The sequence below is a fragment of the Jiella sonneratiae genome (genome assembly GCF_017353515.1).
In the GTDB taxonomy this organism is placed as follows: Bacteria; Pseudomonadota; Alphaproteobacteria; order Rhizobiales; family Rhizobiaceae; genus Jiella; species Jiella sonneratiae.
Genome location: NZ_JAFMPY010000007.1, coordinates 112,103 through 221,917 on the forward strand (window position 1 = coordinate 112,103; position 109,815 = coordinate 221,917).

General features: G+C 67.5%; 112 protein-coding genes and 5 tRNA genes (2 of these 117 only partly in view). 63 read left to right on the plus strand and 54 right to left on the minus strand.

Features of this window, described 5'->3' with window-relative positions:
• The 4 genes from J1C47_RS08810 to J1C47_RS08825 form a co-directional block, all read left to right on the plus strand.
• Positions 1 to 265 carry the end of an AMP-binding protein gene (locus J1C47_RS08810; RefSeq protein WP_207350378.1) on the plus strand. It extends 1,271 nt beyond the left edge of the window, so 265 of the gene's 1,536 nt are visible here — the last part of the coding sequence; its start codon lies off the left edge, out of view; the stop codon is at positions 263 to 265.
• Between the two features lie 44 nt (positions 266 to 309).
• Positions 310 to 1,116 carry an enoyl-CoA hydratase/isomerase family protein gene (locus J1C47_RS08815; protein WP_207350379.1) on the plus strand — a complete coding sequence of 269 codons (807 nt, stop codon included), beginning with the start codon at positions 310 to 312 and terminating at the stop codon, positions 1,114 to 1,116.
• Positions 1,117 to 1,187: 71 nt separating this feature from the next.
• Positions 1,188 to 2,456, plus strand: a complete 1,269-nt coding sequence (locus J1C47_RS08820; protein ID WP_207350380.1) for a benzoate/H(+) symporter BenE family transporter — start codon at positions 1,188 to 1,190, stop codon at positions 2,454 to 2,456.
• A 90-nt stretch (positions 2,457 to 2,546) separates the two neighbouring features.
• Positions 2,547 to 2,999, plus strand: coding sequence for a MaoC/PaaZ C-terminal domain-containing protein (locus tag J1C47_RS08825; protein WP_207350381.1), 453 nt, complete (start codon positions 2,547 to 2,549; stop codon positions 2,997 to 2,999).
• Between the two features lie 50 nt (positions 3,000 to 3,049).
• On the opposite strand, the gene J1C47_RS08830 is transcribed toward J1C47_RS08825, so the two are convergent.
• The 7 genes from J1C47_RS08830 to J1C47_RS08860 all read right to left on the minus strand — a co-directional run bounded on the left by J1C47_RS08830 (position 3,050) and on the right by J1C47_RS08860 (position 13,471).
• Positions 3,050 to 4,957: a TRAP transporter permease gene (locus J1C47_RS08830; RefSeq protein WP_207350382.1), complete on the minus strand. Its 1,908-nt coding sequence runs from the start codon at positions 4,955 to 4,957 to the stop codon at positions 3,050 to 3,052.
• 21 nt (positions 4,958 to 4,978) lie between these two features.
• Positions 4,979 to 5,962: a TAXI family TRAP transporter solute-binding subunit gene (locus J1C47_RS08835; RefSeq protein ID WP_207350383.1), complete on the minus strand. Its 984-nt coding sequence runs from the start codon at positions 5,960 to 5,962 to the stop codon at positions 4,979 to 4,981.
• A 327-nt stretch (positions 5,963 to 6,289) separates the two neighbouring features.
• Positions 6,290 to 7,747 carry an aldehyde dehydrogenase family protein gene (locus J1C47_RS08840; protein ID WP_207350384.1) on the minus strand — a complete coding sequence of 486 codons (1,458 nt, stop codon included), beginning with the start codon at positions 7,745 to 7,747 and terminating at the stop codon, positions 6,290 to 6,292.
• Positions 7,737 to 9,656 carry a TRAP transporter permease gene (locus J1C47_RS08845; RefSeq protein ID WP_207350385.1) on the minus strand — a complete coding sequence of 640 codons (1,920 nt, stop codon included), beginning with the start codon at positions 9,654 to 9,656 and terminating at the stop codon, positions 7,737 to 7,739. Before J1C47_RS08845 ends, J1C47_RS08840 begins: the two co-directional genes overlap by 11 nt.
• 184 nt (positions 9,657 to 9,840) lie before the next feature.
• Positions 9,841 to 10,839 (minus strand): TAXI family TRAP transporter solute-binding subunit, encoded by a 999-nt coding sequence (locus J1C47_RS08850; RefSeq protein ID WP_207350386.1) that lies wholly within the window; start codon positions 10,837 to 10,839, stop codon positions 9,841 to 9,843.
• A 41-nt stretch (positions 10,840 to 10,880) separates the two neighbouring features.
• Positions 10,881 to 12,053 carry a mandelate racemase/muconate lactonizing enzyme family protein gene (locus J1C47_RS08855; protein ID WP_342591953.1) on the minus strand — a complete coding sequence of 391 codons (1,173 nt, stop codon included), beginning with the start codon at positions 12,051 to 12,053 and terminating at the stop codon, positions 10,881 to 10,883.
• Entirely contained in the window at positions 12,050 to 13,471 is a 1,422-nt protein-coding gene (locus J1C47_RS08860; RefSeq protein ID WP_342591954.1) for a UbiD family decarboxylase, read from the minus strand. Before J1C47_RS08860 ends, J1C47_RS08855 begins: the two co-directional genes overlap by 4 nt.
• A 107-nt stretch (positions 13,472 to 13,578) precedes the next feature.
• On the opposite strand from J1C47_RS08860, the gene J1C47_RS08865 reads away from it, so the two are divergent.
• Both J1C47_RS08865 and J1C47_RS08870 read left to right on the plus strand, forming a co-directional pair.
• The gene (locus J1C47_RS08865) at positions 13,579 to 14,502 is read left to right on the plus strand and encodes a LysR family transcriptional regulator (protein WP_207350387.1); all 924 of its coding nucleotides are present in this window, start codon (positions 13,579 to 13,581) and stop codon (positions 14,500 to 14,502) included.
• Between the two features lie 120 nt (positions 14,503 to 14,622).
• Positions 14,623 to 15,204, plus strand: a complete 582-nt coding sequence (locus tag J1C47_RS08870) for a UbiX family flavin prenyltransferase (protein ID WP_207350388.1) — start codon at positions 14,623 to 14,625, stop codon at positions 15,202 to 15,204.
• 136 nt (positions 15,205 to 15,340) lie between these two features.
• Here J1C47_RS08870 and J1C47_RS08875 read toward each other — a convergent pair whose 3' ends face one another.
• The 8 genes from J1C47_RS08875 to J1C47_RS08910 all read right to left on the minus strand — a co-directional run bounded on the left by J1C47_RS08875 (position 15,341) and on the right by J1C47_RS08910 (position 22,751).
• Complete coding sequence (locus J1C47_RS08875) at positions 15,341 to 15,832, minus strand: TIGR02444 family protein (RefSeq protein WP_207350389.1); 492 nt, start codon at positions 15,830 to 15,832, stop codon at positions 15,341 to 15,343.
• Positions 15,829 to 17,082, minus strand: coding sequence for an alpha-hydroxy acid oxidase (locus J1C47_RS08880; RefSeq protein WP_207350390.1), 1,254 nt, complete (start codon positions 17,080 to 17,082; stop codon positions 15,829 to 15,831). The genes J1C47_RS08875 and J1C47_RS08880 overlap by 4 nt, the downstream gene beginning before the upstream one ends.
• Positions 17,082 to 18,764: a thiamine pyrophosphate-requiring protein gene (locus J1C47_RS08885; RefSeq protein ID WP_207350391.1), complete on the minus strand. Its 1,683-nt coding sequence runs from the start codon at positions 18,762 to 18,764 to the stop codon at positions 17,082 to 17,084. The genes J1C47_RS08880 and J1C47_RS08885 overlap by 1 nt, the downstream gene beginning before the upstream one ends.
• Positions 18,765 to 19,178: 414 nt before the next feature.
• Positions 19,179 to 20,051, minus strand: a complete 873-nt coding sequence (locus tag J1C47_RS08890) for an amidohydrolase family protein (RefSeq protein ID WP_207350392.1) — start codon at positions 20,049 to 20,051, stop codon at positions 19,179 to 19,181.
• Positions 20,052 to 20,063: 12 nt separating this feature from the next.
• Entirely contained in the window at positions 20,064 to 20,450 is a 387-nt protein-coding gene (locus J1C47_RS08895) for a RidA family protein (RefSeq protein WP_207350393.1), read from the minus strand.
• Positions 20,451 to 20,462: 12 nt separating this feature from the next.
• Positions 20,463 to 21,263, minus strand: a complete 801-nt coding sequence (gene hpaH, locus J1C47_RS08900; protein WP_207350394.1) for a 2-oxo-hept-4-ene-1,7-dioate hydratase — start codon at positions 21,261 to 21,263, stop codon at positions 20,463 to 20,465.
• The gene (locus J1C47_RS08905; protein ID WP_207350395.1) at positions 21,256 to 22,122 is read right to left on the minus strand and encodes a fumarylacetoacetate hydrolase family protein; all 867 of its coding nucleotides are present in this window, start codon (positions 22,120 to 22,122) and stop codon (positions 21,256 to 21,258) included. Before J1C47_RS08905 ends, hpaH begins: the two co-directional genes overlap by 8 nt.
• Complete coding sequence (locus J1C47_RS08910; protein WP_207350396.1) at positions 22,119 to 22,751, minus strand: flavin reductase family protein; 633 nt, start codon at positions 22,749 to 22,751, stop codon at positions 22,119 to 22,121. The genes J1C47_RS08905 and J1C47_RS08910 overlap by 4 nt, the downstream gene beginning before the upstream one ends.
• Positions 22,752 to 22,950: 199 nt before the next feature.
• Here J1C47_RS08910 and J1C47_RS08915 point away from each other — a divergent pair, with 199 nt between their 5' ends.
• The 3 genes from J1C47_RS08915 to J1C47_RS08925 all read left to right on the plus strand — a co-directional run bounded on the left by J1C47_RS08915 (position 22,951) and on the right by J1C47_RS08925 (position 26,013).
• Positions 22,951 to 23,916 carry a Bug family tripartite tricarboxylate transporter substrate binding protein gene (locus tag J1C47_RS08915; protein ID WP_207350397.1) on the plus strand — a complete coding sequence of 322 codons (966 nt, stop codon included), beginning with the start codon at positions 22,951 to 22,953 and terminating at the stop codon, positions 23,914 to 23,916.
• Between the two features lie 136 nt (positions 23,917 to 24,052).
• A complete protein-coding gene (locus J1C47_RS08920; protein WP_207350398.1) occupies positions 24,053 to 24,505 on the plus strand; it encodes a tripartite tricarboxylate transporter TctB family protein in 453 nt (150 codons plus the stop codon).
• A complete protein-coding gene (locus J1C47_RS08925; protein ID WP_207350399.1) occupies positions 24,505 to 26,013 on the plus strand; it encodes a tripartite tricarboxylate transporter permease in 1,509 nt (502 codons plus the stop codon). Before J1C47_RS08920 ends, J1C47_RS08925 begins: the two co-directional genes overlap by 1 nt.
• Positions 26,014 to 26,161: 148 nt before the next feature.
• Here J1C47_RS08925 and J1C47_RS08930 read toward each other — a convergent pair whose 3' ends face one another.
• The gene (locus J1C47_RS08930) at positions 26,162 to 26,932 is read right to left on the minus strand and encodes an HpcH/HpaI aldolase family protein (RefSeq protein ID WP_207350400.1); all 771 of its coding nucleotides are present in this window, start codon (positions 26,930 to 26,932) and stop codon (positions 26,162 to 26,164) included.
• Between the two features lie 116 nt (positions 26,933 to 27,048).
• Here J1C47_RS08930 and J1C47_RS08935 point away from each other — a divergent pair, with 116 nt between their 5' ends.
• A complete protein-coding gene (locus J1C47_RS08935; protein WP_207350401.1) occupies positions 27,049 to 27,834 on the plus strand; it encodes an IclR family transcriptional regulator in 786 nt (261 codons plus the stop codon).
• Between the two features lie 137 nt (positions 27,835 to 27,971).
• Here J1C47_RS08935 and J1C47_RS08940 read toward each other — a convergent pair whose 3' ends face one another.
• Positions 27,972 to 29,027 carry a LacI family DNA-binding transcriptional regulator gene (locus tag J1C47_RS08940; protein WP_207350402.1) on the minus strand — a complete coding sequence of 352 codons (1,056 nt, stop codon included), beginning with the start codon at positions 29,025 to 29,027 and terminating at the stop codon, positions 27,972 to 27,974.
• Between the two features lie 211 nt (positions 29,028 to 29,238).
• Here J1C47_RS08940 and J1C47_RS08945 point away from each other — a divergent pair, with 211 nt between their 5' ends.
• The 5 genes from J1C47_RS08945 (at position 29,239) to J1C47_RS08965 (ending at position 34,990) form a co-directional block, all read left to right on the plus strand.
• Complete coding sequence (locus J1C47_RS08945; RefSeq protein ID WP_425354552.1) at positions 29,239 to 30,246, plus strand: autoinducer 2 ABC transporter substrate-binding protein; 1,008 nt, start codon at positions 29,239 to 29,241, stop codon at positions 30,244 to 30,246.
• Positions 30,247 to 30,539: 293 nt separating this feature from the next.
• Complete coding sequence (locus J1C47_RS08950; RefSeq protein WP_207350403.1) at positions 30,540 to 32,057, plus strand: sugar ABC transporter ATP-binding protein; 1,518 nt, start codon at positions 30,540 to 30,542, stop codon at positions 32,055 to 32,057.
• A complete protein-coding gene (locus J1C47_RS08955; RefSeq protein ID WP_207350404.1) occupies positions 32,050 to 33,069 on the plus strand; it encodes an ABC transporter permease in 1,020 nt (339 codons plus the stop codon). The genes J1C47_RS08950 and J1C47_RS08955 overlap by 8 nt, the downstream gene beginning before the upstream one ends.
• Positions 33,066 to 34,112 (plus strand): ABC transporter permease, encoded by a 1,047-nt coding sequence (locus tag J1C47_RS08960; RefSeq protein ID WP_207350405.1) that lies wholly within the window; start codon positions 33,066 to 33,068, stop codon positions 34,110 to 34,112. Before J1C47_RS08955 ends, J1C47_RS08960 begins: the two co-directional genes overlap by 4 nt.
• A gap of 23 nt (positions 34,113 to 34,135) precedes the next feature.
• Positions 34,136 to 34,990 carry a sugar phosphate isomerase/epimerase family protein gene (locus J1C47_RS08965; RefSeq protein ID WP_207350406.1) on the plus strand — a complete coding sequence of 285 codons (855 nt, stop codon included), beginning with the start codon at positions 34,136 to 34,138 and terminating at the stop codon, positions 34,988 to 34,990.
• Positions 34,991 to 35,295: 305 nt separating this feature from the next.
• Here the strand turns inward: J1C47_RS08965 and J1C47_RS08970 are convergent.
• Positions 35,296 to 35,370: transfer RNA gene (locus J1C47_RS08970), tRNA-Gly, on the minus strand.
• A 450-nt stretch (positions 35,371 to 35,820) separates the two neighbouring features.
• On the opposite strand from J1C47_RS08970, the gene J1C47_RS08975 reads away from it, so the two are divergent.
• From J1C47_RS08975 to J1C47_RS08990, 4 genes are all read left to right on the plus strand, one after another.
• Positions 35,821 to 36,327, plus strand: coding sequence for a prolyl-tRNA synthetase associated domain-containing protein (locus J1C47_RS08975; protein ID WP_207350500.1), 507 nt, complete (start codon positions 35,821 to 35,823; stop codon positions 36,325 to 36,327).
• Positions 36,324 to 37,355, plus strand: coding sequence for a thioredoxin (gene trxA, locus J1C47_RS08980; RefSeq protein WP_207350407.1), 1,032 nt, complete (start codon positions 36,324 to 36,326; stop codon positions 37,353 to 37,355). Before J1C47_RS08975 ends, trxA begins: the two co-directional genes overlap by 4 nt.
• A gap of 253 nt (positions 37,356 to 37,608) precedes the next feature.
• Positions 37,609 to 38,286: an LON peptidase substrate-binding domain-containing protein gene (locus tag J1C47_RS08985; protein ID WP_245396454.1), complete on the plus strand. Its 678-nt coding sequence runs from the start codon at positions 37,609 to 37,611 to the stop codon at positions 38,284 to 38,286.
• Between the two features lie 148 nt (positions 38,287 to 38,434).
• Positions 38,435 to 38,629, plus strand: coding sequence for a Trm112 family protein (locus J1C47_RS08990; RefSeq protein ID WP_207350409.1), 195 nt, complete (start codon positions 38,435 to 38,437; stop codon positions 38,627 to 38,629).
• Positions 38,630 to 38,651: 22 nt separating this feature from the next.
• Here the strand turns inward: J1C47_RS08990 and J1C47_RS08995 are convergent, their stop codons facing one another.
• From J1C47_RS08995 to J1C47_RS09010, 4 genes are all read right to left on the minus strand, one after another.
• On the minus strand, positions 38,652 to 39,344 hold the full coding sequence (locus tag J1C47_RS08995; protein ID WP_207350410.1) for a hypothetical protein: 693 nt from the start codon (positions 39,342 to 39,344) through the stop codon (positions 38,652 to 38,654).
• Between the two features lie 250 nt (positions 39,345 to 39,594).
• Positions 39,595 to 40,092 carry a hypothetical protein gene (locus J1C47_RS09000; RefSeq protein ID WP_207350411.1) on the minus strand — a complete coding sequence of 166 codons (498 nt, stop codon included), beginning with the start codon at positions 40,090 to 40,092 and terminating at the stop codon, positions 39,595 to 39,597.
• Complete coding sequence (locus J1C47_RS09005) at positions 40,089 to 40,457, minus strand: hypothetical protein (RefSeq protein ID WP_207350412.1); 369 nt, start codon at positions 40,455 to 40,457, stop codon at positions 40,089 to 40,091. The genes J1C47_RS09000 and J1C47_RS09005 overlap by 4 nt, the downstream gene beginning before the upstream one ends.
• Before the next feature lie 119 nt (positions 40,458 to 40,576).
• Positions 40,577 to 42,484: an ABC-F family ATP-binding cassette domain-containing protein gene (locus J1C47_RS09010; RefSeq protein WP_207350413.1), complete on the minus strand. Its 1,908-nt coding sequence runs from the start codon at positions 42,482 to 42,484 to the stop codon at positions 40,577 to 40,579.
• A 468-nt stretch (positions 42,485 to 42,952) separates the two neighbouring features.
• On the opposite strand from J1C47_RS09010, the gene J1C47_RS09015 reads away from it, so the two are divergent.
• The gene (locus J1C47_RS09015; RefSeq protein ID WP_207350414.1) at positions 42,953 to 43,663 is read left to right on the plus strand and encodes a P-loop NTPase family protein; all 711 of its coding nucleotides are present in this window, start codon (positions 42,953 to 42,955) and stop codon (positions 43,661 to 43,663) included.
• A gap of 729 nt (positions 43,664 to 44,392) precedes the next feature.
• Positions 44,393 to 46,060, plus strand: coding sequence for an AMP-binding protein (locus tag J1C47_RS09020; protein ID WP_207350415.1), 1,668 nt, complete (start codon positions 44,393 to 44,395; stop codon positions 46,058 to 46,060).
• Between the two features lie 51 nt (positions 46,061 to 46,111).
• Here the strand turns inward: J1C47_RS09020 and phoB are convergent, their stop codons facing one another.
• From phoB to J1C47_RS09060, 8 genes are all read right to left on the minus strand, one after another.
• Entirely contained in the window at positions 46,112 to 46,879 is a 768-nt protein-coding gene (phoB, locus tag J1C47_RS09025) for a phosphate regulon transcriptional regulator PhoB (protein WP_207350416.1), read from the minus strand.
• A 5-nt stretch (positions 46,880 to 46,884) separates the two neighbouring features.
• The gene (gene phoU / locus J1C47_RS09030) at positions 46,885 to 47,631 is read right to left on the minus strand and encodes a phosphate signaling complex protein PhoU (protein WP_207350417.1); all 747 of its coding nucleotides are present in this window, start codon (positions 47,629 to 47,631) and stop codon (positions 46,885 to 46,887) included.
• 26 nt (positions 47,632 to 47,657) lie between these two features.
• Positions 47,658 to 48,485, minus strand: coding sequence for a phosphate ABC transporter ATP-binding protein PstB (gene pstB / locus J1C47_RS09035; protein WP_207350418.1), 828 nt, complete (start codon positions 48,483 to 48,485; stop codon positions 47,658 to 47,660).
• A complete protein-coding gene (pstA, locus tag J1C47_RS09040; protein ID WP_207350419.1) occupies positions 48,482 to 49,327 on the minus strand; it encodes a phosphate ABC transporter permease PstA in 846 nt (281 codons plus the stop codon). The genes pstB and pstA overlap by 4 nt, the downstream gene beginning before the upstream one ends.
• Positions 49,324 to 50,316: a phosphate ABC transporter permease subunit PstC gene (pstC, locus tag J1C47_RS09045; protein ID WP_207350420.1), complete on the minus strand. Its 993-nt coding sequence runs from the start codon at positions 50,314 to 50,316 to the stop codon at positions 49,324 to 49,326. Before pstC ends, pstA begins: the two co-directional genes overlap by 4 nt.
• Before the next feature lie 82 nt (positions 50,317 to 50,398).
• Entirely contained in the window at positions 50,399 to 51,454 is a 1,056-nt protein-coding gene (pstS, locus tag J1C47_RS09050) for a phosphate ABC transporter substrate-binding protein PstS (RefSeq protein WP_207350421.1), read from the minus strand.
• A 417-nt stretch (positions 51,455 to 51,871) separates the two neighbouring features.
• Positions 51,872 to 53,197 carry an ATP-binding protein gene (locus tag J1C47_RS09055; RefSeq protein ID WP_207350422.1) on the minus strand — a complete coding sequence of 442 codons (1,326 nt, stop codon included), beginning with the start codon at positions 53,195 to 53,197 and terminating at the stop codon, positions 51,872 to 51,874.
• An 80-nt stretch (positions 53,198 to 53,277) separates the two neighbouring features.
• Positions 53,278 to 54,408 carry a serine/threonine-protein kinase gene (locus J1C47_RS09060; protein ID WP_207350423.1) on the minus strand — a complete coding sequence of 377 codons (1,131 nt, stop codon included), beginning with the start codon at positions 54,406 to 54,408 and terminating at the stop codon, positions 53,278 to 53,280.
• 187 nt (positions 54,409 to 54,595) lie between these two features.
• Between J1C47_RS09060 and J1C47_RS09065 the strand changes: the two genes are divergently transcribed.
• The 3 genes from J1C47_RS09065 (at position 54,596) to J1C47_RS09075 (ending at position 58,248) form a co-directional block, all read left to right on the plus strand.
• On the plus strand, positions 54,596 to 56,467 hold the full coding sequence (locus tag J1C47_RS09065; RefSeq protein ID WP_245396455.1) for a glycoside hydrolase family 15 protein: 1,872 nt from the start codon (positions 54,596 to 54,598) through the stop codon (positions 56,465 to 56,467).
• A complete protein-coding gene (locus J1C47_RS09070) occupies positions 56,451 to 57,263 on the plus strand; it encodes an SDR family oxidoreductase (RefSeq protein WP_207350424.1) in 813 nt (270 codons plus the stop codon). Before J1C47_RS09065 ends, J1C47_RS09070 begins: the two co-directional genes overlap by 17 nt.
• A gap of 187 nt (positions 57,264 to 57,450) precedes the next feature.
• Entirely contained in the window at positions 57,451 to 58,248 is a 798-nt protein-coding gene (locus tag J1C47_RS09075) for an SDR family NAD(P)-dependent oxidoreductase (protein WP_207350425.1), read from the plus strand.
• A 36-nt stretch (positions 58,249 to 58,284) separates the two neighbouring features.
• Here J1C47_RS09075 and J1C47_RS09080 read toward each other — a convergent pair whose 3' ends face one another.
• Positions 58,285 to 59,184 (minus strand): polyprenyl synthetase family protein, encoded by a 900-nt coding sequence (locus J1C47_RS09080; RefSeq protein WP_207350426.1) that lies wholly within the window; start codon positions 59,182 to 59,184, stop codon positions 58,285 to 58,287.
• A 160-nt stretch (positions 59,185 to 59,344) separates the two neighbouring features.
• Here J1C47_RS09080 and J1C47_RS09085 point away from each other — a divergent pair, with 160 nt between their 5' ends.
• The 20 genes from J1C47_RS09085 (at position 59,345) to J1C47_RS09170 (ending at position 74,993) form a co-directional block, all read left to right on the plus strand.
• Positions 59,345 to 60,034 carry a biosynthetic peptidoglycan transglycosylase gene (locus J1C47_RS09085; protein WP_207350427.1) on the plus strand — a complete coding sequence of 230 codons (690 nt, stop codon included), beginning with the start codon at positions 59,345 to 59,347 and terminating at the stop codon, positions 60,032 to 60,034.
• A gap of 288 nt (positions 60,035 to 60,322) precedes the next feature.
• Positions 60,323 to 60,502, plus strand: coding sequence for a 50S ribosomal protein L32 (rpmF, locus tag J1C47_RS09090; RefSeq protein ID WP_207350428.1), 180 nt, complete (start codon positions 60,323 to 60,325; stop codon positions 60,500 to 60,502).
• 728 nt (positions 60,503 to 61,230) lie between these two features.
• Positions 61,231 to 61,356 (plus strand): hypothetical protein, encoded by a 126-nt coding sequence (locus J1C47_RS23985; protein WP_281065493.1) that lies wholly within the window; start codon positions 61,231 to 61,233, stop codon positions 61,354 to 61,356.
• A gap of 46 nt (positions 61,357 to 61,402) precedes the next feature.
• A complete protein-coding gene (locus J1C47_RS23990; RefSeq protein WP_281065494.1) occupies positions 61,403 to 61,534 on the plus strand; it encodes a hypothetical protein in 132 nt (43 codons plus the stop codon).
• Between the two features lie 385 nt (positions 61,535 to 61,919).
• Positions 61,920 to 62,777: a P63C domain-containing protein gene (locus tag J1C47_RS09095; protein ID WP_207350429.1), complete on the plus strand. Its 858-nt coding sequence runs from the start codon at positions 61,920 to 61,922 to the stop codon at positions 62,775 to 62,777.
• Positions 62,778 to 63,153: 376 nt separating this feature from the next.
• Positions 63,154 to 64,470: a tyrosine-type recombinase/integrase gene (locus J1C47_RS09100; RefSeq protein WP_207350430.1), complete on the plus strand. Its 1,317-nt coding sequence runs from the start codon at positions 63,154 to 63,156 to the stop codon at positions 64,468 to 64,470.
• On the plus strand, positions 64,467 to 64,901 hold the full coding sequence (locus tag J1C47_RS09105) for a hypothetical protein (protein WP_207350431.1): 435 nt from the start codon (positions 64,467 to 64,469) through the stop codon (positions 64,899 to 64,901). Before J1C47_RS09100 ends, J1C47_RS09105 begins: the two co-directional genes overlap by 4 nt.
• Before the next feature lie 134 nt (positions 64,902 to 65,035).
• Entirely contained in the window at positions 65,036 to 65,233 is a 198-nt protein-coding gene (locus J1C47_RS24215; RefSeq protein ID WP_425354550.1) for a helix-turn-helix transcriptional regulator, read from the plus strand.
• Positions 65,234 to 65,687: 454 nt separating this feature from the next.
• Positions 65,688 to 66,056 (plus strand): hypothetical protein, encoded by a 369-nt coding sequence (locus tag J1C47_RS09115; protein WP_207350433.1) that lies wholly within the window; start codon positions 65,688 to 65,690, stop codon positions 66,054 to 66,056.
• Positions 66,053 to 68,689: a DUF3987 domain-containing protein gene (locus J1C47_RS09120; protein WP_207350434.1), complete on the plus strand. Its 2,637-nt coding sequence runs from the start codon at positions 66,053 to 66,055 to the stop codon at positions 68,687 to 68,689. Before J1C47_RS09115 ends, J1C47_RS09120 begins: the two co-directional genes overlap by 4 nt.
• Positions 68,690 to 68,912: 223 nt before the next feature.
• On the plus strand, positions 68,913 to 69,149 hold the full coding sequence (locus tag J1C47_RS24220; RefSeq protein WP_207350435.1) for a helix-turn-helix transcriptional regulator: 237 nt from the start codon (positions 68,913 to 68,915) through the stop codon (positions 69,147 to 69,149).
• A gap of 79 nt (positions 69,150 to 69,228) precedes the next feature.
• Positions 69,229 to 69,396, plus strand: a complete 168-nt coding sequence (locus J1C47_RS09130) for a hypothetical protein (protein ID WP_207350436.1) — start codon at positions 69,229 to 69,231, stop codon at positions 69,394 to 69,396.
• Positions 69,396 to 70,262 (plus strand): hypothetical protein, encoded by an 867-nt coding sequence (locus J1C47_RS09135; protein ID WP_207350437.1) that lies wholly within the window; start codon positions 69,396 to 69,398, stop codon positions 70,260 to 70,262. The genes J1C47_RS09130 and J1C47_RS09135 overlap by 1 nt, the downstream gene beginning before the upstream one ends.
• Positions 70,259 to 70,660 (plus strand): hypothetical protein, encoded by a 402-nt coding sequence (locus tag J1C47_RS09140; RefSeq protein WP_207350438.1) that lies wholly within the window; start codon positions 70,259 to 70,261, stop codon positions 70,658 to 70,660. Before J1C47_RS09135 ends, J1C47_RS09140 begins: the two co-directional genes overlap by 4 nt.
• Entirely contained in the window at positions 70,660 to 71,184 is a 525-nt protein-coding gene (locus J1C47_RS09145) for a DUF2213 domain-containing protein (RefSeq protein WP_207350439.1), read from the plus strand. Before J1C47_RS09140 ends, J1C47_RS09145 begins: the two co-directional genes overlap by 1 nt.
• Positions 71,181 to 71,669 (plus strand): hypothetical protein, encoded by a 489-nt coding sequence (locus tag J1C47_RS09150; RefSeq protein WP_207350440.1) that lies wholly within the window; start codon positions 71,181 to 71,183, stop codon positions 71,667 to 71,669. The genes J1C47_RS09145 and J1C47_RS09150 overlap by 4 nt, the downstream gene beginning before the upstream one ends.
• A complete protein-coding gene (locus tag J1C47_RS09155; protein WP_207350441.1) occupies positions 71,669 to 73,576 on the plus strand; it encodes a tape measure protein in 1,908 nt (635 codons plus the stop codon). The genes J1C47_RS09150 and J1C47_RS09155 overlap by 1 nt, the downstream gene beginning before the upstream one ends.
• Positions 73,577 to 73,652: 76 nt before the next feature.
• Positions 73,653 to 74,072, plus strand: a complete 420-nt coding sequence (locus J1C47_RS09160; protein ID WP_207350442.1) for a DUF5681 domain-containing protein — start codon at positions 73,653 to 73,655, stop codon at positions 74,070 to 74,072.
• The gene (locus J1C47_RS09165) at positions 74,062 to 74,586 is read left to right on the plus strand and encodes a hypothetical protein (protein WP_207350443.1); all 525 of its coding nucleotides are present in this window, start codon (positions 74,062 to 74,064) and stop codon (positions 74,584 to 74,586) included. Before J1C47_RS09160 ends, J1C47_RS09165 begins: the two co-directional genes overlap by 11 nt.
• 14 nt (positions 74,587 to 74,600) lie before the next feature.
• Entirely contained in the window at positions 74,601 to 74,993 is a 393-nt protein-coding gene (locus J1C47_RS09170) for a hypothetical protein (protein ID WP_207350444.1), read from the plus strand.
• 72 nt (positions 74,994 to 75,065) lie between these two features.
• On the opposite strand, the gene J1C47_RS09175 is transcribed toward J1C47_RS09170, so the two are convergent.
• The 5 genes from J1C47_RS09175 to J1C47_RS09195 all read right to left on the minus strand — a co-directional run bounded on the left by J1C47_RS09175 (position 75,066) and on the right by J1C47_RS09195 (position 79,217).
• The gene (locus tag J1C47_RS09175; RefSeq protein WP_207350445.1) at positions 75,066 to 75,848 is read right to left on the minus strand and encodes a hypothetical protein; all 783 of its coding nucleotides are present in this window, start codon (positions 75,846 to 75,848) and stop codon (positions 75,066 to 75,068) included.
• A gap of 640 nt (positions 75,849 to 76,488) precedes the next feature.
• The gene (locus tag J1C47_RS09180) at positions 76,489 to 77,289 is read right to left on the minus strand and encodes a TIGR04255 family protein (protein ID WP_207350446.1); all 801 of its coding nucleotides are present in this window, start codon (positions 77,287 to 77,289) and stop codon (positions 76,489 to 76,491) included.
• 180 nt (positions 77,290 to 77,469) lie between these two features.
• A complete protein-coding gene (locus tag J1C47_RS09185; protein WP_207350447.1) occupies positions 77,470 to 78,447 on the minus strand; it encodes a site-specific integrase in 978 nt (325 codons plus the stop codon).
• Positions 78,448 to 78,501: 54 nt separating this feature from the next.
• Positions 78,502 to 78,948: a hypothetical protein gene (locus J1C47_RS09190; RefSeq protein ID WP_207350448.1), complete on the minus strand. Its 447-nt coding sequence runs from the start codon at positions 78,946 to 78,948 to the stop codon at positions 78,502 to 78,504.
• Positions 78,945 to 79,217 (minus strand): helix-turn-helix transcriptional regulator, encoded by a 273-nt coding sequence (locus J1C47_RS09195; RefSeq protein ID WP_207350449.1) that lies wholly within the window; start codon positions 79,215 to 79,217, stop codon positions 78,945 to 78,947. The genes J1C47_RS09190 and J1C47_RS09195 overlap by 4 nt, the downstream gene beginning before the upstream one ends.
• Before the next feature lie 90 nt (positions 79,218 to 79,307).
• Between J1C47_RS09195 and J1C47_RS09200 the strand changes: the two genes are divergently transcribed.
• The 3 genes from J1C47_RS09200 (at position 79,308) to J1C47_RS09210 (ending at position 80,242) form a co-directional block, all read left to right on the plus strand.
• A complete protein-coding gene (locus tag J1C47_RS09200) occupies positions 79,308 to 79,457 on the plus strand; it encodes a hypothetical protein (protein WP_207350505.1) in 150 nt (49 codons plus the stop codon).
• A gap of 75 nt (positions 79,458 to 79,532) precedes the next feature.
• Complete coding sequence (locus tag J1C47_RS09205; protein ID WP_207350450.1) at positions 79,533 to 79,949, plus strand: hypothetical protein; 417 nt, start codon at positions 79,533 to 79,535, stop codon at positions 79,947 to 79,949.
• A complete protein-coding gene (locus tag J1C47_RS09210) occupies positions 79,946 to 80,242 on the plus strand; it encodes a hypothetical protein (RefSeq protein ID WP_207350451.1) in 297 nt (98 codons plus the stop codon). The genes J1C47_RS09205 and J1C47_RS09210 overlap by 4 nt, the downstream gene beginning before the upstream one ends.
• 157 nt (positions 80,243 to 80,399) lie before the next feature.
• On the opposite strand, the gene J1C47_RS09215 is transcribed toward J1C47_RS09210, so the two are convergent.
• Positions 80,400 to 80,711, minus strand: a complete 312-nt coding sequence (locus J1C47_RS09215; RefSeq protein ID WP_207350452.1) for a helix-turn-helix domain-containing protein — start codon at positions 80,709 to 80,711, stop codon at positions 80,400 to 80,402.
• 244 nt (positions 80,712 to 80,955) lie between these two features.
• Positions 80,956 to 81,032, minus strand: a tRNA-Arg gene (locus tag J1C47_RS09220).
• Positions 81,033 to 81,536: 504 nt separating this feature from the next.
• Between J1C47_RS09220 and J1C47_RS09225 the strand changes: the two genes are divergently transcribed.
• Positions 81,537 to 82,652 carry an anhydro-N-acetylmuramic acid kinase gene (locus tag J1C47_RS09225; protein WP_207350453.1) on the plus strand — a complete coding sequence of 372 codons (1,116 nt, stop codon included), beginning with the start codon at positions 81,537 to 81,539 and terminating at the stop codon, positions 82,650 to 82,652.
• 33 nt (positions 82,653 to 82,685) lie between these two features.
• Here the strand turns inward: J1C47_RS09225 and J1C47_RS09230 are convergent, their stop codons facing one another.
• The gene (locus tag J1C47_RS09230) at positions 82,686 to 83,183 is read right to left on the minus strand and encodes an outer membrane protein assembly factor BamE (RefSeq protein ID WP_207350454.1); all 498 of its coding nucleotides are present in this window, start codon (positions 83,181 to 83,183) and stop codon (positions 82,686 to 82,688) included.
• Positions 83,184 to 83,342: 159 nt separating this feature from the next.
• Between J1C47_RS09230 and J1C47_RS09235 the strand changes: the two genes are divergently transcribed.
• The 6 genes from J1C47_RS09235 to J1C47_RS09260 all read left to right on the plus strand — a co-directional run bounded on the left by J1C47_RS09235 (position 83,343) and on the right by J1C47_RS09260 (position 87,690).
• A complete protein-coding gene (locus tag J1C47_RS09235; protein WP_207350455.1) occupies positions 83,343 to 83,873 on the plus strand; it encodes a ubiquinol-cytochrome C chaperone family protein in 531 nt (176 codons plus the stop codon).
• Between the two features lies 1 nt (position 83,874).
• A complete protein-coding gene (locus tag J1C47_RS09240) occupies positions 83,875 to 84,453 on the plus strand; it encodes a YceD family protein (protein ID WP_207350456.1) in 579 nt (192 codons plus the stop codon).
• A gap of 96 nt (positions 84,454 to 84,549) precedes the next feature.
• On the plus strand, positions 84,550 to 85,623 hold the full coding sequence (gene plsX, locus J1C47_RS09245) for a phosphate acyltransferase PlsX (protein ID WP_207350457.1): 1,074 nt from the start codon (positions 84,550 to 84,552) through the stop codon (positions 85,621 to 85,623).
• Positions 85,620 to 86,597 (plus strand): beta-ketoacyl-ACP synthase III, encoded by a 978-nt coding sequence (locus tag J1C47_RS09250; protein WP_207350458.1) that lies wholly within the window; start codon positions 85,620 to 85,622, stop codon positions 86,595 to 86,597. Before plsX ends, J1C47_RS09250 begins: the two co-directional genes overlap by 4 nt.
• A 105-nt stretch (positions 86,598 to 86,702) precedes the next feature.
• Positions 86,703 to 87,044 (plus strand): integration host factor subunit alpha, encoded by a 342-nt coding sequence (locus tag J1C47_RS09255; protein ID WP_207350459.1) that lies wholly within the window; start codon positions 86,703 to 86,705, stop codon positions 87,042 to 87,044.
• 43 nt (positions 87,045 to 87,087) lie between these two features.
• The gene (locus tag J1C47_RS09260; protein WP_207350460.1) at positions 87,088 to 87,690 is read left to right on the plus strand and encodes a MerR family transcriptional regulator; all 603 of its coding nucleotides are present in this window, start codon (positions 87,088 to 87,090) and stop codon (positions 87,688 to 87,690) included.
• 302 nt (positions 87,691 to 87,992) lie between these two features.
• Here the strand turns inward: J1C47_RS09260 and ccoP are convergent, their stop codons facing one another.
• Genes ccoP through ccoN form a run of 4 tightly spaced genes read right to left on the minus strand, consistent with a single transcriptional unit; the run spans position 87,993 to position 91,538 of the window.
• Positions 87,993 to 88,871, minus strand: a complete 879-nt coding sequence (gene ccoP / locus J1C47_RS09265; protein WP_207350461.1) for a cytochrome-c oxidase, cbb3-type subunit III — start codon at positions 88,869 to 88,871, stop codon at positions 87,993 to 87,995.
• 3 nt (positions 88,872 to 88,874) lie between these two features.
• The gene (locus tag J1C47_RS09270; RefSeq protein WP_207350462.1) at positions 88,875 to 89,030 is read right to left on the minus strand and encodes a cbb3-type cytochrome c oxidase subunit 3; all 156 of its coding nucleotides are present in this window, start codon (positions 89,028 to 89,030) and stop codon (positions 88,875 to 88,877) included.
• An 11-nt stretch (positions 89,031 to 89,041) separates the two neighbouring features.
• Entirely contained in the window at positions 89,042 to 89,845 is an 804-nt protein-coding gene (gene ccoO / locus J1C47_RS09275) for a cytochrome-c oxidase, cbb3-type subunit II (RefSeq protein WP_207350463.1), read from the minus strand.
• A gap of 10 nt (positions 89,846 to 89,855) precedes the next feature.
• On the minus strand, positions 89,856 to 91,538 hold the full coding sequence (ccoN, locus tag J1C47_RS09280; protein WP_207350464.1) for a cytochrome-c oxidase, cbb3-type subunit I: 1,683 nt from the start codon (positions 91,536 to 91,538) through the stop codon (positions 89,856 to 89,858).
• A 187-nt stretch (positions 91,539 to 91,725) separates the two neighbouring features.
• Here ccoN and J1C47_RS09285 point away from each other — a divergent pair, with 187 nt between their 5' ends.
• Both J1C47_RS09285 and hemN read left to right on the plus strand, forming a co-directional pair.
• On the plus strand, positions 91,726 to 92,451 hold the full coding sequence (locus tag J1C47_RS09285) for a hemerythrin domain-containing protein (RefSeq protein ID WP_207350465.1): 726 nt from the start codon (positions 91,726 to 91,728) through the stop codon (positions 92,449 to 92,451).
• Positions 92,448 to 93,821, plus strand: a complete 1,374-nt coding sequence (gene hemN, locus J1C47_RS09290) for an oxygen-independent coproporphyrinogen III oxidase (RefSeq protein ID WP_342591955.1) — start codon at positions 92,448 to 92,450, stop codon at positions 93,819 to 93,821. The genes J1C47_RS09285 and hemN overlap by 4 nt, the downstream gene beginning before the upstream one ends.
• Before the next feature lie 26 nt (positions 93,822 to 93,847).
• On the opposite strand, the gene J1C47_RS09295 is transcribed toward hemN, so the two are convergent.
• From J1C47_RS09295 to J1C47_RS09320, 6 genes are all read right to left on the minus strand, one after another.
• Positions 93,848 to 94,660 carry a glycosyltransferase gene (locus tag J1C47_RS09295; protein WP_207350466.1) on the minus strand — a complete coding sequence of 271 codons (813 nt, stop codon included), beginning with the start codon at positions 94,658 to 94,660 and terminating at the stop codon, positions 93,848 to 93,850.
• Positions 94,661 to 94,905: 245 nt separating this feature from the next.
• On the minus strand, positions 94,906 to 95,658 hold the full coding sequence (locus J1C47_RS09300; RefSeq protein ID WP_207350467.1) for a Crp/Fnr family transcriptional regulator: 753 nt from the start codon (positions 95,656 to 95,658) through the stop codon (positions 94,906 to 94,908).
• A 423-nt stretch (positions 95,659 to 96,081) separates the two neighbouring features.
• A tRNA-Glu gene (locus J1C47_RS09305) sits at positions 96,082 to 96,157 on the minus strand.
• Positions 96,158 to 96,304: 147 nt separating this feature from the next.
• Positions 96,305 to 97,381: a YcbK family protein gene (locus tag J1C47_RS09310; protein WP_245396457.1), complete on the minus strand. Its 1,077-nt coding sequence runs from the start codon at positions 97,379 to 97,381 to the stop codon at positions 96,305 to 96,307.
• A 293-nt stretch (positions 97,382 to 97,674) separates the two neighbouring features.
• Entirely contained in the window at positions 97,675 to 98,115 is a 441-nt protein-coding gene (locus tag J1C47_RS09315; protein ID WP_207350468.1) for a VOC family protein, read from the minus strand.
• 304 nt (positions 98,116 to 98,419) lie between these two features.
• A complete protein-coding gene (locus J1C47_RS09320; protein WP_207350469.1) occupies positions 98,420 to 99,280 on the minus strand; it encodes a hypothetical protein in 861 nt (286 codons plus the stop codon).
• An 89-nt stretch (positions 99,281 to 99,369) separates the two neighbouring features.
• Between J1C47_RS09320 and J1C47_RS09325 the strand changes: the two genes are divergently transcribed.
• The 6 genes from J1C47_RS09325 to J1C47_RS09350 all read left to right on the plus strand — a co-directional run bounded on the left by J1C47_RS09325 (position 99,370) and on the right by J1C47_RS09350 (position 102,725).
• Positions 99,370 to 99,945: a cold-shock protein gene (locus tag J1C47_RS09325; protein WP_207350470.1), complete on the plus strand. Its 576-nt coding sequence runs from the start codon at positions 99,370 to 99,372 to the stop codon at positions 99,943 to 99,945.
• A gap of 258 nt (positions 99,946 to 100,203) precedes the next feature.
• Positions 100,204 to 100,668, plus strand: a complete 465-nt coding sequence (locus J1C47_RS09330) for a DUF192 domain-containing protein (protein ID WP_207350471.1) — start codon at positions 100,204 to 100,206, stop codon at positions 100,666 to 100,668.
• A 108-nt stretch (positions 100,669 to 100,776) separates the two neighbouring features.
• Positions 100,777 to 100,853: transfer RNA gene (locus tag J1C47_RS09335), tRNA-Pro, on the plus strand.
• 44 nt (positions 100,854 to 100,897) lie between these two features.
• Positions 100,898 to 101,203, plus strand: a complete 306-nt coding sequence (locus tag J1C47_RS09340) for an ETC complex I subunit (RefSeq protein WP_207350472.1) — start codon at positions 100,898 to 100,900, stop codon at positions 101,201 to 101,203.
• A 156-nt stretch (positions 101,204 to 101,359) separates the two neighbouring features.
• Positions 101,360 to 101,435, plus strand: a tRNA-Arg gene (locus J1C47_RS09345).
• A gap of 150 nt (positions 101,436 to 101,585) precedes the next feature.
• The gene (locus tag J1C47_RS09350; RefSeq protein ID WP_207350473.1) at positions 101,586 to 102,725 is read left to right on the plus strand and encodes a glycoside hydrolase family protein; all 1,140 of its coding nucleotides are present in this window, start codon (positions 101,586 to 101,588) and stop codon (positions 102,723 to 102,725) included.
• Between the two features lie 18 nt (positions 102,726 to 102,743).
• On the opposite strand, the gene J1C47_RS09355 is transcribed toward J1C47_RS09350, so the two are convergent.
• The 4 genes from J1C47_RS09355 to J1C47_RS09370 all read right to left on the minus strand — a co-directional run bounded on the left by J1C47_RS09355 (position 102,744) and on the right by J1C47_RS09370 (position 107,644).
• Complete coding sequence (locus J1C47_RS09355) at positions 102,744 to 104,240, minus strand: sugar ABC transporter ATP-binding protein (protein WP_207350474.1); 1,497 nt, start codon at positions 104,238 to 104,240, stop codon at positions 102,744 to 102,746.
• Positions 104,241 to 104,479: 239 nt separating this feature from the next.
• Complete coding sequence (locus J1C47_RS09360) at positions 104,480 to 105,436, minus strand: sugar ABC transporter substrate-binding protein (RefSeq protein WP_207350475.1); 957 nt, start codon at positions 105,434 to 105,436, stop codon at positions 104,480 to 104,482.
• Positions 105,437 to 105,471: 35 nt separating this feature from the next.
• Positions 105,472 to 106,452 (minus strand): ABC transporter permease, encoded by a 981-nt coding sequence (locus J1C47_RS09365; protein ID WP_207350476.1) that lies wholly within the window; start codon positions 106,450 to 106,452, stop codon positions 105,472 to 105,474.
• A complete protein-coding gene (locus tag J1C47_RS09370; RefSeq protein ID WP_207350477.1) occupies positions 106,439 to 107,644 on the minus strand; it encodes an ROK family transcriptional regulator in 1,206 nt (401 codons plus the stop codon). The genes J1C47_RS09365 and J1C47_RS09370 overlap by 14 nt, the downstream gene beginning before the upstream one ends.
• Positions 107,645 to 107,720: 76 nt before the next feature.
• Between J1C47_RS09370 and J1C47_RS09375 the strand changes: the two genes are divergently transcribed.
• A complete protein-coding gene (locus J1C47_RS09375) occupies positions 107,721 to 108,971 on the plus strand; it encodes an amidohydrolase family protein (RefSeq protein WP_207350478.1) in 1,251 nt (416 codons plus the stop codon).
• A 2-nt stretch (positions 108,972 to 108,973) separates the two neighbouring features.
• On the opposite strand, the gene J1C47_RS09380 is transcribed toward J1C47_RS09375, so the two are convergent.
• On the minus strand, positions 108,974 to 109,815 hold the 3' portion of the coding sequence (locus J1C47_RS09380) for an alpha/beta hydrolase (RefSeq protein ID WP_207350479.1). The gene runs 13 nt beyond the window's last position; 842 of the gene's 855 nt are visible here — the last part of the coding sequence; the start codon falls outside the window, past its right edge — the gene reads right to left on this strand; the stop codon is at positions 108,974 to 108,976.

Here is a 109,815-nt window from a genome sequence, read left to right on the forward strand (position 1 = left end):
GCTGCATCCGGCCGTCGCCGAGGTCGCCGTCGTCGGGCTCCCGGACGAGCGCTGGGGCAAGATCGTCACGGCCTTCGTCAAGCGTTCGCAGCCCGTCGAGGAGGCCGATCTCGACGCCCACTGCAAGACCTCCGGCCTGGCGAATTTCCGGCGCCCGCGCGCCTATGTCTTCGTCGACGAGATCCCGAAATCGCCGGTCGGCAAGCTGCTGCGCCGCAAGCTGGTGGCCGGAGAATACCAGGCCGAGACGGCACGGCCGGCCTGAGGCCGGCACTTTCCCTTTCCAGACATTCAAGGACGACCAGACCCATGAGCGAGACCTACAGCTTCACCGATCCGCGCCTTGCCGAACTCGACGGCTTCAAGGTGACCATCGATCCCGCCAAAAAGCGCGCCGACGTGACGCTTTCGCGCCCGCCGCTCAACGTCATCTCGATGCCGCAGCGCGACCAGCTGCGCCTCGTCTTCGAGACCCTCGACGCGGACGAGCGCGTGCGCATCGTCGTCCTGTCGGGCGAGGGCGAGCACTTCTCGTCCGGCGGCAACATCAAGGGCTTCATGGAGGCGAGCCCCGAGCACGTCTCCAAGCTCGCCTGGAACGTCGCCGCGCCGGCCCGCTGCTCCAAGCCGGTGATCGCGGCCAATCGCGGCTACACTTTCGGCGTCGGCTTCGAGATCTCGCTCGCCTGCGATTTCCGCATCGTCTCGCAGACCTGCTTCTACGCCCTGCCCGAGCAGAAGCTCGGCCAGATTCCGGGCTCCGGCGGTTCCGCACGGTTGCAGAAGATCGTCGGCGTCACCCGCACCAAGGACATCGTGATGCGCTCCAAGCGCATCCCCGGGAAGACGGCCGTGGAATGGGGCATCGCCACCGAATGCGTCGCCGACGGCGAACTGGAAGCGACGGTCGACGCGCTGGTGGACGAGCTCCTCGAGTTCTCGCCGCTCGCCCAGCGCACGGCGAAGAAGATGCTGAACGAAACCGACGACGCCTTCCTGACGACGGCGATCGAGCTCGAGGGGCTGAACTACAGCCGCCTGCGCCAGTCCGAGGATTTCAAGGAAGGCGTCGAAGCCTTTCACGCAAAGCGAAAGCCGAACTTCACGGGGCGCTGAGGGAGGAGCGTCGGCGGCGTGCACGGGCGTCGCTGCCGGGGCCGGAAGTCGAATTTCACAGGGAGGCAGACATGGACGCAAGCAAGCGAGGATTCATCGAACCGGGACCGGGGATCGCATCCGGCCTCCGGGATCTGCCGGCGAACCTCAATCTGAAGACGGGCAGCGCCGGTCTCGTCGCCGCGATCTTCGGCTGCTCCGGCCCGGCGCTCATCGTCATCGGTGCGGCGGGGACCGGCCATCTGACCAACGGCCAGACGGTCGCCTGGCTGCTGGCGATCTACGGGCTCGGCGGGCTGATCAGCTTCGTCATGGCGCTGCACTACCGGATGCCCATCACCGGCGCCTATTCGATTCCCGGCGCCGCGCTGGTGGCGGGGTCGCTCGCGACCTTCCCGTTCGACCAGGCCGTCGGCGCCTTCGTCATGGCCGGCGTCATCGTGCTCGTCCTCGGCGTCACGGGGCTGATCGGCAAGGTGATGCGCTGGCTGCCGATGCCGATCGTCATGGCGATGATCGCCGGGGCGCTGATCCGTTTCGGCATCGGTGCGGTCACCGCGATCGACAAGCTGCCGCTCGTCGTCGGCGCCGCGATCGTCGCGTTCTTCCTGTCGATGCGCTTCGTCAAGGTCGTGCCGCCTGTGCTGTCGGCGCTGGTGGTCGGGCTGATCGCGGTCGCCCTGACCGGGTCGTTCGGGACGAACGACGCCGGCATCAGCTTCGTGGCGCCGGAATTCACCGCGCCGGCCTTCACGCTCGACGCTTTCCTCGCGATCGCCGTGCCGCTCGCCATCCTGGTGGTGGGCGCCGAGAACGCCCAGGCGACCGGCGTCCTCCTGGCGGAAGACTACCCCGCGCCGGTCAACGCCATGACGATCATTTCCGGCGTCGGCGGCATCCTTGCGGGGTTTCTGGGCGGCCACAACGCCAACATCGCCGGGCCGATGACGGCGATCTGCTCGTCCGACCAGGCGGGCGAGGACAAGCGGGGGCGCTATGCCGCGACCGTCGTCAACGGCGTTCTCTTCGCCGGCTTCGGCATCTTCGCCGGCGCGGTGGTGCCGCTCGTCCTGATGCTGCCGGGCCCGCTCATCGGCGCGGTGGCGGGGCTTGCGATGATCAACGTTCTGGTGATGGCCTTCCAGTCGGCTTTTTCGAAAGCCGCGGGATTCCAGATCGGCGCCTTCGTCGCCCTGGTGGTTGCGATGTCGAACGTCGCGATCCTCGGCATCAGCGCGCCGTTCTGGGCGCTGTTCGCGGGCGCCGTCGTCTCGGCGCTGGTCGAGTGGCCTGCACCTGAGAAGACACGGCCGACGACCTCGGCGACGCCGGCCGGCTGAGCGACGCGCGGGCTGCAGCCCGATCGAAGGGGAGAACGGAGGGGGCGTCGGCGTGGCGCCTCCTTCGCATGTCGACGAAAGGACGCTGCGGTGGCGCAGGAACTCTATTTCGACGATCTCGACGTCGGACGCCGCTTCGAGAGCGAGCCGTTCGCCGTCACGGCGGAGGCCATCAAGGCTTTTGCGGAGAGCTACGATCCGCAGCCATTCCATCTCGACGAGAACGCGGCGGCGGACGGCTTCTTCGGCGGGCTGGTCGCGAGCGGCTGGCACGTCGCCGCCCTGACCATGCGCCGCTTCGTCTTGGAGGGCCTTCCCGTCGCAGGCGGTCTCATCGGCGCCGGGGCAGAGCTCCAATGGCTCCGCGCCACGAGGCCCGGCGACACGCTTCGGGTGTTCAGCGAGATCCTCGAATGCCGCCCGTCGCGGAGCCGGCCGACCCGCGGCACGGTGACCATCCGCAGCGAGACGCGCAATCAGCACGGCGCGGTCGTCCAGGTCATGACCACGCGGATCGTCGTGCCTCGCCGGGAACCTGCCTGAGCTCGCGAGGCTGGTCCGGGACCCGGCGCTGTCGCCTGACGCCCTCCCTCTCACCCCATCGCCTTCCGCCCCTGCAGCGCTCTGGTCTGGAAAGCCCAGGCACCCAGCGCCACAATGATCGCGAAACAGGCGAGCGTCGAGACGAGCCCCGGCAGGACGCTGCAGATCCCGGCGGCCAGAAAGACGCCGCGCGACCAAGCCGGAAGCGGGCGGAACAGCCAGCCGATCGTGGCGGCGGCGATCGCCAGGAAGCCCATGACGACGTTCGTCATCGCCCAGACCGAGTCGAGCGGCGATCCAATGAGCAGCAGTCCGGGATGGACGACGGCCGCGAACGGGATGACGAAGCCCGGAAGCGACAGCGAAAAGGCCCGCCACCCGGTCTCGGAGGCGGATGCCCCGGTGATCGAGGCGGCGGCGTAGGCCGCAAGTGCCACGGGCGGCGTCACCATGGACAGGATCGCGAAATAGAAGATGAAGAAATGCGCGACCAGCGGCTCGACCCCGAGGCTTGAAAGGCTCGGCGCGAGCAGGATCGCGGCCATGATATAGGCGGAGGTCGTCGGCATGCCGGCTCCGAGAACCAGGCTCGACAGCATCGCGAGGACGAGGAGGAGCGGGACCTGACCGGCGGCAACCGTCACCATGAAGCTCGTGAACTTGGTCCCGAGGCCGGTGAAGCTGATGACGGCGACCGCGATGCCGGCCAGAGCGCAAGGCAGGGCGACCGTGACTGCGCGCTGCGCCGAGACCACCAGCCCCTCGACAACGGCGATCGGGTTCTGGCGCGTCGCCTTGCGCAGCGTCCCGACGACCACGGTGACGGCGCAGGCTTCGATCGCCGCACCCTCGACCGGATAGCCGGCCACGATCCGGTAGGCGAGCCACATCAGGGGAACGAGGAGATGGCCGCGTTGCGAAAGAACCGACGCCATCGGGGTCTCCACAGCGCCCCGTTCTGGACGGGCGCCGCGCCGCCGAGCCTCGAGATCGACCATGATGAGGAGCGCGATGAAGTAGGCCGCCGCCGGCAGGATCGCGGCGAAGACGATGGTCTGATAGGGCATCTGCAGAAAGTCCGCCATGATGAAGGCGGCGGCCCCCATGACCGGTGGAACGAGCTGCGCGCCCGTCGAGGCGGCGGCCTCGACGGCTCCCGCGAAACGCAGATCGTAGCCACTCCTGCGCATCAGCGGGATGGTGAAGATGCCGGTCGACATGACGTTGGCGACGGCGCTCCCCGAGACGCTGCCCAGGAGGCCAGACGAGGTGACGGCGGCCTTGGCCGGTCCGCCGGTTCGCCGGCCCGTGAGCGTGAGCGCCAGGTCGATGATCAGCCGCCCGCCGCCATAGACGTCGTAGATCGCCGCGAAGAGGATGAAGTAGAAGACGGTCGAGACCGACACGCCGACCGGCACGCCGAAGAGCCCCTGCTGCGACAGGAACTGTGAATCGATGAAGCTTTCGAGCCCTGAAAAGCGGTGTGCGAAGACGCCGGGCAGGTAAGGTCCGGCGAAGAAGTAGACCACGAAAGCCGCGGCGAAGATCGTCAGGCCCCAGCCGAGATATAGCTTGCCCCCGACGAACAGGAGCACGATCAGCAGAATGCCGAGAGCGTAGTCGGCCGTCGCCACCGGATCGAGGCCTGGAATGCGCTCGCTCATCAGGAATTCGGCGTTCCAGGCAATGTATGCGCCGGGTCCGAGCGCCAACAACGCAGGTACCAGCCAGAGCGCACGTCCCGCCCGCGACGGCGCCTGCCCCGCCTGCATGGCGAAGGCGAGCGACACGGCGAAGGCGACATGGATGCCGCGTTGGGCGAGGGTGTCGATCTGCGGCCAGATCGCGAACGCGATCTGGCCGATCGTCCAGGCGAGCGCGATGAGCGCGGCGGGAGCGAGAAGATCGCTCCATCCGAAGGGGCGCTGACCGGCGTCCGCGGTGTCCGTCGTCGGCATCGCTTCGCTACCCGCCGCCGATCAGTTCAGCCAGCCTTTCTCGCGATAATATCGCTCGGCGCCGGCATGGAGCGGCAGACCATTGTTCTCCATCTTCCAGGCGCCGTTCTCACAGCTGAAATTCGACAGCGCCTTGTGTGCCTGCTTGAGAGTGTCGGCGCTCTCGCAGATCGTCTTGACGATCTCGTAGGCGAGATCGTCGGACATCTCGGTGCTGGCGAAGAGGGTCGTCGTCGTGCCGGGGAGGTCGAGGTCGGAGTCCTGCCCGGGAAATGTTCCGGATGGCAGGGTTGCGACCTGCCAGCCGTAAGAGTCGCGCATCGCGTCGAGCTCGTCCTGCGAGGGTTGCAGGAAAGTCGAGGGCGTCGTCTGGGCGATCTCGGTGATGCCGGGATGGCCACGAGTGCCAACCTGGATGAACACGTCGCCGGAACCCGAGGCGAAGCGTGACTTGACCATGTCGAACGACCCGAATTCGTAGCTGCCGCCGGAGGAAGAGAGCCGATCCTCGCCTTCGCCCGCGATGTCCAGAAGTTGCTCGCCTCCGAAGGAGCCGATGCTGCCACGGCGCAGGAGCGTCACGTTCGCTTCCGGATGGGACTCGAAATAGTCGTCGAGCTTGCCCGACACCTCCGCGCCTCGGGCCATGGGCACGAGATAGTACTGGTCCCAGCCGCCGACGAGCGCGCGCAGATTGTCGAGCGGTGCGTCATAAGCGTATTTGCCCTCGAGCGCCCAGCTTCCCACCACGGCCATGCCGAAAGCCAGATCCGCGCGGCCTTTCGAGACCAGAGCCGGATTGCCGATGCCGCCGGCGATGGGCGGGGCGTCTACCGTCGAGCCGGCGGGCAGCTTCTTCTGCAACAGCTCGGACAGATTGACCGCGTAGACGTACCAGCTGGACCCCTGCTGGAATGAAGCGACCGTCAGGTTGACGGCGGCGTCCTGCGCCCATGCCGAACTTCCCGCCGCGATCAGCGCCGCACCGAACAGCGCGGGGGTCAATCTTGCGCAATAGCGTTTGATGATCGTCGTTATGGGGCCTCCCTACCCGTTTTGGCGGCCTTCGGACCGCATGTGATTGCCAGACATGGACACAACGGCAGCCCGGCACGGACCGGCCATTGCCGCGCCCGCCAGCTTCGATGCTCTCCGCCGGATGCCTTGCGCCGCGCTCGGTTCGACCTCCCCGATGCCGAGCGCTTCTCCCCGTGGGTTAGAGGAAGGGTACGACGCGCGTACGAGAGTTCATAATAATAAGCGATGATGTTTTGAATAGCGTATCGCTATAGCTCGAGCCTGATGGCCGCTTCCGATCGGGCCGCCGCCATGTCAGGCGCCGACGACGCCGACGTTCTGATAGACGTGCTTCAACTCGCAGAAGTCGAGAAGCGCGTCGAAACCGTGCAGCCGTCCGAGGCCGGAGCGCCGGTATCCGCCGGTCTCGGCCTCGGCGAAGAGCTTGTTGTGGTCGTTGATCCAGACGGTACCGTCGCGCAGCGCCCGCGCGATCCGCCAGGCGGCGTCGCCGCGATTGGTCCAGACCGACGCCGACAGGCCGTAGACCGTGTCGTTGGCCTTGGCGACCGCCTCGGCCTCGTCGGCGAAGGGCTCGATCACCAGCATCGGGCCGAAGATCTCCTCCTGGCAGAAGTCGGCCTTCGGATCGCGATGCGCGACGAGCGACGGCGTCAGGAAGGCCGAGCCTGCCGGGGCATCCTCCAGGACGTCGTGGCGGAGCACCACCTCGTCCGCCGCGTCGAACACCGCCTCGATCCGCCGCCTGACGCGGTCGCGGGCGCCGACGGTGATCAGCGGGCCCATCTCGGTGCCCGCCTCGAGGCCGTTGCCGACCCTGATGCCGGACAGCGCGGCGGCAAGGGCGGACTTCGTTTCCGCAAAGCGGCTCTCGTGAACCAGCACGCGCCGGGCGGCGGTGCATTGCTGGCCGGAGATGATGGTCGCCGCCGCTGCGAGTTTCGGGGCGATCGCGGCGACGTCGGCATCCTCGAGGACGACGCAGCAGTTCTTGCCGCCGAGTTCCAGCGAAAGCTTCTTCATCGTCGGGGCGGCGGCGGCCATGATCGCCTGGCCGACCTCGTTGGAGCCGGTGAAGGAGATGACGTCGACGTCGGGGCTCTCGACCATGGCCTGGGCGACGGCATGGCCGCTTTCCGGCAGCACCGAGACGGCGCCTTCGGGAAGCTGCGGCAGGTCGAGGAGCGGGGCGAGGCAGCGCTCGGTGAAGGCCGCAGTCTGGGGCGCCGGCTTGACGATGGAGGTGCAGCCGGCGGCGATCGCCGGCGCCAGCGAGCGAATGAGCAGGACGGCCGGCGCGTTCCAGGGAACGATGATGCCGGCGACGCCGGCCGGCTCGCGCAGCATCACCGAGATTTCGCCGGGGGCCACCTCCATGGCGTGGCCGGGATTGTGGCGGGCGAGCCCCGCATAATAGCGGATCTCGCTCACCGCAGCGGCGATCTCCCCCTTGGCGGCGAAAAGCGGCTTGCCGTTGGTGAGCGTGAGCCATCGGGCGGCATCCTCCATGGCCGCCTCGAGACCGCTCGCCCAGGCCAGCAGGATGTCCTGGCGCAGCCGCGGCGACTGGGCCCAGAGGGAACGGTCGAAGCATCGCCGCGCCGCCTCGATCGCCGCCTGCGTCGCCTCCGCGCCGCTGTCGGCGAGGTCTCCGAGATGCGCCCCCGTGGCGGGGTCGGTGGAGGCGAAGGTCCCGGCGGCGGCGAGCCGCCGCCGACCGATCCGGGCGCAGGCGAGGAGGTCAGCTGGCATGGCGGGGCATCTCCTGATGGGCTGGCTTTCCCGTTTCGGCGGGAAGGATCGCGGCGTGCGTCGCCGCCACCGCATCGTCCTCCGGACGCCGCAGCTGCAGCGCCAGCATGCCGACGAGAAGCGCGGCGCCGACGATGTCGGTGATGAATTCCGGCGAGATCAGGAGGATGGCAGCGATCAGGGCGACGCCCCGCTCGATCGTCGTCGAGCGCCGGAAATGCGTGCCGACGAAGGCGCCGGCGATGCCGTAGATGCCGAAGGCGCAGGTCGCCGAAACCCAGATGATTTCCCACCAGTCGCCGTGCATCACCAGAGCGGGGTTGTAGGCGAAGGCGAAGGGAATGAGGAAGCCGGGAAGCGTCAGCTTGAAGGCCTGGATGCCGGTTGTGGTGGAGCTGGTCTGGGCGAGCGCGGCGGCCGCGTAGGAGGCGAGCGCCACCGGCGGCGTCACGAAGGACAGGAGCGCGAAGTAGAAGATGAAGAGGTGGACCGAGAGGATGTAGAGGTGGAGCTGGGTCAGCGCCGGCGCCATCAGGATCGCGACCATGATGTAGGCGGAAACGGTCGGCATTCCCATGCCGAGGATGATGCAGGCGACCATGACCGCGACGAGGGAGAGGATCAGGCTTCCCTGGGAGAGGGCGAGGATGAAGCCGGTGAACTTCAGCCCGATGCCGGTCTGCACGATGACGCCGATGATCAGGCCGGCCATCGCGCAGGGCACGGCGACGATCAGGATCGACCGGGCCGACTTCTCGAAGCCGTCGACGACCTTCATCAGCGTCAGCCGGGTCTCCCTGGTGACCATCGAGACGGCGACGGTCGCGACCAGCGCGTAGATCGCCGCCATGGCGAGCGAGGATCCGTCGATCATCATGTAGACGAGGATGACGAGCGGAATGAGCAGATGCAGGCGCTTCCAAAGCCCGGTCTTCACGTCCGGCATCTCCTCGCCCTTCAGGCCGCGCAGCCCGTCGCGCTTGGCCGTCAGGTCGACCGCGAAGAGGATGGCGAGGTAGTAGAGCAGCGCCGGGATCGCCGCGCCGAACAGGATGGTGACGTAGTCGAGGCCCGTCAGCTCGACCATGACGAAGGCCGCCGCCCCCATGATCGGCGGCATCAGCTGCCCGCCCGTGGAGGCGGCTGCCTCGACCGCCGCGGCAAAGGGCGGCTTGTAGCCGAAGCGCCGCATCAAAGGGATGGTGAAGGTGCCTGTCCCGACGACGTTGGCGACGGCCGAGCCGTTGATCGAGCCCATCAGGCCCGAGGCGATGACGGCGCTCTTGGCGGGCCCGCCACGGGTGCGGCCGGTCGCCCAGAAGGCGAGGTCGATGAACAGCTTGCCGCCGCCGGAGATCTCCAGGAAGGTGGCGAACAGGATGAAATAGAAGATGTAGCCGACGACGGCGCCGAGGGGGATGCCGAAGATGCCGTTGTTCGACAGCACCTGGACGTCGACGAAGCGCGACAGCGACATTCCCGAATGGCCGATCGAGATCGGCAGGAAATTGCCGAAGAAGGCATAGGCGGTGAACAGCAGCGCGATGACGAAGAGGCCCCATCCGGCCGCCCGCCGGGTCGCCTCGAACAGGGTGACCACCAGCGCCGTGCCGGCGACCAGGTCGCCCGTCGTCGGCCGGTCGACGAAGGCGATGCGGGTCACGTAGCGCTCGAAGTTCAGGGCCATGAAGACGGCCCAGCCGATCGTCGCGGCGATCAGCAGGACGTCGGCCGCGCGGGCCGCCGTTCCATGCTCGGCCAGATCCTCCCCGAATACCAGGACGAGGACCGCGGCGAGGAACAGCACGTAATGCAGGATCAGCGGCATCGGCTCGACCAGGATGGTCCAGAGCTGCAGCACGGTGAGCCCGATGGCGATCCAGCGTATGGCGAACTGCAAGGTCTTCATGGGGTTTCGTTCCGACGACTGTCCCTGGGGCGCCGGCATCTGGCGAAAGGCCGGGCGTTTGCGTGGATTGAGGGGGTGCCTGCTCGATGAGCCGAGGGTGCCTGCGGCCGGCAAAGGTTCCGCCCGGCGATGGGCGTCGAGAGATGGAGGGCGGGGCCGGCAGATCGGCCCCGCCCTCGCATCCTCACTTGAGCCAGCCCTGCTCCTTGAAGAAGCGCTCGGCGCCCGGATGCAGCGGCACGCCGCCGTTGCGGCCGGGATCGCCGGCGGTCTTGCAGTCGAACTCGGCAAGGCTCGAATGCGCCGCGCGCACCTTGTCCTGGTTCTCGCAGATCGCCTTGGTGATCGTGTAGGCCACGTCGTCGGACATGTTCGCATTGGCGATCACGCCGGTCGGATAGCCGACCGACGGCACCGCCTTGTCGACGCCCTCGAACTCGCCGGCGCGGATCGAAAGTCCGGTCTGAAGTCCGTATTTGTCCGCGATCTCCTTCATCTGCTCTTCGCCGAGCGGGATGAAGGTGATGTCGCCGCCGAGCGCCAGCTCCATCACGTCCGGCTGGCGATAGCCGATATTGTGGATGAACATGTCGGCCTGGCCGTCGCGCAGCTGCTGGATCGCCACCGGCAGGTCGATATGGGTGACCCGGCCGCCGGCCTTCTCGATGTCCTCGTAGCCGAGGCCGTAGCTTTCGAGCGCCATGCGGGCAAGCGCCTCGCCGGCCCCGCCGATCTGGACGGTCACGAGGCGGACCGGCTTGGTCTTGACGTCCGCGAGGCTCTCGATCCCGGCACCCTTGCGCACCACGATGCCGAGACGATGCGGAATGTTGAGGCCGCCGACCAGCGCGCGGATGTTCTCGTGCGGTTCCTTGAAGCTGACGATACCCTGGCGGGCCCAGTTCGAAAGCGCCGAGAAGGACAGGCCGAGATCGGCGTCGCCGCGGTCGACGAGGATAGGATTGCCGACGCCGCCCTGATAGGGCAGCACCTCGACGGTCGAGCCCTCCGGCAGCGCCTTCTGGGCGATGTCGGCGAGACTCGTCGCGTAGATGTACCAGCTTCCGCCGACGTTGAACGACGCGAATTTAAGGTTGACCGGTTCCTTGTCCGCGGCCAGCGCGCCGGTCGCCGCCAACAGGATGGCGCCGGCTGCAAGAAATGTTCGTCTCAGGATATTCATTTGCGATTTTCCTCCCTTCGCAATCGAATGAAACGGGCGGGTCAGGTGCGGTAGGCGGATCCCGGGATCGGTGGATGGGCCCTGACGAAATCCATGTCCACCTCGACGCCGAGACCCGGCGCCTCCCCGGGGGTCATCGTGCCTTCCCTCGAAAGCACCGGCGCCCCACGCACGAGCTCGTCGCGGAGCGGATTGATCCTGCTGGCATCGGCTTCGAGAAAGCCGCCGTTCTCGATGGCGCAGAGAAAGTGGAGGCTCGCCGCGGCGTTCAGCCCGGTCATCGAGGCGTGCGGATGCACCGGCAGGCCGGCGGCGAGCGCCAGCGCGGCGATCCTCGTCGCCTCGGTCACGCCCCCGACCTTGGAAAGGTCCGGCTGGATGACGTCGGTCGCGCCGTCGGCGATCAGGGCGGCGAATTCCTGGCGGGCGAAGAGGTTTTCGCCGGCCGCCAGCGGCAACCGCGCACGGGCGGCGAGATCCGCCATGCGGCGGCGCTCCAGCGGCATGAACGGCTCTTCCAGCCAGGCGAAACCAAGGTCGGCGAGAGCGTCGGCGGCCCTTGCCGCGTCGCCCGGCGCATAGAGCGAGTTCGCGTCCGCCATCAGCGTGACGTCCGTTCCGACGGCCTCGCGCACGGCCCCGGCGCGGGCGATGTCTCGGTCGATCCGGTCGCCGATGCGCAGCTTGAGCGCCCGGTAGCCCCGCGCGACGAGGCCCCGCGCCTCCTCGACCAGGCGGTCAGGTGTCTCCCAGCCGAGCGCGACGCCGCCGGCATAGGCGGCAACCGGCCGGGGCGCGCCCCCGAGAAGCCGGCAGAGCGGCCAGCCGGCGGCCTTGGCCCGGATGTCCCAGAGTGCGCAGTCGATCCCCGACATCGCGAGCGCGGCAGCCGCCCCGCTGCCCTGCGTCAGCATCTGCGCCCGGGCCATGCGGCGCCACAGGCCCATGGTGTCGCAGGCGTCCGCGCCCTTCAGCATGGCGGCGAGATTGTCGTTGACGATCGACGCGACGGCGATGTGGGCGCGGCCATGATGGGCCTCGCCGAAACCCTCGATCCCGTCCTCGGTGCGCACCCTCACGACGACGGCGTCGCGCTTGATCGTGCGGCCGACGCCGAGCGTCACCTGTGCGGCTTCCGGCAGGGGATAGGACAGCGCGAAGGCCTCGACGGCGGCGATGCGCAGGGCGCCCGGGGCCGTCGCCGGGCCGCTCACGACAGGACCTCGGCGAGCCTGGCCGCCGGGTCGAGGACGTCGTCGAGATCGATCGCTTCCTCCCCCGGCACCCTGATCCGGCGGAACCTGAATTCCGGCGCCTTGGCCGGCACCGTCGCGTCGAAGCCGGTCTTGCAGCCGAGCCCGTTGTCCGTCGAGGGATCGAGCTTCGAGCCCTGGCTGCCCGGGATCATCACCATGTCGCGGTCGGCCTGGAAACGGGTCGCGACGGCCCACTCGACCTCCGTCGGATCGTGAATGTCGACGTCCTCGTCGACCACCACCACGTGCTTGATGTCGTAATGGGCGGCGAGGGCGGCCAGGATGACGTTCTTCGCCTCGCCCGCCTCGCGCCGCCGCAGCTTGACGTGAAGGTGGTAGCGGCACACGCCGCCGCGCGACAGGTGCACGTCGACGACGCCGGGATGGCTGCGCCGCATCGTCGCGAGGATCGTCGCCTCGCGCGGGATCCCGCCGAGGAGAAGATGTTCGAGACCGCCCCCGACGATGGTGTGGAACAACGGCCTGGAGCGCGTCGTCACGCGGTCGACCTCGATCACGTGGCGGTCGTCGCGCTCGCCGTAATATTGCGGAAACTCCCCGAACGGGCCCTCCGGGGCGCGCCTGTTCGCCTTGAGACGTCCTTCGACGACGATCTCGGAACGGGCCGGGACGCGAAGCTCGGATCCCTTGCAGCGAACGACTTCGAGCGGGGCGCCGCAGAGGGCGCCGGCGATGCCGAGCTCGTCGAAGTCGATCGGCACGATCGCCTGGCTCGCGAGGAGGCAGGCCGGGCTCGCGCCGATGACGATGGCCACCGGAAGATCATGGCCGTCGGCTTCCGCGGCGTCGTTGAAGGCCAGCGTGTGCCGGGGCAGGAGCAGCGCGCCGAGCTCACGCGGGCCCGACAGCTGCAGGCGGTGGATCGCGACGTTCTGGGCGCCGGTCTTCGGATTGGCCGAGATCAGCAGTCCGGCGGTGATGTAGGCGCCGCTGTCGTGCTCGTTGTGGACCGGGATCGGCAAAAGGTCGGCGAGATCGAAGTCGTCTTCGTGGACGACCTCCTGGCACGGCGCGTTCTCGACCTCGACCGGGGCGAGGGGCCGCTGTTCCGCCGCCTGGAAGCGCTCCAGCAGCCGGTCCTCGGAAATGCCCAGCGCTTCCGCCATCCAGGCGCGGCGCGACAAGAGCCCAGAGACGACGGTTCCGGGATGTCCGGACGGATGGGGAAAGATCGTCGCCCGGTCGCCGTCGTTGCGGTTGGCGATGCCGGCGAGCATGAACCGCAGGTCGGTTTCCGGCCGGGCAATGGCCAGCCGGCCGGTCTCGTCCAGCCGCGTCAGCCAGCTCCGCAGGTCGAGATAGGCGTGCCGGGCCTCGTCCCGATCGGACTTTGCCGCTGCGACTGTCTGTTCCACCCTGGCTTCCTCCCTTGCCGTCTTCGAGGCTAGTTCGGCGCGAGGCATCATTGCCAACAATTTGGGATGATGGCATCGATATCGTTGCGCTATGGGAGGGCGTCACGATGGATCTGCGGCAGATGAGCTATTTCGTCGCGATGTACGAGGAGGGCTCCGTCACCCGCGCCGCCCAGCGGCTCAACATCGTGCAGCCCGCGGTCAGCGTGCAGCTGGCGCGTCTCGAGGAGGCGATCGGGCAGAAGCTGTTCTACCGCACCCCCAAGGGGATGGTGCCCACCCATGCGGGCGAGAACGCCTATCGCCGCTTCCTGCCGATCCTGCGCGAGGTCGAGCAGGCGCGTCGCGCGCTGACCGTCGACGGCGACGTCGTCAAGGGCCACGTCGCGTTGGGCGCGGTCTCCTCGGTTGCCAACAACGCCTTGTCGGAAACGCTTCGGATCTTCCACAGGCGCTATCCGGAAGTCACGCTCCGCGCGACGGGCGGCTACACCACGGACCTGATCGAGATGCTGCGAACCGCGCAGCTCGACCTGGTCATCGTCAACACGCCGTCACGCGGGGGCCGGGGGTTCGACACGCTGCCGATCATCAACGAGGATCTGGCGCTGATCTGCGACAGCGCCCATCCGGCCCTGCCCGCCACCCTTCATCCGAGCGAGGTCGCCGCGCGCGACCTCGTCATTCCCTCCCATCGTCACGGCCTGCGGCTGATCATCGACGCCGCCTTCGCGGTGCACGACCTGGCGCTCGTGCCGCGCATGGAATTCGACGAGCTGAAGACGATCGAGGAGTTTCTCCTCGACAGCCGCTTCGCCACGATCCTGCCGCCGATCGCCGTGCATCGGGCGCTGATGACCGGCCGGCTCCGCATGCATCCGATCGTGCCCTCCGTGCCCCGGCGGCTGGTCTGCCTGTCGAACACGGCGCGGCCCCTGGGGCAGGCGGCCCAGCTCTTCGTCGAGGAACTGCGCGAACGGATGATCGAGGTGAGCGCCAAGCTCACCAGGGCGATCGGGGCAAACCCATAGCGCCGCGCTATCGGGAGGATTGCGGGAAACGACTGGACCGCTGCAACGCCCGCATGGTCTCTTCCGCGTCGGCCGCAACCGGCGACAAGCCGCAACGACGGCCGTGGGAGGAGCGACGACATGGCAGCGATGCCGAAACGCCGGCTGATCGTGGGCATCTCCGGCGCATCCGGAACGATCTACGGCATCCGGCTCCTGGAACTCCTGCGCAACCTGCCCATCGAGACGCATCTCGTCATGTCGCGATCGGCCGAGGTCACGGCCGCCTACGAGACGGACATGAAGATCGCCGAGATCCGGGCGCTCGCCGACGTCGCCTGGCGGCAGGAGGACATCGCCGCCTCGATCTCCTCGGGCTCGTTCAAGACCATGGGGATGATCGTCGCCCCCTGCTCGGTCCGGTCGATGTCGGAGATTTCGACGGGCGTCACCTCGACGCTCCTGACCCGTGCGGCCGACGTCGTCCTGAAGGAGCGGCGCCGGCTGGTGCTGATGCTGCGCGAGACGCCGCTTCACACCGGCCATCTGAGGACGATGACCCAGCTTTCCGAAATGGGGGCGATCATCGCGCCGCCGGTTCCCGCCTTCTACGCCCGGCCGGAAACGCTGCTGGACATGGTGGATCACACGCTCGGGCGCATGCTCGACCTGTTCGACATCGACGTCGGCACGGTCCGGCGCTGGAAGGACAGCGGAGAGTAGGGCCGCCCGCTAAAACCAGGAGGCATCGAAGATGACTCCTGGCCCCGAATCTGGATTTTCACCAAGCCTTTGGCTTGGCATTGAAAATCGAGATGTGTTCAACGGGCGGACGCGTCAGCGTCTTCGCGCGTTTGAATCAGGCCGTCAGGTCGGCGAGCCTTGCGAGGTCGGGATCGTCGGGCGCAGCCGCCATGACGCGGCGCAGATTGGCGAGCGCGGTTTCGGCGTCGGCGTCGGCCCCGGCCAATTCGGCAGTCGCCGCCCAGGCCTCCAGCAGACCGAGTTCCAGGCGTTCCGTTTCGATCTCGGCCGCCTGCAGCTTCGCCCGAACGCCGTCCCGGTCTTCCGGCGTCGGCCCATGCTCGGGCATCGGCCAGTCCTTCATCGCACGCCGGGCCTGGCGAAGCGGGAGGACGACGCTCCTGTGCCAGCTTTCGACCGCAGCGGCCGGATCGTCCGTCGGGCCGAGGGCGCGGCCGCGCGCAGCCAGCCAGAGGGCGAGGAACAGGAGATTGACGTCGGCGCCGTGGCGCTCCTGCAGGGCGAGGCAGAGCGTCGAGACGCCGTCACGGCGATAGCGCCCGAGCGTCCATTCCCAGAGCCGCGGGATCTCCCCCGGCGCGCTCATTGCGCGGCGAGCTCCGCGACATGCGCCTTCGACGCGGGAAAATCGAAGCGGCCGGGATGGCGGATCGCCGCCTCGCGCAGGTCGGGCACGCTCCAGGCGCCGGACTGGGCCATGGCGACGGCCAACTCGTCCCGGAGCATGCGGGCGACGAAGGCGCCGCCCTCGTCCCCCGCCGCCGCGAGGCCCCAGAGAAAGGCGCGGCCGCAGAAGACGGCGTCGGCGCCCAGCGCGACCGCGCGGGCAGCATCGAGGCCGGACCGCACGCCGCTGTCAAACAGGATCTTCGCCCGGCCCGCCACCCGGTCCACGATCGCCGGCAGGACGTCGATCGGCGCCGGCGCGGCGTCGGACTGCCGGCCGCCATGGTTCGAGACCATCACCGCGTCGACGCCGGCCGCAAGCGCCCGCTCGGCGTCCTCCGGATGCAGGACGCCCTTGACCACCACGGCACGCGAGAAGGCCTTGCGCATGCGCGCGATCTCCGACCAGCTGAAGCTTCCGACCAGTTCCTTCTGGACGAAGGAGGCGATGCGGTCGAGGGTCGGGGTTCCTTCGACGTATCGATTGATCGAGCCGAAGCCGGGCATTCCGGCACGCAGCAGCGCGCGCGTCCAGGCCGGCGAGCGGGCGACCTGCCAGACGGTGGATGGTCGTGTGCGGAACGGTACGACCAGCCGGTTGGCGAGATCGCGCGGGCGCTTGGCCCGGACCGGCGCGTCGAGGGTCGCGACGATCGCCGACATGCCGGCCGCCTCGGCCCGGGCGATCATGTCGAAGGTCACCCGGTGGTCGTCGCGCGGGAAGCCGTAGAGCTGCAGCCAGGCGTTCGGCCCGGCGATCCCGGCGACCTCTTCGAGCGCGCTGTCGGCGAGGGTGCCGGTGATGTACGGAATGTTTTCGTCGCGGGCGGCACGTGCGAGGCAGCGCGAACTGCCCGGCCAGGCGAGCGCGTCCATGCCCACCGGCGAGATGCCGATCGGCGCCGAATAGCGCCGGCCGAAGAACTCCACCTGCGTGTCGGCCTTGCCCATGACGCCGTAGCGCGGAACGATCGCGACCCGGTCCAGCGCACGCCTGTTGACGTCGATGCCGACGTCGGCGCCGGTTCCGCCGTGAACGAAATCCCAGGCGAAGCGGGGGATCCGCCGCCGGGCGCGCGCCTCCAGGAACTCGTAGGTCGGGTGCCGCTGCAGGAGCCGCGCCGCCGCATCGGTGCGCGAGCCGGCGCCCCATCCCCCCGCGCGCGCCATCAGTAGTCCACCACGACGTTGAGGAGCGCCTGCCGACCTTCCGCGACCGCGGCGAGCGCCCGTTCGAGCGCCGGTTTCAACCCCTCGACCGTGTCGACGCGCTCGCCATGGCCCTTGGCGCCCGCAAGACACTCGAAGGCCGGCGAGGGCGCCAGATCGGCGAGCATCCGGCCCGCACCCTTCGCCGCCGCCCCCTTCGGATACATGGCCATGGTGGCGTTGCGCACAGCTCCGTGCAGCGCATTGTTGAACACGACGGTGAGGATCGGCAGGCCGTGGGCCTCTGCCACCCAGTGGCAGGCCGTGGGATTGGCGAAGATGTAGGCGCCGTCGCCGAGCGTCGCGACGACGGTCTTTTCCGGCGTGGCTAGCTTGATGCCGAGGGCGGCGCCGAGCCCCCAGCCGAGGCCCCCAGCAGGGCTCAGACCATAATAGGTGCCGGGGCGGGTTCGCTCGCAGTGCTCGACCCTGAGCGGATATTCGTTGACGATCACGGCCTCAGGACCGGCGACCTCGCCGATCACCCGGCTGACATATTCGGGCGTGAGCGCGTCCCCCGGCTCGGCCTTCGCCGCCTGCGCCTCGCGCCCAGCCGCGATCTTCGGGACCAGACGTTCCCGCCGCCTTGCGGCGAGCGCGTCGTCCGGCTTCATCTCTTGCAACAACGCCGAGAGGAACCGCGCCGGCTCGGCGGCGATCGACAGGTCCGAGGGAAAGCTGCGCATCGGATAGCGGGCGAAGACCGGGTCCTCCCCCACGTGGAAGACCTTGCAGCCTTCCGGCGGGCTCGCGAAATTCGGGATCCAGGGCACGTCGCAGTCGAGGACCAGGACGACGTCCGCTTCGCGGACATAGGGCGCCGGGTCGTGGCCGGCATTCATCGGATGGTCGGAGGCGATCGACACGAAGCGCTGGTGCAGATTGGCGACCGGGATCGCATGGCGCTCGGCGAGCGTCGACAGAAGCTCGAAGGCGAGGGCGCTCCGCCCGGCATTGGCCGTGACGACGACCGGACGCTCGGCCGCCGAGAGGGCCGCCGCGACCGTCTTCACGTGGTCGTCATGGGGGGCACCCGGCTGCACGGGGGGGCGCGGCGCGACGGTGTCGGTGCCGAATGCCGGCGCGGCCAGGACGTCGCGGGGAAGCGTCAGATAGACCGGGCCCTTCGGGCTGCTTTCCGCCACCTCGCAGGCGCGGGCGATCACGTCGGCGGTCTGCTCCGGCAGATGCAGCTCGTAGTCCCACTTCACCGCCTCGCGGATCATGCCCGCCTGGTCGAACATCTCCTGTGCCCAGTGGATGTAACGGGTGCGGGTTCCGTGGCGGCCCTTTTCGGAAAAGGGCGAGCGGCCGGCCAGCACCAGCACCGGCACCTGCTCGCGCGAGGCGTCCATGACGGCGTTGATCGTGTTCGCCGTGCCGACATTGACATGCACCATGACGGCCTGCATCCGCCCGGTCGCGAGCCAGACGCCGTGGGCCATCGCGACGGCGGCGTTCTCGTGCGGGACCACCAGCGGGCGCGGCAGGTCGGTGCCGTCCTTCTCGGCGCGCGAATAGGCCTCGACGACGGGAGGAAAGTCCGTCCCGCCGTTGGCGAACAGGAAGTCGATCCCCTGGCGGCGGAGCTGCCGCAGCAGGATTTCCGCCGCCTCCGGCGCTTCGATCCGAGACTGATGCATCGCTTCGTCCTCCCTCGGGACAGAAGCTACGGATGACGGCCATCAATGCAAATGACATGTTTGCATGGATTCGATAGCTGTGGGCTATGGCCTGGGAGGGCTCGACGCGTGGACGGCCACGATGGACGCGGCCGTCGGTCGTGAGCCCGGTCCGGCAGGGACTATCGTTCGTGCACGCGATGGCAACCGGGCGGCAACGGCGCCATGCGTGTGTCGAGCGGGGCACCGGCGCTCCTGCCGCTCTCGCCGGCGCCTGCGCGGCTCTGCACCGCCGGATCACGCAGCGTCGAGGGCTCGCCTTTGCCCCTGGGTGGCGGCGGCCGCCGTATCGGCGCGGCCGTGGCCCGAAGCCGGCGCGCAATCGGGGTCGCCCTTCGCGCCGAAACGTCTACCGCCCCGGGCAACCCGACGACGTCAGGCGAAGCCGAAGAGCTTTGCCGGATTGTCGACGAGAATCCTCGTGAGATCCGCTTCCTCCGGGGCGTAGCGGTAGAGGAGCTCGAGCAGATCCGCGTCGTTGGGCGGCTGCTGCTTCGACACCGGATGCGGCCAGTCCGTCGCCCAGACCACCCGGTCGGGAGCGTGGACAATGAGCTTTCGCGCCAGAGGCACGACGTCGTCGAAGGGCGCGCCGGTTTTCGAGATCTTCTCGCCGAGCGACAGCATCACCCAGAAATTGCCCTTGTCGAGAAGGTCGAGCAGCGCGCGGAAGCTCGGATCGTCTTCGCCTTTGGCGGCGTCGACCCGCCCCATGTGGTCGATCAGGACGGGCAGCGTCAGGTCGCGCAGGCGGTCGAGGCTGCCGGCGATGCCGGTCTGTTCGGGCTGCACCTTCATGTACCAGCCGAGATCCGTCAGCTTGCCGACCGCCCGGTCGAAGGCCGCGTCGTCGAGCACCGCGCCGAGCGCCGCCCGGAAGCTGAAGCGTGCGCCGTTGATCCCGGCGGCGTCGAGCTCTTCCAGATAGGCGTCGTCGCGCTCGCCGAAGACCAGGGCGTTGGCGCAGCCCTTGTAGTTCGGGCCCAGAGCCTTCAGCCCGTCGAGCACCACCCGGTGATCGGCGCCGTAGGTCGTGGTCTGGACGATGATGCCGCGCTCGATGCCGAGCTGGGCGTGGACGTGCCGTGCCCGTTCCCAGGTGGCGGAGGGCATGTGATAGGCCGCCCCCGGCCGGGTCGGATAGACCGCCGGATCGCCCAGCACGTGGAACTGGCTGTCGCAGCTCTTCGGCGGCGGCAGGCGGACGGGACGCCGGGGCTCGGGGTCGAAGGGATAGTAGTCCGGCATGTCCGGCTCCGTTCAGCTTGAGACCTGTGCGACGAAATCGCACTGAATGAGTTTGCCGCCGTCGAGATCGGCCTGCATCGCCTGCCGGACCGGGCGATCCTCGGGATCGGGAAAGAGCGCCAGCCATTCCCGGTTGAGCGCCTCGCGCTGCGAGCGGTCCTTCAGATAGACGTTGAGCTTGACGATGCTGGCGGGCGTCGTGCCGGCCGCTTCGAGGATCGCCCTCAGATGGCCGAACATCAGCCGGCACTGGGCCTCCATGCCCTCGGCGGCGCTCCCGGTCGCGGGATCGAGACCGTAGATGATGCCGGACATCAGCGTGCCGTTCACCAGCGCGGCCGCGGGGATCGGGTTCTTGTGCGAAAACGCCTCGATGTAGATGCTCTTGCGGCGAGCCATCTCAGTTTCCTCCTATGCAAAGCGGCAGGCGACGGAGCCCATCTCGCCGAAATCGGCGTGGAAGGTCCGGCCGGCGGCGGCGGCGATCGGCCGGATGAAGGAGCCGGAAAGGATCACCTCGCCCGCCTTCAGGCTCTCGCCCCAGGGGTGCAGCCGGTTGGCGAGCCAGGCGACGCCGATCCCGGGATGGTTCAGGACGCCGGCCGCGACTCCGGTCTCCTCGATCTGCGCGTCGCGGTAGACGAGCACCGAGACGCGGCGAAGGTCGACGTCGGTCGGCCGGACCATCCGCCCGCCGCAGATGATCGCGCAGTTGGCGGCGTTGTCGCTGATCGTGTCGAGGACGGTGCGGCTTCGCCCGGTCTCCCGGTCGACGCGGCGGATGCGCGCGTCGAGGATCTCCAGCGCCGGCTGGACGTAGGCCGTCGCGTCGAGCACGTCCTGCAGCGTGCAGTCCGGGCCGTGGAGATCGTGCCGCAGGACGAAGGCGAGTTCCGCCTCCACCCGCGGCTCGATCAGCCGGCCGGTGTCGATCTGCACGCCGTCGGCCCAGAACATGTCGTCGGTCAGGACGCCGTAGTCGGGCTCGTCGATGCCGACGGCCTGCTGCATGGCGCGCGAGGTCAGGCCGATCTTGTGGCCGCGCACCCGGCGCCCGCGGGAGGTCTTGATGGCGATCCAGTGCCGCTGGATCGCATAGGCGTCCTCGAAGGTCATGTCCGGATGGCGCAGCGAGAACTGCTCGACCTGGGTGGCGCCGTGTTCGGCGGCGTCGAGATCGCGGGCGAGGGCGCGCCTCGTATCCTCATCCATCGCGGCGCACCTCATCGCAGACGCCGTTCGACAGCGTGCCGATCCCCGCGACCGAGACCTCGACCACGTCGCCGGGCTTCAGCCATACCGGCGGATCGAGGCGGACGCCGGCGCCGGTCGGCGTTCCGGTCACGATGACGTCGCCGGGAAGCAGCGTCGCGAAGCTGCTGAGATAGGCGATGAGCCGCGCGAAGGGGAACATCAGGTTCGCCGTGGTGTCGCGCTGCCGCAATTCGCCGTTCACCCGCGTCTCCAAAGTGAGTTCCGAGCCGGGATCGAGTTCGTCGGCGGTAACGATCCACGGGCCGAGCGAGCCGGAACGGTCGAAGTTCTTGCCCTGGGTGACGTTGAACTTGCCGTGCCGCAGCCAGTCGCGGACCGTCCCCTCGTTGCAGAGCGTCAGGCCGAAGACGTGCTCCAGCGCCCGCTCTTGCGGGATGTGCCGGCCGGCCCGGCCGATCACCATCGCGATCTCGCCCTCGTAGTCGAGCTGTTCGGAGACCGTCGGACGCTCCAGCGGCACGCCGTGGCCGACGAAGGACGAGGCCGAGCGCACGAAGAGGCTCGGATATTTCGGCAGGTCGGAGCCGTCCTTGTACTCCTCGTTGCGGTTGCCGTAATTGACCCCGATGCACCAGAGCTTCTCCGCGCCCGGCACCGGCGGCCGCAGCGTGACGTCGGCGAGCTTCAGTACCGGCGCGTCAGCGGCCGCCGCCTTGACGGCGGCGGCGTCTAAGCCTTCGATCAGCGCCTTCAGATCGCCGATGCCCGGCAGGCGCCCGGCGAGATCCCGCACCGTTTCCCCCTCGACCGGGCCGAAGCCCGCGCCGCCCGCATGGGTGAAGCTCGCCAGTTTCATGTCACCTGTTCCTTGTCGGTCGTCTTCTGGGTCTGGCGCACCGACGGCATCGTCACCACCCGGCCCAGCGTCGCGTAGTTCGGCCCGCCGAGACGGCAGACCGGGTCGAGTTCGAGCGTGTCGACCTTGCCGTCGCGCAGGAGGCCGTCGCGGATGTGGAACCGCAGCACCTCGCCAACGATGAAGCGGCTCTTCGTGTCGCCGAATTCCAGCGTCTGGTGGAGCCGGCATTCCATCGCCACGGGGACGTCGGCGAGCCGCGGCATGTCGACGAGGTCGCAGGGCACCGTCTCGAGCCCGAGCATCTCGGCCTCGCTGACGTCGGCCGGAAGCTCTTCGGAACTGAGATGCAGCGCCTCGGTCATCGGCCCGTCGGCGATGTGGATCACGTAGTCGCGGTTGATCAGGACGTTCTCGGCCGTGTCCTTGTAGACGCTCCCCTTGCGCCCGACGCTGATGCCGAGGAGCGGCGGCTTCGGGGAGACGAAGGTGAAGGCGCTGAACGGCGCGAGATTCATCTTGCCGGCGGCGTTCCTCGTGCCGACCCAGGCGATCGGCCGCGGCACGACGAGCCCGGTGATCAGGCGATAGCTCTTCTCGGCACTCAGACTGCCGGCGTCGATGAACATGCTGTCCTCCCGTCCCGGCAGATTTCCGTCGAAACCACGACGGGGCGCAAACCAAAAACGATCAAACTTCCATCATGTGGAATAAATCCCGAATCGTCGTTGATCGTCCTGACGCTTTCTGGCGGATTGCCACCGTGCTGGCGTGGGATCCCGGTCGTTCGCCACGGGAGAGCATCGACATCTCAGGGAGGAAAATCCAATGCGATCAATTGCAAAGATCATGGCTGCCGCGGTGGCGCTTCTGCCTTTCGCCGCACCGGCGCTGGCGCAGGCCTTTCCGGAAAAGCCGGTCACCCTCGTCGTGCCCTATCCGCCGGGCGGCAACGTCGACAGCGCAGCCCGCCTGATCGCGCCGCGCATGGAGGAAAAGCTCGGCCAGCCGATCGTGGTCGAGAACCGCGCCGGCGCCGCCGGCATGATCGCCGCCGAATACGTCAAGAACAGCGACCCCGACGGCTACACCCTGTTCATGGCCGCGAACGGCCCGCTGCTCTTCGCGCCGATGACGATGAACCGGCCGAAGGCCTACGACTGGAAGACCGACTTCGCGCCGATCAGCTCGGTGTCGATCACCCCGATGGCTCTGACCGTCCGAAGCGACCTCGGCATCAAGACGCTGCCCGAACTCGTCGAGCGGGCGGACAGCGACGGTCTGCTGATGGCTTCGCCCGGGGCGGGCACCACCAACCACCTCGCCGCCGAAAAGCTGATGGCCGAAACCGGCAAGAAGTGGCGGATCGTGCATTACAAGGGCAACGCCCCGGCGCTGGCGTCGCTCGCCGGCGGCGAGACGGCCTTCGCCTTCGACCAGATGTCGGTGATCCTGCCGCAGATCAAGGAGGGCACGGTGACGCCGCTCGCCGTGACGTCGAAGGAGCGGGTCAAGGCCCTGCCGGACGTCCCGACCCTTGCCGAGACCGGCGTCGTGGACTTCCAGGCGGTGACCTTCACCGGCCTCCTGGCGCCCGCCGGAACGCCGAAGGACGTCGTCGCGAAGCTCGTCGACGCCGTCGACTACGCGCTGTCGGACGAAGAGGTGCAGAAGCGCTTCGCCGATCTCGGTTCCGACACGCAGGCGATGTCGCCGTCGGAGTTCGGCGACTTCCTGGCCGAGATGGACAAGACCTGGCGTCCGGTGGTCGCCGAGGTGAACGCCAAGCGGTGAGGCACCCGCCATCGCGCCTCCTTCGGGGGCGCGGTGCCGGCGGGTCGGGCCTCGGCACCGAAGGCGCGTCGCGGAACGGCCGCGACCGCGCCGCCGGCGCCGCCCCCGATCCGCCAGCCAATCGGAGATCCCTTCCATGAAAAGCGTGTCCGTGCGGCTCGGACTGTGGGCCGAGCGCATCTTCGCCGCGTTCCTCTTCGCCATGGGCGGCGTCCTTGCCGTCTACGGCTGGGACTACGGGCTCGGCGAGATGAACGACATCGGGCCCGGCGCCTTTCCGCTCGGCCTCGGCCTCGTGCTCATGGCGCTCGCTCTCCGCTGCGCCTACGAGGCCACTCCGGAGGACAGCGCCGAGCGTGATCTCTCCGCGCTGCTCTTCATGGTGCCCGGCATCGTCCTCTGGGCGCTGCTGATCGACTGGGCGGGGCTGGTCGCCGCGACCGCCGTCCTGGTGCTCTTCTGCATACCCGCCGAAGCGAAGCTGCGGCCGCTCGGCGCCCTGGTGCTCGCCGTGCTTCTCTGCCTCGCCGGCTGGCTGGTCTTCATCGAGGGGTTCAATCTCCCCCTCACGCTCTTTGGAGCGCGCTGATGTCCGTGTTTCACGATCTCGCCATGGGCTTCGGCATCGCGCTGCAGCCGACCGCGATCCTCATCTGCTTCGCCGGCGTGCTGCTCGGCACCTTCGTCGGCGTGCTGCCGGGGATCGGCGCGCTGGCGGCGATCTCGCTCTGCCTGCCGCTGACCTACTACATGCTGCCCGTCCACGGGCTGATCCTGCTCGCCGGCATCTTCTACGGAGCGCAATACGGCAGTTCCACCGCCGCCATCCTCCTGAACATTCCCGGCACGCCGTCGGCCGCCGCCACCTGCCTCGACGGCTTCCCGCTGTCGAAGAAGGGACGCGCCGGACAGGCGCTGTTCGTCGTCACCCTCGCCTCGTTCTTCGGCGGCTGCGTCGCGATCATCCTCCTCATCGTCTTCGCGCCGCCGCTCGCCCGCTTCGCGCTGTCCTTCGGCGCGCCGGAATATTTCGCCGTCATGCTGCTCGGGCTGATCGCCGCCTCCACCGCGAGTTCCGGCTCGGCGGCCAAGGGCCTCGCCATGGTGGTTCTGGGGCTCGGGCTCGGCATGGTCGGCACCGACGTCACCTCCGGCACCTACCGCTTCACGTTGGGCATGGTCGAACTGACCGACGGCATCAACCTCGTCGCGCTGGCCATGGGCCTCTTCGGCATCGCGGAAGTCCTGACCAATCTCGCCTCGAGCGAATCCGCGGCGCCGCCCGCCCGCTCCTTCCGCCTGCGCGAGATGCTGCCGACCCGCCGGGAGGCGAAGGACAGCGTCCGGCCCGCCATCCGCGGATCGCTGATCGGCTCGGCGGTCGGCGCCCTGCCGGGGACGGGACCGGCGATCGCCGCCTTCCTCGCCTATGCGATCGAAAAGCGCGTCTCGCGCCATCCGGAACGCTTCGGTACCGGCGTCTTCGAGGGAATCGCGGCGCCCGAGGCCGCCAACAACGCGTCCGTGCAGGCGGCCTTCATCCCGACCCTGTGCATCGGCATTCCGGGCGACGCGGTGATGGCGTTCATGCTGGGCGCGATGATCATCCACGGCATCGTGCCGGGCCCGCAGCTCATCTCCGAACAACCGGAAATGTTCTGGGGGCTGGTGTCGAGCTTCTGGGTGGGCAACGTGCTCCTGCTGCTGATCACCCTGCCTTTGATCGGCTTCTGGGTGCGGATCCTCTCGATCCCGCGGCAGTATCTCTATCCGACGATCCTGTTCCTGATCTGCGTCGGCGTCTACAGCGTCAACAACAACGTCTTCGACGTCTTCGTGGCGGTCGCCTTTGGCCTGCTCGGCTTCGTGATGAACTCGCTGCGCTATCCGGTCGCCCCGGTGCTGCTCGGCTACATCCTCGGCCCGCTGATCGAGGAGAATTTCCGGCGCACCCTGTTCATCTCGAACGGCGACGTCACGGCCTTCGCCTCGTCGCCGGTCTCGATCATCTTCCTGGCGCTGTCGGTGCTGGCGCTGGTCTGGCCGCTCTATTCGCACCGCCGGGCGCTGCGCCGGGCACGAAGCGCCGAGGTCTGACCCAGGCAGCCGGGCCGATCAGAGGGGATCCGAGGGGGAGGGGACGATGGCGACGAACCCGGCAGGGCCGACGGCGCTGCGTCCCGTTCCGCCGGCGATCGCAGGCGTCGGCAAGGCGGGCCGGCGCCCGCCCGCCTCAACCGCCGCCTCATCCCTTGAAGCGCTTGGCGAGCCCCCGCACTTCCCGCGCATAGAGCGCCGCGTCGACGCCGACGGCGACGAAGCCGGCACCGGCCGCAATCAGCCGGTCGGCCGTCTCGAAGCCGGTGGTCAGGATGCCCGACGGCCGGCCGGCCGCCGCGATCCTCGCGAAGGTCTCGTCCAGCAGCCGGTCGAGCTTTTCCGCGTCCCGCGGCAGGACGAGCCCGCAATTGGCCGCGAGGTCGGCAGGACCGACGAACACCCCGTCCACCCCGTCGACGGCGGCGATGGCTTCGAGATTGTCCAGCCCCTTGCGCGATTCGATCTGGACGAGGACGCAGATCTCCCCGCCCGCCCGCGCCTGGTATTGCGGGATCGAACCGAAGCGCGAGGCGCGCATCGTCCCGGCGACCCCGCGCGAGCCTTGCGGCGGATAGCGCGTCGCGTCGACCGCCGCGGCGGCCTCTTCGGCGCTTTCCACATAGGGGATCAGGAGGGTCTGCGCGCCGATGTCGAGGAGCCGCTTGATCCGCACCCGGTCGTTCCAGGCCGGGCGCACCACCGCCGCCGTCTCGTAGCCGGCGACGATCTGCAGCCTGTGGAGGATGTCGGCGTCGGAGGTCGGCGTGTGCTCGGTGTCGAGCAGCAGCCAGTCGTAGCCGGCGCCGGCGGCGATCTCGACGGCGACGCTGCCGTCCATGGTGCACCAGAAGCCGATCTGGCGCTGCCCGGCCCGAAGGGCCTTCTTGAAGCGGTTCTCGAGTGGGTCGACGGCCATCGCGGATCTCCTCCTCCTTGCCGGTCAGTTCCGCGATGCGTCTCACGCCGGCCGCGGGGCTGCAATTGAAACGCGACGAGACTTCCATCATGTGGGAACCCTCGACGGAGGATCCCATGGCGCAGGACGGGGCCCGCAGCGGCACGCAGAGCATCGAACGCGCCTTCGCGATCCTGCGCCTCGTCGCGGCGAACTCGCCGCGCGGCCTGCGGCTCACCGATCTGACGCGGGAGATGGGCCTGCCCGCCTCGACGCTCCACCGGATCCTCAAGACCCTGCAGGACGGCGGGCTGATCGAGCGCAGCCGCGAGGGCCGCCGCTACATCATCGGCAGCGAACTGACGCTTCTCGGCCTGTCGTCGCCGATGCGGCATTTCCGCGAACTGGCCTCGGGAACCCTGCGCAGCCTCAGCGACCAGGTCGGCGACGCCGTCTTCCTCTCGGTGCGCAGCGACGCCGACACGGTCTGCGTCGACCGCAAGATCGGCGACTTCCCGATCCAGGTGCTGTCGATCGAGATCGGTTCGCGCCGGCCGCTGGGCATTTCAGCCAACGGCGCCGCCATGCTGTCGCGCATGACCACCGGCAAGGCCGCCGCGATCCTCGACCAGAACGCCGATCGGCTGCAGAGCTTCGGCGTCGAGCGCGCCGTCCTGATGGAGCGGATCGCGGCGGGCCGGACGCTCGGCTACGTCCAGATCCGCCACGCCATCGTCGAGGGCACCAGCGCGCTCGCGGTGCCGATCCTGGACGTGCTCGGCCAGCCCGTCGCCGCCATCAGCACCATCGCGATTGCCTGGCGCCAGCCCGATCACCGCATTCCGCTGCTGATCGGCCTCCTGCAGGCGGCGGCGGCCGAGATTTCCACCGCCTTGATCGAAGACGCGACGCGGCGGCGGTAGCGCATGATGCCGATAGGCGGGAACCGGCTTTCGGAAAAGATCCTCCGCACGGAGGAAAAGAGCGCAGCACGACGATCGCGGTGCGTTTCATCCCCGCTTTGGCGCGGAATGCCGGGCCTCTCGCCGTACCCCTCGCCTCAGGATGGCTCGGAAACCGGCGCCGGTTCGATGTCGCGCGGCACCACCGCGAGCGTCGGCTTCACCACGATCGGCGCCTGCGTCTCGGCCGGGCGCTCGTCGATCACCTCGAAGCAGCGGCTGATCAGTTCCTCGACGTTCTGGCGCATCATCAGCACCGGCAGGGGAAGCGATGCGGCGAACGGGTCCCAGTCGAAGCAGGCGAGCACCATCCGGCCCGCGCTGGCGAAGCCTTCCTGTCGCAGGTGGGTGACGAGACCCTCGAAGGCGGTGATCGAATTGATGAACACGCCGGGCGGGACGCTCCCCTGGGCGATCCTTTCGACGAAGACCGTGCGCGCGGCGCGCGGCTGGTAGCCGCAGCGCAGGACGCGCCCCGGTTCGGCCGGGAAGCCGCGTTCGGCGAGCGCCTGTTCGAAGCCGGCGACCCGCTCGTCGGTGGCGAATTCCGCCTCGCGCCCGCCGATGAAGGCGATCGCCGCCGGATCGCCGCCGCGCGCCAGCACGCAGTCGACGAGCCTTGCGGTCAGTTCGTGCGCGCCGCCCCGATTGTCGGTGACGACGGAGGGTGCGCCCGGCCCCGGCAGGTCGAGATTGACGCAGGCGACGCCGGCGGCGTCGCAGCGGGCGTTGAGCTCGTCCGGCCGGTCGACGCCGGCGATGATCAGGCAGTCGACCTGCTGGGCGATCAGGGTCTCTGTCACCGACCGCTCGGTCTCCGGCTGGCGCTGGGTGCTGACGACGATCGGCGTCAGTCCGCGTCCGCGCGCTTCGGCCTCGAAGGCCTCGGCAAGTCCCGCGAAGAAGCGGTTGCGGTAGTGCGGAATGATCATGCCGGCGAGGCCCGAGCGGCTGAGGCGCAGGCCCCGCGCCTGGAGATTGGCGGCATAGCCGACGGATTTGGCCGCCCGCATCACCCGCCGGGCGGTGTCGGCATTGATGCGATAGCGCTCCCAGGAGCCGTTGAGGACGAGACTGACCGTCGCCGGCGAGGTCTTCGCCGCCACGGCGATGTCGTAGATCGTGGAACGGCGCCCCGCCGTCTTCTTCGCCATCCGCCTTCAGCCTCGTTCGTTCGTTCGTCCCGGTCCGGGCGCCAGCAATAGCAGGTCGGCACGGCTGTTGACGAGTTCGCTAAATGGATTTAGCTTCACGGTCATCGGCAAAGCCACCGCGTTTTGCCGGCCTTCGCGACACGCGGATCCGCGCCCGGCTCGGGAGAGGCCACGGCGCTGAATGTTGGGATTTTCTGGGAGGAACTTCATGATGTTCGCAATGACGACCCGCCGCGCCCTGATGGCGGCCGCGGCCGGTCTCGCTTTCGCCGTCGCCGGTCCGGCCTTTGCCCAGGACGGCAAGAAGCCGACGATCGGCGTCGTGGTGAAGATCGGCGGCATTCCCTGGTTCAACGCCATGGAAGTCGGCATCAAGAAGAAGTCCGAAGAGCTGGGCGTCAACGGCTTCATGATCGGCCCGACCAGCGCCGATCCGGCGCTCCAGGTGCGCGCCGTGGAAGACCTGATCGCGCAAGGGGTGGACGTCATCGGCGTCGTGCCGAACGATGCGCAGGTGCTGGAGCCCGTGCTCGCCCGGGCGATGAAGGCCGGCATCAAGGTCATCACCCACGAATCCCCGAAGCAGGAGAACGTCGACTGGGACTTCGAGCTCGCCTCGGTCCAGGGCTTCGGCGAAGCCTATGGCAAGCAGCTCGCCGAGAAGATGGGCGGCAAGGGCAAATACGCGGTCTTCGTCGGCTCGCTGACGGTGCCGCTGCACAATGCCTGGGCCGATGCCGCGATCGCCTATCTGAAGAAGAACAATCCGGAGATGGAGCTCGTCGGCGACCGCTACGGCGTCGCCGAGGACGTCGACGCCTCGCGGCGCACCGCGCTCGACCTGATGCGTGCCCATCCCGACCTCAAGGGCTTCCTCGCCTTCGGCAGCCAGGGCCCGATCGGCGCGGCCCGCGCCGTCGAGGAGCGCCGCATGGGCGGCAAGATCGTGGTGCTCGGCCCGTTCTCTCCCGGCCAGGGCCGCAAGCTCGTCCACGACGGCATCCTGACCGGCGGCTACATGTGGAATCCCATGCAGGCCGGCGAGGTCTTCGTCACGCTCGGCAAGATGCTGATCGACGGCAAGGAGATCAAGGACGGCATGGAGATCGAAGGCCTCGGCACCATCCATCCCGACATGGAAGGCAAGGACATCATCGTCGACCAGCTCGTCAACATCAACGACGAGACCGTCGACAAGCTGGCCGAGATGGGGCTGTAGACCGGGCGTTTCTGCGGGGAACCGAACGTTCCTCGCCGAGCCTCGCTGAGCGACCCCCCTCTGCCTTGCCGGGCATCTCCCCCGCAAGGGGGGAGATCAGCGGCTTCGGCGCGGGCCGCTCACTCCGAGCGCTTCCCTTTGCTTCGTCTCTCATGGGTTGGCGAAAGTCCCCGATCGAGGTCGATCTCTCCCCTTGCGGGGGAGATGCCGGCAGGCAGAGGGGGATACCGCGTCCCGGCCGTCGGAGGTTGGCAGACCGGTCGCCTTCGCCGCTTCATTTTTTGAGTTGTGACATGTCCGCTGAGCCCCAGACCGCTCCAGACGGCCGCGACCTCATCCGCCTCGAACACGTCTCGAAGCGGTTCGGCGGGGTGCAGGCGCTGGACGACGTCGCCTTCGACGTGAAGCCCGGCGAGGTGCTGTGCCTCGCCGGCGAGAACGGCTGCGGCAAGTCGACCCTGATCAAGGTGATCAGCGGCGTCCACAAACCCGAGACCGGCGCCGTCATGCGCTTCGACGGTGCGCCGATGGACGATCTGACGCCGGCCCGCGCCCGCGCGCTCGGCATCCAAGTCATCTGGCAGGACCTCGCGCTGTTTCCGGAAATGTCGGTCGCCGAGAACATCGCCTTCGAGAAGAATCTCGGCGCGCGCCTGCGCCTCGTCGACTACGGCGCCATGCGCCGCGAGGCGGCCGCCATCCTCGACCGCCTCGGCGTCGACATCGATCTCGACGCCCCGGTGAAGTCGCTCTCGATCGCCAGGCGGCAACTGGTGGCGATCGCCCGCGCCCTCGTCGCCAAGGCGCGGCTGGTCTTCATGGACGAGCCGACGGCCAGCCTGAGCCGGGCCGAGACGAAGGCGCTGCTTCGGATCGTGCGGCGTCTGTCGGAGGCGGACATCGCCGTCGTCTTCGTCAGCCACCGGCTGGCGGAGGTTCTCGACGTCTCGAGCCGGGTCACCGTGCTGCGCGACGGCAGGCTGGTCGGCACCTATCCGACGAGAGGCATGACCCAGACGAAGCTCACCGAGCTGATGACCGGCAGGACCTTCGGTCAGGAGGTCCACGCGCCGCGCACGCGTTCCGGCACGCCGGTGCTCGCGGTCGAGGGGCTGACGCGGGCCGGCGAATACCGCGACGTTTCCCTCGCCGTCATGCCGGGCGAGATCGTCGGCCTGATCGGCCGGCTGGGCGCCGGTCGCACCGAACTGGCGCTGTCGCTCTTCGGCATGACGCGGCCCGATGCGGGCACGATCCGGCTCGAAGGCCGGCCGCTCAGGATGGGCTCCAACCGCGACGCGATCGCCGCCGGGATCGGCTATGTCTCGGAGGACCGGCTGTCGCTCGGCCTCGTCCAGCCGCAGTCGATCGGCGACAACACGGTGGTGACGGTGCTCGATCGGCTCGTCGACGATTTCGGGCTCCTCTCGCCGAAGAAGCGCCGCGACCTCGTCGCTGACTGGATCGACCGGCTGAAGGTGAAGATCGGCCATCCCGACGACCCGGTCTCGACGCTGTCGGGCGGCAACCAGCAGCGGATCGTGCTCGCCAAGTGGATGGCGACCGGGCCGAAGCTGCTGATCCTCGATTCCCCCACCGTCGGCGTCGACGTCGGGGCGCGCGCCGGCATCTTCGAGATCGTGCGCGAACTTGCGGCGGGCGGCGTCGCGATCCTCCTGATCTCCGACGAGACGCCGGAGGTCTATTTCAACGCCGACCGCATCTGGCACATGCGCGACGGCCGGCTGATCGAGGAGTTCGTGCCTGCAGAGACGACGCTCGCCGCAGTCGAGGAGGCCGTCCATGCCTGAGACGCGCTCCCGCAGGCTGCCGATCGGCGGGGTCGAGGGCTGGCTCCTCGTGGTGATCGCCCTGATCGTCGCCTATCTCTCGATCGCCACCGACACCTTCCTCACCCTCGTCAACGTCTTCGACATCCTGAACTATTCGGCGGTGAACGTGATCTTCGCGGCCGGTCTCCTGGTGGTGCTGATCGCCGGCGGCATCGACATCTCCTTCGCCGTCGGCGCCTCCGTCGTCCAGTATCTGGCGGTGACCGCGCTCGGCCGGATCGGCGGCGGCGACTGGGCGCTCGGCATCGCGCTGTCGCTCGTCCTCGGCGCCTGTCTCGGGGCGATCAACGCCGCGCTGATCTACCACTTCCGCATCATCTCGATCGTCGTGACGATCGCGACCTTCAACCTGTTCTTCGGCCTTCTGATGTTCTTCACCGGCGGCGTGTCGATCTACGACCTGCCGGACTGGCTTTCTTCGCGCGTCGTCCTCTACGACGTCGAGACCGATCTCGGCTGGGCGGAGATCACCCTGCCGGTGCTGGTGATGGTGGTCACCGTCTTCGCCACCTGGCTGCTTCTGCGCCGCACGAGCCTCGGGCGCCAGCTCTTCGCCATGGGCGACAACACCGAGGGCGCCCGGCGGCTCGGCATAAATCTCGGCGCCATGCACTATCTCGCCTATGGCTGGCTCGGCGCCTGTGCCGGCCTCGCCGGCCTGATGCAGGCGCATTACGCCCGCGAGGTGGTGCCGAACGCGCTCTACGGCCGCGAACTGGAGGTGCTCGCCGCGGTCGTCCTCGGCGGGGCGCGTCTCGGCGGCGGCCGCGGCACGCTGTTCGGCGCGATCCTCGGCCTCGCCCTCGTCTCGATCACCCAGAACGGCCTGAACCTTCTCGGCGTCTCGCCCTATGCCTTCCGCATGATCATCGGCTTCGTCATCCTCGTGGCGATCAGCCTGTCGGGCGAGACGATCGGCCTCGTGGCGAGCCGGCTCAGGGGGCCGAAGGCGGCCGGGAGCGTCCGATGAACCAGTTCGTCGCGACCCTTCTCGGCCACGGCCCGCGCCATGCCGGATCGAGCGTCGCCGCCCGCAGCGAGATCGCCGGCCTCCTCCTGGTCCTCGCCGTCCTGGTCCTCGTGCTCGGTGCCACCACCGGACGCTTCCTCAGCGAGGCGACCTTCACCTCGATCGCCTTCCAGCTTCCCGAACTCGGCCTCCTGACGCTCGCCATGCTGATCCCGATCCTGTCGGGCGGGCTCAATCTCGCGATCACCTTCTCGGCCAACATCGCCGCCCTCGTCCTCGCCTGGATCCTGCAGGCCGGCGGCGGCGCCGATGCCGGCATCGCGCTGTTCCTCCTCGGCTGCCTGGCGGCGGTCCTGACGGGCGCCTTCTTCGGCGGCGTCATGGGCCTCGTCATCGCCTATACCGGGGCGCATCCGATTCTCGTCTCACTCTCCATGATGATCTTCCTGCGCGGCCTCGGCGAGTTCCTGACCCGCGGCGGCGACGTGTCGGGCTTTCCTTCATTCGTCGTCGCGATCGGCCAGGGAACGGTCTTCGGCATTCCGGTGCCGCTCCTCGTCTTCCTCGCCTGCGTCGCCGTGTGGATGCTGATCCTCAACCGCTCGCGGCTCGGCTTTTCGATCTACATGCTCGGCTCCAACCCGGAAGCGACCCGCTATTCCGGCGTCGACACCCACCGGGCGCTGACGCTCGTCTATGTGCTGTCGGGCGTCATGTGCGCCATCGCCGGCATCGTCATGCTGGCGCGCTTCAACTCGGTGCGGGTCGGCCACGGCGAATCCTATCTGCTGATCACCGTGCTGGCCTGCTTCCTCGGGCGGGTCGATCCGTTCGGCGGCTTCGGCCGGGTGGTCCCGGTGGTGATCGCGCTGGTCATCCTCCAGGTGATCGGCTCCGGCCTCAACCTTCTCGGCACCAACCAGCATCTCGCGACGGCGCTCTGGGGCGGCATCCTGGTGCTGGTCATGGTGGTGCGCGCCCTCTGGGCGCGGCTTGAAATCTCCAGCTATCTCGCGTCGCGGCCAAGGCCGGGGCGCAGGTGACCATCGACAGGGAACGATCGACCATGAGCGTCAGCGGATTCGGCGTGCACACGGCCATGTGGGCCATGGAATGGAACCGGGCGGCGGCGGAATTCGCCATCCCCGAGGCGGTCAAGCACAAGATTGACTTTCTCGAGATCACCATGCTCGACCCGGAAGGGGTCGACGCGGACCACACCCGGAGCCTGCTCGAAAAACACGAGGTCGACTGCGTCTGCTCGCTCGGCCTGCCGCTCGACAGGCTGCCGACCAACAATCCCGAGGGCGCGCTCGAGTTCTTGACGATGGCGCTCGACAAGTCGCATGCGATCGGCGCCAAGGCGATGAGCGGCGTCATCTATGGCGGCATCGGCCAGCGCACGGGCGTCGCGCCGACGCAGGGCGAGATCGACGCCACCGCCCGCGTCGTCGCAAAGGCCGCCGCCTATGCCGCAAAGCTCGGCATGGATTACGGCCTCGAGGCGGTGAACCGCTACGAGAACCACATCCTCAACACCGCCGAACAGGCGGTCGATCTCTGCGAGCGGGTCGGCGCGAAGAACGTCTTCGTCCATCTCGACACCTATCACATGAACATCGAGGAGAAGGGCATCGCCAACGGCATCCTGAAGGCCCGCGAGCACCTGAAATACATCCATCTGTCGGCAAGCGACCGCGGCACGCCCGGCTGCGACACGATCCAATGGGACGAGGTCTTCGCCGCGCTGGCCGCGATCGGCTTCAAAGGCGGCATGGCGATGGAGAGCTTCATCACCGTCCCGCCGCAGGTGGCGAGCGCCCTTTCGGTGTGGCGGCCCGTCGCCCCTTCGCGCGAGGAGGTGCTCGGGCAGGGACTGCCCTTCCTGCGGGGCAAGGCCCGGCAATACGGCCTCATCTGAGGCGACCAGGCTGCGGCAGTCGAGCCCGGTGGCGTTCGGGTCTCGTGTGCGATCGCGGCGCGGCGGGTTCGTGCAGAGGCGCCTGAACGGCGCCCCGCAGGCCTCGACCGACGTCGACGCATTCGAGATAGCGGTCGTTGAGCGCAAACCGCTCCGTTGTGGAAATCCGGGCGATCGCTGGATGATGCCCGCGCGGTCCCCGGTCTCGCGACCGGACGAGCGTTCCGACCACGTGGCTGATGCCGCGTGAAAAACCGGATTGCGCTTGACGCGCACTCAAGTCGCCGGATCGGACAAAGGAAAAATGGAGCGGGCGATGGGATTCGAACCCACGACCCCAACCTTGGCAAGGTTGTGCTCTACCCCTGAGCTACACCCGCCCGCTCCCGGCGGCGACCCGTTTCCGGTGCCGCGGACGGGCGCTATATGGCGGAAAGCACCGGACAATGCAACAGCGAAATTCGGCACACCCGCGAAATTCGGCCGGGCGCGGAATCCAGGGCGCCGGTTGCGCCGAAGCCCCGGTTCCGCCCTTCAAAGCGGCGGCGGTCTGGGCTATGCCGGAGCCGGAATTTTTCGGCCACGTCCCGCGCCGGCCCGCCGGGAAGGGCGGCCGTGCCGGGACGAGAGGCACGGCGGGCGATCTTCGCACGGCGAGCGTGGCTTTCGCGCCAAGCCCCGGGCGACGGGGACGAGACGTGGGTCGGAACGAGTGAGCCAGCGACGTCGGGCCGAGACTTGATGCAGAGACTTAGGGGCCGAGAGTTGGGGGCGAGACTTTGGGCGAGGACGTGGGGGAACGAGCCGTGGCGGCGAGCCGTGACGAACTGATGGCCTATCTCGGCGAACTCGGCATCGCCGCGGCGACGATCGAGCATCCGCCGCTCTTCACCGTCGCCGAATCGCAGGCGCTGCGCGGCGAGATCGCCGGCGGCCACACCAAGAACCTCTTCGTCAAGGACAAGAAGGGCCGGCATTTCCTCGTCGTCGCCGAGGAGAGCCGCGCGGTCGACCTGAAATCCCTGCACCGGGTGATCGGCGCGCAGGGCCGCGTCTCCTTCGCGGACGCCGACCGGATGATGGAGATGCTCGGCGTCACCCCCGGTTCGGTGACCGCCTTCGGCGTCCTCAACGACCGCGACGGCCGGGTCACGGTGGTGCTTGATGAGGGCCTCCTCGCGCACGATATGGTGAACTGCCATCCGTTGACCAACACGGCGACGACGACGATCGCCACCGACGGATTGATGACATTCTTCCGGGCGACCGGGCACGAGCCTCTCGTCGCCCGGCTTGACGGCGACAGCGGCGATAGCGGCGACGGGCGGGACGCATGAGCAACAATCCCTACGGCAATTCCTTCGGAGGCGGTCTCGGACCGCAGACGGTCGGCCAGGGCGGCCAGGGCGGCGCCGGCGGCGCTGCTGGCGGCCGGCGCGACGCGGCGGGGACGGCAGGTCTCGCCGGCCTCGGCCAGGGCGCGGCGGCGCCCGGCGACCTGATCAAGGAGACGACGACGGCGAAGTTTTCCGCCGACGTCGTCCAGGAATCGCGCAATCAGCCGGTTCTCGTCGACTTCTGGGCGCCCTGGTGCGGTCCCTGCAAGCAGCTGACGCCGATCCTCGAACGGGCGGTGAAGGCGGCCGGCGGCAAGGTCAAGCTGGTCAAGATGAACATCGACCAGCACCCCTCGATCGCCGGGCAGCTCGGTGTCCAGTCGATCCCGGCGGTCTTCGCCTTCGTCAATGGCCAGCCCGTCGACGGCTTCATGGGCGCGCTTCCCGAAAGCGAGGTCATGGCCTTCATCCAGCGCCTGACCGCCGGCCAGCCGGGGGGCGACCCGATCGGCGAGGCGCTCGACGAGGCGAACACGCTTCTGTCGGAAGGCGACGTGGCGAGCGCCGCACAGCTCTTCGGCGCCGTGCTGCAGCACGAGCCCGGCCATGCCGGGGCGAGCGCCGGCCTTGCCGAATGCTACCTGAAATCGGGCGATGCCGAGCGGGCCAGGGCGCTGATCGACCAGGTTCCCGCCGACAAGGCGGAAGATCCGGCGGTGGCGGCGGTCCGGGCGAAGCTCAAGCTGCGCGAGGAGATCGCCAAGCTCGGCGATCCCGCCCAGCTGCAGGCCCGGCTGGAAGGCAATGCCGACGACCACGAGGCGCGCTTCGACCTCGCCCTCATCGCCAATGCCAAGGGCGACCGGCAGACCGCGGCGGGTCATCTCCTCGAGATCATCAGGCGCGACCGCAGCTTCAACGACGATGCGGCGCGGCTGAAGCTGCTCGAGCTCTTCGCCGCCTGGGGGCCGACCGACCCGGCAACCAGGGAGGCGCGGCGCAGGCTGTCGTCGCTGCTCTTTGCCTGATTTCGGCGCCTGATCCGAGGGATCTTCACCGGGGGCAGAACCGGTGCGCGGGCCGCCGCCGGTGCGGAAGACCCCCCGCGGCATGCGAGGGACGGTCTTTTCTTCGCATCCCGTGCGACGGGAGAAACCGCTTTGCGAACGAGGCCTTGGTGCGCCGAGCCATGGCGGGCGCCGCGGGCGGGGGGCGATGCCGCCGGCCCTTGAGATCGCCCGCCGCCGACCCACATCCCGCCAAGGTCGACGGAGGCATTCATTGGTCCAGGCGGGCAATCACACCTACGCTGAGGAAGCCGATCTTCCCGGGACGATCCCGGTCTTCCCGCTGACCGGAGCGCTGCTCCTGCCGGGCGGCCAGCTGCCGCTCAACATCTTCGAGCCCCGCTACGTCAAGATGATCGACGACGCGCTCGCCGGCGACCGGATCATCGGCATGGTGCAGCCGAGCCTCGACGGCGGCAGGCGGTCGGACGGCGAACCGAAGCTCTGCGAGGTCGGATGCATGGGCCGGATGACCTCGATCGCCGAATCCGGCGACGGCCGCTACATCATCAGCCTGCAGGGCGTCGCGCGGTTCAGGATCATCGAGGAACTCTCGACCCGCATGCCCTATCGCTGCTGCCGGGTCGCGGCCTTCCTCGCCGATCTTGACGCCGGCGCCGGCGAGACGGAGGTCGACCGCGACGGGCTTCTGCGGGCGTTTCGGCGCTTCTGCGACGCGAACCAGATGGAGGCGGACTGGGATTCGATTCGCCGCGCGTCGAACGAGACGCTGGTCAACGCGCTGTCGATGATGTCGCCATACGGGCCGGCCGAAAAGCAGGCGCTTCTCGAGGCGAGCGACCTGAGGACGCGCGCCGAGACGCTGGTCGCCATGACCGAGATCGCGCTCGCGCGCGACGGCGACGAGGACGGGCCGACGACGCTGCAGTGACGCTTCCGGGCCCCGAGGCCGGCGTGCTAGAGCATGTCCTGCCGCAGAGACGATGCTCTCGGGGCGAGGGCGGTCCGGCATGGTCACGCGCGTGCGGCGCGGCCGCGGGCCGCCGCAGGACCCCATCGGCCAACCGAACGGACCAGCCATGAGCGAACGCCAGAAGGACGGGCAGCCCGATCCCAAACTCCTCGAGCTTTTGGTCTGTCCGCTGACCAAGAAGCCGCTCCTTTACGACCGCGAGCGGAACGAGCTGGTGTCGCAGGCCGCGCGGCTCGCCTTCCCGATCCGCGACGGCATTCCGATCATGCTGCCGTCCGAGGCCCGCGAGATCGAGGATTGATCGCAAGCGCGTCGCGGCGGCCTCAGCCGCGCGACCAGATCCCTGCCCCGGCGAGGGGCGGCTTGCGCCGGACGTCGAACCATTGCGGCCGAAGGTTCAGGGCCGCGGCGAAGACCACCAGATAGAGATAGCCGGCAAGTTCGAGGGTCTCCTCGAGCGAGGCGAAGCGGCTCTTTTCCATGATCTCCGCACAAACGAGGATGGCGAAGGCGGTTCCGCCCGGCACCGCCCAGAAGAAGTTGAGATCGCGCAGCCGCCGCGCCAGCGGCTCGCGGCGCAGCGCCGCGAGGCCGACGACCACCGCGACGGCGAGGATCCGCGTCACCTCGTTGCCCGTCTCGCTCAGGCAGACGCCGCCGTCGTAGAAGTGGCTGGTGCAGCCGGGCGTCTCGCGGATGACCGCGAGAAGGCAGCCGAGCGCCAGCGCCAGGGCGCCATAGAAAAGTTCGTAGTCGAGCCGCAGCGCGGCGACGAGGAACATCAGGCCGGCAAGGCCGACCACCACCATCTGGACGAGTTCGATCGGGCCGTTTTCGCGGAACACTGCGGTGGCGGGGAACAACGCCTCGCAGAACAGGCTGGCGGCGAAGGCGGCGGCGATGCTGGCGAGCGCCAGCGCCCCGCAGGCGGCGGCTTCCTTCGCCGTCCGGCGAAGCACCGCGACGCGGAAGGCCTCGGCGAAAAACGGGCCGGCCGCGTGAACGACGTGTGGCATGCCTTCTCCCTGTCCGGATTCGTCCGGAAGGACGAGGTGGTAAGGCAGCCTTCATGACATTTCGGTGACGTCTCCGGCAAGCGCCGCAGAGGCGGTTTCGGCAAGGCGGGACGGGCCGTTTTCCCTTTACCTAGAGGAACTTGGCAGTGGCGGCGAGAGGTGCCGGGAAGCCGCCGGGAGGGGGCCGGGCCCCCGTCGCCTCCTTTGCGGGGCGGCTCGTTGAAGCAGCCTCGGCCGGTCTGCGCCCGCCTCAGGGCGTCAGCAGGCGGGTCTTTTCGTTGAGGAAGATTCTTCGGCAAATCTCACCGAAGGAATTGTCGACGACGAGCGAGGCGATAGGGTCGTTCAGCAGGTCCTTGCTGCTGAACATCGACAGGCACTGGGCGCGCCACAGCGCGTAGCGCTCCGGCTCCGCCCGCATGTCCGCGGCCTTGAAATAGGCGAGGAAGAGGGCGGCCGAAAACACCATGGCGCAGATCGGAATGACGGCGCCCTTGGACCGGTCGATCCCGAACAGATAGGTGACGAGGCCGCCGATCAGGCTGAGGGCGGCGGCGATCACCTGGCCGGCGACGCCGACCCGGCTCAGCCCGCCGATGAAGCCGGCGGTCGAGGCGACGAGCGCGATCGCCGCGAGGAGGGCGAAGACCGTCAGCCTTTCGGCGCTGGCGACGAAGCCGAGAACGAGGATCCACGATAGCAGCGTCACTGCGGCCGCCACCAGCAGCCAGTAGGGGACGACGCTCACGTCTGGTTGCCCGGCAGAAGGAAGCTGTTGTTCTCCATCGACCTGTCGAAATCGAAGGGAACCATGGTCGTGGTCTGCCCTTCCCTGACCCCGCCGGAACTGCCGCAGAGCGAGCTGAGAAACCTCGCGAGCCGACCGTTGAGAAGGAGCGAGCAGTCGCCCGCGCCGCTGCCGGTGGCCGGGGCGAGGTTGGCGGTGCCGCCCTCCGCGGCTGGCGGGGGCTCGGGCGAGGCGTCGCTGCGGGAATTGGCGGCCGGGGGGACGCCGATCGCCGCCGGTCCCTGGGCATGACCGAGGGTACCGGCCGCCGCCGTCACGAGCGCCGTGGAGATGCTGAGGCCGATCGCCTTGCGCCGAAACCGCATGACGCCTTCCTTCCGTTCCGGAAGCCGCCAGAATAGGTCGGAACCGCGGCGCGTGCAATCCACGGCTGAAGAACGATCAACTGCCGAAAGGCGCGGCGTTTCGGCCGCGCCCGGCAAATTTACTCGGCGGCCATGGTGGCGTCGTGCTCCTCGGTCAGCGCCAGCCAGTCCTCCTCGCAGGATTCGAGCGTCCTCGCCGCATCGGAGCGCTGCTTGGCGAGGTCCGCAGCTCGCGCCGGCTCCTTGCCGTAGAGCGCCGGATCGGCGAGCTTCTGGTCGAGGTCGCCGATGGTCTTCTGCAGCCGCGAGATCTGGATCTCGAGCTGGCTGATCTTCTTCTTGAGCGGCTTCAGCGCCTCGCGGCGCTCAGCCGCCTGCCGGCGCTGGTCGACCTTCGAGACGGCAAGCGGCGGCTCCGCCTCGCCTTCACCGGCCACTGCCGCCGCGCCGCCACCCGACCTGACGCCCGACAGGATCAGCTTCTTGTAGTCGTCGAGGTCGCCGTCGTAGCGCGACACGGTTCCCTCGCCGACGATCCACAGCCGGTCCATGGTCGCCTCGACCATGTGCCTGTCGTGGCTGATCAGGATGACGGCGCCCGGATAGTCGTTCAGCGCGTGGACGAGGCTCTCGCGCGCCTCGATGTCGAGATGGTTGGTCGGTTCGTCGAGGATCAGCAGGTTGGGGGCGTCGAGCGTCGCGAGGCCCATCAAGAGCCGCGCCTTCTCGCCGCCGGAGAGATTGTCGGCCGGGGTGTCCATCTTCACCGTCGGCAGGCCCATCTGCGCCACCTTGGCGCGCACCTTCGCCTCGGGCGCGTCGGGCATCATCCGCCTGACGTGCTGGACGGCGCTCTCGGCGGGTCTGAGGTCGTCGATCTGGTGCTGGGCGAAGAAGGCGATCTTCAGCCCCGGCGCGCGGGTGACGCTGCCCGCCTGTTCCGCCAGCCGCCCGGCGAGCAGCTTGGCGAAGGTCGACTTGCCGTTGCCGTTCTGGCCGAGCAGCGCGATGCGGTCGTCGGTGTCGATGCGCACGTCGAGATGTTTGAGGATCGGCTGGCCCGGCTGGTAGCCGACCGCGACCTTCTCCATCGCGATGATCGGCGAGGCGGGCTGCTTTTCCGGCGCGGAGAACACGAAGGGGGTGACGCTCTCTTCGACGACGGCCTGGAGCGGGCGCATCTTCTCGAGCGCCTTCAGCCGCGACTGCGCCTGCCGCGCCTTGGTCGCCTTCGCCCGGAAGCGCTCGACGAAGGCCTCCATGTGCTTGCGCTTGTCCTCCTGCTTGGCGATCTGCTTGTTGAGCAGCTCGATCTTCTCGGCCCGCTGGCGTTCGAACTGGTCGTAGTCGCCGCGATAGAAGGTCAGCTTCTTCTGGTCGAGATGGACGATGGAGGAGACCGCGTTGTTGAGCACGTCGCGGTCGTGGGAGATGACGAGGACCGTGTAGGGATAGCGCTGGACGAAATTCTCCAGCCACAGCGTGCCCTCGAGGTCGAGATAGTTGGTCGGCTCGTCGAGGAGCAGCAGGTCCGGCCGCGAGAACAGGACCGCGGCGAGCGCGACGCGCATCCGCCAGCCGCCGGAAAACGACGAGGCGGGCCGCTGCTGCGCGGCCATGTCGAAGCCGAGGCCCGATAGGATCGCCGAGGCCCGCGCCTCGGCCGAATGCGCCTCGATGTCCGCGAGGCGGGTGTGGATGTCGCCGATCCTCAAGGGATCGCTCGCAGTCTCGGCCTCGTCGAGCAGTGCGAGGCGCTCGGTGTCGGCCTTCAGCACGATCTCTATCAGCGCCTCTTCGGTGCCCGGCGCCTCCTGCGCGACCTGGCCGAGGCGGGTGTTCTTTGGAAACGACACCGATCCGGTCTCGGGGGCGAGGTCGCCGGTGATGACGCGGAACAGCGTCGACTTGCCGGCGCCGTTGCGCCCGACGAGCCCCGCCTTGGTGCCCGTCGGCAGGGTGAGGCTCGCATGGTCGATGAGCAGGCGCCCGGCAACGCGCGCGGTAAGATCGGTGATCTGAAGCATGGGCGCCTTTTGCCACGCGGCGCGGGCCGGCGAAAGGGGGATCTAGTGGTCCGATTCCGACATTTGGTACTGCCTTATGGAGACCGCGCAGCAAATGTCGGAATCGAAAGACCACTAGCCAAGATTATGATCCTAGGGGATTTTTCGAATTTGACATTTGATACGACGCCTCACCGGATCGGGATTCAAATGTCAAATTCAATCCACTAGGCCGGCTGCGGCGGCGCTCTGCCATCACGGATGAATTCCCTGCGGCCGTGCAATCGCAAGTGAGGCAGACGACCGACTCAAGCTTCGCCCAAGCCCGCGGGATTTAACTTTCCCGATCGGGACGGTCGCTGCCTGAAATTCTTCGCCGCCGACCGCCCGGACAGAACGCCAGCTTCGATGTCTTCGCCGCTGCCCCGGCCGGGGCGGCCTTCTCGTCAACGTCCCTCGCATTCGCCCCGAATGCAGCAAAGGCTCGCCATGCTCTCCGTCGTCTCCGTCGGCTCGCTCAAGACCTCCGGCTCCTCGACCCTCGCCCTCACGATCGCCAGCGTCGCCGCGGCGGCCGACATTCCGGTCCTCGTCGTCGACGCGGCCCGCGACGGCGACCTCTCGGCCTGGGCCGGCCGCGCCGGCCATCCGGCGCGGATCGCCGTCGAGCGCTGCCGCGACGAGGCGACGATGGAGCGGCTGGTGCGGGCGGCGCGCAAGCGCGGCGACCTCGTCGTCATCGACGCAGGCGACGAAGCCGCGACCATCCGGGGCGCCGCCCGCCTCGCCGACCGGGCGCTGATCCCGGTGCGTTTCTCGCCGGTCTCGGCGACCTACGCCGTCGCGACGGAGCGGCTGCTCGCCGAGGATTTCGGCCGCGGCCGCCGCGGCCGCGACTGGTGCTTCGTCGCCAGCGCCGTCGCCACCATCCCGAGCCGCATCGCCCGCAGCGTCGAGGCGATCGTCGAGGCGAGCCCGGCGGCACGCCTTCCCATCGGTCTCGTCCAGCGCGCCGCCTACGAGGCGCCGTTCCTCTTCGGCGGAACCATCTTCACCCTCGAGGAAGAGGTCGCGCCGGGCCTCGACCGGGCCCGCGCGGAAGCTGCCAGCCTCGCCTTTGCCATCGGCATTCTCGGCCCCCGCGCCGCCGACCGGCCGGCGGCGGCAACCACCCATGCGCCGACCGCCGTCGCCGCCTGACCCTTCCGCAACGATCGCCTGCATCGATCGCCCGAAACCGCGCCGCCGCGCCGCCCGAACCGGAAACGGCAGGGAGGCGCGGCTTCATTGTCGTTGCGCGCGGCGCCCTTCGAAAACAATGTGGAGCGGCTCGGCGGAAAGCTGAGGCGCCGTCTTCGACGCTTCGTCATTCGCCGGCCCGGTCCCTCCGGAATTCACGCATTTGTCGAGAGACCGTCGCAGCCAGCTCGCGTGCTGAGGCAGGCGGACTGAAATTCGCCGAAAACGTCGGAAATGCGCCATCCTCGGGCTTGTCCCGAGGATCTGCTGCCGGCTCAACGACAGAATCGTTGCAGTTTGACCTTCAACCGCGACGTGCCCAACGATCAACCCGCAGCAGATCCTCGGGACAAGCCCGAGGATGACGACGCGGTGATGTCGGCACTGAATATCATACGCCTTGGCAAATCGTTGGGACTGAAGCCAGCATCCGCATCGAAAGATCCGGCGCGATGTGTGAATCCTGTAGGCCCCGTCCCTCCGAAATTCACGCGATGGACGTCGCCGGAGACGTGGACCGGCAAAGACCTTCCGGCGAAGTCATCCGGTATCCGTGAATCCTATCGGCCCCCGGCTTGGGTCTGCGCATCGAGGGCGACGAAAGCCCCTTCGCGCGATCGCCGCAGCAACGCGCGATCGGCTTGGCGCCGACTGACCTTTACGATAACGTCAAAATCGGGAGGAAGACGGATGAACAAGCCTTGGCTCGCGCACTATCCGCAAGGGGTGCCGGCGGAACTCGGCGCGATCGGCTACCGGTCGCTCGCCGATCTGCTCGACAATGCCTTTCGCAGCTTCGCCGAGAGGGACGCGCTGCATTTCATGGGGGCGCGCTTCAGCTATGCCCGCTTCGGAGCGCTGGCCCGCGATTTTGCCGCCTATCTGCAGACGCTCGGATTGAAGAAGGGCGACCGCATCGCCCTGATGATGCCCAACGTGCCGCAATATCCGGTGGCGATCGCCGGCGCCGCCATGGCGGGCCTCACCATCGTCAACGTCAATCCGCTCTATACGCCCGGCGAACTCGCCCATCAGCTGAAGGATTCCGGCGCACGGGCGATCGTCGTCCTCGAGAACATGGCGGCGACCCTCGCCGCCTGCCGCGACAAGACCGATGTGAAGCACGTCGTCGTCACCGGCGTCGGCGATCTCCTGCCCCTGGTGAAGGGGACGATCGTCAATCTCGTCCTGAAACACGTGAAGAAGGCGGTGCCGGCCTACAGCCTGCCGGGTGCCGTCCGTTTCAACAAGGCGCTCTCGATCGGCCGGAAAAAGCAGGTGACCAAGGTCGACGTCGCGCCCGAGGACATCGCCGTCCTGCAGTATACCGGCGGCACGACGGGCGTCGCCAAGGGCGCGATGCTGACCCACCGCAACATCGTCGCCAATGTCCTGCAGTCGCAGATGTGGAACGCGCCGGCGCTGAACCGGCTTCCCCCCGGCGAACAGTCGGTGACCGTCTGCGCGCTGCCGATCTACCACATCTTCGGCTTCACGGTGAATCTGATGCTCTCCGTGCGCAACGGCGGCGCGGCGATCCTCATCCCCAATCCGCGCGACATCCCGGCCCTTCTGAAGGCGATCAAGCCGTTCCGCTTCCATTCCTTTCCCGCCGTCAACACGCTCTACAACGCCATCGCGCTGCATCCCGACGCCAAGACCCTCGACTGGTCGTCGCTGAAGCTTGCCGTGGGCGGCGGCATGGCGGTGCAGGCGACCACCGCCGACCGGTGGAAGAAGCTGACCGGCATCTCGATCTGCGAGGGCTACGGCCTGTCGGAAACCTCTCCGTCCGCCTGCTGCAACGCCACCGACCGCTCCGACTACACCGGCACGATCGGCATGCCGCTGCCGTCGACCGAACTCGCCGTTCTCGACGAGGAGGGGCGGGCGCTCGGGCCGGGCGAGGTCGGCGAGATCGCGATCCGCGGCCCGCAGGTGATGGCCGGCTACTGGAACCGGCCGACGGAGACCGCCGCGGTGATGACGAAGGACGGCTTCTTCCGCACCGGCGACGTCGGGACGATGAGCCCCGACGGCGTGTTCCGGATCGTCGACCGCAAGAAGGACATGATCAACGTCTCGGGCTTCAACGTCTATCCGAACGAGATCGAGGAAGTGGTGACGCGCATTCCGGGTGTCGTCGAGGCCGCGGCGATCGCCGTCCCGGACGAGGCGTCCGGCGAGGCGGTGAAGCTCTTCGTGGTGCGCAACGACGAGCGGGTGGGGGAGGCGGAAATCCGCCGCTTCTGTCACGAGAACCTGACCGGCTACAAGCGCCCCCGGATCATCGAATTTCGCGACGAACTGCCGAAATCGGCGGTCGGCAAGGTGCTGCGCCGGGAGCTGCGGAGCTGAGCGGACGCGTCGGCGGCCCTGCTCGCCTGGATGAGACGCGCTTCGCCGGCTTCAACCGGCGGCCTGCTCCTTCTCCTTCGATTCCCGCGGCTCCCGTGGCTCTTTTGCTTCCTTCGGCGCCTTGCCGGCGCTGAAGTGCTCGTCGAGGGCGTAGCCGGCGCCGCGCACGGTGCGGATCGGATCGCGCTGGCGACCGCGGTTGATCGCCTTCCTCAGCCGTCCGACATGGACGTCCACCGTGCGCTCGTCGACATAGATGTCGCGGCCCCAGACCCCGTCGAGCAGTTGCTCGCGGGAGAACACCCGGCCGGGGGCCTGCATGAAGAATTCCAAAAGCCGGAACTCGGTCGGTCCGAGCTTGATCTCCCGGCCGGTCCGGCGCACGCGATGGGTCTCGCGGTCGAGGTCGATGTCGCCGGCCGAAAGATGCGTCGCGATCTTCTCCGGCTTGGCGCGGCGGAGCATCGCCCGCACCCTTGCGACGAGCTCGGGCGTCGAGAACGGCTTGACGACGTAGTCGTCGGCCCCCACCGACAGGCCGCGCACGCGCTCCGATTCCTCGCCACGCGCCGTCAGCATGATGATCGGCAGCCGCTCGCTCGCCTCGCGCTGGCGCAGCCGTCGGCAAAGCTCGACGCCGGACAGCCCCGGCAGCATCCAGTCGAGGATGAGGAGGTCCGGCAGCTCCTCCTTGAGCCTGAGATCGGCCTCGTCGCCCCTGGCGATGACGTCGACCGTATAGCCCTCCGCTTCGAGGTTGTAGCGCAGCAGGACGCCGAGCGCCTCCTCGTCCTCGACCACCGCGATGCGCGCGCCCATCGCGTTCAGGCCCCGGTTCCGCCGGGTGCCGACGGCATGGTCATGTCGGTCTGGGCGAGCGACGACGTGCGGTCGTCCTTCGGCCGTTCGCTTTCCATCTGCTGGCCGGTCTTGATGTAGTAGATCGTCTCGGCGATGTTCGTCGCGTGGTCGCCGATACGCTCGATGTTCTTGGCGCTGAACAGGAGATGCGTGCAGGCGGTGATGTTGCGCGGATCCTCCATCATGTAGGTCAGGAGCTCGCGGAAGATCGAGGTATACATGGCGTCGATGCCGTCGTCGCCCTCGCGCACGGCGAGCGCCCGGCGATGGTCGCGGGTGGCATAGGCGTCGAGCACTTCCTTCAGCTGCTCGAGGGCGAGATCCGACAGGTGCTCGATGCCGCGGACCAGCTGCATCGGCTGGGAGTGCTCGTGGACGGCGATGACCCGCTTGGCGATGTTCTTGGCGAGATCCCCGATGCGCTCGAGATCGTTGGAGATGCGGATGGCGCCGACGATCTCGCGCAGGTCGATCGCCATCGGCTGGCGCCGGGCGATGGTCTTGATGGCGCGCTCGTCGATCTCGCGCTGGGCGGCGTCGAGGAGGAGGTCGTCGGCGACGACCGACTGGGCCATTGCCCAGTCGGAGCGCATCAGCGCCGCGACCGCCTGTTCGACCATGCGTTCGGCCTGGCCGCCCATCTCGGAAATGCGGCGGACGATGTATTTCAGTTCGTCCTCGTAGGACGTGACGATGTGTTCGGTAGCCATGTTCCGCTCCTCGCGATCCGCAGGTCTCAGCCGAAGCGGCCGGTGATGTATTCTTCCGTCTTCGGGTTGTTCGGGGAGGTGAAGATCTTGTTGGTCTCGTCGAATTCGATGAGTTCGCCGAGATACATGAAGGCCGTCAGATCGGAGACGCGCGCCGCCTGCTGCATGTTGTGGGTGACGATGGCGATCGTGTACTCCTCCTTCAGCTCGTCGATCAGCTCCTCGATCTTCGCCGTGGAGATCGGGTCGAGGGCGGAGCAGGGCTCGTCGAGCAGGATCACCTCGGGGCGCACCGCGACGGTGCGGGCGATGCACAGGCGCTGCTGCTGGCCGCCGGACAGGCCGAGCCCGCTGGTCGAGAGCTTGTCCTTGACCTCCTCCCAGAGCGCGGCGCGCCTCAGGGCCTTCTCGACGCGCTCGTCCATCTCGGTCCGGCCGAGCTTTTCGTAGAGCCGGATGCCGAAGGCGATGTTCTCGTAGATCGACATCGGAAATGGCGTCGGCTTCTGGAACACCATGCCGACCCGCGCCCGCAGGAGGTTGAGATCCTGCGACTTCTGCAGGATGTTCTCGCCGTCGAGCAGGATCTCGCCCTCGGCGCGCTGGTTCGGATAGATCTCGTAGATCCGGTTGAACATGCGCAGGAGGGTGGACTTGCCGCAGCCCGACGGGCCGATGAAGGCCGTCACCGCCCGCTCGGGCAGCGTCATGCGGATGTCCTTGATCGCCTGGGACTTGCCGTAGAAGAAGGAAACGTCCTTCAGTTCGATCTTCGGCTGGCCGGAGATGCGCGGCGCGGGACGGCCCGTGGCGTCCTGCCTGGCAACCGGCTCGGAAACGGACTGAAAGTTCATCTGTCCTCCTTTTGCGCGGTGACGACCCGCGCGACGATGCTGAGTGTCAGGACGGCGACGGTGATGATGAGGGCGCCGGCCCATGCAAGGCTCTGCCAGCTGTCGTAGGGGCTGAGCGCGAACTGGAAGATCGTCACCGGCAGGCTGGCCATCGGCGCATTGAGGTCGGTGCTCCAGAACTGGTTGTTCAGCGCGGTGAACAAGAGCGGCGCGGTCTCGCCGGAGATGCGGGCGATCGCCAGAAGAACGCCGGTGATCATGCCGGCGCTCGCCGCCTTGTAGGCGACGGAGCGGATGACGATCCAGCGCGGCGCTCCGACCGCCGTCCCGGCCTCGCGCAGAGCGTCCGGCACGAGGAGCAGCATGTCCTCGGTGGTCCGCACGATGACCGGCAGCACGATGATCGCCAGCGCCATCGCCCCGGCGATGGCGGAGAAGTGCCCCATGGTCCGCACCATCAGCTCGTAGATGAACAGGCCGACGATGATCGACGGAGCCGACAGGAGGATGTCGTTGATGAAGCGGATGACGTTGGTCATTTTGTCGTGGCGGCCGTATTCCGCCATGTAGGTTCCGGCGAGGATGCCGATCGGCGTGCCCACGGCGACGGCGATGGCGGTCATGATGAGGCTGCCGACGATGGGGTTCAAGAGACCGCCCTCGTCGCCGGGCGGCGGCGTCATCTCGCTGAACACCGCCCAGTTGACGCCGCTGATGCCCTCGTAGATCAGGTCGAAGAGGATCAGCGCCAGCCACATCAGCCCGAAGGCCGCGGCGACGGCGCAAAGCGTCATCATCACGGTGTTCTTGGTCTTGCGTCCCGAATAGGTGGCCATGCTCATTCTCCGGCCCTGCGCTTGATCTGCGCCAGCATCAGCCGGGCGATGGCGAGCACGATGAAGGTGATGACGAAGAGGACGAGGCCAAGGGCGAACAGCGCCGAGGTGTAGAGGTCGCCCGTCGCCTCGGTGAATTCGTTGGCGATCGACGCCGAGATGGTGGTGCCCGGCGCGAGCAGCGACGGGGTGATGCGATGCGCGTTGCCGATGACGAAGGTCACGGCCATCGTCTCGCCGAGCGCGCGGCCGAGGGCGAGCATGACGCCACCGAGCACCGCGACGCGGGTGTAGGGAAGCACGATCTTGCGCGTCACCTCCCAGGTGGTCATGCCGAGGCCGTAGGCCGATTCCTTCAGCACCGGCGGCACCGTCGTGAAGACGTCGCGGGCGATCGAGGAAATGAACGGCAGCACCATGATCGCGAGGATCAGCCCGGCAGTCAGCACGCCGATACCGTAGGGCGGACCGGCGAACAGCGACGACAGCACCGGCACGTGGCCGAAGGTGGCGATCAGGAAGGGCTGCAGCGTGTGCTGCAGGAAGGGCGCGAAGACGAACAGGCCCCAGATGCCGTAGATGATCGACGGGATGCCGGCGAGCAGCTCGACGGCGATGCCGATCGGCCGGCGCAGCGGACGGGGGCAGCTTTCGGTCAGGAAGATCGCGATGCCGAGACCGACCGGAACCGCGATCAGCATGGCGATGAGCGAGGTCACCACGGTGCCGTAGATCGGGGCCAGCGCGCCGAACTTCTCCGTCACCGGGTTCCAGGATTCGGTGATGAGGAAGCCGAGGCCGAAGGTCTGGAAGGCCAGCCAGGCGCCCGCCACCAGCGAGATTGCGACGCCGGCGAGCACCGCCAGAACGGCGAAGGCCGCGCTGCGGGTGACGTTTTTGAAGACGGCGTCGCTGGTCGAGAAACGCTTGACCGCCTTCGCCCGGGAACTCGCGGACTGGCGGTCTTGGGCATTGCTCTCGGCAAGGCTGACCATGGAATGACCTCGATGAAGCGGGAAAACAGCAACCGGGCGGCCGTTTCGGCCGCCCGGAACGCGCTCGGACCCGAGGGACCAATTACATGTTCGGCGCGTAGACCGGCTTGCCGTCGCCTTCGATCTGCTTCCACTCGGCCTTGATCTTCTCTACGACCGAGTCGGGCATCGGGATGTAGTCGAGATCGAGCGCCATCTTGTCGCCCTCGGCATAGGCCCAGTCGAAGAACTTGAGCGCCTCGGCGGCATCCTCGGGGCTCTGCGGATCGCTGTGGATCAGGATGAAGGTCGCGGCGGTCATCGGCCAGGTGTCGGCGCCCGGCTGGTTGGCGAGGATGACGCCGAAGCCCGGCTGGCTCGACCAGTCGGCGCCCTTGGCGGCCGCCTCGAAGGCCTTGGCTTCCGGCGCGACCTTCTTGCCGTCCTTGTTCATCATGTCGGCATAGGTCATCTTGTTCTGCAGCGCATAGGCATATTCGACGTAGCCGATCGAGTTGGCGGTCTGGCCGACATTGGCCGCGACGCCCTCGTTGCCCTTCGCGCCGATGCCGACCGGCCACTCGACGGAGGTGTTCACGCCGATGTTCTCCTTCCACTCGGAAGAGACGTCGCCGAGATAATAGGTGAAGTTGAAGGTCGTGCCCGAGCCGTCCGAGCGGTGGACGACGGCGATCGCCGCATCCGGGAGCTTGGCGTCAGGGTTGAGCTTCTGGATCGCCTCGTCGTTCCACTGGGTGATCTCGCCCATGAAGATCTTGGCGAGGGTGTCGCCGTCGAGGACGAGCTCGCCCGGCTTGATGCCTTCGATGTTCACGACCGGGACGATGCCGCCCATGACGGTCGGAAACTGCACCAGCATGTTCTTCTTCAGCTCGTCGCCGCCGAGCGGCTTGTCGGTGGCGCCGAAGGTGACCGTGCGGGCCTCGATCTGCTTGATGCCGCCGCCGGAACCGATCGACTGGTAGTTGAGGCCGTTGCCGGTCTTCTTCTTATAGGCGTCCGCCCACTTGGCGTAGATCGGATAGGGGAAGGTCGCACCGGCGCCGGAGATGTCGGCCGCAGCGGCGAAGGACGCCGTCGAGAGCGCGATCGCGCCGGCCAGGAGGGCCTTCGTGGAGAGTTTCAGGAGAGTGTTCATTCGAGCCTCGCTGTTGGATGCGATTTTTTAGGTCCACGACGCCTCGTTCGGTCGCCGCTGGGCCGACTCCTATGGGAGTCGTGTGACAATCGGATGAAGGTTTTCGACGGTATCTTCGTTCACGATCAAAGCATAGACCTGGTTGTATATTAGGGATATTATCGGAACGACACGGCGATGCTTCTTTCTTCGCCGGCGCGGCGAAGAAAATCTGCCGGTCTGTTGTGTGGATGGAGCTTTCGACGCGATCTGCCGCCGCTTCCGGGGCGATCTGTCTTCTGGCCGGTTCCCTGTTCTGTCCGTTCCTGGCTCCCGCTTCGGCGAAACGGCGTGAAATGACGGTCGCGGCGGACGGGCTCAGGCACCGTCACCGCCGGCCGCATCTCTATGACATTCGAATATCGCTTTTATGACAGTTCAAGTCTCTGTAGACGCTGGGATTTTCGCAACATTGGCGGAAATCGCCGGAAACCGGGCGGTGAAAGTCGAGCCCTGTCCGACGACGGAGTCGACGATCAGCCGGCTCTTGTGGCGCAGGAGAATGTTGCGGACGATCGACAGGCCGAGCCCGGTTCCGCGCTTGGAGCGCGAATCCCCGGCGTCGACCCGGTAGAAGCGCTCGGTCAGCCGCGGGACGTGCTCGGCGGGAATGCCGGGGCCGAAGTCGCGGACGGAGGCGTCGATGACCTCCTCGCCGCGCTCGCTGGCGCGCCGGATCGAAATCTCGACGCGGCCGCCATTGGCGCCGTATTTGCAGGCGTTCTCGATCAGATTGCTGAATACCTGGGTGATCTCGTCCTCGTCGCCGGCGACGAGCATCGCCTCGCCCGGCGCCGCGAAGGCGAGTTCGAGGCCGAGCTCGTCGGCGAGCGGCGTCAACTGCGAATGCACTTGGCGGATGACGGAGACGAGGTCGACCCGCGCCTGCGGCTGCAGGTGGCGCCGCATCTCGATGCGTGACAGCGACAGGAGGTCGTCGATCAGCCGCGACATGCGCGTCGCCTGTTCGCGCATGATGCCGAGGAAGCGGTCGCGCGCCTTCGGGTCGTCGCGGGCCGGCCCCTGCAGGGTCTCGATGAAGCCGGAGAGCGAGGCGAGGGGCGTTCTGAGTTCGTGCGAGGCGTTGGCGACGAAGTCCGTGCGCATCCGCTCGACGCGGCGCTCGGCCGTGCGGTCGTGGAACAGCACCAGGAAGAAGCTCGGCGACAGGCCCTGATAGGCCGGCACCGGCAGGATCTCGATCAGCCAGTGGCGCTCGATCGGCCGCCGCTCCTCGATGGTCGCGGTGGTGGCCATGGCATCGCGGATCGCCGCCTCGATCGACGCGAGCAGCTCGGGCGAGCGGAAGCGCAGCGACAGCGGATCGGCCAGCGCCATGTTGCCGAAGGCGACGGCCGAGACCGGATTGCGGTAGCGGATCAGAAGCTCCCGGTCGATGATCAGCGCGGGCTCCTGCAGCGCCTCGAGCACCGCCTTCATGCCGCGGTCCGGCCACACCTCGTCGCCGGCGCGGCTCTCCGTCGCGGCGCGCCGCGCCGCGACCCGGCTCGGCCAGTGGATGGCCGCCGCGAGAACCAGGAAGACGCCCGCCGCCCCGGCCGCCGCTTCGTGGTGCCAGGCGGCGAGGAAAAGCAGCGAGAGGGCGGCGATCAGGGTGAGACGGTTCCTGCGCATTGCGTCGTCGATCGTCTTGTCCGGGTAGGCCTCGCCGCGGCGTCCGCGCCGCCCGAGGGCGCGAATCATGCGAGATGCCTGCCCGTTCCGTTACCATGCGATTGTGAAGATCAAGCTGGCCGGCGAGCCGCCACGCCACTCTCGGGCGGTCAGACCGGCCGGCGCAGCCTCATCCCGTAGAGGAACAGATCCTTGCCGGCGTCGCCGACCGAGGGATCGACGGCGATCTGCCCGCCGGTCGCCGCTTCCGGCGGAAGTTCGAGATGGAACAGGAAGTTCTCCTCCGGCAGCGAGGTGGTGAAGCGCTGCCGGCCGCAGACGGTCTCGCCGCCGAACAGGCAGCGCAGCGTGAAGACCCGCGGCTTGCCGTCCGGCGAACCGACGACGATCTCGCCCTCGACATTTTTTCCGGCAAAGCGCCGGGCCACCTCGCCGGGGATCGGCAGTTCGATCTCGCGGCCCGCGGCGGCGTCGGCCGTGCCGCCTGCGTCGCCGGGACCGGCCGGCTGCGTCAGCTTCAGCCTGGCGCGCTGGCCGCCCTTGGTCGCGTCCTCGATCGCCGGGTCGCTGCGCGCGAATTCCCGCAGGGCCTCGGGGGAATAGAGGTCGGTCCATTCCGGTTCGGCCGCGGCCCCGGCGACCGTCCCGGCATTTTCGCGGATCGCGTCGGCGACCGAGAGATCGCCGCCGGTCGCGCTCGCCGCGCTCTTGGCGTCGCCGTCGCTGGCAGCGCCGGAGGAAAGAAACGGCAGGACGATCCAGACGCCGACGCCGACGAGGAACAGCAGGAGAAGGACGATCACCAGGGCGATCACCCGCCTGCCGAGCCGGCTGCCGGCGCCCGGCCGGGCGGTTCCCGTCTCGCCCGCGTCGTCGTCTGGGGTCACGTCGACGACGCGCTCCTCGGCCTCGAAGGCGAGCTGCGGCTCGAGGCTCTGCGGCGCCGCCGGGGGATCGATGCGTTCGGCCTCGACGACCTCGGGCGCCTTGGAGGCCTCGGCGCCCCGCCCGGCGTCTCCGTTGCCGGCGTCACCGGTCTCCGCCGCGGGCGTCGGCGGCACGCTCCCGTCCGGGCCGGAGAAGTCGGCCTCGATCGACTCGATCGCCGCGATCAGCTCGAGCCGGTGGCGGTCCTTGGCCTCGCCGCTCATGCCGTTCGTCTCTTCGAGGCGCAGCAGCGCCCGCTCCGCCGCCTCGTAGATTTCGAGCCGGTGATCCGGATCCGCAGCATTTCCTTTCGCCAAAGCGCGGCGCAGGCTCTTTTCGATCGCGCTTGCCAAAGATCGTCGATCCTTCCCTGTCCGCCTCGTCCGAGACTGCCGCGCCGCAATGCCTTGATATCTATCAGCGGGGCGGGCGGTTGCAAATCATCCGGCGCACCGCTTCACTGCACTGCGGCAAATCGCGGGGTTTATTCGCTCGCGTCGCGGCCAATCTATCGGCGCCGCAGCATTTCCAAGGATGATCATGCCCGCCAATCCGACTCCCGACGTTCCGAACCGCATCGCCGCCCACGGCGTGATCGGCGACATGAACACCGTCGCCCTCGTCGCCCAGGACGGGACGATCGATTTCCTCTCGCATCCCAGCATCGATTCCCCGACGCTCTTCGCCGCACTCCTCGATCCGGAGAAGGGCGGCCGCTTCGCCTTCCATGTCGAGGATGGCACGATCAGCTTTCGCCAGATCTACCTGCCCGACACCAACATCCTGATCAGCCGCTTCCTCGGCGACGAGGGCATCGGCGAGGTCTGCGACTACATGCCGATCGACGGTTCCGGCCGGATCGTGCGGCGGGCGCGGGCGATCGTCGGGCCCAAGACCTTCCGGCTCGCCGTCTCCGCCCGGCCGGACTACGGCCGCGCCAGGCCGAAGCTCGAGCCCGTGGAAAACGGCGTCGCGATCTCCTGGAAGGACGAGGCCGGCAAGGACTGGCAGGTGACGCTCTATGCGTCCTTCCCGCTGACGGTCTCGGGCGAGGACGTCGACACGACGATCGACCTGAAGGAGGGCGAGGACTGCTGGGTGGTGCTCTGCCCGGGGCGGCCGGAGCAGCCGCCGGTCGGCGACCGCTACGTCCGGCGCTCGTTCTCGCGGACCCGCGACTACTGGCACAAATGGGTCAACCGCGGCAGCTACCCGACCTTCTGGCGCGAGCTCGTCGTGCGCTCCGCCCTGACCCTCAAGCTGCTGACCTCGGTGGAATACGGATCGATCGCGGCGGCCGCGACCTTCGGCCTGCCGGAGGTGCTCGGCGGCGAACGCAACTGGGACTACCGCTACTGCTGGGTCCGCGATTCGGCCTTCACCCTCTACTCCCTGTCGCGGCTCGGCTATTACGACGAGGCCGAGGCCTTCGTGCACTTCCTGATGGAGCGGGCGGTCGAGACCGGCGAGTCCGGGCTGCAGATCATGTACCGCATGGACGGCGGCGAGAAGATGCCCGAGGTCGCGCTCGACAACCTGTCGGGCTATGCGGGCTCGGCACCCGTGCGCATCGGCAACGCCGCCTACAGGCAGCGCCAGATGGACATCTACGGCGAGTTCCTCGACGCGCTCTACATTTCCACCAAGGCGCGCGGCAAGCCGGCCTATGCGGTCTGGACGAAGATCGCCCGCATCGTCGACTGGCTGACCGCGAACTGGCACCTCGAGGACCGCGGCATCTGGGAGAGCCGCGGCGAGCCGAAGCAGTATCTCTCGGCGCGGCTGATGTGCTGGGTGGCGCTCGACCGGGCGATGAAGATCGCCGAGATCCATTCGCTTCCCGCCGACATCATCACCTGGCGCAGCGAGCGCGACAAGATCCAGAAGACCATCCTCGAAGAGTTCTGGAACCCGGAGGTCGGCGCCTTCACCCAGTTCAAGGGCTCCTCGACCCTCGATGCGGTCGTGCTGCTGATGCCGCTCGTCAAGTTCATCAATCCGCGCGATCCGATGTGGACCTCGACGCTCGCGGCGGTGCGCCGGCATCTGGTGCGCGACTGCCTGGTCAAGCGCTACATCAACACCGCCGAGAACGACGACGGGCTCGCCGGCGAGGAGGGGGCCTTCACCATCTGCTCGTTCTGGTACGTCGAGGCGCTCGCCCGCACCGGCTACGTCGCCGAGGCGCGGCTGTTGTTCGAGAAGCTCCACACCTACGCCAACCACCTCGGCCTGTTCTCCGAGGAACTGTCGGAGACCGGCGACCATCTCGGCAATTTCCCGCAAGGGCTGACGCATCTGTCGCTGATCTCTGCAGCCATCTGGCTCGATCGGTCGTTGAACGGCGACAAGGCCGATCCCGGCTACTTCGAATTCAAGATGATGGAAGACCCCGATGGCACCTACTTCTGACATTGCCCGGCTCGACGGCCAGGCGGCGCTCGTCACCGGCGCCTCCTCCGGCATCGGCCGTGCCTCGGCGCTGGCGCTGGCCGAAGCGGGCGCGGCGGTCGCCGTGAACTATTTCGGCAGCCCGGATGCGGCGGAGGAGGTCGTTGCCGAGATCGACAAGGCCGGCGGCCGCGCCGTCGCGGTGAAGGCGGACGTTTCGAAGGAAGACGAGGTGAGGCAGATGTTCGCGGCGGCGGAGGAGGCGCTCGGCCCCCTCGACGTCGTCATGTCCAACGCCGGCATCCAGAAGGACGCCGCCGTTGCCGACATGAGCCTTGACGACTGGAACGCGGTGATCGGCGTCAACCTCACCGGCGGCTTCCTGGTCGGGCGGGAAGCGATCCGGCGGTTCCGGGCCAAGGGCCGGCGGCCGGGAACGAGCCGGGCGCTCGGCAAGCTCGTCTACGATTCCTCCGTCCACCAGCTCATCCCCTGGGCGTTCCACGTGAACTACGCCGCCTCGAAGGGCGGCATCCATCTCCTGATGCGCTCGCTCGCCCAGGAGGTCGCCGAGGAGGGGATCCGCGTCAACGCCGTCGCGCCGGGCGCCATCGCCACCGCCATCAATGCCGACGAGCGCGAGGCCCATGCAGACGACATCCGCAAGCTGATCCCCTACGGCCGGATCGGCGATCCGATCGACGTCGGCCGCGTCGTCGCCTGGCTGGTCTCGGACGCCGCCGACTACGTCGTCGGCCAGACGATCTTCGCCGACGGCGGCATGTCGCTCTATCCGGGCTTTCGCGGCAACGGCTGACGCAGCGCCTCCTGCCATGCCGCTTTGGGGGGCAGGGAGCCGGGACCGCCCGGCCGCCGCCTGACTGTCATGTCCCGGGCGGGGCGCCTCCTCTCGACCGCGGCCGCCCGGGGCCGCCGGGGGCCGTGCGCCGGTCCGGCCGACCTGCTATGGCGGTGAAAACGCCAACGGACACAGGAGACCGCACATGGCACTCGACGGACGCGTCGCCATCGTCACAGGTGGCGCCAAGGGCATCGGCTACGCCGTCGCGCGGCGCTTTCTCCACGACGGCGCCAAGGTGGTGATCGCCGACAGCGACGAGAAGGCCAACACCGTCGCGGCCGAGGAACTCGCCGATTTCGGCGAGGTCCTCGCCGTCGGCTGCAACGTCGCCGAGCGGCTCGACGTGCACAACCTCCTCGCCGCCGCGCTCGACCGCTTCGGCGACGTCGACATCCTGGTCAACAATGCGGGGATCGTGAACAAGGCGAATTTCCTCGATCTCGACGAGGCCGACTTCTCCCGCGTGCTCGACGTCAATCTGAAGGGCGCCTTCCTCTGCGGCCAGGCGGTGGCGCGTCATCTGGTCGACAAGGTGAAGCGGGGCGGTCCGGCGGGCACGATCGTCAACATGTCGTCGGTCAACGCCGTCTTCGCCATTCCCGACCAGGTCGCCTATTCGGTCTCGAAGGGCGGCATCAACCAGCTCACCAAGGTGATGGCCCTGTCGTTGGCGCGCTACGGCATCCGCGTCAACGCCATCGGACCGGGCTCGATCATGACCGACATCCTGAAGAGCGTCGTCGCGGATGCCGCGGCGACCCGCAAGGTGCTGTCGCGCACGCCGCTCGGGCGCATCGGCGAGCCGCGCGAGATCGCCGCGATCGCGAGCTTCCTCGCCTCCGACGAGGCGAGCTACGTCACCGGCCAGACGCTCTATGCCGACGGCGGGCGCCTGCCGCTGAACTACACGGTCGAGGTCGCGGAAGCCGACGAGGACTGAGCGGCCGGGCGATCGGGGCGCGGCGCCGCCGCCTTGTCAGTGCTTGCGGTAGGAGACGAAACGGGCCGCCTCGACGAGCCTTGCGGCCCGTTCGCCGAACGGCTCGAGCATTTCCTCGGCGCCCGTCACCAGCGCGACGAGGCGGTCCTCGAGGGCGCGCTTGCCGTAGATCTGGGCCAGCGTCTGCTTGCCCTTCTCCCGGTCCTTGCCGGTCGCCTTGCCGACGACGGCGGCGTCGCCGATCTCGTCGAGGAGGTCGTCGGCGAGTTGGAAGGCGATGCCGACATTCTCGCCGTAGCGGCGCAGGCGCGAGCGATCGTCGTCGCTCGCCCCGGCGAGCAGCGCGCCGGCCTCGCAGGCGCAGGAGATCAGCGCCCCGGTCTTCATCGCCTGCATGCGGGTGATCTCGATCTCCGAGCGGGGCCTGCCGTTCGACTGCATGTCGAGCACCTGGCCGCCGACCATGCCGGGCGCGCCGGCCTTCTTCGCCATCAGGGTGACCAGCTTGACCCGCACCTCCGCCGGCAGCGCCTCGATGGAGGCGACGATGCCGAAGGCGAGCGTCAGCAGCGCGTCGCCGGCGAGGATCGCCGTCGCCTCGTCGAAGGCCTTATGCACCGTCGGCTTGCCACGGCGCAGGTCGTCGTCGTCCATCGCCGGCAGGTCGTCGTGGATCAGCGAGTAGGAGTGGATGCACTCGATCGCCAGCGCCACCTGCGAGGCGACCTTCGGATTGGCGTCGAACAGCTTTGCGGTCTCGCACACCAGAAACGGCCGCAGCCGCTTGCCGCCGTTCAGGACGCCGTGGCGCATGGCGTTCAGGAGGTGGTGCGGCGTCCCGGCGACGAGCTGGTGGGAGGACAGGACGTCGTCGAGGCTCTCGCCGACGGCCGCGGCGTTGGCCTTGAGTATTTCGTCGAATTCGCCGGGTTTCATCTTGCCTGTCTCTTTTGCTTCGTGTGACGTGATTTCACCCGGAGGGGCCTGACGCCGGGCCGCTTTTGCCGGCCATTGCGCGGCGTTTATACCGCCGATAAGTAAAGGTAGCCCTTCCGCCCGCTTTCCGCGACGTCCCGCCGAACCCATTGAATTCCTGATGATAAGTAGAGCAAAGCGTATCGCCGTCGGGGTCGCCGTGGTCGTTCTGGTCGCCGTGGCGATCCCGCTGGTCCTGACCCCGATCTATGCCATCCGGGGCGTCCACCCCGTCTCGACGCTGATGCTGTGGGACGAGGTCACCGTCCGGCCGGTGCTGAGGGACTGGGTGCCGATCGACGACGTCGCGCCGGTGCTTCTCCACTCCGTCATCATGTCCGAGGACGGGCAGTTCTGCCGCCATCACGGCGTCGACTGGGGCGAGCTCCTCGCCGTCGTCGACCAGGCGCTCGACGGGGAGGAGACCCGCGGCGCCTCGACGATCACCATGCAGACGGTCAAGAACCTGTTTCTGTGGAACGATCGCTCCTTCGTCCGCAAGGGGCTGGAACTGCCGCTGGCGGTCTATTTCGACTTCGTCCTGCCGAAACGGCGGATCATGGAGATCTACGTCAACATCGCCGAGTGGGACACCGGCGTCTACGGCATCGAGGCGGCGAGCCAGCACTATTTCGGCAAGCCCGCCTCGAAGCTGACGGCGCACGAGGCGGCGCTGATCACCGTGTCGCTGCCGGCCCCGGACCTGCGCAACCCGGCCGATCCGAGCCCGACGATGCGAAGGCTGGCGCGGCGCGTCGAGCGGCTGGCCCGCTCGTCGGGCGCCTATGTCGGCTGCGTCGGCAAGGACTGAACTCGGCGCGGCGCCGCCGGCTGGGAGCTCGCGCAGGGCCGGTCGAAGCGCTTTGCCGGGCTCTTTTCTTTTTCCCCGGACTTTGCTATGCGAAGCGCCGAATTCCCGTCATGTCGGTGTTTCGACTGTCCGGTCCTTCAGCGGCCGTGCGATGCGAGTGCCACGACGCCTTTCGGGAAAGCTCCCGGACTGCCGGCCCCGCCGGCGCGGCCGGACCAGAGAGACAGACGAACAGACGAGACCGGCACAAGGCGCCGCAGGCCGCTTTCGCCGGACATGGAGAACAGCATGGCCGTACCCAAGCGGAAAACATCCCCGTCCAAGCGCGGCATGCGCCGCTCGGCGGACGCCCTCAAGGCGCCGACCTACATCGAGGACAAGAACTCCGGCGAACTGCGCCGCCCGCACCACATCGACCTGAAGACCGGCATGTACCGCGGCAAGCAGATCCTCGCCGTCAAGGACTGAGCTTCGGCGCCGTCGAAGCCGTGATTTTGGAAAAGAGCCGGGTCCGCCCGGCTCTTTTCGTTTGGGGAAGGCTTACCTGCCGGCCGGTCACGCGGGTGGTTGCGACCGGCGGACAGAGGTGGCCTCGGATTTTTGACCTCGGGATCACCCGCATCAAGGCCCGCAGCCTCATGGCCGAACAGTTCGAGGCGGCGGAAGGCCAGACCCTCTATCACGGGGGCAAGAAGCTCGACGAGGACAATTACCGCGCGCAGATCGAAGTAGAGAATAGGGACGCGCCCGCAGCGCGGAGAGCAGCGGTCCCCGCGGCAGCTATCGCGCCGCCGCCTCCCGAACCCCGCGGGACCGTGCCAGCCCGGCCGGCCCGTAAGAACCGTGAATAGTCTCTTGATGAGCACGTTCGCAAAAGAGACCGCTGCCGGCTAAAGCCGGCAGGCGGCCCGGCCGCCCGCCGCCTTCGACGCGGCGAAGTACGAGGCGACGCTGGACGAGTCGGACCTGAGCGCGGCGCAAGAGCGCAAATTCCTCGAAACGCTCTGGCAGATCATAGTCCAGTTCGTCGATCTCGGCTTCGGCTTCCACCCGCTCCAATCTATCCCCAGCGGAGAGGATGGCAGGGCGATTTCACTCGATGCGCTGCTCGCCTGCATGGCATAATCGGGCCTTTCCAAAACCGAAGATGATGCAGCCTCACACCCGCACCGGGCGAAAGGCGGAAAAGAGGTGTCATGAGAGCCATCGACACTGAAATCCCGCCCGGCAGCAAAGCCGTCATTTATGCCCGCGTCTCGTCGGCCGCGCAGATCAAGCGCGGCGACGGGATCGGCTCCCAGATGACGCGCTGCCGGGAATAGGCCACATGGCGCCGACGCTTAGCGCTCCAGCGAGGTCACCCATCAGGTGGGCGCGCTTGAGATCAGCGCGCCAGATGGCGTCGTGGTCAGGTGGGGCCGCGAGGCGCAGCGCCGTCAGCATCTCCCCGACCTCGGCGAGGTTCACGAGAATCGCCAGCGCCGGGCGACGATCTACTAGGTGCCTTCGACGACGGGCCTGCCGCTCTGCGGGAGTCATAGCACGGGCATCGGATCGAACGGCGGGGCGCCCGCGACGAGGCTCGAAGGGAGGGGCAGAGTCGGGCACTGACATATCTCCGTGAGTCACGAAATGGCTTGGGGACGCATGCGTTTTCATGCTTGCTACTGTAAGCATTGTCTGCAAAGCATGCTTGCATGAGCAAGCAAGGAGAATCGTGGTGTCGGATATCCAAAGCAAAGGTGGACGCGCACGCGCAAAGGCTCTTTCGTCGTCCGCGCGAAGCGCGATCGCGCGTGCGGGTGCACAAGCACGATGGGCGAAGGCCGATCCTGCGCGACAGAAGCTTCCGAAAGCGATCTGCGGATCGCAAGCCCGTCCTCTCGTGATCGGTGACATCGCGATTCCCGCGTATGTTCTCGATGACGAGCGCCGCGTCCTTACCGTGGCAGGAATCTCTGACGGCATGGCGATGGCCCGCGGCGGCTCCGAAGTGAAGGGGCTAAATCGGTTCGAACTCTTCGTCTCCCGGGAACGCATTCGACCTCACGTCTCGGAGGAACTTGCGAAGAAGATCGGCTCGCCGATCGTATTCGTCACTCCAACCGGATCGAAGGCTTACGGCTATGACGCGGAAGTGCTCGTCGAGCTATGCGAGGCGGTTCTTCGTGCAAGGGAGTCTCCTGAAGGCATCCAGAAGCAGCAGGAACGGATCGCACAGAGATGTGAGGTTCTTGTTCGAGGTCTAGCGCGCGTGGGCATCGTCGCCCTCGTCGATGAGGCGACAGGTTATCAGGAGATTCGAACCCGTGATGCGCTTTCCAAGATCCTTGAAGCGTACATCTCGAAGGAACTACTGCCGTGGACGGAACGGTTCCCTCTCCAGTTTTACGAGGAGATGTACCGCCTACTAGATTGGGATCTGAACCCCGCCAGCAGGGGTAAGCCCGGATACGTGGGGAAGCTGACGAACGCGCTCGTTTACGATCGCCTACCCGAGGGTGTCCTGACGGAACTAAAGGCCAGCAACCCTGTCGACCCGGAAACGGGCCGGCGCCGTTTCAAGCACCACCAGTTCCTCACGCAGGACGTCGGGAACCCGCACTTGGAGAAGCACCTTGCGAAGGTGATAGGGCTCATGCAGGCCGCTGACACGTGGGGAGACTTCAAGCGAATGTTCAGGCGAGTGTTCAAGACGGACCAGAGGCCGCGGAAGACTGGCCGCGGCTCCGTCACCATCTGACCGAGGTAACCCCCTCCCGGTCCTAAAGACCGCCGCGAAGGAAACTCGTGGCGATCCAATCAGACTGTCTGCCGTCAACTATGTTGGTCTAAACTTGGTCTAAATCGCGGAGACGCCGACGAGCTTGCACCAAGTCGCCGTCACAGCGGCAAATTCTACCAGCAAACTCAAAAAGTTAATGGCGCGCCCGAAAGGATTCGAACCTCTGACCCCCAGATTCGTAGTATGAAGGTCAAGCCGTTTCAAGATTTCGCATCACGTTGCAGAAGCCTTGATTTTCAGGGCCTTCCGGCTATTCTGTCGTTTCAGGTGGTCACTTTATGTGGCATGCAGTTGCCGAAAAATGTGACCACGACGAGACCATAGGAGGCGAGGGATGCCGAAGGTCAATCTCACCGATGCGTTCTGCAGGAGCGCGAAAGCTGAGGACGGAAAAGTCACCGAGTTCGCCGATGCCAAGGAAAGGGGCTTGGCGCTCCGTGTCACGCCAAACGTCGCTCGCTCCTGGACTTTTAGATATCGCAATGCAGCCGGCAAGCAGAAACGGATCTCGCTCGGCCGGCTGGATGAATTGTCCCTCGCCGCTGCAAGGGCAAAGGCTGCACAAACTCGCGTAGACATTCTCAACGGCTTGGATCCCGCCGATATGAGATTGGCGGCGAAGTTCGCCTTCCTAGAGCACGAAAAGCTGGAGACCATCGGTGAAATTGCCGAGCGCTATATGGCGGCAGCTGTCGACGGAGCGCATCGGTTCTTCAAGAACGAAGAAAGGCCGAAGAAGGCGAGCACGCTGGCGAACGAGTGGTATTACCTCAATCGCTTTATCATCCCAGATCTTGGCAAGGCGAAACTCGATCATCTGAATCGGCATTCCCTCCAAGAGTACATCGATAGCGTCAGGGCGAAGCATTCGAAAAGCTCCGCCCGTCAGTGTTACGTGCTGTTGAAGGGTATCTACGGCTATGCAGTGTGGAAGGAGCATTGCGCGGCCGACCCAATGCAGTTCGTGTCCGCTCCCGGCTTCAAGGATCGCAAACGCCTCCTGTCCGATGCTGAGATCATGAAGGTCTGGCTAGGGCTGATGCATGCTGAAATGTGCGCCGGCCTCTCGATCAGTCGTCCGGTTGCCCTCGCCTTGATGCTTTGCCTCGTCACCGCTCAGCGGAGAGGTGAAATCTCCGGTTTGAGGAAGGACGAAATCGACCTCAATCAGGAGTACTGGATTCTGCCAGAGGAGCGCTCTAAGAACCGCACCGCTCACGTCGCGCCGCTTTCCGCCATGGCCACCAACCTCATCGAGGCGGCATGGTCTCTCTCGGGCGATTCTCCGTACCTCTTTCCCTCACCTCGGAAGAAGGACAAGCCGATCACAGGTCACTCGCTTTCCCGCGCGTTCAACCGGTTGACGAAATGGTTCGGGATCTCGGATTGCCGCGTTCACGACCTTCGGCGCACTGCCTCGACCACCATGGTAGGCATTGGCGTAAGTGCGGCCACGGTATCGCGGATTCTGAACCACACCACGCGCGAGGAAGGCGAGGCGCAGGCGACGAAAAAGTCCTACAACCTCTATGCCTATCTCCCTGAGAAGCGTTCCGGGCTTGACCGATGGGATGCTCACCTCTCGAAGATCATCAAGAGGCAGGAGCGCCCGAAGTTTGGTCAATACGACCTGGCGGGGGTGGGACAGTGACGAACCTGCTTCGATTCTCGATCGAGTTTGCCCTCTCCGAAGGGCGGACAGACGATGCTATCGAGATCTTCTGTGAGGCGCTGCGCTCCCCCAATGGCGCTGACTTGGACACGCAGCGCCTTCTAGCAGAGATGATCGATCCGAACGGTGCATCCGACCACCGGTTCAAAAACCTAAAGCGCCGGGGTCCGGGGCGAAGGCCCTCTTCGGACTGGATCGCGATCGCCCAAGACATAGAAGAACGGGTGGAACTTGGTGATCCGGTCGAATCCGCGGTGAGCCGTGTCATGGCCGAGAGAGGCATCAGCCGAGCCACAGTCTTCGATGCTCGTGCCAAGCTTCAGGAGGTGAAGAAAGTCGAGGCCGAGAACGTTTCATACGACGACGAGGAAGACCCTCGCTTCGCTTCACGAAGTATGGAGAATTCGTAGGTTTTCCTGGACTGTGGCATGTCCAGAAAAACCTGACCATTTCGAATACCCGCTTTTGCTTGCAAGCAGTTTCATACTGTAAGAAATGGACGATCACCTTTCGCAGAGATCGAGGTGATCCATGTCCGAAGTCCTTGCCGCAGCGCGAAGCTCCTCCGCCCTCATGTCGTCGAAGGAGGTCACCGAGTAACCTTGGGATTTCCCGATGCACCCTGTGGCGAATGGAGCGGAACGGCGACTTCCCGCCGGCTATTCCAGTCGGGCCGAAATCCAAGCGCTGGCGCCGCACTGATATCGAGATGCACCTGAAGCGGCTGCAGGGAGCCGCATGATGGTTGCCGCCGACGAAAAGGGCGGCGCAGTCCGCCAAGACCGCACCGCCCCGGGTTCGCTCACCGGGGCCAAGCCTTCGGGCTCCGATAGTGCGAGAGATAGAGCAGCGGGCGCGGGCCGCACAAACGATCGCCCGTCATCTACGCAAATCGCAGCGAATATCGCCGCACGGCTCGGGTCGGCCGAGGCTGTCCTCGCCGCGACGTCCGGCAAGCCGAAGAAGGCGCGGAAGCGAACGGAGCGAAAGCCGCCGCCTGAAACGGAAACCGCCACCCCAGGGTCGGACCGGGATGGCGGCGCAGATGATTTCCATGGCGGCGGAGATCGGGGCGGAAGATACCGCCGTCCAGCCCTCACGGCAATCCCATCGACGGAACATCCGGGCCACCTGGCTCGCGTCATCCGTCGCGACAATCGGCTTTACGCCGTCGGCGCCGTTCGGGAGGGCGAGCGATGATCGATCCCGATGGCATGCTTGGGAAGGCAATATCGGACGCGTCGGATCGAGAGCTGGACACCGATCGCAAATTCTTCAGCGCCCGCCTCTGGCGATCCTATCGCATCAGGCCGACAGGGCCGGCCGAGGAGCTTGAGGCGCGGATTTACGATCCGGAATGGGAACCCGGGACGGAGATCTGGCGCCGGTGGACCCTTGTTCGCGCGCTCTCGCCGAAGATCCGCGTCAGGCACTTTTTCCGCTCGCCGAGAGACTTCACCCGCGACGTCGGCGAGGAAGAGGCGCGGCGGCTGTACCAAGAGCATTTTGCCGACGCCCGGGTCGATGAGCTTGCCGCACGCCTGCGGGAGCGGGGCATCATATGAACGTGCACGTCTTCTCGCCACCGCAGCTACATCCCGCCCTCGCCGAGCTGGCTTCTCGGCCGCAGTGGGTGGCCTGGCAATTCATCAAGATCCGCGGCGAGTTGAAGAAGCCGCTCATGTCGCCGAAGGCGCCACGGGAATTCGCCAGCCACTCCGATCCGACGCACTGGCTGTCCTTCGACGAAGCGGCAGCCTACGCGGCCACCAGGGGCTTTCCGGGGATCGGGTATGTTCTCTCTGCCGACGATGGCTTGACCGGCGCTGATCTGGACAAATGCCGAGATCCCGAGACCGGCACCGTTGAGGATTGGGCTCAGGAGGTCCTCGATCTGGCCGAGACCTACGCGGAGGTGAGTCCGTCGGGGTCTGGCATCCGGCTCTTCTGGCGCGGCAAGATCGGCGCGACCGTGAAGTGTGACCCGGCGCATGTCGAGCTCTACGCCAAGCAACGATATCTCACCATCACAGGCCAGCATATTGGCGGCACGCCGCTGACGATCGAGGCAGCGCCGGAGACCCATCGACGGCTGATGCAGCGGGTCGAGGAGCATCGGGCGGCCGCAGAGAGGGCCAAGCGGTTCCGAGAAGAGGAGGACGGAACTCTTACCGATCTCACCACGGGGGAGAACTTCGAGACCGCCGAGGAAGCTGATGCGGTATCGCGGCCAGCCGCAGCGCCGCGTTCTCCTGTCGCCGGCACCGGCCAATCCTTCTTCCGGCAGGTGAACGACGCTGCCATGGAGAGCCTGTCGGCATGGGTTCCAGCCATCTTCGGATCGTCCGCCCGTCCGCAGCCCGGGACAGGCGCCTACCGCGTCTCCTCGCGTGATCTCGGGCGGAACCTGCAGGAAGACCTGTCGATTCATCCGGACGGCATCGTCGATTTCGGTGTGTCGGACATGGGTGATGCTGCGCTCGGCAAGCGGACACCGATAGATCTCTGCCTCGAGTACGGCATCCGCTCCGATCCCGCCGACGCGGCGCTCTGGCTATGCGACTGCATTGGCCTCGACGCGGCTAGCATAGGTTGGAACGACATCGATCGCGGTAGCGTCGAGGAGGGGCTCGCCCGTCTGGCGAACTTCACCGTCGGCGGTGCAAGCCCGACTGCGCCGGCAGTCGCTTCCGCCTGCAACAAGACGGCCCACGCCGATACTTCCGGGATCGAGCCTGTCGATCTCTGGGCGAAATTCGATCCGCCAGCGCTACCTAGCGGCATCCTTCCCGGCGTGATCGAGCGGTTTGCGACGGTGCGCGCCGAGATGATGGGAGCCGATCCGGCAGGGTTGGCCATGGCTGCCTTAGTCGTTTGCTCGGCGCTTATCTCCGATCGCATCCAGCTTCGAATGAAGCGACACGACACCTGGACGGAGAGTGCGCGACTGTGGAGCGCAATGGTTGGATTGCCGTCGACCAAGAAGAGCCCGATCATCTCGGCTGCGGTGAAGCCGCTGTTCGGGATTGATGCCGACCTCGCGCGAGAATATCGGCAGGCGAAGGCCGAGTACGATCAGCTCAAGAAGGCGGGCGAGACGGCAGCGCCACCGCGCAACCGGCGCCTCAGGATCGAAGATACGTCCGTCGAGGCGTCCCAGGCGATCATTGCAGACAGCCCGGACGGCGTCTTGTGTTTTCAGGACGAGCTGAGCCGCTTCTTCGCGTCGATGGAGCGATATTCCGGCAAGGGATCGGCCGGCGGCGATCGGGGCTATTGGCTGCAGGCGTTCAATGGCGGCAGCTACTCGGTGGCGCGGGTCGGCCGTGGCCAGTTCGACATAGAGAATCTCTCCGTCTGCCTCCTCGGCGGCGTCCAACCTGATGTGATCCGGCGCGTCGCCGCCGATACTCTCGACGACGGGCTCTTGCAGCGCATGATCCCGATCATCCTGCGGCCGGCCAGCATCGGCAAAGACGAGCCGATGCCCGATGTCGTCCGTGAATACGAATGGGTGGCAAGGCGCCTTCACGGCATGTCGCCGCCGATCACCGGCGGAAGCGGAAACCTATCGAACCTCGAAACCACGCTCGTCTTCGACGAAGATGCGCAGGCTATCCGGCGCGATCTGGAGGCGCGGCATCTGGAAATGTCGTCCCTGGAGATCGTGAACCGAAAGCTGGCATCCGCCATCGGCAAGTACGACGCGATCTTCGGTCGCCTGTGCATTGTTTGGCACTGCATCGAACATGCCGAGCATGATCGGCCGCCACGAACCGTCAGCGGCGAGATCGCAGCCCAGGTGGCCGATTTCCTCCACGGCTTCATTCTGCCGCATGCCATCGCGTTCTATCGAGAGGTGGTCGGGCTTTCTGACGATCATGAGCTTCTGACCGAAGTCGCGGATTTCCTTCTGACCCATCCGGAAATCACGGAGGCGACCTTCCGGACCTTCGGTCGCGGATCCTCGACGATGAGGAGATGCAAGGACACGAAGTCAGCCGAGACGATCCTTGAGCGCCTAGAGGCTTTCGGCTGGCTGGCGAGAAAGCCGACCGAGCGTAACCAGACGTCGGCCCGGTGGGAGGTGCTGCCTGCAGTTCACGCGGCGTTCGCTGAGCGGGCAAAGAGAGAGAAGGCGAGACGGGAAAAGGCAAGGCAGACGATCGCCGACGTCTTCCGAGGAGAGGGCGAATGACCGGAACTTGTCACAGCTTGTCCCTCGGGCGTGTAGCGAATGAAAATTCCTCCTCTCTCATATGTATCTCAGGACCGCCCGTGCCGCGCGTACCCGAGGGACAGGTTGTGACAAGTGCGGTGGCGAATGCGACTTCTCGATCGGATCATCAGAGATGCACCTCCAGCCGTAATGGCGGTTCCATATCGGCGAGCACGCGGCCGATTTCCGGGAGGGGCATCTGATGGCCGTCCAAGACGTCCCCGACCTCCTCGCAGGCCTATTCCCGCCGCCTGACGCTGCCAAAGCCCTGCGGCTGTCGACGATTACGCTGGCCAAGTGGCGGTCGGCCGGGACCGGGCCGCGGTGGTGCAAGATCGGCGGCAAGGTCTATTACCGCGAGGACGATCTTCGCGCGTGGGTGATGGCCCAGGCAGAGGCGCCGGCCGCTCCCAGGTCATCTGCAGGAATAAATCGATAATCCGCGACAACATTCGATAAGCGACATCGCCGGCGCCCTCTCCGTAGTCTGAAACAGACGACAACAAGAGGACGAACCGATGTCTCGCTTTCCCGAGCTTCTGCAGTTTCGAGCCCCGCCGGGCACTTCCATCGCAATCGAGGAAGTCGCCAAGGCCGAGGGCAAGCGCCCGGCCGAGATCGTCCGCGAGGCTGTGGCCGCGCGTCTCGCCGCAGCGACCGCATCCGTCACGGCGCACGCCGCCTGATGCCGGCTCAACTTCCGCAAACTGCCGTTTTCGGAACCAATCCACCAGCCCGAGAAGGGACGCCTGACATGGCCGACACGCCACTTTCCGAACGCATCCAGGCCGCGCTACGGGCCGGCAAGTCGCAGGGCGTCGAGGCTCTGATCTTCGAAGCCGAGGCAGCCGCAAAGCAGGCTGTCGCCGACCACGACGCGGCGAAGGAGCGCGCGCTCGATCCGCTCCTCAGCGACAGCGAGATCGCCGCGGCGCGCAAGGCGATGGAAGACGCCAACTTCACCAGCGAACGGATGACGAAGGCGGCCGCGGTGCTTCGGGAGAAGCTGAGCGAGTTCAACCGCGCCGAGGAGAACGACGCTCGCCGCAAGGTCTACGATGCGGCCCTCGCCCGGCGTAATGCCGCCTCGGCTTGTCTCCGGGCGGATTATCCGGATCTCGCGCACAAGCTCGGCGCGCTTCTCGCCGAAGTCGTCGGCGCCGACGCTGCTGTGACGCATGCCAACCGACGTCTGCCGGACGGCGTTACCGAGATCCTGCCGGTAGAGCGGCACGCGCGGCCCACGAAAGAGCATATCGTGCCGGGCGGCCAGAAGGTGCCCTTCATCCCGAACGATTCGAGCTGGCCGACGCTGACGCGCAAGATCGTACTGCCGGCCTTTGAGTGCGGCCGCCATCCTCCGATCTGGGGACCGGACAACTCGCTGTCGCGCGGCTTCCACTTCACCCCAGAACTTACCAATGGAGGGCGCGTGTCTGCCGCGTCCGGCGTCGCCGACGAGCGTCCGGCGAAGCCTGCCGGCGAAGGTGGGGTCATCCTTTCCTCCGCCTCGCCGGTCTCCTCCAATTCCAGCAAGGAGAACGCAGCATGACGAACCGCTGCACCTGCACCGGCCCGGTGTGTTCCTGCGGCGCCGAGGGCGTCGTCAAGGACGGCGCCAGCGTCCGGGTGAATGGCCTCACGATGGACAGTGCACGCTGTCCCGACAGTGGGCAGGCCGACTATGAACGGCGGATTGCCGACGGCTGGAAGGCCAGCGACGCCGCCTATCAGGCCATGCTCGATCGCGATCGCAACGCCTGGCAAGGTGACACGGCCACGACCGACAAGCCGGTTGCCGACCGCATCAAGGAGAAGACTGACGACGCCTATGCGCAGGCCTTCGCCGATGCCAAGGCGGCCGGACAAGAAGACGCGGTTGCGCGGTCGCATGCGTCTTACGAGGCATGGAAAGTCCGCATGTCGAATGCCTGGCGGGTTCCCGCCTGATGCTCTTCCTCGACGCCGCACCCATCGACGACTGGCGGATATCGCGTGACGGTTATCTCGTCGCCGATGTCCGGATCGCCCGGGCCGGCATCTATCAGTATGCCGGTCGGGAGCTTGGCCGCGCCGATCTCGGCATGGTCAACGTCTACCGCCCGCCGGCGGCTGTCTTCGATGCCCGGGCGATGCGCAGCTTCGCGCTGCGGCCGGTGACAATGGACCATCCCGCCACGGGCGTCTCGGCCGCCACATGGCGACAGCACGCGATCGGCACGCTCGGCGAGGAGATCCGCCGGGACGGCATCTTCCTGCGTGGCACCGCCATCATCCACGATGGCGCGGCGATCGAGACCATCCGCGCCGGTAAGCGCGAACTCAGCGCCGGCTATGTCTCCTCGCTCACCTGGCAAGACACCGCGACGCCCGAAGGCGAGCGCGCCCAGGCCGTGATGGGCGGCATCACCGGCAACCATGTGGCGGTCGTCGAGCGCGGTCGCGCCGGCGCACAATGCAGGATCGGACAATGAGCACCACCGGAACCGTCATGGCGTCCCTGACGCCCGCCGCGGATCTCCAGCTTCTCGGTCGGGAATACGCTGCTATGCGTCCGGCTTCTGCCGAGGAGCGCAAGGCGTTAAAGCTGCGGCGTCGTGCCATCGCCTACGCCGTCGTCCTGCGCTCCTGCGCCGGTGTGACGGTTCTCGTCGCCGAGGCGACCGGCGCCAAGGGACGGCCGATGTCGGCGGACATCATCGACTCCCTCGTGATCCACTACTCGATGAACAATGAAACCGGCGCCGCGATCGGCAAGAGCGCCGCGGTCATCGCCATTGCCCGCACGCTGTTTTCGACGTCGCTCCTCCCCCTTCTTCTGGCCGAGCGGCCGAGTGCCGGGCCATGCCTCGGGTGCCGGTGCATCTGGCAACCGGCCGGCGCCTTCGACTCCGCTGCCGAACGTGGCCGGGCCGTCGAGACGATCGTCGGCGCGTCCATCGAACGGAGGGCTGCCTGATGGTTGTTGACGAACTCGTCGCCATGCTTCGCTACGAGATCCGTGGCGAGCAGAACGCCCGCAAATTCAAGCAGGGGATCGACAGCGCAGAGCGCAGCGCCAGGAGCTTTTCGCAGACCATGCTTGCCCTCGGCGGCGTGATTGGCGGCGCCCTAGCAGGCCTTGCCATCACCGACAAGATCGCGGGCTTTGTCGGCAGCATCACCGAGACCGGTTCGGCTTTCGAGAACATGGGCGTCCGTCTGAAGGCGCTGGAGGGGTCTTCGGAAGGCGCCGAGAAGGCGCTGGCCTGGATCACTGACTTCGCCAAGAAGACGCCCCTGGAGCTATCCGAGGTCGTTGACGCCTACGCAAACCTTCGCACCTACGGCATCGATCCGACGAACGGCAGCATGCAGGCGGTCACCGACGCCATGGCGGCGACGGGCGGCGGCGCCGAGAAGCTCAACGGCATCATCATGGGGCTCGGCCAGGCCTGGACGAAGCAGAAGCTCCAGGGCGAGGAGATCATGCAGCTCCTCGAGCGCGGCATTCCCGTGTGGGATATGCTCGCCACGGCGACCGGTAAAAGCGTCCCGGAGCTTCAAAAGCTCTCCAGCGCCGGCAAGCTCGGCCGCAAGGAGATCGGGCTGCTGATCGACATGATCGGGAAGCGGTACAAGGGCGCATCCGAAGACTTCTCCAAGACCTTCGACGGCATCACGTCCAACCTCAAGGACAACTGGACACAGTTTCTGAAGGAGATCGCCGATGCGGGCTACTACGACAGCGTAAAATACCGACTTCAAGGACTTCTCGATTGGGTGAACCGGCAGTGGGAGAACGGACTCGCTCACGGCGTCGCAACCCGGATCTCCGATTTCCTCGTCGTATCGATGCGTCAAATCGAGCATATCGCAACGCAGGCATGGCGGATCGGCCGGGGCTTCTACGCCGCCGCCGATGGGGTTGTCGCGCTCACGGCCAAGATCACCGGCTTGTCGAAGGGATGGGCCGCGGCTGGGCTCGGCGTGGGACTACTGGCGTCACGCGCCGGCGGGCGCGCGATGATGATGGCAATGGCGAGGCGTGTCCCCATGCTCGCCGCGGCGCTGGCTATTGACGACCTCATCGGCGCCCTGAACGGCGACGACAGCGTTGTCGGGTCGACGCCCAAGGGGCAGAAGGCCATCGAGAACCTGAAAACGCAGTTCGAGTCTCTCCGGACGACGCTGCAGGGGATCGCCTCCGATCTCGATAAGGCTCGCGAGAGGATCGCCAAGTCCTTCGATCTGCCGCCTGACACCTTGTCGTCGATCACCGACCTGTCGAAGCGGTGGGACGAACTGCGGGACAGCCTGTCGTTCGAGATCAAGGTCGGGAAGCTCGACATAGATCCGATCAAGGTGGCGTTCGACACGGTTCGCCAGTGGGTGGAGAAGGCCGCCAGCGACTTCAAGATGCTGTTCACCGATCCGACACAGTTCGCCGTCGAAGCGATGATCAATGCCATCGATCTCGTGGCGGCGAAGTTCGAACTGATCGCCAGGAATCTTGGCCTTCTGCAGCAATATGCGGGCTCGATCGCGCAGGCGATGGGAGCGCCGGGGGTGCAGAGCGGTGATGCGGCCCCGCAGAAAGGCGCGCTGATCGGCTCTCTTGCCAGCCCCCCGTCGTCGTCGGACGGCAATTTGTCGATGCGGTTCGGAAATGCGGATTTCCTCGGCGCCGCGAACCAGGCGCAAAAAGCCTTGAACGATCTCGCCCGTCCTGTGGAGGGCAAGGCGGATCTGAACATCGAACCGTTCCTTGCCAAGGTCCGTGCAGCCAAAGCCGCGGCGGCCGAGCTGAGCAGCATCACCGCCGGCGGCAAGGGCGGGCGGGTCGTGTCGCGGCCGTCCGTCGCCGCAGGTCCGGCAGCACCATGACACTGAAGATCACGGCAGAGGTGAAGCACAGCCACCCGGGTCGGCTCTCTCGTGTTCTGTCGAGCCTGGTGTTCAGATGACGAACCGCACGGCCCGCGGCACCTTCGCGAAGGGCAACCCTGGGCGCCCGAAGGGAACCCGAGCGAAGGCGACGCTCGCCGCGGAGAAGCTCATGGACGGCGAGGCCGAGACCCTCACTCGCACGTGCATCAATATGGCCAAGGCCGGCGATGCCGTCGCGCTGCGTCTGTGCATGGAGCGCATTGCGCCGGTTCGAAAGGGCCGGCCGGTGCCGTTCGATCTGCCGAAGGTGGAAGGCGTCGCGGACGTTCCCAAGGCCGGCGCGGCTATCCTGCAGGCCGTGGCGAAAGGCAGGCTGTCGCCGGAAGAGGCTGGGGCGATCATGAACGTGGTCGAAGGCTTCCGGAAGTCCGTCGAGACCAACGAGATCCTGGAGCGCCTGGCCGTGCTGGAGGAGGCAACCCGTGCGAAGTGACATCATGCGCCGGCTGGAGAAGCTGGAGGCCGACCGGCAGGCGAAGTCCCGGCCGGCGGTGAACTACGGCGCCCGCCTCACGGAGGAGGAGTGGCTCCAAGCGCTCGCCATGCTCGATCCCGATCCCGAGGTCGCCTTCGCCATGATGACGGCCGAGGATGTCCCGGCTGCCGTCTGCGTGGTCGGGCTGCCTGTACCGCCGGCGTCCTTTGCGGAAATGGTCGCGGCCGACGCGCCGGCCCATTTCTGGACGGCCCGGATGGCGGCGTGGGCGCTCGCCTACAAGGGCAAGCCGATCCACGACGACGACGACACGGTTGCGGCGCTGTGTGCGGCGCTGGACCGTCTCCTGCCGCCGGACGGCGCATCGGAACGGGTGACGGCGCTCCGCAGTGCGATCCTCGAATCCCCGGCTGCAAGCGAAGGCGGCCCGATCATGGTATTCGATCTCGTCGGCATCTCCCGGCGGCCGGCGATCCAAATCGAAGTCGTCGGGGCGGACGTGTGGCTATGAACCGGAGCGATGTCTTGAAGCGCCTCGACGCCCTGGAAGCTCTGATGCAACGCGGGCCGGCGCCGCGGGACGCGTCGAGCTCTACCGCGGTGGCGAGGATCAACGCCATCTCCGACTTCGTGCGCGAGGTGCTCAACCCGCCGAATGCCTCTAGCGCCACGTGCTACGCAATTGCCCTCGGGCTGCGGAGTTCCAAGAGCCTGACGCCGTGGCTCCACGAGGGCATCGCGGACGCCGCCAAGTTGGCGCGGCGGGACTATGAGCCCGAATTCGGCGAGGGCTGGCGAAAGGAGTGGGAACGGCAGTTGGCAGAGTTCGCTACCATCGCCGAAGGTCGCGTCGGCCCTCACTGGATAGACGTGATGGCGGCCCGCATCAGGGCCGCCGAGGAGGCCGTAGCCGTTTAAATGGCCGCTTCCGACAATGCGGATTTTCGGAAGTGAAGGGACGCCTCAATCGCTGCCTGCGTCGAAGACTGATCAGGCGTCGCTGAGCCCGTCGAAATCCAACCGGTCCATTCCGAGGTACTCGGCAGCGGACATCTCTTTGAGGGTCGACAGCCGAAATGTGCAGTCTCGACACCAGTCGCTAGAAGCTTTTTTTTCCAGCCCCGGTAGATAATCCCTCGCCCACAGTGCTCTCGTATCAGGGGGTATCCCGTCTTTCAGGATGGCGATGAACTCGAGTTCATCAGGAGCTTCCCACGAGGCGGTAGATACCCTGATCTCAAGGATGGCGTCGATAAACCGACCCTTGTCAGAATTCTTACCAGCACCACCGTCAACCCAGCGCCGGAGAGGCTTCAGAGCGTCGTTGAACTCATCGGGGAAGGCGTATCGCTGTCGATGACGTCCGATGTTCGCGGCAAGCTCTCGTCGTTCTCTGTCCGTGTCACAGCCGGGAACACGATCTTGACCAACGATTATCCGCTTATCGATCGTCGCAGTAAGGTCCAAGTCAGCCACCAGCCGTCGATCTCTTAGCCCCGGAACGTATAGGTACCGGATCTCGCGTCCCGCAGAGATCCTCTGAAGCTCATCGTCCGTCACTGGCTTAAGCGCAGCCACATGCAGGAAGGGTCGCTTTGAGTAGTCCCTAACGATATCGCATGACTGCGTTAGAATGACCGCGCCTTCTGATGAAGTCAGCACCGCATCAAGACCATCCTCTCCTATGTCGAGGAATGGTAAGTCGATGGCGCCAAGGAATGCGTCCCCTTGGCGCCACTTACACATTTCGGCCGCGATTTCCTCGTTCGTCACTTCGCTTCGCTACCGCCGGCGCAACCGGGCGACAGGAACGCGACGAACATTGGGAGCCCGCTGCGCAGCAATCCCGATTTCGTCTGAGCTCAGAATTGCGCCCTTCAGAACAAAATCACGCTCCGTCTCTGGAGCCGTTTCGCCGAGCAACTCTCGCTTGAGTTCCGCGGTATCAGGTGCTCCGATCACTCGCGCATGTAGGCCACGAAGTTTGGCTTCATGGTGCGAATTCAGCTTTTCGCCACTGGCCCATGAGTGAACCGCACGTCGGGAAACCTCGAAGATTGCTGCAACTTGCGCCCACGTCAGCCCTAGACGAAGTCGGATCTCAGCGAGCCTCTCTGGTGCCGATGCCTCCTGCTTACGACGGATTCCGGAAGCAATCGTAGCCGGTGGAAACTGATTGACCACGAGCGCGGACGACACTGCCGACGTCGGCGCAGCGAGCGCCCCTCCTGACAGACATGCCATTCCGAATAGGACCATTGTGGATAACGGGGCAAGCATCGGCCCGCTAAAGCTTGATACCGGCACGACAAATCTGGAGTTGTCGGAAAACCCTCGTCCGGATCCGTCCACGACTGCGGGATGTGCAATCGCTGTGTAGTCCACTAGCCAAGGCTCAACTGAAGCGCGGTCGCTATGCATTTTTCCGCTCCTCGATGAATTCCGGTGTCATTGCCCATCGGAAGAAAGAATAGATCCTCTCCGTCATGAGACGATAGTGCCCCAGAATCTTGTCCCCACCAAATGGCAGCGCAGCTTCGAAGGAACAGTCGAGATCCAGGTACCAACGGCGCGAATCTTCGGGAACCATCACGTTTGGATCGTGAACCGTGTGAGGTGGAAGAATCCCCCATCGGGTCAAGAGCGTCCCTTCAGGCACTTGGAAGTTGACAGAGTGTGCAGACGTCGAAATTTGCTCTGCAACCTCCGTATCGGAAAGGGAGCGCAAACCGGGACGCACAAACGCCTTGACTGAATCCAGATCGGCGGCCTCCAGCACGTTCAAGTACCGTATGCCAATACGATTGCAGATAGACGGCTCCAACTCGTCAACGAAGATCCCGATCACTTCCGCCAGTCGGCTCAAAAAGTCATCACGATCCACGTAAGCGGTCTGGCACTCAAGCGCCAAAACCTCTGTCGACAGGGTGACGCGCCAGGCGCTGTCTGCCGAAAGAAACCGCCAAACCTGGTTAATCACACTCTGTGGAGGTAGCAGTTCTCCCGTCGGCCCGACTTGCAGTTCCATTCCCATCTGCTGCTCGCGCTGCAGAATCGGGTATTCCTTCCGGATACGATCTTGGAAGCCGATGATCCCGCGTTCTTCAGAGATTTTGAGTATGGCCGGGAAGTAGACCGCTGCAAGAACTCGACGAAGCGGAGGACGTGCGAGCTTTACCTCCGGCGGAGCGGAGTCGCGCAGCGGGTTCGTCATCGGATTCCTCTCAGCGGCGGGGCAGTGGCCGTAGTGTGAAGTAATGTGAAGTGGCGCACCGTCATAGTCAAGGGAGCTTGCCTGTGGCAATCCCCTAACCAGAGAGTTTTTGGACGCCTGATCGGTGTTGTTCGGCGGCGATAACCTGCACCGGTAATAGCCACACCACTCGCTGGAAACTCACAAGAACCCCGCGCCGCTGTGGTCCCGAAACAGGTTCGTCCTGCGGACATAGCCGCGGACGGTCCTGACGTCGGTATGGCGCGACTGGTCCATGATCCGGTGAAGGTCGACGTCATGCTCAGCGGCCGTCGTGATGTAGCCGGCCCGGAGGCTGTGACCGGAGAATCCGTCCACGTCGAGCCCGGCCGCCGCGGCGTAGTGCTTCACGACGAGCGCCACGGCGCGATCGGAGAGCCGGCCAGGCTGCAATCGGCAGCCCTTTCCGATCGGCCGGAAGATCGCGCCCTCATCGATCTCTGCCGCCTCCAGCCACGCCGTGACAGCTTCGACCGGCCGCAGCTTCGCGCCGTTCGGGATGCCGATGATGTGGCCAGCGCCCTCCTGGTCCGTCTTGGATCTGCGGATGGTCAGCGTGATGCCGTCGGTGCCGATCTCCAGATCCGCGACGTCGAGCCCGACAAGCTCGGAGCGCCGCAGCGCGCCGGCAAAGCCGAGGAGGAGGAGCGCCCGATCCCGCTTGCCCTTGAGCGTGTCGGTCGGAACGTGATCGAGCATGTCCGCCACCAGTGCGGCCGTCGCGGCCCGCTTCTTCGCCGGCGCCACGCCGATCTCGCGCCGGATGCCCTCCATCTCCTCGATCACGAGCTGCGACGCCGTCGGCGGGACGTGGCCGGCCTTCAGGTGCATGAAGCGGATCGCGGCGAGCTTCACCTCGATCGACGACACCTTTCGACCGGCGCGGGCCTCGGCCTCCACGAACAGCACCACGGTCTCAGGCGCGGCCGGCAAGGAAGCGAGGCCGTGGGCGCGGCACCAGGCGTCGAAGGATCGGAGCGCTGAGGCGTAGGCGCGAAGCGTGCCCTTCGCCTTCGACGCGCGCCGCGTCTCCTGCGATCTCCGGTGAAGCTCCTCGAGATCTGGAGACAGCGGCGGCAGGTAGTCGGCCGCGATGATGGCAGGCAGATCAGTGGTCATGGCGGCTGTCCCTTTGGTTCCGACAAGCGGTCTTTCCGGAATTCATGCCATCGCTCAGCGCTGCGCTAAGCAGCGCTCGAAATCGGCCACGGCTTTGCCGGAGCCCTTCAGCGAGACGTTCATGGCCGGCCCGCGGTCGATGGCGATCCGGAGCGTTCGGCCCGATTTGATCGCGTCCAAGAGGCGCGGGTCGCTCACCGGAAACTCGTGCAGCCCGAAATAGTCGTTCTGCGATCCTTTGAGCGTGACGGTGAGCGCATCGTCGACGATCCATGTGACAGTGGCGTCCTCGGGAAGAGACGCGCCCTCAATCGTCGCCAAAGGGCTGTCGCCAGGCGCCGCATAGAAACCCACCGTGACGAAGCCGCTTCGGTCCTGCAGGAAGCACATCGGCCCCCAATCCTCCTCGCCGCGATGAGCCTCCCACGCTCCGGCCGGCGATGTGGTCGCAAGCACGGCGCCGAGGACGCAAGCGTGGCCGATCTTCCGGCCTTCCATCATCCTCTTGCACCTCGGTCTGACCTACCAAGCCGGACGCCGGGACCGCCGGCGGTCGCGTCGCCATCGTCGAGGAAGATCACGCCAGCGGCTTCAAGGGCGGACTGCACTTTGCGCACCGTGTCGAGGCCAGAGACGAGCGTCTCCGCGCCACGACCCTCCATGTTGCGTATCGTGTTCACGTTGACGCCGGCCCTCTCGGAAAGCTCCGTCTGGTTGATGCCGGCGAGAGCGCGCGCCGCCTTGAGCTGGTTGCCTGTCGTGAGGCTCATTGTGTTTTTTACCTATCGCAGTGTTGACAGAACCTAATGTGTGCCGTAAATATCTCAATAGGTAATAAACACATTGGAGGCATGAAAACAATGCGCATTTCCCACCTCTTCCGCGACCCTGCCCTTCGCGCCGCCTTCGCCCGCATCGAACGTGACGCCAGCGGCGCCCTCGTGCTGCCGAAGCGGCCGGAACCGGTCCTGAACGGCGGCGCTGCCCTGCGCGTCCGCGAAGACGCCTGAAGCTCGGCCGCGGCAAGCGGCGCCGCCGGACGCGACGAAGAGCGCGCCGGCATTCCCATCAACAGGAGAAGCATCATGAACAACGTCCCTCTCGGGCCGGCCGGCGAAGCTGCGCCCCTGCGTTGGCAGCACGCGCACCCCAAGGAAGCCGAAGCGTTTGGGCAGATGACGACGGCCGAGCTGGTCGCGGTGGCAAACGGCTTACACGAAGCTCGCCTTTCAATCGGCGGCATCGTGAACCAGCCGCGTATTTCGCACAGCGACGCAGCGACATCATTCTTCGACGATGAATTCGATCGTCTCGCCGAACTCTATGAGATGACGATCGAGGAGCTGCGGCGCAGGCCGTCGTCCGGAGATCGGAGCGTCGATCAGGATCGGCTGCGCATCGTCGCGACCTACGACCTGCTGGACGCGGGCGGCTCTATCCTCGACGTCATCGCCTACCTCGCGGCCGGTCTCGAGGCTCTCCCGAATGGAGACGCGTCATGACCGGGGAACAGGATCCGATCATTGCCGCGATTGAGGCCTACAAGGCCGGCAATGCCGCCTATGAAGCTGGCGCGAACGACGTCTCTACGCCAGAAGAAGACGATGCGCTCGCCGCTTCCACATGGTTGCCGGCCTATCGGCAGCTCGCATACGAGACGCCGAAGGCGACCACACGCGCCGGCGCGGCAGCAGCGCTCCGCGCCGCGCTCGACGAGGGCGATACTTGCGACGACGTGACCGCGCCGTTGATGCGGGCCGCGCTGGCATGGCTCGAAGGGGTGAGTGAGCAATGAGGCTCTTGCTCGCGGTCCTCAGAGCCCGACGGGCAGTCATGCGGTATCATCGGGCGCGCGCCCGACTGGCATGTAGCTGTCGGGCAGTGCCGCCGGTGGCGCCTATCCTTTCCCGGATCGGAGTTTCGGGTTGATACGAAGCGAGGACGGACGCTCTTCAGCGACGAAGATCAAGGCGAGGGGCCGGCCGCCGTCGAACGCGCTCCTTCACCTCCCCGCCTGGCGCGTCCTCCGATCCTGCCCCATGCTCGTCTTGAACGCAGGGCGACGGACCACGAGAGCCGCTGTACGAACGGACCTCGTAGGCTTCTACAACGTCGCGCCGTACACGGTAGAGTTTGGCGCCCAGCCTGAAAGCTGCGAGCTCCCCGTCGCGGATCATTCTCCGAACATGGCCGGGGGAACATTGCCAACGCTTTGCAAGCGCCTCGGGAGTGAAAATCTCGGGCTCGAATCCTTCGGGGTCCATGCGGCCTGCCAGAGTGGGCGGAGTTGTCGATAGAATCGGGACGCCGCGCCCCACGTCGCTTGGGCGCTCGACATTGGCGAAGGCGTCGGCTTCTGCGAACCATCACCACAGAGCTTTCGGGCTGTCGGTTCCTTTTGCCAGAACACGTAGGCCGCTCGTCTTCATCCCGATCAGGATGTGACCACAGTGTGACCATGGCGCCAAACCGTGGCGTTCATAATGTAGCTAAGCTCTTGAAAAAGATTGGCGCGCCCGAAAGGATTCGAACCTCTGACCCCCAGATTCGTAGTCTGGTGCTCTATCCAGCTGAGCTACGGGCGCCCTCAAGACGAGGCGAACGGCGGCGACGCCGTCCTCGTTGGCGCGCTAGGTAGCCGCTCGAGGCGGCGATTGCAAGCACCCTTTCGTCATCGATCCGCAATCTTTCGCGGCTCGCGCGATCGCTTCCCGTCGAAAGGGCGGCACCGGAAAGCCGGGTTCGTGCCGACCGGGGCGGCCGGTCAGGGCATTGATGGTGCATCTGCTACATAAGGGCGGGATCATGGTCTAAGGATCGGGGCGGTGGCGAGTGTGCGACGCCGCCGGCGGGCCGGCCCCTCATGGCGCCACGACTGCGGCGATGCCGGATTTTCCCGGCAGGCCGGGAACCGGGGCACTGCGCGGGGCGCCGCGCGGGGGGCTGCCGGACGGGCCGGGCGGCTTCGCCGCGGCCGTGGCGAGGCTGCCTTGGCGGGACGGCCGCCGATCGTCACGGCGTGGCCGCCGCCGCCGGCACGAAGGATCGCGACGCGGGGGTAAAGGGGCAGCAGGAAAAGGATGGGTGCAATGGCAAGCGGATGGGCCGTCGGCCTGATGACCGGAACCGTGCTCGACGGCAACATCGACGTCGCGGCGATCCGCAGCGACGGCGAAGCGATCGCCGAATTCGGCCCCTTCGAGCTCGTGCCCTATCCGGCCGACGTCGGGCCGCTGATCGCCGAAGCCGTCGCCGACGCGCGCGCATGGGGCTTCGCCGGCCCGGAGCCATCGAGCTTCGCCGTCGCCGAGCGGCGGCTCACCGAGGGGCAGGCGGAGGCGGTCGCTGCCTTCTGCGACCGCCACGGGCTTGCCCGGAAGGAGCTCGCGGCCGTCGGCTTCCACGGCCAGACCGTCCTCCACCGGCCGCCGGAGGCGGGCATTGCCGGGCGCACGCGCCAGCTCGGCGACGGGGCGCTGATGGCGAGGATGCTCGCCACCACGGTGGTCCACGACTTTCGCTCGGCGGACGTCGCGGCCGGCGGCCAGGGGGCGCCGCTCTCGGCGATCTATCACCGCGCGCTGCTCGCGCGCCTCGGCGCCGGGCGCGAGACCGCGATCCTCAATCTCGGCGGCGTCGCCAATCTTTCCTTTGCCGACGGCGACACGCTGATCGCCTTCGACACCGGCCCCGCCAACGCCCCGATCAACGACTTCGTCGTCGCGCACGGCGCCGGGGCGATGGACCGGGACGGCCGTCTCGCTTCGGCCGGCCGGGTGGACGAGGCGCGGCTCGCCGCGCTGCTCGATCATCCCTGGCTGAGGGCGGCCTATCCGAAGTCGCTCGACCGCTTCGGCTTCACCATGGCGATGGCCGAGGGGCTGGGGCTTCAGGACGGCGCGGCGACGCTGACCGGCTTCGTCGCCGGCGCCGTCGGGCGCGCGCTCGACCTGTTGCCGGTGCGGCCCGAGCGGCTGGTGGTCTGTGGCGGCGGCCGCCGCAATCCGGCGATCATGGCGGCGCTCGCCGAGCGGGCGCGGGTCGAGGCGGTGGATGCCGACGCCGTCGGCCTGCGCGGCGACGCGATCGAGGCGGAATGCTTCGCCCATCTCGCCATGCGGCGGCTGCGCGACCTGCCGATCAGCTTTCCGCTGACCACCGGCGTGCCGAAGCCGATGACGGGCGGGATCGTCAACCGGCCATAGGCGATGGCCGGCGGGTAGCGCCCGGGGAAAGGCTCAGAACAGGCTGGTCGGCCCGCCGGTGTCGGAGACGGTGTCGCTCAGCACCTGGCCGAGGAAGCTCGCATCCTTGCCGCCGGTCGGCGTCGTGCGCGAGATGAAGTCGAAGACCCGGCCGTCCTTGAGGCCGTAGTCGGCGATCCGCTCGACCCGGTCGTCCTTGTTGAAATAGACGGCGAGGACGCGCTGATCGACGAGATGCGGCTGCAGGAAGGCCACCGGCCGGACGCGCTTCTGGGAGATGTAGTAGAACACCTCGTTGTCGAAGGTCGCCTTGGTCGAGGGCGAGCCGAGCGCCAGCAGCACCTGTTCCTTGGACGAGCCGGGCGGAACCAGTTCCAGCGACTTCGGATCGACGATGTAGCCCTGGTTGAGCACTTCCTGGGTGGTGCAGGCCGCAAGCGGCGAAAGCGCGAGGGCGGCCGCCGAAAGGGCGATCGCCGGCGTCAGGCGGGTCTTCTTGGGCACGCTTCTCTCAACTCCCGTTCCAGCCATCGATCGCGTTTTTCCCTTCATGGCCGTCTTCCGCGGCCATATCGAGGCGAAGGCCGCACCGCGGCCATGCGAGGCGTTGGTAATCCAGTCCCCGCGCCGTTGCAATCGGCGCAAAGCTGTGGCACCGCCTCGGCCCGAGCGAGAAAGCGCGGATCGACAATGCTCAATCGTTGGAGGATCGCACGCCGGAACCGCGCGATCGTCGAGGACATATACCAGGCCCTTGTCGCGGCGGCGCGCCGGCCGGCGCTCTACGAGCGCTGCGGCATCGAGGACAGCTTCTCCGGACGGTTCGAGGCGCTCGGCATCCACGTCTTCCTGTTCCTCAGGCGCTGCCGCGGCGCGGCGGGGCTCGAACCGGTCGCCCAGGACGTCGTCGACCGTTTCATGGCCGATCTCGACTCCTCGATCCGCGAGCTCGGCGTCGGCGACCAGTCGGTGCCGAAACGGATGCGCAGGCTCGCCGGCATCTTCTACGAGCGCGTCGAGGCCTATGATGCCGCCCTGGCAGCGGGAGGCGACGCGCCGGGCGCGCTGGCGACGGCCCTGAAGGGCCGGGCGATCGACGAGGTGGCGCCGGGCGATGCGGCGGAGGCGCTCGCCACCTACATGCGCCAGACGGGCGACAGGATGCGCGCCATCGACGACAGCGACGTCCTTGCCGGAAAACTCGAACTCGGAGATCGATGACATGCCGTCCGCCCGAAGCGCCCCGCTCGACCTGTGGCTGCCGGTCGCCGGCATCGGCGAGGCCGGCCGGCAGATCGACTACGCCGCGAGCGCCGCGGAATGCGCCCGCCTCGCCGAGGCGCTCGGCGTCGAAAGCGTGGCGGGCGTTGCGGCCGACCTCCTCGCCCGGCCGTTTCGCCGCGACGGCGCAAGGGTGAGCGGGCGGGTGACGGCGGTCGTCGTCCAGAAGAGCGTCGTCTCGCTCGAGCCGGTCGAGCAGAGAATCGACGAGCCCTTCGAGGCGACCTTCCTGCCCGAGTCTGCCCGCGCGCGGCGGAGCGACGCCGGCGAGGCGGCCGAGATCGTCGTCGATCCCGAGGCCGAGGATCCGCCGGAGGCCTTTTCCGGCGGCCGGATCGATCTCGGCGAACGGCTGTTCGAGGTGATGTCGCTGGCGCTCGATCCCTATCCGCGGCGGTCCGGCGAGAGCTTCTCCGGCGCTCCGGCGAAGACGGACGACGAGGCCGGATCAAGCGGCGCGCCGTCGCCATTCGCGGCCCTGACGAAATTTCCCCGGCCCGGCGGCGACGACGCCGAATGAGGCCGAAAGGCCGGTTGTAAGTAGCCTCAAATTCGATATTTTCGCGCGGCGCCGGCAGGCACTGGGGCGGCGAAGAGAAAAAGAAGCGAGAACGAGTTGACCTCAGGCTCCGGCATCACGATTTCGCTCGACGCGATGGGCGGCGACCACGGGCCGGAGGTGGTTCTGCCGGGGGCGGCGCTGGCGCTGGAGCGCCGGCCCGACACCCGCTTCATCCTCTACGGCGAGCAGGACGAGGTGCTGCCGCTCCTCGAAAAGCATCCGCAGCTTCAGGCCGCCTCCACCTTCCATCACTGCGAGATCTCGGTGCGCATGGACGACAAGCCGTCCCAGGCGCTGCGCCAGGGCCGCTACAAATCGTCGATGTGGCGGGCGATCGATGCGGTGAAGACCGGCGAGGCCGACGTCGCGGTGTCGGCCGGCAACACCGGCGCGCTGATGGCGATGGCGAAGTTCTGCCTTCGGACCATGGCCAACATCGAACGTCCGGCGATCGCCGCGATCTGGCCGACGCTGCGCGGCGAGAGCATCGTGCTCGACGTCGGCGCGACGATCGGCGCGGACGCCCAGCAGCTGATCGACTTCTCGATGATGGGCGGCGCCATGGCGCGGGCGCTGTTCGGGCTCGAACGGCCGACGGTCGGGCTGCTCAACATCGGCGTCGAGGAGGTCAAGGGCCAGGACGAGATCCGCGAGGCCGGCCGGCTGCTCAAGGAGACGCCGCTGCCCGGCATCGAGTATCGCGGCTTCGTCGAGGGCGACGACCTTGGCCAGGGCACGGTCGACGTCGTCGTCACCGAAGGCTTCACCGGCAACATCGCGCTGAAGACCGCCGAGGGCACCGCCAAGCAGATCGCCGCCTATCTCAGGGCCGCGATGTCGCGCACCTGGCTGGCGCGCGCCGGCTACGTGCTGGCCAAGAGCGCCTTCGACCGGCTGCGCGACAAGATGGATCCCCGCAAGGTCAATGGCGGCGTCTTTCTCGGCCTCAACGGCGTCGTGATCAAGAGCCATGGTGGCACCGACGCCGAAGGCATCGCCGCCGCGATCGACCTCGCCCATGTCATGGCGCGGGCCGGCCTCCGCGAAAAGATCGAGGCGGACCTCGCCAGTTATCATCGCCGCATTTCCGAGGAGGCGGCGAGCGTTTCCGAAAGCAGCGTTCCATGAATGACAGTATCGTCTCCGTCGTGCGCGGCACGGGCTCGGCCCTGCCGGCGAAGGTCATGCGCAACCGGGATTTCGAAGGCGTCGTCGAAACTTCGGACGAGTGGATCCGGCAGCGCACCGGCATCGAGCAGCGCCACATCGCGGGAGAGGGCGAGACCACCGTCTCGCTGGCCGAGGCCGCGGCGCGCAAGGCGCTCGAGGCCGCCGGGCTCGAGCCGGTCGACATCGACCTGATCGTCCTCGCGACCGCGACGCCCGACAACACCTTTCCCGCCTCCGCCGTCCAGCTGCAGGACCGGCTGGGCATCGCCTCGGGCTTCGCATTCGACGTCCATGCGGTGTGCAGCGGCTTTCTCTACGCCCTCACCACCGCCGACATGTATCTGAAGAACGGCCAGGCGCGCCGCGCCCTCGTCGTCGGGGCCGAGACGTTCTCTCGCATCCTCGACTGGCAGGACCGGTCGACCTGTGTCCTGTTCGGCGACGGCGCGGGGGCGGTGGTCCTCGAGGCGGTTGCCGCCGCCGAGGCGAACGGCGAGGGCATCCTCGTCTCGAAGCTGCGTTCGGACGGCGCCCACAAGGACAAGCTCTATGTCGACGGCGGCCCCTCCACGACGGGGACGGTCGGGCATCTGAGAATGCAGGGCCGCGAGGTCTTCAAACATGCGGTCGGGATGATCACCGACGTCATCGAGGCCTGCTTCGCGGCGGCGAAGATCGGCCCGGCCGACATCGACTGGTTCGTCCCGCACCAGGCCAACCGGCGCATCATCGACGCATCGGCCAAGAAGCTCGGTATCGATATGGAAAAGGTCGTCGTGACCGTCGACCGCCACGGCAACACTTCCGCCGCCTCGATCCCGCTCGCCCTCGACACGGCGGTGCGCGACGGGCGCATCGGCAAGGGCGACCTCGTCCTCCTCGAAGCGATGGGCGGCGGATTTACCTGGGGTGCGGTGCTCGTGCGTTGGTAGATGGCGCTTGATTCATATGGCGGTTTGGGTAGAGTAACGAAAAAGTAAGAGGCGTTCCGCGGCCAAATGGCGCGGCCGGGTTTTCCACCAGATCAGGGGACGAGGATGGGGGACAGGACACTCACGAGGGCCGATCTCGCCGAAGCCGTCTTCCGCAAGATCGGATTGTCCCGCACCGAATCCGCCCAGCTCGTCGAGATGGTGCTCGAGGAGATCTGCGCGACCATCGCCAAGGGCGAATCGGTCAAGGTGTCGTCGTTCGGCTCGTTCCTCGTGCGCGACAAGAACGAGCGGGTCGGCCGCAACCCCAAGACCGGCGAGGAAGTGCCGATCTCGCCGCGGCGGGTCGCGGTCTTCAAGCCCTCCAACGTCCTCAAGGACCGTATCCTCGAGGCTCACAGCAAGCGCTCCGCCTTGGGGCTCGAGCTGATGCGGGCCGCCGAATAGCCCCGTCCGGGGCTCCAACGCTCGACGTTCCGGTGAAGGGCTGATGGCCGACAAGGGTGAAGATGCGTTCCGGACGATCTCCGAGGTCGCCGAGGAACTCGATCTGCCGCAGCACGTGCTGCGTTTCTGGGAGTCGCGATTCGCCCAGATCCGGCCGCTGAAGCGCGGCGGCGGGCGCCGCTACTATCGCCCGGACGACGTCGAGCTGTTGCGCGGCATCCGCTATCTCCTCTACGTCAAGGGCTTCACCATCAAGGGCGTGCAGCGGCTCCTGAAGGAGAACGGCAGTCGTTTCGTCGTGGCGATCGGATCGGGAGATCTCGCCGGCCTCGACAGTCTCGACGCTTCGGCTGAAGGGACGGACGGAACCGACATGAGCGACGACGCCGCGGCAGCGGCGCATGTCGACGATCTCGACCTGATCCATCCCGAGCCCGAAACGGTGGCGGCCGTCGATCCGGTGGCAGATGTCGGCGAGCCGGAGCCGGCGGCCCGCCCGCGGCCGCGGCCGCTCGGCAGTTTCCTGCGGCGCGAGCGCGACCCCGCCGGCGACACCCTGCGGCTTCCCCGCGAGAGCGTCGAGCGGCTCGACCAGGTGCTGCTCGACCTTCTGGAATGCAAGCGTCTGCTCGATCAGGTCCGCTAGAGAATGGTCCCGAAACGTGGGAACCGGTTTTCGGAAAAGATCATCCGGAAACAGGAAGATGCAGCGGGAGGATGAGCGAAGCTCATCTCATCACGCTGGCGGTCCGATTCCGGCATTTGGGTGCGTCTTGTCGCGATCGCCCGGCAAAACCGGGGTGACTTCGGCAAATTGCCCCCGATCGAAAGACGGCCCCGGTCCACCGGCCGATGCATTGCCGTCTCCGACCCACCGCGCGAGCGAAAGAAAAAGGGCCCGCGCCGCAGCCGGAACGGGCCCCCGAACGTCGCAGTGGGCGCTGCCCCCTACTGTCCGCCGCCGAGGCTGTGGACGTAGACGGCGAGTTCCTTCACCGTCGTCTCGCCGAGCCGCGCGCCCCAGGCCGGCATGACGCCGTGGCGCGGCGCGGTGACCTGCCGGACGATGTCGGCCTTCGAGCCGCCATAGAGCCAGATCGCGTCGTCGAGCGCCGGGGCGCCCACCTCCTTCATGCCGCCGCCGGTCTCGCCGTGGCAGGCGGCGCAATTCTCGGCGAAGACCGTCCGTCCGGCCTCCGCCGCCGCCGTCTGCTGGTCGGCGGCACTGCCGGACAGCGACAGGACGTAGTCCGCGACGGCGTCGATCTGGCCGCGGTCGAGAATGCCGTCGCGGCCGAAGGCGGGCATCTCGGAGATCCGCGTGTCGTCGTCCGAGGCGTAACGGATGCCGTGCTCGAGCGTCGTGTGGATCGCCTCGAGCGTTCCGCCCCAGAGCCAGGAATCGTCGTTGAGGTTGGGATAGCCCGGGCCGCCTTCCGCGCCCGAGCCGTGGCACTGGACGCAGTTGACCTTGAAGGCGGCCTTGCCCGCCGCGATGGCGGCCGGCCGGAGCTCCTGGTCGCCGTCGATCGCCTCGACGGAAAGTGCCGCGATCTTCTCGAGCCTGCCGGCATCGGCCGCCTTGGCCGCGGCGACGCTCGCCTCGAGGTCGCCGCGGCTCGACCAGCCGAGCAGGCCGGAGGTCGCGGAACTCACCATCGGCCAGGCCGGATAGAGGATCGTGTAGACGAGCGCGAAGGCGATCGTCGCGTAGAAGGTCCACAGCCACCAGCGCGGCAGCGGATTGTTCAGTTCGGTGATGCCGTCCCAGGAATGGCCCGTGGTCTCGACGCCGGTGATCTGGTCGACCTGTCTGGTCTCGGCCATGGGTCAGTCCTCCTTGAGGGGAATGGCGGCGGCCTCGTCGGCCGCCCGGCGCGCGCCGGGCCGAAGCACGAAGCCGACGGCGCAGAGGAAGAACAGGGCCATCGCCACGAGGCCCCAGGAGTCGGCGAAGGTCCGCATCGCCTGATATTCGAAGTCCATCGTCGCCTCCTTCAGCGCTGGTTTTCCTGCGGGTCGTAGGCGGAGAAGTCGACGAGCGTGCCGAGCATCTGCAGATAGGCGACGAGCGCGTCCATCTCGGTCAGGCGCTGCGGGTTGCCGTCGAAATCCGCGACCACGGCCTTCGGATAGCGGGCGAGGAGGCCGGAGCTGTCGCCGTCCGGCTGCGTCTGGACGCGAAGGTCCGCAGCGGCATTGGCGATCATGTCGTCGGTATAGGGAACGCCGACGTCGCGGTTCGCGGCGAGATGCGCGGCCGGATCCCTCATGTCGAGATCGGTCTGCGACAGGAAGCCGTAGGACGGCATGATCGATTCCGGCACCAGCGAGCGCGGGTCGGTCAGATGCGCCACCTGCCAGTCGTTGGAATAGCGCCCGCCGACCCGTGCAAGGTCCGGCCCGGTCCGTTTCGAGCCCCACTGGAACGGGTGGTCGAACATCGATTCGGCCGCCAGCGAATAGTGGCCGTAGCGCTCGGTCTCGTCCCTGAACGGGCGGATCATCTGGGAATGGCAGTTGTAGCAGCCCTCGCGGACGTAGATGTTGCGGCCGGCGAGTTCCAGCGGCGAATAGGGACGCATCCCGGTCACCGTCTCGATGGTGTTCTGCAGGTAGAACAGCGGCGCGATCTCGACGATGCCGCCGATCGTCACCACCAGCAGCGACAGGACGAGGAGCAGCGTGACGTTGCGCTCGATCTTGCCGTGATTGGCGAGGAGGCCCCTGGCGATCGGATCAGCCTTGAGCTCCGGCCGCGCCCCGTCGAGGGCGGGATTTGCGTTGGAAGGTTCGCTCATCTTCCTGTCCTCACTCCGCCGGCTGCAGGGTCTGGGTGCCGCCCATCGGCACCTCCCGGCGGATGTCGCCGCGGATGGTCTTGTAGACGTTGAAGGCCATGATCAGCGCGCCGGCGAGGTACATCGCACCGCCCAGCATACGCATCACGTAGTAGGGGTGCATGGCCGCGACGGTTTCGGCGAAGGAGTAGACGAGATAGCCGTCCTCCCCGTATTCCCGCCACATCAGGCCCTGCATGATGCCCGAGACCCACATCACCGCGGCGTAGACGACGATGCCGAGGGTGGCGAGCCAGAAGTGCCAGTTGACGAGGCGCAGCGAATACAGGCGCTCGCGCTGCCAGAGCTTCGGCGTCAGATGGTAGACGGCGCCGAAGGAGATCATGCCGACCCAGCCGAGCGCGCCGGAATGCACGTGGCCGATCGTCCAGTCGGTGTAGTGGCTGAGCGAGTTCACCGACTTGATCGACATCATCGGCCCCTCGAAGGTCGACATGCCGTAGAAGGCGATGGAGATCACCATCATCCGCAGGACAGGGTCCGTCCGGAGCTTGTCCCAGGCGCCCGACAGCGTCATCAGGCCGTTGATCATGCCGCCCCAGGAGGGCATCCACAGCATGATCGAGAACACCATGCCGAGCGTCTGCGCCCAGTCGGGCAGGGCGGTGTAGTGCAGGTGATGCGGGCCGGCCCAGATGTAGAGGAAGATCAGCGCCCAGAAGTGGATGATCGACAGCCGGTAGGAATAGACCGGACGGTTCGCCTGCTTCGGCACGAAGTAGTACATCATGCCGAGGAAGCCGGCGGTGAGGAAGAAGCCGACGGCGTTGTGGCCGTACCACCACTGGGTCAGCGCGTCCTGGACGCCCGAAAAGGCCGAATAGCTCTTGGCGCCGAGGAAGGACACCGGCATCGACAGGTTGTTGACCACGTGCAGCATCGCGATGGTCACGATGAAGCTGAGGTAGAACCAGTTGGCGACGTAGATGTGCGGTTCCTTGCGGCGCACCAGCGTGCCGAGGAAGACCACGAGATAGGCCACCCAGACGATGGTCAGCCAGAGGTCGACGTACCATTCCGGCTCGGCGTATTCGCGGCCCTCGGTGATGCCGAGGACGTAGCCGGTCGCCGCCATGACGATGAACAGCTGGTAGCCCCAGAACACGAACCAGGCGAGGTTGCCGCCGAACAGCCGTGCCCGGCAGGTGCGCTGGACGACGTAGAAGGAGGTGGCGATCAGCGCGTTGCCGCCGAAGGCGAAGATCACCGCCGAGGTGTGGAGCGGGCGCAGCCGGCCGAAATTGAGGTAGGGCTGGAGATTGAGATCCGGCCAGGCGAGCTGCGAGGCGATCAGCACCCCGACGAGAAAGCCGATGATTCCCCAGAACACCGTCGCGATCACCCCGTAGCGGACGACGTCGTCCATATAGGCGACGCTGCCGCCGCCGCCGGCGGCGGAGGGGCGCGCCCCGGCGGCCTCGCCGGATCCGCCTGCGGGCCGGTCGGCGCGCAGCGGGATCATCTTGTCGCCGGAAAAGTCGATCCGACGCATGAGGAAGATCGTCGCCAGAGCCAGGACGACGAACAGCACGTAGGCGTGCTGCCGGAAAGGCTGATCGGCGGCAAATCCCGCGCCGAGCAGCGCAAGGAATGCCGCGAGACCGACCAGCATGGTCTCGGTCGAGAATTTCATCGGATTGCCACCCTCTTTCGAACCGGGCGCCGGCCGCGGCCGGAGCGGCCGGGCGGGTGCGCCGGGATCGAATGGTGAACTGTCAGCTTCCGCAGGGTCGTGCCTTGACCTGGATCAAGGCGGCCGGCGGGGCGATCGGCGAGAACCGGCGACAACCGCTTGACCGCCCGATCGCCGGAGCCCTTCCATGATGTTCCAGCCCCGCTCCTGCCCGCCGTTTGGATCCCTGCCGCAGGCGGCGGGAGAAGACACCGGCGCCGTCGTCACGCTGCATCCGGCCGCACGCCGGCCGGCTCCGGCGGCGGCCGTCCCGCTCCCGCAGAACGAGCCGAAAGGCGGCCCCGGCGCGCCCCGGGCCGACGCGGCCGAGGACGTCGCCGCCAGCCTCGCGGCGCTGCGGGTGCAGCTTGCCGGCCAGCGCCGGCTCTGCGACGCGCTGGAGGCGATCGCCGACGGCCTGCCGGACGGCCTCGACGGGCAGCGCACCCTCCATGTCGCGCGGCAGATCCGGCCGACGATCCGGCAGGCCCACGTCTTCGAGGAGACGACGATCTTTCCGCTCATGCGGGCGCGGTTCTCCGGCCGGCCGGAACTCGCGACGACGCTGGAGCGCCTGCATTTCGAACATTTCGAGGACGAGAGCTTCGCCGAGGAACTTTCCGAGAAGCTGATCGAATATGTCAGGCGGCGCGCCGCCATGGCGGGTGCCGCGCGCAGTCCGGTGCGCCTCGTCGAGCCGGAGGACGCCGGTGTCCCGCGGGGCATGCCGGCCGCGGCGCCAGGCGTGGCGGATCCGGTCGCCGAGGTGCTCGGCTACATGCTGCGCGGCTTCTTCGAGGGCCTGCGGCGCCACATCGCCTTCGAGGAGGAACACCTCCTGCCGCTGCTGGCGACCGGCGGAGAGCCCCGGTGATCGCGCCCGCCGGCCGGATCAACCACCGGGCGGTGCTCGCGCGGTACGGCGCCGAGGTGCCGCGCTACACCAGCTATCCGACGGCGCCGCATTTCGGCGAAGGGGCGGGCGCCCCGCTGTTTGCGGAGCTCTGTGCGAGCCTCGATCCGGTGTCGTCGGTCTCGGTCTATCTGCACGTGCCGTTCTGCGACCGGCTCTGCTGGTTCTGCGGCTGCCATACGAAACAGACCCGGCGCTACGATCCGGTGGCCGCCTATGTCGGGACGCTGACGCGCGAGATCGCCGCGTTCCGCCGGCGCCTCGGCTTTTCGCCGCGGCTCGGCGCCCTGCATCTCGGCGGCGGTTCGCCGAGCTTCCTCGCCGCGGACGACATGCGGCGGCTCGCCGAGGCGCTGCGCGCGGCCTTCGACGTCTGCCCCGATGCCGAGATCAGCGTCGAGATCGATCCCTCCGACGTCACGCCCGCGGCGGTCGCCGGCCTGCGGGCGCTCGAAATGACCCGTGCCTCGATCGGCGTCCAGGACTTCGATCCGGTGGTGCAGGCGGCGATCAACCGGCCGCAGAGCTTCGAGGTCACCCGTGACGTCATCGCCATGCTGCGCTCCTCGGGGCTCGTCTCGATCAACATCGACGTGCTCTACGGCCTGCCGCTGCAGACCCCCGGACGGCTGGACGCGACGGTCGAGAAGGTGGTCGCGCTGCAGCCGGAGCGCGTGGCGCTGTTCGGCTATGCCCACGTGCCGCATGTGAAGAAGCACCAGGCGATGATCCGTACGGAGGACCTGCCGGGGCGAAACGCGCGTCTTTCCGACGCCGAGCGGGCATCGCGGGCCTTCGTGCGCGCCGGATACGAGGCGATCGGCATCGACCATTTCGCCCTGCATGCCGACCCCCTCGCCAAGGCGGCCCGGAGCGGCAGGCTGCGCCGCAACTTCCAGGGCTACACCGCCGATCCCTGCGAGACGCTGATCGGCTTCGGCGCCTCGGCGATCTCGCGCTTTGCCGGCGGCTACGTCCAGAACACGGTGCCGACGGGGCTCTATCGCGACCGCGTCGAGGCCGGCGAACCGGCCGCCGCCCGCGGCTACCGGCTGACCGGAGACGACCTGATCCGCGGCCATATCATCGAACGGCTGATGTGCGACTTCGGCCTCGATCTCGACGATCTGGCGCGCCGCTTCGGGGCCGCCGCGGAGCCCTATGCCCGCGAGGCGCTGCGGCTTGCGGCGACCGACCCGGACGGTCTCGTGCGGGTTTCCGGCCGCCGCTTCGCCATCCGGCCGGAGGCGCGGAGCCTTGCCCGCGTCGTCGCATCCTGGTTCGACGCGCATCTGCGGAGCGGCGAGGCCCGCTATTCGCAGGCGGTGTGACGGCGTGCCCGCGGCAGGCGTGCCGGTCACTCGCCATTCGTCTTGGAAATCCCGAAGTCGGTATAGGCCAGCCGCCGCTGCCGCGTCGCGGTCCAGATCAGCCGGTTGGCCTCCAGATGGCTGTCGAGGACGTAGGCGCGATCGTGTTCGAGATGGACGCAGATCGCGCTGTAGCGGATCTGTTTCGACCTGACGCCGCGATGGGCGAGGCGGTCGCCCATCTCGCGGTCTTCCGCCCCGTAACGCATGCGTTCGTCGAAGCCGTTCACGGCGACGATGTCGCGCTTCCAGCCGGAGGCGTTGTGGCCGTTCCAGGACGGCCTGGTGGTCGTGGCGGCGTTCATGAGGCGAGCCATGGCGGGATTGCCGACGGCAAGCTTCAGATCCTTCAGCGACCTGCGTTTGCCGCGCTTCCATATCCAGGCGAGGTCGAAGACCCGGCCGCCGAGGACGTCGTCCTCGGTGACCTCGCGGCTGAGGTCGAGGGGCAGCTTGTAGTATCCCCCCGAAAGGAAGTAGCCGGCCTCGCGGAACCCCAGATGCGTCGCGACGAAGTCGCGCCGCGGGATGCAGTCGCCGTCGCTGAAGATCAGGTAGTCGGTGCTGCTCTCGGCGATCGCCTTGTTCAGGATGACCGTCTTCCGGAAGCCGTCGTCGGGATGCCAGACATGAACCAGGGGGAATTTGAACCGGCCCTGGAAGGAGGCGAGAAGGGCGCCCGTCTCGGCAGTGGAGCCATCGTCGGCAATGACGATCTCGAAATCGGCTTCGCTCTGTGCGAGATATCCCCACAATACTTTCCGCAGCCATTCCGGCGAATTGTAAGTAGATATAATCACAGAGCATTTCATACTTCGGCGGGCTCCAGACGTACCGATCCGCGTCCGTATATAATATAGTTTAGACCGCCGCCATAACGTTTCGCAGAGGGAAAGAACGATGGCTCCCGTTGCGTGGCGCCGGTTCATTCAGCGGTTGCAGCCTTCGAGCGGGATGAGATGAGCTTGGCTCATCATCCTGCTTTATCTCGTTGTTTGTGCGTGATCTTTTGCGGTAACCGGATTCCCCCTGCCGGAATCGCGCTCTAGCCGGCGTCCACCTCGCAGCGCTCGCGCAGGCGGCTGAGGCTCGGTACGGTGACTGTCCGGTTATGTTCGACCAGGATGACCCCGGCCTTCCGGAGCTTGGTGATCTGGCGGCTGACGGTCTCGATCGTCAGGCCGAGGAAGTCGGCGATGTCGGCCCGCTTCAACGGCAGTTCGAAGCGGATCGGCCGGCCGCCGGCAATGCCGTCCGGGTCGACGTTCTCGGCGATCATCAGGAGGAAGCTCGCGACCTTTTCCGCCGCCGTCTTGCGACCGAGGGTGAGGATCCATTCGCGCGCCTCGTCGAGCTCCTCGAGCGCCTGCTGGTAGAGGCGCCGCTCGAGATCGGGCGAGGCGGCGATCATGTCGTCCATCGCCTGCTTGGGAAAGCTGCAGAGCTTCACTTCGGTCGCCGCTTCCGCCGACACTTCGCTCGACCGCCGGAACGGCCGGCCGACGAAATCCGGCGCGAACTGCAGACCGACGATCTGCTGGCGTCCGTCGGCCATCAGCCGCGTCAGCTTCACGACGCCGGAAAGCACGTTGGAATAGTGCTTCACCTCCTCACCGGCGGAGACCAGCTCGCGGTCGCTCTCGACCTTCTGCTTGACGGTATGGCGGCTGAGCTGGGTGAGCTCCACCGGCGTCAGGGCACCGCAGATGCCGCGATGCCGCGCCTCGCAGGAGCGGCAGAGAACCGGGATCTCGGAGTTGTGGATGTCGAGGCGCTCGGGTTCGGGCGCAGCATCCATCGGTCGGGACGAGGCTTCCTTGCTCATGACGGTTAAGCGGCATGCAAAGCCGCCGGCTGTCAATCGCAAATACGGTTTTAAGGAGAGAGTTTTCGCTGAGCCGGACGCGCAGCGGCCGCCACCTCGGGGAACGACGGCGGAGGCGTCGCACCGCCATCGACGAACCGCTCGGGGACGTTCCTGGCCCATCCGCCCGCCGTCTCGACGACGCTTTGCGAGGGCGCGCGCCGGTCGCGCCGACGCGGCCGGATTCCGGTACCTCGACGGCTTCGACGCGACCTGCCGGAACACGCGTTCGCTCGGCCGAGGAGGGAGGCGGCGGGGAGATGGCGAGAAGAGGCGCCCGAGCGTCGGCTGCGCGGGGCCGGGGCAACGAACGATGCCGACCGGCAGGAACGGCGCGATGCGTATTTCCGGAAGGGATGGTACGCCCAACGGGACTCGAACCCGTGTTTCCGCCGTGAAAGGGCGGCGTCCTAGACCGCTAGACGATGGGCGCGGCGACGGGGTGTATACGGATGATTCCCGTCATCCGCAAGCGACGGCCGCAGCTTTTTCGGCGCCGTCGCCCGCCGCTTCGCGCGATGCCGTGCCGGCTGTCCGGCCGGATGCCGGGCAAGCGCCCTGCCGCCCCGTCCCGGTGCCGCTACCGGCGCCGGCGGCAGCGCCAGTTCCAGTCGCGTTTCGGCCCGACGTCGATGTGGATGGCGTCGGTGTGGCAATAGGTCCCGACGCCGCCCCGGCCGGGCAGCGCGCGGACATAGGCGGCGACCGCCAGATGATCGGCGCCCGGCACGTAGAGGTCGGCCGCCTTGCAACCCATGTGCTGGGAGCGCGTCGCACCGTTCACCGCGCGGTTGTGGGCGGGGCTGCGATAGCCCGAGGTGATGATCGCCTTGGCGCCGAAGCGGTGTTCGATCGAGCGGATCTGGGCGACCAGTTCGGACGGGAAGCACGAGGTCTGCACGTCGTCGCGGGCGACACTGAGGCCGTTGGGCGCCATCCGCGCGAAGCCGCCGAGCGAGGCGACGCGATAGGACGAGGACATCACGTCGTCGATCGCATCGGCCTCGCTCGCCGAGGCCTTCTGGCCGATCTCGAAGAGCGATGAGGGGTTGACGCCCGGCAGGTCGGCGATGCCGCCCGACGCCTCGCCGGGCTCGTCGCGCTTCAGGACGATGCGGCGGCTCTTGCCTTTCTCGGCATTGGCGAGGGGGGTGCGGGCCTTTTCCTGGGCGAACAGCGAGGCGAAGAGCGAACGCTCGCCGCCCTTCGGCTGCGGCGCATCGGAAGCGTCGCCTTCCCCGACGGTGCCGCCGGCAAAGGCGGCGGGGCGGGCCTCGCTCATGCGCTGGCGCAGCGTCGAGGCATCCGCGGTCAGCCGCGTCCCCGGCGCGGCCTCGGGCGGCAGCGCGGCCGCGACCGCCGGCTCGCCGGCGGCCGTCTCGGCAATCGCCGCGGGGGCGGCGTCGGTCGCCTCGGCGCTGCGGGAGGCCCCGGCCGCAGGCCCGGCGGCCGCCGGGTCCTTTTCCGTCACGGCGACGGGCTTGGCGTCGCCGGCCGCCGATGCGGCACCGGACGATGCCGCCGCAAAGCCGAAGGCCGAGGTGTCGTCCACCGCGGAAACGCAGGCACCGACCAGCGGAAGCATCGCGACGAGAACGCCCGCGATGAACGACGGACCGGACATGCGGCCCGCGGCGACCCGGATCTTGGTCGTCAAGCTATCCCTCTCTGCGACGGACCGCCCTGCGATCCGCCATCCCCCTTGCGTCAGACGACGCCGATTGACGTTTCGGGCGAACGTAAACGCTCAACCCGGTGTCCCGCTTGTCACCTCCGCCGTCCCGTCGCGTGCCGGTCCCCACCGGCTCCCTTTCGGCACCGCGGACGAAGCTCCGCGGCGGTGACGTGACGACAGGACCCGTTGTCGGGCCTCGTTGTTGTCGCTTGTGTCGCCCTGGCCTTGGCGACAACCCGACATTTACAGTTTTTTTACGGCCAAGGCGAGTCGTTTCACCATGTGCCGGTATTCGCCATCGAGGCCCAAGGTTCGGCCGGCTCCTTGGCGCCGTCCTTCTGCAGAAGTTCGAAGGAGATGTTGTCCGGCGACTTGACGAAGGCCATGCGGCCGTCGCGCGGCGGGCGGTTGATGGTGACGCCTGCGTTTATCAGCCGCTGGCAGGTGGCGTAGATGTCGTCGACCTCGAAGGCGAGATGGCCGAAGTTGCGCCCGCCGGAATAGTCCTCGGGATCCCAGTTGTAGGTGAGTTCCATCAGCGGCGCCTTGGTCTCCGCCGCCTCCGGCATGTCGGCCGGCGCGGCGAGGAAGATCAGCGTGTAGCGGCCCTGCTCACTGTCCATGCGCCGCGTTTCGACGAGGCCGAGCTTGTTGACGTAGAAGTCCAGCGACTCGTCGATGTCGGTCACCCGGACCATGGTGTGGAGATAGCGCATCGTTGGCTCCTCTTTTGGCTCCTGGCGCCGTCGCCGCCCGTGTCGGGCCTTGCGCCCCGGAAACGGCGAACGGCGGATATGGGGTTCGGTCGAGACCTGGAAGCCGCGGCGAAAACACCGCGCGTCCAAGGCGGTTGGGAAAATCTCGGTTCCAGACAAAATTGCGCCCCGCCGCCTTGCGGCGACGGGGCTGCAGTAACGTTAGGGCCCGCGCGTCACCGGCCAAGGGGCTCGGCGCACGGGCATTGCCGAAACCGGCACGAGAGCGGCGGGCCGCTCGCCCGCCGGCCCCTTATCGCCTTGGTTACATGGCCGACTTCGCGGCCTTCAGGGCCGCCATGCAGGCATCCTCGTTGCCGGCATCGAGCGCGCTCTGGGCGGCGGCGAGATGTTCGCTCACCATCGCGTTCTTGTCGCCCGACATGCCTTCCGATCCGCTGCCGCCCGAGGTCGAGGCGGTGGTCATCGCCTGATCGTCGCCGGAGCCCTTCGAGCCCGCCATGGCGTCCTTGTCGGCCTTTTCGGCGGCCTGGTCGGCGCCGGTCTGGTTGCCGCCGGCCATCTTGCCCATGGCCGCGGTCGGCGCGACGCCGCTGACTTCGCCAGTCGCCTGCTTGCCGTCCTGCATGGTCGAGCCGCCGGAGGAGGCCTGGTCCGACGCCATCTTGTCGCCCGACATGCCGCCCGACGAGCCGGACGCGTCGCCGGAGGAAGACGACATGTCGTTCTTCATGCCTTCATCGGTTTTCATGCTTTGATCCGCGTTCGACTTGGCGGCCATGTCCGTCGAGCCCGACTGTCCCATTTCGGAACGCATGGACGCGAGGTCCGCGGCGCAGTCGGCCTGCGCCGCCCCGGCGGCGAAGGTGGCGGCCGTGATCGCTGCTGCGGATGCGAAGAGCTTGAAACTGTTCATGACGTTTCTCCCTGATGGTTGGCTTTCGATGCCCTTGCCGGACAACCGTCCGCACCGGGCTTGGTTCCGATCGGGCCGGACCGCGACGAATTGCGCCCCGGCCGCCCGTCGCGCTGCCCGGCTTTCCGGGGTTTTCGCCGACCACCATCTGGTCGACCGGCCGGCTGGGCGGCCCGCTTTGCTTGCCGGACACAGGTCATACTGGCCCGACGCTCGGGCATTTGGCGAAATTCTGTCGAAACGTCCCATTTTCCTCTACGACCTCTTGCAGGCCATGGGACAGTTAATGCTAAGTTTGGAACTCGCGATTCGGTTGGCGTAAAAGGCGGAACCCCCGAATGCCGGAGAGACTTTCGACACGGATCCGTATCGGCGGAGACCAGGCGACCAGCGGCGACGTCGGGCTCGATGTCGTTTCCGGCCACATCAAGTGGTTCGACGCGTCGAAGGGATTCGGCTTCATCGTTCCGGACGACCAGGGGCCCGACATCCTCCTGCACGTCACCTGCCTCAGGCGGGACGGCTACGCCGCGGCACCGGAAGGCGCGCGCCTCGTCTGCGAGGTCCAGCGCAGCGAGAAGGGCCTGCAGGCCTTCCGCATCCTGTCGATGGACCAGTCGACGGCGGTCCATCCGGCGCAGCTGCCGCCCTCGCGCACCCATGTCAGCGTCGTGCCGAGCAGCGATCTCGTCCGGGCGGTGGTCAAGTGGTTCAACCGCACGCGCGGCTACGGTTTTCTGACCCGCGGCGATGGCACCGCCGACATCTTCGTCCACATGGAGACGCTGCGCCGCTACGGCCTGTCGGAGCTTCGCCCCGGCCAGGAGGTGATGGTGCGTTTCGGGGCGGGCGACAAGGGCCTGATGGCCGCCGAGATCCAGACGGTCAACGGCTCCGGCCCGGCGGTGCACTGAGAGCCCGCCAATCCGACCCGAGGGACTTCCCGGACGGGCTCTGAGCGCCGGCAGGGCCCCGTCGGCGGCCGCTCCGCGAGACGTCTCGTCCGGGCCGCCCGGCTGCCGGAAGCCTACCGCGCCGGCCATTCGGCGCCGTCCGCGCCGTCCGCGGCGCTGGCGCCGGATGAAAAAACCGTGCATGAAAGGCGGCCGGAAGGCCCTTTCGGGGCGCCGGCCGGCCGGGCCGTTGCGGCCCGGCGCCGTGCGGAGGATCGCATGCATCCCAAAAAGCTCCTGACCGGTCTCGCCGTGGCGCTGGTCGCCGTTTTTGCAGCAGGCTATTTCGCCTTTGCCGCCGGTGACCTGTCGAAGGCGGTGCTGCACACCGCGACCGGCGACCACGAGATCATGGTCGAGCTCGCTTTGACCCCGAAGGAGCGCGAGGTCGGGCTGATGAACCGGGAAGAGCTCGCCGCCGACCACGGCATGCTGTTTCGTTTCGACGAGACGCGCGACGTCGCGATGTGGATGAAGAACACGCTGATCCCGCTCGACATGCTGTTCATGGACGAGACCGGCAAGGTGGTGCGGATCAAGACCAACGCCCAGCCTCTGTCGCTCGACATCATCCCCTCCGGCCAGCCGGTGCGCTACGTCCTCGAGATCAACGGCGGCGCGGCGGCCCGCTACGGCGTCTCGATCGGCGACCGTCTCGACAACGAGACCATTCCCGCCACCTGAGGAGCCGGGCCCGGCCTGATGCGCCGTCGATGATCCGCCGGCCGCGGGAAAGCTTGACTCCGGCGTCAAAGCCCGGCAGATCGCTCAAGAGGGCGGGCCGCCACGGTCCGGAGCGTAGCGCAGTCTGGTAGCGCATCTGGTTTGGGACCAGAGGGTCGCAGGTTCGAATCCTGCCGCTCCGACCAGCCCGGCGCGCCGGCGAGGCCAATGAGGAAGAACGAGGGCTCAGATGGTGGCACGCATCTTTCGGCCGACCAGGACCGCCATGCAGTCGGGCAAGGCGAAGACGCGGCTCTGGGTGCTCGAATACGAGCCGGAGGCCCGCAAGGAGGTCGAGCCGCTGATGGGCTACACCTCCTCGAGCGACATGCGCTCGCAGGTCCGGCTCTCCTTCGAGACCAAGGAACAGGCGATCGACTATGCCGAGCGCAACGGCATCGTCTTCCGCCTCGAGGAGCCGCATGCGCCGAAGCGCGTCCGGGTCGCCTATGCGGACAATTTCAAATACGATCGCCGCCAGCCCTGGACCCACTGAGGGTTGCCGCTTTTCAGGTCGCGGCGCCTCGGCGGGAGGGCAGGCCGGCAAGCCGGCATCCCTCGCTGAAGGCCGGAGCAGGGCGGACGAAGACCGGGCGCCCCGGCGCCCGACGCTGACATTCCGCCGGCCGCGAAGGCGGGCCGGCGGCCGAGCGGCCCCGTAGCTCAGTGGATAGAGCACCGGCCTTCTAAGCCGATGGTCGCAGGTTCGAATCCTGCCGGGGTCGCCAACTATTTCAATGTCCGACCCGGAGACGTGGGAAGCGGAACGTCCCCGAGACACGGGCGACACCCTCGTGCCGAACGGTACGGAGGGGATCGCCGGGCCCGGCGCGGCGTCGTTTCGCCGGCTCGGCGGGAAGCGAAGGAACTTCGGCATCGTGACGTTCGATCTGCGCAGCGGGGTGAAGCTCTACGACAACAACTGGTTCCTGCGCCACGGCCTTTGCGAGGAGGCGCTCGCCGACCGGCTGGCAGGGCTCGGCGTCACCTATGTGCTGAGCCAAAGCCGGTGGCTGCCGATGGAGGATTCGGCGGTCCAGAGCCGGGTCGATCCGGCCGTCGCCGCCCGCTATGCCCGGCTCGACGACCGCCGCCTGCGCGATCTTCTGAGGCAGCGCGGCATCGCCTATGTCGGTGTCCTCAACATCTGCTTCGATCCCGTTTATGCGGCGGCGAATCCGCAGGATGCCACGCTGGACCAGTGGGGCCGCACCCACGAGATGACCGACTGGTATCACGGGGTCGCGCCGGACCGGGAGGCCAACCTCGCGGCCAAGGCGGCGATGCTGAGGGACGCGGTAGCGGCGCTCGATCCGGACGGCATCCATCTCGGCTTCGTCAGATGGCCGGGCTTGTGGGAGACCTGGCTTCCCGGCGACAGGCGGGCGGACAAGCCGGAATACGGCTACGACGCCAGGACGCTTCGCCGCTTTTCGGCCGAGACCGGCATCGCCTTGGCCAGCGACGATCCCGCCGCGGCGGCGCGGCAGATCGGGCGGGAGCATCGCGCCGCCTGGACGGACTTCAGGGTCCGCACGGTGGCGACGATGATCGGCGACCTGCGCCGCGCGGTCCACGCGGTGAGGCCCGGCACGCCGATCTCGATCAACACGCTGCCCTTCTTCCGCTCCGATTTCGACGATGCGGTCGCCGAGGTGTTCGGCCAGGACGTGGCGGCGCTGGCGCCGGTGGTCGACGTCTTCGAGGTCATGGCCTACCACCAGATCCTTGCGCGGGACGCCGCCTGGCCGGAAGCCGTCGCCCGCGACGTCAGGGCGCGCAGCGGCAAGAAGGCGGTCTCCACCGTCCAGGCGGCGCCGCTCTATCTTCAGGGTATGCATGCGGGGCGCGGGCGGGCGGAGACGATCGACGCGGCGGAGTTCTCGGCCGTCCTCGACGCATTGGAGGAAAGCCCGGTCGACGGGGTGTGCCTCTTCACCTTCACCCAGCTTCTCGACCGCGCCGAGACTGCCGACGGCATGGCGATGCTGGAGCGTCTCGGACGGTTTCGCCGATAGGCCGTCTCGCTGCCGCGATCACGCCGCCTGGCCGAGGCTCATCGCCTCGAGCAGACCCGCCGGGCTGAGTGAGCGCGCCGCCGGGGCTGGCCGCAGCACGCCGCCCGACAGAACCAGGATGCGGTCGGACAGCGCCAGCAGTTCCTCAAGCTCGTCGGAGATCAGAAGGATGCCCGCGCCGTCGCGGGCGGCGGCCTTGAGGATTGCGTGGAGCTCGGCCTTGGCGCCGATGTCGACGCCGGCGGTCGGCTGGTCGAGGATCATGACGGTCGGCTTCGCGGCGACCGCCCGCGCGACCAGCACCTTCTGGGCGTTGCCGCCGCTCAGCGTCCCGACCGGCCGGCCCGGATCGCGCGGACGGATGGCGAAGCGGTCGATGAGATCGAGGGCGAGCGCCCGGCGGCGCCTGCGGTCGACGATGCCGTTGCGGGCGAGCTCGGTGTTCAGCGCGGTGACGGCGATGTTCGCCTCGATGCTGGAATTCGCCGCAAGGCCGTTCACCTTGCGGTCTTCCGGGACCATCACGAGCCCGGCTTCCGCGGCGCGCTTCGGATCGCGGCGGGTGAGGGCGGTTCCGCCGACGACGACTTCGCCGCCGCTCTCCAGATCGCCGACCAGCGCCCGCGCCAACCGCGTCCGGCCCGAGCCGACGAGCCCGGCGAGGCCGAGGATCTCGCCGGCGTCGAGATGGAAATCGAGGGGGGCAAGGCCCGGCAGGGCAAGGCCCTTCACCGCGAGCACCGTGGCCGCATGGCCGCTCCGGCCGCGTTCCGCCGCCGCCTGCGGTTCGAGTTCGCGATCGACGAGGAGCGCCGACAGGGAGGCGACGTCGTAGTCGGCCTTCGGGCCGGAGGCGATGGTCCGGCCGTCGCGCAGCACGGTGATGCGGTCGCTGATCTCGATCACCTCGTCGAGGAAGTGCGAGATGTAGACGATGCCGACCCCGCGCTCGCGCACCATCCGGCGCATGATCGAAAAGAGCTGCGCGCGTTCGGCGGGTGCGAGCCGGGCGGTCGGCTCGTCCATGACGAGGATCCGCGGTGCCGTCGAACAGGCCCTGACGATCTCGGTGAGCTGCTGGGCGGCGACGCCGAGCGAGCCGACCCGCCGCTCCATCGGCAGCTTGATGCCGAGCGCTTCGGCCTCCTCGAAGGAGCGCCGGCGCATCCTGCCGTGGTCGATGGTGCCGGGCAGGCGGCCCGCCGGCTCGCGCCCGAGCGCGATGTTCTCAGCGACCGTCAGGTTCGGGGCGAGCGAGAAGTCCTGGTAGATCATCCGGACGCCCGCTTCGAGGGCGGCGGCCGGCGCATGCAGCGCGCGGGGCTCGTCCTCGATGCGGATCTCGCCGCCATAGTCGGTGAAATTGCCGCCGAGCGTCTTCATCAGGGTGCTCTTGCCGGCGCCGTTGTGGCCGACGAGGGCGTGGATCTCCCCGGCCTTCACCTCGAAGTCGACGCCGTGGAGCACGGCGACGGGGCCGAAGCTCTTGGTGATGCGTTTCATCGACAAAAGCATGGCGGGCACCTCTTGGAGCCGAAGCCGGCCGCCGCGGGGCTTGCCGCGGCGGGGCCCGGTCGAATTCGCCGGGGCGGGCGATATTCGTGAACGCGGCCGATGCCCCGGGACCGGCCGCGTTTGGAGCATGATCCCGGAAAGTCGGAACCGGATTTCAGAAGAGATCATGCGGCAACACGAAGATGGAGCGGGAGGATGAGCGACGCTCATTTCATCCCGCTCTGGCGTGCAACGGGGGCTCAGCCGCCCCAGGCCGGCGGGAAGTCGGCGACGTTGTCGGAGGTGATGGTCGGCAGGTCGAGATAGTGGTTCGGGCTCGGCACCTTTTCGCCGTTCAGATGCTTGACCGCGTCCTCGATCGCCACCTTGCCCTGCGGCGCCGGATCCTGGTCGACGGTGCCGTAGACCGTGCCGTCCTGGATCGCCTTGCGCACGTCGGCGGGATAGTCGCCCATGATGAAGGTCACGTCGTCGCGACCGTTCTGGCTGGCGAAAACCGCGCCGGTGACGCCCTCGGGCCCCTGGTCGACGATGGCGTCGAGGGAGCCCTTGGGATAGCGGCTCAGATAGTCCTGGGTGATCGCCAGCGCCTTGGCGTTGTCCCAGTCGGCCGCCTGCTTGGCGATGATCTCGATGCCGGGATGCTTCTTCAGCGTATCCATCAGGCCGGCTTCGCGCGCCAGCTGCGCCGAGGTGCCGAGCTTGCCGAGGATGTAGGCGACCTTGGCGTTTTCGCCGACGGCCTTGGCGAGGAGTTCGCCCTGGCGCTGGCCGAAGACGAAGTCGTCGACCCCGACATAGGTGACGATGTCGGCGCCCTTGTCGGTGTCGGCCTTGGTGTTGACGGCCATCACCGGGATGTTCGCCTGGTTGGCCTGCATGATCACCGGCACGATGCCCTGCGGGTCGCTCGGCGCGATCAGGATCATGTCCATCTCCTGGGCGATGAACTGCTGGACGATCGAGATCTGGGTGGAAAGATCGCCGTTGCCGCTCTGGATCGTCAGGTCGACGCCCTTCTCCTTGGCGGTCGCCTCGGCGGTCGAGATCAGGTTGGAGTAGAACGGCACCGAGGTGTTCCAGATCATGAAGCCGATCCGCGGCTTGTCGGCCGCCAGTGCCTGGCCGCAAAGGGTCAGGGCCGCGGCGGAGGTCAAGAGCAGCCCCGTCACCGTGCGTCGCGTGAATGTCGTCATCGTCATGTCTCCTCCGTTTCGATGGACGTCTTTTGTCAGCGCCGCTCGCGGCGCAGGCGTTGATGGCTGTCGATGCCGACCGCGAGCAGGATCACCGCGCCTGTCACGGCGGGCTGCCAGAAGGGCGACACGCCGAGCAGGTTGAGGGCGTTGGCGATCATGCCGAGAAGCAGCGTGCCGAGGACCGCGCCGCCGACATTGCCGACGCCGCCGCTCAAGGGGATGCCGCCGACGACGACCGCGGCGATGGCCGTCAGCGGCCAGTCGGCCGCACTCTGGGGCTGGCCGATATTGGTCTGGCCGAGCAGCACGATGCCGGCGATCGCCGCGAACAGCCCGCCGAGGCCGTAGGTCAGGATGACGACGCGATCGGTGTTGATGCCGGCCAGTCGCGCCGCCGCCTTGTTGCCGCCGACGATGTAGATCTGCTGGCCGAAGCGGGTGTAGCGCAGCATCGCGAAGGTCAGGAGCGCGATCACGGCGAAGATGATGGTCGGGATCGGGATCGGGCCGATCCGCCCGAGGCCGAGCGTGGTGAAGTAGGTGGGCATGCCGTAGACCGGCTGCGCCGCGGTGGCGACGAACATGATGCCGGTGACCAGCACCTGGGTGGCGAGCGTCGTGACGAAGGGGCTGATGCCGATCTTGGCGATGAAGAAGCCGTTCATCAGCCCGACGACGAGGCCGAGGAGGAGTGCTGCGGCGATGCCGAGCGGCAGCGAGATCTGCGAGATGACCGCGGCCGCGACGACCGAGGAAAAGGCGCCGACGGCACCGACGGACAGGTCGAAGCCGCCGAGGATGATCATCAGCATCATGCCGCAGGCGACGATGCCGATGATCGAATTGCGCTGCAGCACGTTGGCGAAGTTCGACCAGGTCGCGAAATGCGGAATGGCGAGGCAGAACACCGCCAGCAACAGGACGAAGATCGCCAGAAGCGCGTAGTTCGAGGCGCCGCGCCGGAGCAGAATCAAACCTTTCGACGGGCCCGCGGCGGTGTCAGTGGCTGGCATGGAGGTCTCCCGGCATCACGGCGGCCGCGACGGCAAGAGGGGCGCCGAGCGCCCGCTGCCGGGCGAAGAACGCCGCCCCGTATAGTTCCGACATCTCGCCGAGCGCCGCGGGGCACAGCGTCACCTGCTCGATGGCGCGCGGCAGCGAGACCCGCGCCATGGCCTCGCGGATGGCGGGCAGCACGACGTCCGCCGCCCGCATGAGTTCGCCGCTGACGATGACGAGGTCGGGGTTGAAGTAGTTGCACAGGGCGCCGACGGCGCGGCCGGCCATGCCGGCGGCGTCGGCGACGACCCGCCTGGCGCCGAGATCGCCCCGGACGGCGAGTTCGAGCATGGCGTCGGGGCCGATCGTCCCATGGGTCGGGGCCAGCGCCGCGGCCAGCGCATTGACCGAGATCTGCGCCTCGAGGCAGCCGCGGCTGCCGCAGCGGCACAGCGGCCCGCTCTCGTCCGTGACGACGTGGCCGAGCTCGCCGGCGATGCCCTGGACGCCGCGGAACACCCGCCGCTCGATGGCGATGCCGAGGCCGACGCCGACCGACAGAAGGACGTAGAGCACGACGGCGGAATTCTGGGCGGCGCCGATCCGCGATTCGGCGAGAATGCCCAGATTGGCGTCGTTGTCCATGTAGACGGGGGTGTCGAGACGCCGGCCCAACGCGCCGGTGACGTCGGTGCCGACCCAGCGCGCGAGGATCGAGCCGGCGTGGAGCTCCCCGGTCTTGGCGTCGACCGGGCCGGGAACGCCGATGCCGACCGCCTCGACGGCCGCGCGCGCGACGCCATGCGAGGCGAGCAGGGCCTCGGTCTCGGTCGCCGCGATCTCGATCGCCTCGAGAGCGGGAATGTCGACGGTGAAGTCGCGCTCGACCACCCCGACGAGGCCGAAGCCGTCGTCGAACAGGCCGACACGCAGCTTCAGCCGCCCGAAGTCGATGCCGACGAGATATTTCGAGCGGCGGCGCAGGCCGATGAGCTGGCCGGGACGGCCCGGCTGGCCGCGCCCGGCACGCGTCTCGTCGACGGTCTCGAGCAGGTCGTCGTCGAAGAGTTCGCTGATGGCGAGGGAGGCGGTGGAACGCGAGATCCCGAGCTGATGGGCGACGCTGGCGCGCGACTGCGGGCCACCGGCCTCGATGGCCGACAGGATCCGCTGGCGCAGCCGCTCCGACGAGCCGGGTTTCTTCATGGATGGGTCTCCCTGACGCCGAGACTGGCACGGGTCCGGCAATTATGTCAATAATGTTCGAATGGAGAACATAATTATGACGAATTCGAACAAATTACCGTCACTCCTCCTCACCGCCGCCTGGGGCCTGGACGGCCCGGATCTCGTCGAGACGGCGCCCTATGCCGTGCTCGTCGAGAACGATCGAATCGCCTGGACCGGCTCCCCGGAGGCCCTGCCGGAGCGGGCCGCGAGTGCCGTCCGCCACGACCTCGGCGCGGCGACGCTGCTTCCCGGGCTGATCGACGCGCACATGCACACCTTCGGCATGGACAGCCTGAAGCTCGGCGGCATGGATCTCGAACGCGAGGCCTATCGCGCGCTGCGGGCGGCGGGCGAGCTGCATGCGCTGCTGCGGGCGGGGTTCACCACGGCGCGCTGCCTCGGATCGAGCGTCGGCCCGGACATCGCCCGGGCGATCGCCGAGGGCCACGTGCCGGGGCCGCGGCTTCTGGCGGCCGGGGCGTTCCTCTCGGCGACGGACGGCACGTGGGACACGCCGCCGCTGGGCGCCGACCATCCGGCCCGTGCCGCGACGATTGCCGACGGCGCCGACGCCTTCCGCCGGGCGGTGAGGGCGCGGCTGCGCGCCGGCGCCGATTTCATCAAGCTCGGGCTGTCCAAGGGCCGGCCGGGCGACCTCAACCACGCCTGGGGCGACGATCCCTTCGCCCAGGTCGCGACGATGAGCCTCGACGAGGTGCGGGCCGCCACCGACGAGGCGCATCGCAACGGCGTCCTGGTCTCGGCCCACGCCATCGGCGAGGCGGCGGTGCGTCTTGCCCTCGACGGCGACGTCGACATCGTCGAGCACGGCTACGCGATCACCGAAGAGACGCGGGCGCGGCTCGTCGAGAGCGGGCGGCCGGTCGTCACCACGCTGTCGCAGCTTCGCTGTCACCGCGAAGCCTACGAGCGGTTCGGCTATCCAGAAGCCGAGCGCGCCGTCTACGATCGCCACTGGCAGGCGATGAGCGCAGACTTTGTGGCTGGCCTTGCCGCCGGCGTCCGCTTCGTCCTCGGGACCGACCTGATCGGCCGCCCGACGCATCCCCTGGCGGATGCGGCACGCGAGTTCGCCATCGCGGTCGAGCTCGGAATGGAGAAGACCGCCGCGCTGCGCGCCGGAACCGTCGAATCGGCGCGGGCGATCGGGCTTGGGGGCGAGACCGGCCAGATCTCGGCGGGCTATTGCGCCGATATGGTCGCCGTCGCCGGGCGCCTCGACGCGCGGCTCGCGGCGTTGACCGCGCCGGTCTTCGTGATGCGCGGCGGCGTCCGCGTCTGAGGCTACGCCGCCGCCGCGAGATAGGCGACGAGCTGGCTTTCTGGATCGAGCAGGTCGTCGACGACGTCGAAATGGTGACGGCCCGGCTGCTCGACGGCACGGGTCTTGACGCCGAAGCCGTGCCAGACATTGGCGAGGAGGGCGTTCTGCCGGCGGAATTCGGCGAGCTCGGCGCCGCCGGCAAGGCACAGGAGATCGATCCCCTCGCGCGGTTCGAGAAGCGCCGGGCTCTCGGCCCGCGCGGTCGCTTCGTCGAGACAGAGGACGGCGTTCATGCCGGTGAGCATGATCGGCCTCAGGTCGTGGCAGCCGCTGATCGAGGCGGTGCGGTCGATGCGCCGCGCAGTTCCGGGCGCGATCGGGGCGTTGCGGCAGAGCATGCGGGAAACGAGGTGGCCGCCGGCGGAATGGCCCGACAGCCGGAGCGGACCGGCGACCCGCGCGGCGGCGTGGTCGAGGAAGGATCCGATCTCGCCGGTGATCGCCGGAATCGTCGCCGCCGGACAGAGGGTGTATTCCGGCAGGGCGACGGCAAAGTTCCGGGCCAGCGGGCCGGCGGCGAAATGCGACCAGTTGCCGATCTCCTGGCTCTTCCAGTAGCCGCCATGGACGAAGACGACGAGGCCCTGCGGCTCGCCTTCCGGCAGGAAAAGATCGTAGTGCCGGCGCGGGCCATCGCCGTAGGCGATCGAGAGCTCGGCCCGGCCGTCGGCCGCCAGTGCCTCGCGAAACGCCTTCGCCTGCGACCGCCATCGCGGCAGGAAGCTCGCGGCATCGGCGATGGCGCCGGAATTGTCGTAGCCGCGGTCGTGATCGCCGAGCGGCTCGCCGCCGGTCCAGATGT

What these genes read in the sequence shown, in the direction of transcription:
- J1C47_RS09010 (WP_207350413.1), bottom strand. Translation starts at nt 42,484, where the DNA reads ATGCTTCAGATCACCGATCTTACCGCGCGCGTTGCCGGGCGCCTGCTC.
- hpaH (WP_207350394.1), bottom strand. Translation starts at nt 21,263, where the DNA reads ATGGATGAGGATACGAGGCGCGCCCTCGCCCGCGATCTCGACGCCGCC.
- J1C47_RS09230 (WP_207350454.1), bottom strand. Translation starts at nt 83,183, where the DNA reads ATGGCTGGAACGGGAGTTGAGAGAAGCGTGCCCAAGAAGACCCGCCTG.
- J1C47_RS09055 (WP_207350422.1), bottom strand. Translation starts at nt 53,197, where the DNA reads ATGATTCGCGCCCTCGGGCGGCGCGGACGCCGCGGCGAGGCCTACCCG.
- J1C47_RS09330 (WP_207350471.1), top strand. Translation starts at nt 100,204, where the DNA reads ATGCATCCCAAAAAGCTCCTGACCGGTCTCGCCGTGGCGCTGGTCGCC.
- J1C47_RS09365 (WP_207350476.1), bottom strand. Translation starts at nt 106,452, where the DNA reads ATGCCAGCCACTGACACCGCCGCGGGCCCGTCGAAAGGTTTGATTCTG.
- J1C47_RS09160 (WP_207350442.1), top strand. Translation starts at nt 73,653, where the DNA reads ATGACGAACCGCACGGCCCGCGGCACCTTCGCGAAGGGCAACCCTGGG.
- J1C47_RS09315 (WP_207350468.1), bottom strand. Translation starts at nt 98,115, where the DNA reads ATGCGCTATCTCCACACCATGGTCCGGGTGACCGACATCGACGAGTCG.
- trxA (WP_207350407.1), top strand. Translation starts at nt 36,324, where the DNA reads ATGAGCAACAATCCCTACGGCAATTCCTTCGGAGGCGGTCTCGGACCG.
- J1C47_RS08865 (WP_207350387.1), top strand. Translation starts at nt 13,579, where the DNA reads ATGGATCTGCGGCAGATGAGCTATTTCGTCGCGATGTACGAGGAGGGC.
- J1C47_RS09210 (WP_207350451.1), top strand. Translation starts at nt 79,946, where the DNA reads ATGACCGGGGAACAGGATCCGATCATTGCCGCGATTGAGGCCTACAAG.
- J1C47_RS09080 (WP_207350426.1), bottom strand. Translation starts at nt 59,184, where the DNA reads ATGAAACCCGGCGAATTCGACGAAATACTCAAGGCCAACGCCGCGGCC.
- J1C47_RS09135 (WP_207350437.1), top strand. Translation starts at nt 69,396, where the DNA reads ATGCCGGCTCAACTTCCGCAAACTGCCGTTTTCGGAACCAATCCACCA.
- J1C47_RS08820 (WP_207350380.1), top strand. Translation starts at nt 1,188, where the DNA reads ATGGACGCAAGCAAGCGAGGATTCATCGAACCGGGACCGGGGATCGCA.
- J1C47_RS09260 (WP_207350460.1), top strand. Translation starts at nt 87,088, where the DNA reads ATGGCCGACAAGGGTGAAGATGCGTTCCGGACGATCTCCGAGGTCGCC.
- J1C47_RS09075 (WP_207350425.1), top strand. Translation starts at nt 57,451, where the DNA reads ATGGCACTCGACGGACGCGTCGCCATCGTCACAGGTGGCGCCAAGGGC.
- J1C47_RS09005 (WP_207350412.1), bottom strand. Translation starts at nt 40,457, where the DNA reads ATGCGGTTTCGGCGCAAGGCGATCGGCCTCAGCATCTCCACGGCGCTC.
- J1C47_RS08915 (WP_207350397.1), top strand. Translation starts at nt 22,951, where the DNA reads ATGCGATCAATTGCAAAGATCATGGCTGCCGCGGTGGCGCTTCTGCCT.
- J1C47_RS09270 (WP_207350462.1), bottom strand. Translation starts at nt 89,030, where the DNA reads ATGGACTTCGAATATCAGGCGATGCGGACCTTCGCCGACTCCTGGGGC.
- J1C47_RS09070 (WP_207350424.1), top strand. Translation starts at nt 56,451, where the DNA reads ATGGCACCTACTTCTGACATTGCCCGGCTCGACGGCCAGGCGGCGCTC.
- J1C47_RS08940 (WP_207350402.1), bottom strand. Translation starts at nt 29,027, where the DNA reads ATGGCGAAGAAGACGGCGGGGCGCCGTTCCACGATCTACGACATCGCC.
- J1C47_RS08920 (WP_207350398.1), top strand. Translation starts at nt 24,053, where the DNA reads ATGAAAAGCGTGTCCGTGCGGCTCGGACTGTGGGCCGAGCGCATCTTC.
- pstB (WP_207350418.1), bottom strand. Translation starts at nt 48,485, where the DNA reads ATGAACTTTCAGTCCGTTTCCGAGCCGGTTGCCAGGCAGGACGCCACG.
- phoB (WP_207350416.1), bottom strand. Translation starts at nt 46,879, where the DNA reads ATGGGCGCGCGCATCGCGGTGGTCGAGGACGAGGAGGCGCTCGGCGTC.
- J1C47_RS09320 (WP_207350469.1), bottom strand. Translation starts at nt 99,280, where the DNA reads ATGGGACGTTTCGACAGAATTTCGCCAAATGCCCGAGCGTCGGGCCAG.
- J1C47_RS09155 (WP_207350441.1), top strand. Translation starts at nt 71,669, where the DNA reads ATGGTTGTTGACGAACTCGTCGCCATGCTTCGCTACGAGATCCGTGGC.
- J1C47_RS09225 (WP_207350453.1), top strand. Translation starts at nt 81,537, where the DNA reads ATGGCAAGCGGATGGGCCGTCGGCCTGATGACCGGAACCGTGCTCGAC.
- J1C47_RS08830 (WP_207350382.1), bottom strand. Translation starts at nt 4,957, where the DNA reads ATGCCGACGACGGACACCGCGGACGCCGGTCAGCGCCCCTTCGGATGG.
- J1C47_RS09235 (WP_207350455.1), top strand. Translation starts at nt 83,343, where the DNA reads ATGCTCAATCGTTGGAGGATCGCACGCCGGAACCGCGCGATCGTCGAG.
- pstC (WP_207350420.1), bottom strand. Translation starts at nt 50,316, where the DNA reads ATGGTCAGCCTTGCCGAGAGCAATGCCCAAGACCGCCAGTCCGCGAGT.
- J1C47_RS09375 (WP_207350478.1), top strand. Translation starts at nt 107,721, where the DNA reads ATGACGAATTCGAACAAATTACCGTCACTCCTCCTCACCGCCGCCTGG.
- J1C47_RS24220 (WP_207350435.1), top strand. Translation starts at nt 68,913, where the DNA reads ATGGCCGTCCAAGACGTCCCCGACCTCCTCGCAGGCCTATTCCCGCCG.
- J1C47_RS08955 (WP_207350404.1), top strand. Translation starts at nt 32,050, where the DNA reads ATGCCTGAGACGCGCTCCCGCAGGCTGCCGATCGGCGGGGTCGAGGGC.
- J1C47_RS23985 (WP_281065493.1), top strand. Translation starts at nt 61,231, where the DNA reads ATGAGAGCCATCGACACTGAAATCCCGCCCGGCAGCAAAGCCGTCATT.
- pstA (WP_207350419.1), bottom strand. Translation starts at nt 49,327, where the DNA reads ATGAGCATGGCCACCTATTCGGGACGCAAGACCAAGAACACCGTGATG.
- J1C47_RS09065 (WP_245396455.1), top strand. Translation starts at nt 54,596, where the DNA reads ATGCCCGCCAATCCGACTCCCGACGTTCCGAACCGCATCGCCGCCCAC.
- J1C47_RS08890 (WP_207350392.1), bottom strand. Translation starts at nt 20,051, where the DNA reads ATGCCGGACTACTATCCCTTCGACCCCGAGCCCCGGCGTCCCGTCCGC.
- J1C47_RS08910 (WP_207350396.1), bottom strand. Translation starts at nt 22,751, where the DNA reads ATGTTCATCGACGCCGGCAGTCTGAGTGCCGAGAAGAGCTATCGCCTG.
- J1C47_RS09115 (WP_207350433.1), top strand. Translation starts at nt 65,688, where the DNA reads ATGATCGATCCCGATGGCATGCTTGGGAAGGCAATATCGGACGCGTCG.
- J1C47_RS09180 (WP_207350446.1), bottom strand. Translation starts at nt 77,289, where the DNA reads ATGACGAACCCGCTGCGCGACTCCGCTCCGCCGGAGGTAAAGCTCGCA.
- J1C47_RS09100 (WP_207350430.1), top strand. Translation starts at nt 63,154, where the DNA reads ATGCCGAAGGTCAATCTCACCGATGCGTTCTGCAGGAGCGCGAAAGCT.
- J1C47_RS09130 (WP_207350436.1), top strand. Translation starts at nt 69,229, where the DNA reads ATGTCTCGCTTTCCCGAGCTTCTGCAGTTTCGAGCCCCGCCGGGCACT.
- J1C47_RS09250 (WP_207350458.1), top strand. Translation starts at nt 85,620, where the DNA reads ATGAATGACAGTATCGTCTCCGTCGTGCGCGGCACGGGCTCGGCCCTG.
- J1C47_RS09370 (WP_207350477.1), bottom strand. Translation starts at nt 107,644, where the DNA reads ATGAAGAAACCCGGCTCGTCGGAGCGGCTGCGCCAGCGGATCCTGTCG.
- J1C47_RS09145 (WP_207350439.1), top strand. Translation starts at nt 70,660, where the DNA reads ATGCTCTTCCTCGACGCCGCACCCATCGACGACTGGCGGATATCGCGT.
- J1C47_RS09195 (WP_207350449.1), bottom strand. Translation starts at nt 79,217, where the DNA reads ATGAGCCTCACGACAGGCAACCAGCTCAAGGCGGCGCGCGCTCTCGCC.
- pstS (WP_207350421.1), bottom strand. Translation starts at nt 51,454, where the DNA reads ATGAACACTCTCCTGAAACTCTCCACGAAGGCCCTCCTGGCCGGCGCG.
- J1C47_RS09215 (WP_207350452.1), bottom strand. Translation starts at nt 80,711, where the DNA reads ATGGACCCCGAAGGATTCGAGCCCGAGATTTTCACTCCCGAGGCGCTT.
- J1C47_RS09205 (WP_207350450.1), top strand. Translation starts at nt 79,533, where the DNA reads ATGAACAACGTCCCTCTCGGGCCGGCCGGCGAAGCTGCGCCCCTGCGT.
- J1C47_RS08895 (WP_207350393.1), bottom strand. Translation starts at nt 20,450, where the DNA reads ATGGCTCGCCGCAAGAGCATCTACATCGAGGCGTTTTCGCACAAGAAC.
- ccoN (WP_207350464.1), bottom strand. Translation starts at nt 91,538, where the DNA reads ATGAAATTCTCGACCGAGACCATGCTGGTCGGTCTCGCGGCATTCCTT.
- J1C47_RS08925 (WP_207350399.1), top strand. Translation starts at nt 24,505, where the DNA reads ATGTCCGTGTTTCACGATCTCGCCATGGGCTTCGGCATCGCGCTGCAG.
- J1C47_RS08815 (WP_207350379.1), top strand. Translation starts at nt 310, where the DNA reads ATGAGCGAGACCTACAGCTTCACCGATCCGCGCCTTGCCGAACTCGAC.
- J1C47_RS08875 (WP_207350389.1), bottom strand. Translation starts at nt 15,832, where the DNA reads ATGAGCGCGCCGGGGGAGATCCCGCGGCTCTGGGAATGGACGCTCGGG.
- J1C47_RS08945 (WP_425354552.1), top strand. Translation starts at nt 29,239, where the DNA reads ATGTTCGCAATGACGACCCGCCGCGCCCTGATGGCGGCCGCGGCCGGT.
- J1C47_RS08990 (WP_207350409.1), top strand. Translation starts at nt 38,435, where the DNA reads ATGAGCGAACGCCAGAAGGACGGGCAGCCCGATCCCAAACTCCTCGAG.
- J1C47_RS09285 (WP_207350465.1), top strand. Translation starts at nt 91,726, where the DNA reads ATGATGTTCCAGCCCCGCTCCTGCCCGCCGTTTGGATCCCTGCCGCAG.
- J1C47_RS09120 (WP_207350434.1), top strand. Translation starts at nt 66,053, where the DNA reads ATGAACGTGCACGTCTTCTCGCCACCGCAGCTACATCCCGCCCTCGCC.
- J1C47_RS09240 (WP_207350456.1), top strand. Translation starts at nt 83,875, where the DNA reads ATGCCGTCCGCCCGAAGCGCCCCGCTCGACCTGTGGCTGCCGGTCGCC.
- J1C47_RS08840 (WP_207350384.1), bottom strand. Translation starts at nt 7,747, where the DNA reads ATGCCAGCTGACCTCCTCGCCTGCGCCCGGATCGGTCGGCGGCGGCTC.
- J1C47_RS09360 (WP_207350475.1), bottom strand. Translation starts at nt 105,436, where the DNA reads ATGACGACATTCACGCGACGCACGGTGACGGGGCTGCTCTTGACCTCC.
- J1C47_RS09020 (WP_207350415.1), top strand. Translation starts at nt 44,393, where the DNA reads ATGAACAAGCCTTGGCTCGCGCACTATCCGCAAGGGGTGCCGGCGGAA.
- J1C47_RS08935 (WP_207350401.1), top strand. Translation starts at nt 27,049, where the DNA reads ATGGCGCAGGACGGGGCCCGCAGCGGCACGCAGAGCATCGAACGCGCC.
- J1C47_RS09140 (WP_207350438.1), top strand. Translation starts at nt 70,259, where the DNA reads ATGACGAACCGCTGCACCTGCACCGGCCCGGTGTGTTCCTGCGGCGCC.
- J1C47_RS08880 (WP_207350390.1), bottom strand. Translation starts at nt 17,082, where the DNA reads ATGGCGCGCGCGGGGGGATGGGGCGCCGGCTCGCGCACCGATGCGGCG.
- J1C47_RS09340 (WP_207350472.1), top strand. Translation starts at nt 100,898, where the DNA reads ATGGTGGCACGCATCTTTCGGCCGACCAGGACCGCCATGCAGTCGGGC.
- J1C47_RS09150 (WP_207350440.1), top strand. Translation starts at nt 71,181, where the DNA reads ATGAGCACCACCGGAACCGTCATGGCGTCCCTGACGCCCGCCGCGGAT.
- J1C47_RS09085 (WP_207350427.1), top strand. Translation starts at nt 59,345, where the DNA reads ATGATAAGTAGAGCAAAGCGTATCGCCGTCGGGGTCGCCGTGGTCGTT.
- ccoP (WP_207350461.1), bottom strand. Translation starts at nt 88,871, where the DNA reads ATGGCCGAGACCAGACAGGTCGACCAGATCACCGGCGTCGAGACCACG.
- J1C47_RS08905 (WP_207350395.1), bottom strand. Translation starts at nt 22,122, where the DNA reads ATGAAACTGGCGAGCTTCACCCATGCGGGCGGCGCGGGCTTCGGCCCG.
- ccoO (WP_207350463.1), bottom strand. Translation starts at nt 89,845, where the DNA reads ATGAGCGAACCTTCCAACGCAAATCCCGCCCTCGACGGGGCGCGGCCG.
- J1C47_RS09190 (WP_207350448.1), bottom strand. Translation starts at nt 78,948, where the DNA reads ATGATGGAAGGCCGGAAGATCGGCCACGCTTGCGTCCTCGGCGCCGTG.
- J1C47_RS09355 (WP_207350474.1), bottom strand. Translation starts at nt 104,240, where the DNA reads ATGCTTTTGTCGATGAAACGCATCACCAAGAGCTTCGGCCCCGTCGCC.
- J1C47_RS09325 (WP_207350470.1), top strand. Translation starts at nt 99,370, where the DNA reads ATGCCGGAGAGACTTTCGACACGGATCCGTATCGGCGGAGACCAGGCG.
- J1C47_RS09255 (WP_207350459.1), top strand. Translation starts at nt 86,703, where the DNA reads ATGGGGGACAGGACACTCACGAGGGCCGATCTCGCCGAAGCCGTCTTC.
- J1C47_RS09185 (WP_207350447.1), bottom strand. Translation starts at nt 78,447, where the DNA reads ATGACCACTGATCTGCCTGCCATCATCGCGGCCGACTACCTGCCGCCG.
- J1C47_RS09015 (WP_207350414.1), top strand. Translation starts at nt 42,953, where the DNA reads ATGCTCTCCGTCGTCTCCGTCGGCTCGCTCAAGACCTCCGGCTCCTCG.
- J1C47_RS08995 (WP_207350410.1), bottom strand. Translation starts at nt 39,344, where the DNA reads ATGCCACACGTCGTTCACGCGGCCGGCCCGTTTTTCGCCGAGGCCTTC.
- J1C47_RS08845 (WP_207350385.1), bottom strand. Translation starts at nt 9,656, where the DNA reads ATGAAGACCTTGCAGTTCGCCATACGCTGGATCGCCATCGGGCTCACC.
- phoU (WP_207350417.1), bottom strand. Translation starts at nt 47,631, where the DNA reads ATGGCTACCGAACACATCGTCACGTCCTACGAGGACGAACTGAAATAC.
- J1C47_RS08885 (WP_207350391.1), bottom strand. Translation starts at nt 18,764, where the DNA reads ATGCATCAGTCTCGGATCGAAGCGCCGGAGGCGGCGGAAATCCTGCTG.
- J1C47_RS09300 (WP_207350467.1), bottom strand. Translation starts at nt 95,658, where the DNA reads ATGGATGCTGCGCCCGAACCCGAGCGCCTCGACATCCACAACTCCGAG.
- rpmF (WP_207350428.1), top strand. Translation starts at nt 60,323, where the DNA reads ATGGCCGTACCCAAGCGGAAAACATCCCCGTCCAAGCGCGGCATGCGC.
- J1C47_RS08975 (WP_207350500.1), top strand. Translation starts at nt 35,821, where the DNA reads ATGGCCTATCTCGGCGAACTCGGCATCGCCGCGGCGACGATCGAGCAT.
- J1C47_RS09200 (WP_207350505.1), top strand. Translation starts at nt 79,308, where the DNA reads ATGCGCATTTCCCACCTCTTCCGCGACCCTGCCCTTCGCGCCGCCTTC.
- J1C47_RS08965 (WP_207350406.1), top strand. Translation starts at nt 34,136, where the DNA reads ATGAGCGTCAGCGGATTCGGCGTGCACACGGCCATGTGGGCCATGGAA.
- J1C47_RS08950 (WP_207350403.1), top strand. Translation starts at nt 30,540, where the DNA reads ATGTCCGCTGAGCCCCAGACCGCTCCAGACGGCCGCGACCTCATCCGC.
- J1C47_RS08960 (WP_207350405.1), top strand. Translation starts at nt 33,066, where the DNA reads ATGAACCAGTTCGTCGCGACCCTTCTCGGCCACGGCCCGCGCCATGCC.
- J1C47_RS08850 (WP_207350386.1), bottom strand. Translation starts at nt 10,839, where the DNA reads ATGAATATCCTGAGACGAACATTTCTTGCAGCCGGCGCCATCCTGTTG.
- J1C47_RS08870 (WP_207350388.1), top strand. Translation starts at nt 14,623, where the DNA reads ATGGCAGCGATGCCGAAACGCCGGCTGATCGTGGGCATCTCCGGCGCA.
- J1C47_RS08930 (WP_207350400.1), bottom strand. Translation starts at nt 26,932, where the DNA reads ATGGCCGTCGACCCACTCGAGAACCGCTTCAAGAAGGCCCTTCGGGCC.